91 protein-coding genes and 3 pseudogenes are annotated in these 115,343 nt (G+C 72.2%); 59 read left to right on the top strand and 35 right to left on the bottom strand.

Going from position 1 to position 115,343, the window contains the following annotated elements; all coding sequences use genetic code 11:
* Nucleotides 1-216: 216 nt before the first annotated feature.
* Together ACIBQZ_RS34300 and mce are read right to left on the bottom strand one after the other, a co-directional pair.
* On the bottom strand, nt 217-1,515 hold the full coding sequence (locus ACIBQZ_RS34300) for a cell division protein DivIVA (protein WP_396092995.1): 1,299 nt from the start codon (nt 1,513-1,515) through the stop codon (nt 217-219).
* Between the two features lie 279 nt (nt 1,516-1,794).
* Nucleotides 1,795-2,229, bottom strand: a complete 435-nt coding sequence (gene mce, locus ACIBQZ_RS34295; RefSeq protein WP_396092994.1) for a methylmalonyl-CoA epimerase — start codon at nt 2,227-2,229, stop codon at nt 1,795-1,797.
* A gap of 61 nt (nt 2,230-2,290) precedes the next feature.
* Here mce and ACIBQZ_RS34290 point away from each other — a divergent pair, with 61 nt between their 5' ends.
* Nucleotides 2,291-3,475 carry an acetyl-CoA C-acetyltransferase gene (locus tag ACIBQZ_RS34290; protein ID WP_396092993.1) on the top strand — a complete coding sequence of 395 codons (1,185 nt, stop codon included), beginning with the start codon at nt 2,291-2,293 and terminating at the stop codon, nt 3,473-3,475.
* Between the two features lie 20 nt (nt 3,476-3,495).
* Nucleotides 3,496-4,443, top strand: coding sequence for a methylmalonyl Co-A mutase-associated GTPase MeaB (meaB, locus tag ACIBQZ_RS34285; RefSeq protein WP_396092992.1), 948 nt, complete (start codon nt 3,496-3,498; stop codon nt 4,441-4,443).
* On the opposite strand, the gene ACIBQZ_RS34280 is transcribed toward meaB, so the two are convergent.
* Nucleotides 4,440-5,036, bottom strand: a complete 597-nt coding sequence (locus ACIBQZ_RS34280; RefSeq protein ID WP_396092991.1) for a helix-turn-helix transcriptional regulator — start codon at nt 5,034-5,036, stop codon at nt 4,440-4,442. The two genes, meaB and ACIBQZ_RS34280, sit on opposite strands and share 4 nt — an antisense overlap.
* Before the next feature lie 63 nt (nt 5,037-5,099).
* Between ACIBQZ_RS34280 and ACIBQZ_RS34275 the strand changes: the two genes are divergently transcribed.
* From ACIBQZ_RS34275 to ACIBQZ_RS34260, 4 genes are all read left to right on the top strand, one after another.
* A complete protein-coding gene (locus ACIBQZ_RS34275) occupies nt 5,100-6,281 on the top strand; it encodes an FAD-dependent oxidoreductase (RefSeq protein ID WP_396092990.1) in 1,182 nt (393 codons plus the stop codon).
* A 70-nt stretch (nt 6,282-6,351) separates the two neighbouring features.
* Complete coding sequence (locus ACIBQZ_RS34270; RefSeq protein WP_396092989.1) at nt 6,352-7,884, top strand: diguanylate cyclase domain-containing protein; 1,533 nt, start codon at nt 6,352-6,354, stop codon at nt 7,882-7,884.
* Nucleotides 7,885-7,978: 94 nt separating this feature from the next.
* Entirely contained in the window at nt 7,979-9,091 is a 1,113-nt protein-coding gene (locus tag ACIBQZ_RS34265; RefSeq protein ID WP_396092988.1) for a sugar ABC transporter substrate-binding protein, read from the top strand.
* Between the two features lie 91 nt (nt 9,092-9,182).
* Nucleotides 9,183-11,411, top strand: a complete 2,229-nt coding sequence (locus tag ACIBQZ_RS34260; protein ID WP_396092987.1) for a putative bifunctional diguanylate cyclase/phosphodiesterase — start codon at nt 9,183-9,185, stop codon at nt 11,409-11,411.
* On the opposite strand, the gene ACIBQZ_RS34255 is transcribed toward ACIBQZ_RS34260, so the two are convergent.
* A complete protein-coding gene (locus ACIBQZ_RS34255) occupies nt 11,366-12,019 on the bottom strand; it encodes a Pr6Pr family membrane protein (protein ID WP_396092986.1) in 654 nt (217 codons plus the stop codon). The two genes, ACIBQZ_RS34260 and ACIBQZ_RS34255, sit on opposite strands and share 46 nt — an antisense overlap.
* Nucleotides 12,020-12,080: 61 nt before the next feature.
* Nucleotides 12,081-13,619, bottom strand: a complete 1,539-nt coding sequence (locus tag ACIBQZ_RS34250) for a M4 family metallopeptidase (RefSeq protein ID WP_396092985.1) — start codon at nt 13,617-13,619, stop codon at nt 12,081-12,083.
* Between the two features lie 159 nt (nt 13,620-13,778).
* On the opposite strand from ACIBQZ_RS34250, the gene ACIBQZ_RS34245 reads away from it, so the two are divergent.
* From ACIBQZ_RS34245 to ACIBQZ_RS34235, 3 genes and pseudogenes are all read left to right on the top strand, one after another.
* A complete protein-coding gene (locus ACIBQZ_RS34245) occupies nt 13,779-15,452 on the top strand; it encodes a methylmalonyl-CoA mutase (RefSeq protein WP_396092984.1) in 1,674 nt (557 codons plus the stop codon).
* A 1,281-nt stretch (nt 15,453-16,733) separates the two neighbouring features.
* Nucleotides 16,734-17,648, top strand: a complete 915-nt coding sequence (locus ACIBQZ_RS34240) for a tetratricopeptide repeat protein (RefSeq protein ID WP_396092983.1) — start codon at nt 16,734-16,736, stop codon at nt 17,646-17,648.
* A 20-nt stretch (nt 17,649-17,668) separates the two neighbouring features.
* Nucleotides 17,669-18,967: pseudogene (locus ACIBQZ_RS34235) on the top strand (arginase family protein); the annotation flags it as partial.
* A gap of 734 nt (nt 18,968-19,701) precedes the next feature.
* Here the strand turns inward: ACIBQZ_RS34235 and ACIBQZ_RS34230 are convergent.
* A complete protein-coding gene (locus ACIBQZ_RS34230) occupies nt 19,702-21,630 on the bottom strand; it encodes a penicillin-binding transpeptidase domain-containing protein (RefSeq protein ID WP_396092982.1) in 1,929 nt (642 codons plus the stop codon).
* 213 nt (nt 21,631-21,843) lie between these two features.
* On the opposite strand from ACIBQZ_RS34230, the pseudogene ACIBQZ_RS34225 reads away from it, so the two are divergent.
* Nucleotides 21,844-25,572 (top strand): annotated as a pseudogene (locus tag ACIBQZ_RS34225) (NAD-glutamate dehydrogenase); the annotation flags it as partial.
* Nucleotides 25,570-26,808, top strand: coding sequence for a hypothetical protein (locus ACIBQZ_RS34220; RefSeq protein WP_396093016.1), 1,239 nt, complete (start codon nt 25,570-25,572; stop codon nt 26,806-26,808). The pseudogene ACIBQZ_RS34225 and the gene ACIBQZ_RS34220, both read left to right, overlap by 3 nt.
* Before the next feature lie 262 nt (nt 26,809-27,070).
* On the opposite strand, the gene ACIBQZ_RS34215 is transcribed toward ACIBQZ_RS34220, so the two are convergent.
* The gene (locus tag ACIBQZ_RS34215; RefSeq protein ID WP_396092981.1) at nt 27,071-27,862 is read right to left on the bottom strand and encodes an alpha/beta fold hydrolase; all 792 of its coding nucleotides are present in this window, start codon (nt 27,860-27,862) and stop codon (nt 27,071-27,073) included.
* A 52-nt stretch (nt 27,863-27,914) separates the two neighbouring features.
* Between ACIBQZ_RS34215 and ACIBQZ_RS34210 the strand changes: the two genes are divergently transcribed.
* Nucleotides 27,915-28,517 (top strand): TetR/AcrR family transcriptional regulator C-terminal domain-containing protein, encoded by a 603-nt coding sequence (locus ACIBQZ_RS34210; RefSeq protein ID WP_396092980.1) that lies wholly within the window; start codon nt 27,915-27,917, stop codon nt 28,515-28,517.
* A 39-nt stretch (nt 28,518-28,556) separates the two neighbouring features.
* Nucleotides 28,557-30,689, top strand: coding sequence for a heavy metal translocating P-type ATPase (locus ACIBQZ_RS34205; RefSeq protein WP_396092979.1), 2,133 nt, complete (start codon nt 28,557-28,559; stop codon nt 30,687-30,689).
* Between the two features lie 316 nt (nt 30,690-31,005).
* On the opposite strand, the gene ACIBQZ_RS34200 is transcribed toward ACIBQZ_RS34205, so the two are convergent.
* The 4 genes from ACIBQZ_RS34200 to ACIBQZ_RS34185 all read right to left on the bottom strand — a co-directional run bounded on the left by ACIBQZ_RS34200 (nt 31,006) and on the right by ACIBQZ_RS34185 (nt 34,735).
* The gene (locus ACIBQZ_RS34200) at nt 31,006-32,022 is read right to left on the bottom strand and encodes a TetR family transcriptional regulator (protein WP_396092978.1); all 1,017 of its coding nucleotides are present in this window, start codon (nt 32,020-32,022) and stop codon (nt 31,006-31,008) included.
* A complete protein-coding gene (locus ACIBQZ_RS34195; RefSeq protein ID WP_396092977.1) occupies nt 32,003-32,449 on the bottom strand; it encodes a thiol-disulfide oxidoreductase DCC family protein in 447 nt (148 codons plus the stop codon). The genes ACIBQZ_RS34200 and ACIBQZ_RS34195 overlap by 20 nt, the downstream gene beginning before the upstream one ends.
* The gene (locus tag ACIBQZ_RS34190) at nt 32,446-33,135 is read right to left on the bottom strand and encodes a hypothetical protein (RefSeq protein ID WP_396092976.1); all 690 of its coding nucleotides are present in this window, start codon (nt 33,133-33,135) and stop codon (nt 32,446-32,448) included. The genes ACIBQZ_RS34195 and ACIBQZ_RS34190 overlap by 4 nt, the downstream gene beginning before the upstream one ends.
* Nucleotides 33,136-33,277: 142 nt before the next feature.
* Nucleotides 33,278-34,735 carry a glycoside hydrolase family 3 N-terminal domain-containing protein gene (locus ACIBQZ_RS34185; RefSeq protein WP_396092975.1) on the bottom strand — a complete coding sequence of 486 codons (1,458 nt, stop codon included), beginning with the start codon at nt 34,733-34,735 and terminating at the stop codon, nt 33,278-33,280.
* A gap of 173 nt (nt 34,736-34,908) precedes the next feature.
* Between ACIBQZ_RS34185 and ACIBQZ_RS34180 the strand changes: the two genes are divergently transcribed.
* The 3 genes from ACIBQZ_RS34180 to ACIBQZ_RS34170 are packed head-to-tail and all read left to right on the top strand — an operon-like array spanning nt 34,909 to nt 37,871.
* Nucleotides 34,909-36,087 (top strand): ROK family protein, encoded by a 1,179-nt coding sequence (locus ACIBQZ_RS34180; protein ID WP_396092974.1) that lies wholly within the window; start codon nt 34,909-34,911, stop codon nt 36,085-36,087.
* Nucleotides 36,088-36,135: 48 nt separating this feature from the next.
* A complete protein-coding gene (locus ACIBQZ_RS34175; RefSeq protein WP_396092973.1) occupies nt 36,136-36,957 on the top strand; it encodes an ABC transporter ATP-binding protein in 822 nt (273 codons plus the stop codon).
* 8 nt (nt 36,958-36,965) lie between these two features.
* Nucleotides 36,966-37,871, top strand: a complete 906-nt coding sequence (locus ACIBQZ_RS34170; protein ID WP_396092972.1) for a ribokinase — start codon at nt 36,966-36,968, stop codon at nt 37,869-37,871.
* Between the two features lie 4 nt (nt 37,872-37,875).
* Here the strand turns inward: ACIBQZ_RS34170 and ACIBQZ_RS34165 are convergent, their stop codons facing one another.
* The 4 genes from ACIBQZ_RS34165 to ACIBQZ_RS34150 are packed head-to-tail and all read right to left on the bottom strand — an operon-like array spanning nt 37,876 to nt 40,184.
* A complete protein-coding gene (locus ACIBQZ_RS34165) occupies nt 37,876-38,763 on the bottom strand; it encodes a methyl-accepting chemotaxis protein (RefSeq protein ID WP_396092971.1) in 888 nt (295 codons plus the stop codon).
* Nucleotides 38,763-39,302, bottom strand: coding sequence for a PAS domain-containing protein (locus tag ACIBQZ_RS34160; protein ID WP_396092970.1), 540 nt, complete (start codon nt 39,300-39,302; stop codon nt 38,763-38,765). Before ACIBQZ_RS34160 ends, ACIBQZ_RS34165 begins: the two co-directional genes overlap by 1 nt.
* Nucleotides 39,303-39,354: 52 nt before the next feature.
* Entirely contained in the window at nt 39,355-39,720 is a 366-nt protein-coding gene (locus ACIBQZ_RS34155) for a hypothetical protein (protein ID WP_396092969.1), read from the bottom strand.
* Entirely contained in the window at nt 39,717-40,184 is a 468-nt protein-coding gene (locus ACIBQZ_RS34150; protein WP_396092968.1) for a DUF6232 family protein, read from the bottom strand. The genes ACIBQZ_RS34155 and ACIBQZ_RS34150 overlap by 4 nt, the downstream gene beginning before the upstream one ends.
* A gap of 87 nt (nt 40,185-40,271) precedes the next feature.
* On the opposite strand from ACIBQZ_RS34150, the gene ACIBQZ_RS34145 reads away from it, so the two are divergent.
* From ACIBQZ_RS34145 to ACIBQZ_RS34130, 4 genes are all read left to right on the top strand, one after another.
* A complete protein-coding gene (locus tag ACIBQZ_RS34145) occupies nt 40,272-41,045 on the top strand; it encodes an enoyl-CoA hydratase/isomerase family protein (protein ID WP_396092967.1) in 774 nt (257 codons plus the stop codon).
* Between the two features lie 76 nt (nt 41,046-41,121).
* Complete coding sequence (locus ACIBQZ_RS34140) at nt 41,122-41,679, top strand: hypothetical protein (RefSeq protein ID WP_396092966.1); 558 nt, start codon at nt 41,122-41,124, stop codon at nt 41,677-41,679.
* A gap of 40 nt (nt 41,680-41,719) precedes the next feature.
* Nucleotides 41,720-43,555, top strand: a complete 1,836-nt coding sequence (locus ACIBQZ_RS34135) for an Hsp70 family protein (RefSeq protein ID WP_396092965.1) — start codon at nt 41,720-41,722, stop codon at nt 43,553-43,555.
* 59 nt (nt 43,556-43,614) lie between these two features.
* Nucleotides 43,615-45,237: an acetolactate synthase gene (locus ACIBQZ_RS34130; RefSeq protein WP_396092964.1), complete on the top strand. Its 1,623-nt coding sequence runs from the start codon at nt 43,615-43,617 to the stop codon at nt 45,235-45,237.
* On the opposite strand, the gene ACIBQZ_RS34125 is transcribed toward ACIBQZ_RS34130, so the two are convergent.
* The 3 genes from ACIBQZ_RS34125 to ACIBQZ_RS34115 are packed head-to-tail and all read right to left on the bottom strand — an operon-like array spanning nt 45,238 to nt 46,321.
* Complete coding sequence (locus ACIBQZ_RS34125; protein WP_396092963.1) at nt 45,238-45,576, bottom strand: PLDc N-terminal domain-containing protein; 339 nt, start codon at nt 45,574-45,576, stop codon at nt 45,238-45,240.
* Between the two features lie 38 nt (nt 45,577-45,614).
* Nucleotides 45,615-45,917 (bottom strand): DUF202 domain-containing protein, encoded by a 303-nt coding sequence (locus ACIBQZ_RS34120; RefSeq protein WP_396092962.1) that lies wholly within the window; start codon nt 45,915-45,917, stop codon nt 45,615-45,617.
* Nucleotides 45,914-46,321, bottom strand: coding sequence for a YidH family protein (locus ACIBQZ_RS34115; RefSeq protein ID WP_396092961.1), 408 nt, complete (start codon nt 46,319-46,321; stop codon nt 45,914-45,916). Before ACIBQZ_RS34115 ends, ACIBQZ_RS34120 begins: the two co-directional genes overlap by 4 nt.
* A gap of 283 nt (nt 46,322-46,604) precedes the next feature.
* Between ACIBQZ_RS34115 and ACIBQZ_RS34110 the strand changes: the two genes are divergently transcribed.
* The 6 genes from ACIBQZ_RS34110 (at nt 46,605) to ACIBQZ_RS34085 (ending at nt 54,714) form a co-directional block, all read left to right on the top strand.
* A complete protein-coding gene (locus ACIBQZ_RS34110) occupies nt 46,605-47,384 on the top strand; it encodes an electron transfer flavoprotein subunit beta/FixA family protein (RefSeq protein WP_396092960.1) in 780 nt (259 codons plus the stop codon).
* A 15-nt stretch (nt 47,385-47,399) separates the two neighbouring features.
* A complete protein-coding gene (locus ACIBQZ_RS34105; protein ID WP_396092959.1) occupies nt 47,400-48,359 on the top strand; it encodes an electron transfer flavoprotein subunit alpha/FixB family protein in 960 nt (319 codons plus the stop codon).
* Nucleotides 48,360-48,464: 105 nt separating this feature from the next.
* Nucleotides 48,465-49,640 (top strand): cysteine desulfurase family protein, encoded by a 1,176-nt coding sequence (locus ACIBQZ_RS34100; RefSeq protein ID WP_396092958.1) that lies wholly within the window; start codon nt 48,465-48,467, stop codon nt 49,638-49,640.
* 74 nt (nt 49,641-49,714) lie between these two features.
* Nucleotides 49,715-51,301, top strand: a complete 1,587-nt coding sequence (locus ACIBQZ_RS34095) for an Ig-like domain repeat protein (RefSeq protein ID WP_396092957.1) — start codon at nt 49,715-49,717, stop codon at nt 51,299-51,301.
* A gap of 1,240 nt (nt 51,302-52,541) precedes the next feature.
* A complete protein-coding gene (gene mnmA, locus ACIBQZ_RS34090; RefSeq protein ID WP_396092956.1) occupies nt 52,542-53,723 on the top strand; it encodes a tRNA 2-thiouridine(34) synthase MnmA in 1,182 nt (393 codons plus the stop codon).
* Nucleotides 53,674-54,714: a methionine synthase gene (locus tag ACIBQZ_RS34085; RefSeq protein WP_396092955.1), complete on the top strand. Its 1,041-nt coding sequence runs from the start codon at nt 53,674-53,676 to the stop codon at nt 54,712-54,714. Before mnmA ends, ACIBQZ_RS34085 begins: the two co-directional genes overlap by 50 nt.
* Before the next feature lie 101 nt (nt 54,715-54,815).
* Here ACIBQZ_RS34085 and ACIBQZ_RS34080 read toward each other — a convergent pair whose 3' ends face one another.
* The gene (locus ACIBQZ_RS34080; protein WP_396092954.1) at nt 54,816-55,235 is read right to left on the bottom strand and encodes a type II toxin-antitoxin system PemK/MazF family toxin; all 420 of its coding nucleotides are present in this window, start codon (nt 55,233-55,235) and stop codon (nt 54,816-54,818) included.
* On the opposite strand from ACIBQZ_RS34080, the pseudogene ligA reads away from it, so the two are divergent.
* From ligA to gatB, 6 genes and pseudogenes are all read left to right on the top strand, one after another.
* A pseudogene (ligA, locus tag ACIBQZ_RS34075) lies at nt 55,132-57,519 on the top strand (NAD-dependent DNA ligase LigA); the annotation flags it as partial. The gene ACIBQZ_RS34080 and the pseudogene ligA overlap by 104 nt on opposite strands.
* A gap of 565 nt (nt 57,520-58,084) precedes the next feature.
* The gene (locus ACIBQZ_RS34070; RefSeq protein ID WP_396092953.1) at nt 58,085-60,172 is read left to right on the top strand and encodes a putative bifunctional diguanylate cyclase/phosphodiesterase; all 2,088 of its coding nucleotides are present in this window, start codon (nt 58,085-58,087) and stop codon (nt 60,170-60,172) included.
* 8 nt (nt 60,173-60,180) lie between these two features.
* Nucleotides 60,181-60,666 carry a GNAT family N-acetyltransferase gene (locus tag ACIBQZ_RS34065; protein WP_396092952.1) on the top strand — a complete coding sequence of 162 codons (486 nt, stop codon included), beginning with the start codon at nt 60,181-60,183 and terminating at the stop codon, nt 60,664-60,666.
* A 110-nt stretch (nt 60,667-60,776) separates the two neighbouring features.
* On the top strand, nt 60,777-61,076 hold the full coding sequence (gene gatC / locus ACIBQZ_RS34060; protein WP_396092951.1) for an Asp-tRNA(Asn)/Glu-tRNA(Gln) amidotransferase subunit GatC: 300 nt from the start codon (nt 60,777-60,779) through the stop codon (nt 61,074-61,076).
* Between the two features lie 5 nt (nt 61,077-61,081).
* Complete coding sequence (gatA, locus tag ACIBQZ_RS34055; protein ID WP_396092950.1) at nt 61,082-62,563, top strand: Asp-tRNA(Asn)/Glu-tRNA(Gln) amidotransferase subunit GatA; 1,482 nt, start codon at nt 61,082-61,084, stop codon at nt 62,561-62,563.
* 2 nt (nt 62,564-62,565) lie between these two features.
* On the top strand, nt 62,566-64,059 hold the full coding sequence (gene gatB / locus ACIBQZ_RS34050) for an Asp-tRNA(Asn)/Glu-tRNA(Gln) amidotransferase subunit GatB (protein ID WP_396093015.1): 1,494 nt from the start codon (nt 62,566-62,568) through the stop codon (nt 64,057-64,059).
* 107 nt (nt 64,060-64,166) lie between these two features.
* Here gatB and ACIBQZ_RS34045 read toward each other — a convergent pair whose 3' ends face one another.
* Genes ACIBQZ_RS34045 through ACIBQZ_RS34035 form a run of 3 tightly spaced genes read right to left on the bottom strand, consistent with a single transcriptional unit; the run spans nt 64,167 to nt 67,426 of the window.
* Nucleotides 64,167-64,568 carry a hypothetical protein gene (locus tag ACIBQZ_RS34045; protein ID WP_396092949.1) on the bottom strand — a complete coding sequence of 134 codons (402 nt, stop codon included), beginning with the start codon at nt 64,566-64,568 and terminating at the stop codon, nt 64,167-64,169.
* 35 nt (nt 64,569-64,603) lie between these two features.
* The gene (locus ACIBQZ_RS34040) at nt 64,604-66,208 is read right to left on the bottom strand and encodes a metallophosphoesterase (protein WP_396092948.1); all 1,605 of its coding nucleotides are present in this window, start codon (nt 66,206-66,208) and stop codon (nt 64,604-64,606) included.
* A gap of 51 nt (nt 66,209-66,259) precedes the next feature.
* A complete protein-coding gene (locus tag ACIBQZ_RS34035) occupies nt 66,260-67,426 on the bottom strand; it encodes a PQQ-dependent sugar dehydrogenase (RefSeq protein ID WP_396092947.1) in 1,167 nt (388 codons plus the stop codon).
* A 109-nt stretch (nt 67,427-67,535) separates the two neighbouring features.
* Between ACIBQZ_RS34035 and ACIBQZ_RS34030 the strand changes: the two genes are divergently transcribed.
* The gene (locus ACIBQZ_RS34030; RefSeq protein ID WP_396092946.1) at nt 67,536-68,462 is read left to right on the top strand and encodes a 2-hydroxyacid dehydrogenase; all 927 of its coding nucleotides are present in this window, start codon (nt 67,536-67,538) and stop codon (nt 68,460-68,462) included.
* Here ACIBQZ_RS34030 and ACIBQZ_RS34025 read toward each other — a convergent pair.
* On the bottom strand, nt 68,406-68,843 hold the full coding sequence (locus ACIBQZ_RS34025; RefSeq protein ID WP_396092945.1) for a PH domain-containing protein: 438 nt from the start codon (nt 68,841-68,843) through the stop codon (nt 68,406-68,408). The genes ACIBQZ_RS34030 and ACIBQZ_RS34025 overlap by 57 nt on opposite strands.
* A 65-nt stretch (nt 68,844-68,908) precedes the next feature.
* Here ACIBQZ_RS34025 and ACIBQZ_RS34020 point away from each other — a divergent pair, with 65 nt between their 5' ends.
* The 3 genes from ACIBQZ_RS34020 (at nt 68,909) to ACIBQZ_RS34010 (ending at nt 73,215) form a co-directional block, all read left to right on the top strand.
* Entirely contained in the window at nt 68,909-69,985 is a 1,077-nt protein-coding gene (locus tag ACIBQZ_RS34020; RefSeq protein ID WP_396092944.1) for a WD40/YVTN/BNR-like repeat-containing protein, read from the top strand.
* Nucleotides 69,985-70,260: a ubiquitin-like small modifier protein 1 gene (locus ACIBQZ_RS34015; RefSeq protein ID WP_396092943.1), complete on the top strand. Its 276-nt coding sequence runs from the start codon at nt 69,985-69,987 to the stop codon at nt 70,258-70,260. The genes ACIBQZ_RS34020 and ACIBQZ_RS34015 overlap by 1 nt, the downstream gene beginning before the upstream one ends.
* Before the next feature lie 336 nt (nt 70,261-70,596).
* Complete coding sequence (locus ACIBQZ_RS34010) at nt 70,597-73,215, top strand: EAL domain-containing protein (protein ID WP_396092942.1); 2,619 nt, start codon at nt 70,597-70,599, stop codon at nt 73,213-73,215.
* A 4-nt stretch (nt 73,216-73,219) separates the two neighbouring features.
* Here the strand turns inward: ACIBQZ_RS34010 and ACIBQZ_RS34005 are convergent, their stop codons facing one another.
* The gene (locus ACIBQZ_RS34005) at nt 73,220-74,239 is read right to left on the bottom strand and encodes a LacI family DNA-binding transcriptional regulator (protein WP_396092941.1); all 1,020 of its coding nucleotides are present in this window, start codon (nt 74,237-74,239) and stop codon (nt 73,220-73,222) included.
* A gap of 304 nt (nt 74,240-74,543) precedes the next feature.
* Between ACIBQZ_RS34005 and ACIBQZ_RS34000 the strand changes: the two genes are divergently transcribed.
* From ACIBQZ_RS34000 to ACIBQZ_RS33985, 4 genes are all read left to right on the top strand, one after another.
* A complete protein-coding gene (locus ACIBQZ_RS34000; protein ID WP_396092940.1) occupies nt 74,544-75,839 on the top strand; it encodes an extracellular solute-binding protein in 1,296 nt (431 codons plus the stop codon).
* A 64-nt stretch (nt 75,840-75,903) separates the two neighbouring features.
* Entirely contained in the window at nt 75,904-76,884 is a 981-nt protein-coding gene (locus ACIBQZ_RS33995; protein ID WP_396092939.1) for a carbohydrate ABC transporter permease, read from the top strand.
* Nucleotides 76,885-76,982: 98 nt separating this feature from the next.
* Complete coding sequence (locus tag ACIBQZ_RS33990; RefSeq protein ID WP_396093014.1) at nt 76,983-77,777, top strand: carbohydrate ABC transporter permease; 795 nt, start codon at nt 76,983-76,985, stop codon at nt 77,775-77,777.
* 52 nt (nt 77,778-77,829) lie between these two features.
* Complete coding sequence (locus ACIBQZ_RS33985) at nt 77,830-80,232, top strand: glycoside hydrolase family 2 protein (protein ID WP_396092938.1); 2,403 nt, start codon at nt 77,830-77,832, stop codon at nt 80,230-80,232.
* Nucleotides 80,233-80,336: 104 nt separating this feature from the next.
* Here ACIBQZ_RS33985 and ACIBQZ_RS33980 read toward each other — a convergent pair whose 3' ends face one another.
* Nucleotides 80,337-80,624, bottom strand: a complete 288-nt coding sequence (locus ACIBQZ_RS33980; RefSeq protein WP_396092937.1) for a nucleotidyl transferase AbiEii/AbiGii toxin family protein — start codon at nt 80,622-80,624, stop codon at nt 80,337-80,339.
* Between the two features lie 6 nt (nt 80,625-80,630).
* Nucleotides 80,631-80,954, bottom strand: a complete 324-nt coding sequence (locus ACIBQZ_RS33975) for a hypothetical protein (RefSeq protein ID WP_396092936.1) — start codon at nt 80,952-80,954, stop codon at nt 80,631-80,633.
* Nucleotides 80,955-81,152: 198 nt separating this feature from the next.
* On the opposite strand from ACIBQZ_RS33975, the gene ACIBQZ_RS33970 reads away from it, so the two are divergent.
* Nucleotides 81,153-81,839 (top strand): lytic transglycosylase domain-containing protein, encoded by a 687-nt coding sequence (locus ACIBQZ_RS33970; protein WP_396093013.1) that lies wholly within the window; start codon nt 81,153-81,155, stop codon nt 81,837-81,839.
* 105 nt (nt 81,840-81,944) lie between these two features.
* Here ACIBQZ_RS33970 and ilvD read toward each other — a convergent pair whose 3' ends face one another.
* Nucleotides 81,945-83,792, bottom strand: coding sequence for a dihydroxy-acid dehydratase (gene ilvD / locus ACIBQZ_RS33965; RefSeq protein ID WP_396092935.1), 1,848 nt, complete (start codon nt 83,790-83,792; stop codon nt 81,945-81,947).
* Nucleotides 83,793-83,938: 146 nt separating this feature from the next.
* On the opposite strand from ilvD, the gene ACIBQZ_RS33960 reads away from it, so the two are divergent.
* The 5 genes from ACIBQZ_RS33960 to mpgS all read left to right on the top strand — a co-directional run bounded on the left by ACIBQZ_RS33960 (nt 83,939) and on the right by mpgS (nt 91,298).
* Nucleotides 83,939-86,323, top strand: coding sequence for a putative bifunctional diguanylate cyclase/phosphodiesterase (locus ACIBQZ_RS33960; RefSeq protein WP_396092934.1), 2,385 nt, complete (start codon nt 83,939-83,941; stop codon nt 86,321-86,323).
* Nucleotides 86,324-86,474: 151 nt separating this feature from the next.
* Nucleotides 86,475-88,307: an acetolactate synthase large subunit gene (locus tag ACIBQZ_RS33955; RefSeq protein ID WP_396092933.1), complete on the top strand. Its 1,833-nt coding sequence runs from the start codon at nt 86,475-86,477 to the stop codon at nt 88,305-88,307.
* 5 nt (nt 88,308-88,312) lie between these two features.
* The gene (ilvN, locus tag ACIBQZ_RS33950; protein ID WP_023561968.1) at nt 88,313-88,828 is read left to right on the top strand and encodes an acetolactate synthase small subunit; all 516 of its coding nucleotides are present in this window, start codon (nt 88,313-88,315) and stop codon (nt 88,826-88,828) included.
* Nucleotides 88,829-88,854: 26 nt separating this feature from the next.
* On the top strand, nt 88,855-89,868 hold the full coding sequence (ilvC, locus tag ACIBQZ_RS33945; protein WP_396092932.1) for a ketol-acid reductoisomerase: 1,014 nt from the start codon (nt 88,855-88,857) through the stop codon (nt 89,866-89,868).
* Between the two features lie 179 nt (nt 89,869-90,047).
* Nucleotides 90,048-91,298, top strand: a complete 1,251-nt coding sequence (gene mpgS, locus ACIBQZ_RS33940; RefSeq protein WP_396092931.1) for a mannosyl-3-phosphoglycerate synthase — start codon at nt 90,048-90,050, stop codon at nt 91,296-91,298.
* Between the two features lie 47 nt (nt 91,299-91,345).
* Here mpgS and ACIBQZ_RS33935 read toward each other — a convergent pair whose 3' ends face one another.
* Nucleotides 91,346-92,686: a hypothetical protein gene (locus ACIBQZ_RS33935; RefSeq protein WP_396092930.1), complete on the bottom strand. Its 1,341-nt coding sequence runs from the start codon at nt 92,684-92,686 to the stop codon at nt 91,346-91,348.
* Between the two features lie 174 nt (nt 92,687-92,860).
* On the opposite strand from ACIBQZ_RS33935, the gene serA reads away from it, so the two are divergent.
* Entirely contained in the window at nt 92,861-94,459 is a 1,599-nt protein-coding gene (gene serA, locus ACIBQZ_RS33930; protein WP_396092929.1) for a phosphoglycerate dehydrogenase, read from the top strand.
* On the opposite strand, the gene ACIBQZ_RS33925 is transcribed toward serA, so the two are convergent.
* On the bottom strand, nt 94,456-94,791 hold the full coding sequence (locus ACIBQZ_RS33925) for a hypothetical protein (RefSeq protein ID WP_396093012.1): 336 nt from the start codon (nt 94,789-94,791) through the stop codon (nt 94,456-94,458). The genes serA and ACIBQZ_RS33925 overlap by 4 nt on opposite strands.
* 384 nt (nt 94,792-95,175) lie before the next feature.
* On the opposite strand from ACIBQZ_RS33925, the gene ACIBQZ_RS33920 reads away from it, so the two are divergent.
* Together ACIBQZ_RS33920 and ACIBQZ_RS33915 are read left to right on the top strand one after the other, a co-directional pair.
* Nucleotides 95,176-96,207 carry a 3-isopropylmalate dehydrogenase gene (locus ACIBQZ_RS33920; RefSeq protein WP_396093011.1) on the top strand — a complete coding sequence of 344 codons (1,032 nt, stop codon included), beginning with the start codon at nt 95,176-95,178 and terminating at the stop codon, nt 96,205-96,207.
* Nucleotides 96,208-96,402: 195 nt separating this feature from the next.
* Nucleotides 96,403-97,500 carry a branched-chain amino acid aminotransferase gene (locus ACIBQZ_RS33915; RefSeq protein ID WP_396092928.1) on the top strand — a complete coding sequence of 366 codons (1,098 nt, stop codon included), beginning with the start codon at nt 96,403-96,405 and terminating at the stop codon, nt 97,498-97,500.
* A gap of 197 nt (nt 97,501-97,697) precedes the next feature.
* Here ACIBQZ_RS33915 and ACIBQZ_RS33910 read toward each other — a convergent pair whose 3' ends face one another.
* Together ACIBQZ_RS33910 and ACIBQZ_RS33905 are read right to left on the bottom strand one after the other, a co-directional pair.
* Nucleotides 97,698-98,468: a hypothetical protein gene (locus tag ACIBQZ_RS33910; RefSeq protein WP_396092927.1), complete on the bottom strand. Its 771-nt coding sequence runs from the start codon at nt 98,466-98,468 to the stop codon at nt 97,698-97,700.
* Between the two features lie 75 nt (nt 98,469-98,543).
* Nucleotides 98,544-99,290, bottom strand: a complete 747-nt coding sequence (locus ACIBQZ_RS33905; RefSeq protein WP_396092926.1) for a tyrosine-protein phosphatase — start codon at nt 99,288-99,290, stop codon at nt 98,544-98,546.
* A 224-nt stretch (nt 99,291-99,514) separates the two neighbouring features.
* Here ACIBQZ_RS33905 and cimA point away from each other — a divergent pair, with 224 nt between their 5' ends.
* From cimA to ACIBQZ_RS33890, 3 genes are all read left to right on the top strand, one after another.
* Entirely contained in the window at nt 99,515-101,113 is a 1,599-nt protein-coding gene (gene cimA, locus ACIBQZ_RS33900; RefSeq protein ID WP_396092925.1) for a citramalate synthase, read from the top strand.
* A gap of 173 nt (nt 101,114-101,286) precedes the next feature.
* Nucleotides 101,287-101,610, top strand: coding sequence for a hypothetical protein (locus tag ACIBQZ_RS33895; RefSeq protein WP_396092924.1), 324 nt, complete (start codon nt 101,287-101,289; stop codon nt 101,608-101,610).
* A 219-nt stretch (nt 101,611-101,829) separates the two neighbouring features.
* A complete protein-coding gene (locus tag ACIBQZ_RS33890) occupies nt 101,830-103,122 on the top strand; it encodes a hypothetical protein (RefSeq protein WP_396092923.1) in 1,293 nt (430 codons plus the stop codon).
* Nucleotides 103,123-103,126: 4 nt separating this feature from the next.
* Here the strand turns inward: ACIBQZ_RS33890 and ACIBQZ_RS33885 are convergent, their stop codons facing one another.
* The 4 genes from ACIBQZ_RS33885 to ACIBQZ_RS33870 form a co-directional block, all read right to left on the bottom strand.
* Entirely contained in the window at nt 103,127-104,125 is a 999-nt protein-coding gene (locus ACIBQZ_RS33885; protein ID WP_396092922.1) for an endonuclease/exonuclease/phosphatase family protein, read from the bottom strand.
* 58 nt (nt 104,126-104,183) lie between these two features.
* Nucleotides 104,184-105,623 (bottom strand): hypothetical protein, encoded by a 1,440-nt coding sequence (locus tag ACIBQZ_RS33880; RefSeq protein ID WP_396092921.1) that lies wholly within the window; start codon nt 105,621-105,623, stop codon nt 104,184-104,186.
* Nucleotides 105,624-105,736: 113 nt separating this feature from the next.
* Nucleotides 105,737-107,083: a M16 family metallopeptidase gene (locus tag ACIBQZ_RS33875; protein WP_396092920.1), complete on the bottom strand. Its 1,347-nt coding sequence runs from the start codon at nt 107,081-107,083 to the stop codon at nt 105,737-105,739.
* A complete protein-coding gene (locus tag ACIBQZ_RS33870) occupies nt 107,080-108,396 on the bottom strand; it encodes a M16 family metallopeptidase (protein ID WP_396092919.1) in 1,317 nt (438 codons plus the stop codon). Before ACIBQZ_RS33870 ends, ACIBQZ_RS33875 begins: the two co-directional genes overlap by 4 nt.
* 186 nt (nt 108,397-108,582) lie before the next feature.
* On the opposite strand from ACIBQZ_RS33870, the gene ACIBQZ_RS33865 reads away from it, so the two are divergent.
* The 7 genes from ACIBQZ_RS33865 to arfB all read left to right on the top strand — a co-directional run bounded on the left by ACIBQZ_RS33865 (nt 108,583) and on the right by arfB (nt 114,904).
* Nucleotides 108,583-109,602 (top strand): AAA family ATPase, encoded by a 1,020-nt coding sequence (locus ACIBQZ_RS33865; RefSeq protein ID WP_396092918.1) that lies wholly within the window; start codon nt 108,583-108,585, stop codon nt 109,600-109,602.
* Nucleotides 109,603-109,728: 126 nt separating this feature from the next.
* Nucleotides 109,729-110,694 (top strand): DUF58 domain-containing protein, encoded by a 966-nt coding sequence (locus ACIBQZ_RS33860; protein WP_396092917.1) that lies wholly within the window; start codon nt 109,729-109,731, stop codon nt 110,692-110,694.
* Nucleotides 110,691-111,668 carry a VWA domain-containing protein gene (locus ACIBQZ_RS33855; RefSeq protein WP_396092916.1) on the top strand — a complete coding sequence of 326 codons (978 nt, stop codon included), beginning with the start codon at nt 110,691-110,693 and terminating at the stop codon, nt 111,666-111,668. The genes ACIBQZ_RS33860 and ACIBQZ_RS33855 overlap by 4 nt, the downstream gene beginning before the upstream one ends.
* Nucleotides 111,669-111,678: 10 nt before the next feature.
* Nucleotides 111,679-112,545 (top strand): S1C family serine protease, encoded by an 867-nt coding sequence (locus ACIBQZ_RS33850; RefSeq protein ID WP_396092915.1) that lies wholly within the window; start codon nt 111,679-111,681, stop codon nt 112,543-112,545.
* A 7-nt stretch (nt 112,546-112,552) separates the two neighbouring features.
* Nucleotides 112,553-113,236: a response regulator transcription factor gene (locus tag ACIBQZ_RS33845; protein WP_396092914.1), complete on the top strand. Its 684-nt coding sequence runs from the start codon at nt 112,553-112,555 to the stop codon at nt 113,234-113,236.
* Nucleotides 113,233-114,429, top strand: coding sequence for a sensor histidine kinase (locus tag ACIBQZ_RS33840; protein WP_396092913.1), 1,197 nt, complete (start codon nt 113,233-113,235; stop codon nt 114,427-114,429). Before ACIBQZ_RS33845 ends, ACIBQZ_RS33840 begins: the two co-directional genes overlap by 4 nt.
* Before the next feature lie 49 nt (nt 114,430-114,478).
* The gene (arfB, locus tag ACIBQZ_RS33835; RefSeq protein ID WP_396092912.1) at nt 114,479-114,904 is read left to right on the top strand and encodes an alternative ribosome rescue aminoacyl-tRNA hydrolase ArfB; all 426 of its coding nucleotides are present in this window, start codon (nt 114,479-114,481) and stop codon (nt 114,902-114,904) included.
* The last annotated feature ends 439 nt before the right edge of the window (nt 114,905-115,343 follow it).

The following is a 115,343-nucleotide window of genomic DNA, read 5'->3' as shown; positions in this document are numbered from 1 at the left end:
ATACGCATCGTCCCGTGACATGTCGGTACACACCGACCTGAGGGGGACTGGGCGTCTGGTTGCGGTTTGTCTGTGCTCAGGCTACTTGCGAAGACAAACGGGCCGCACCGGAGGACTCCGGTGCGGCCCGCAGACGTCTTCGCACAGCCGACCCGGTCCTCTCCACCGTTGCGCACGCCGGAGAGTGGCGCAACCGGAGCCCGAGTGGCGAACGACTCAGCTGGTCTTGGCAACCGCCTCGGGCTTGCCGGCGTCGCCCGCGTCGGCCGAGCGCTGCGCCGACGAGTCCGACTGGCCCTCGGCCTGCTTGACGGCCTCGGCCGCCTTGGCCGCCGCGCCCACCGTCGGCACCAGGCCGGACAGGCCGGAGAGCATCTGGCCGAGCTGGTTGGTGACGGCGTCCTTCTGCCGGGTCAGGTCCTCGACCTCGCGCTTGGCGGCCTGGGTGGTCAGCTCGGCCTCGGTGCGCGCGTCGCTGAGCAGCCGCTGCGACTCGGAGCGGGCCTCGGTGACCGTCTTCTCCGCCAGGGCGCGGGCCTTCTCGACCGTCTCGACGGCGCTGCGCTCGGACTCGACGCGGCGGGTCTCGGCGCGCTGGTGGATCTCCTTGGCGCGGTCCTCGGCGGCGCGGGCGCGCTCCTCGGCCTCGGCCACCATCTTCTGGGTGGCGGCGACCTGGGCGGCGTGCCGCTGCGATTCCTCGCGCTCGCTCTTCTCCCGGCGCTCGGCGGTCTCCAGCGCGAGGGCCTGGAGGTCCTTGTCGCGCTTGTCGCGGGCGTCGGTCAGCATCTTGGTGGCCTCGGCGCGCTTCTCCTCGGCCTCCCGGGCCGCCTTGGCGCGCAGCTGGGTGATCTCCCGCTCGGCGGTGGCCCGCAGCGAGGCGACCTCGCGCTCGACCGTCGACTTGAGCTCGGCGACCTCGTGCGCGGTGACCGTGCGCAGCTGCTTGGTCTCGCGGTCGGCGTCGGAGCGCAGCGTGTCGGCCTCACGCCGGGCCTGCACCCGGTTTTCCGCGGACTCGCGCTCGGCCTGCGTGCGGACCTGCCCCGCCTCACGCTCGGCGGTCGCCTTCATCGCGGCGGCCTCGGCCCGGGCCTTGTCGGTGATCTCCCGAGCCTCGAGCCGTGCCGCGGAGAGGATGCCCTCGGACTCCCGCTTGGCCTCGTTACGGTGATCGTTGGCCTGTTCCTCGGCCAGCCGCAGGATCTGCTCGACCCGGGTGCCCAGCCCGGAGAGGGTCGGCCGGTTGTTCTCCTCGAGGAGCTTGTTGCTGTCGGCCAGCTTCTGCTCGAGGGCGTTCAGGCGCTGCTCGGCCTGGCGCAGCCGGCGCTGCGCGTCGTTCATCCGCTGCTCGGCCTCACCGCGGGCCTGCTCGGACTGGTTCAGGGCGGCGACGAGGCGGCCGAGGTGGCCGTCAACCTGTCCGCGGTCGTATCCACGCAGGACAACGGTGAAGTCGGTCTGCGAATTTGCGCTCTCGAAGAAGGCGAGATTGGCATCCTGCTGCTGGGGCATTGGGACATACTGGCAGACCCCCCAGGGGGCCACGCAAGACCGTACGGGCCGGGTATTCCGCCCTGAGATCAGCTTCGGCCCGCTCACCGAGGGTGCAAGTCGGCCGTTCGGGTGGCTCGCAGCCCGCTTGCCCGCACAGTGTTGTCGCGCCACTACCTGCTGTGCAGATGCGGAGCAGAAGATCGTCGCACAGCGGCGCCGTGCGCCGCTGCCCGCTGGCGACGATCCTGCCAGGCCGCGGCGTCGCCGTCAGGATGTTTCACCCGCAAGGCTTACGAATCAGGCGGACTGCACCAACTCCACCAGAACGCCCCCGGCGTCCTTGGGGTGCACGAAGTTGATCCGCGAGCCGGCCGTGCCGCGCCGGGGCTCGTCGTAGAGCAGTCGCAGGCCGCGGGCGCGCAGGGCGGCGCTGGTCGCCTCGACGTCCGCCACGGTGTAGGCGAGCTGCTGCAGGCCGGGGCCGCTGCGGTCGAGGAACTTCGCGATGGCCGAGTCGGGCCGCAGCGGCGCGAGGAGCTGGATCCGGGCGCCGGTGCCGTCGTCGCCGGCGGCCAGCATCGCCTCGCGTACGCCCTGTTCCTCGTTCGTCTCCTGATGCACGCAGCGCATGCCGAAGGCGCGGGCGTAGAAGGCGAGGGCCTCGTCCAGGTCGGCGACCGCGATCCCGACATGATCAACTCGCAGCAGCCCGACGGCGGGCAGAGAATCCATGCTGGAGAGTGTACTAAGCTGTGCTTAACCATCGTTCAGGACTCCTGAAAGCGAAGCTCCCGTGACCAGCTCGGTGATCGTCAGCGGCGCCCGTACGCCCATGGGCCGTCTTCTCGGCAACCTCAAGAACGTGTCGGCCACCGCGCTCGGCGGGCACGCCATCGCGGCCGCCCTCGACCGCGGCGGCGTGACACCGGAGCAGGTCCAGTACGTGATCATGGGTCAGGTGCTGCAGGCCGGCACCGGGCAGATCACCGCCCGGCAGGCCGCGGTGGCCGCGGGCATCCCGATGACCACGCCGGCCGTGACGGTCAACAAGGTGTGCCTGTCCGGCCTCGACGCGATCGCGCTGGCCGACCAGCTCATCCGGGCCGGCGAGTTCGACATCGTGGTGGCCGGCGGCATGGAATCGATGAGCAACGCCCCGCACCTGCTGCTCGGCCAGCGCCAGGGCAAGAAGTACGGCGACATCCTGGTCCGCGACCACACCGCGTTCGACGGGCTGATGGACCCCTGGGACGGCATCTCGATGGGCGAGTCCACCGAGCGCAGCGGCGCCGGCCTGGGCATCACCCGCGCCGAGCAGGACGCCTTCGCCGCGCTGAGCCACCAGCGGGCCGCCGCCGCGCAGAGCTCCGGCCGCTTCGCCGAGGAGATCGTGCCGGTCAAGACGGGCCTGCGCGAGGTCGACAAGCTGGTCGACACCGACGAGGGGGTGCGCCCCGACGCGACCGCCGAGTCGCTCGGCGGGCTGCGCCCGGCGTTCGCCAAGGACGGCACGATCACCGCCGGCAGCGCCTCGCCGATCTCCGACGGTGCCGCCGCGGTCGTGGTGATGAGCCGGGCCAAGGCCGAGGAGCTGGGGCTGACCTGGCTGGCCGAGATCGGCGCGCACGGCAACGTGGCCGGCCCGGACAGCTCGCTGCAGGCCCAGCCGGCCAACGCGATCAGGCACGCGCTGGCGAAGTCCGGGCGCACCGTGGCCGACCTCGACCTGATCGAGATGAACGAGGCGTTCGCGCAGGTGGTGCTCCACTCGATGCGCGAGCTCAAGGTCGACGAGGGGATCGTCAACGTCAACGGCGGCGCGATCGCGCTGGGCCACCCGATCGGCATGTCCGGCGCCCGGCTGGTGCTGACCCTGGCGATGGAGCTCAAGCGGCGCGGCGGCGGGTTCGGCGCGGCCGCCCTGTGCGGCGGCGGCGGCCAGGGCGATGCGCTGCTCATCACGGTGCCCGCAGCCTGATCGTGGGGCACCATGGCGGGGTGATCAGAGATGTGCCCACCCTCGTGGCCCGGGCCCGCGAGGGTGACGCCCGTTCGGTCGCCCGGCTGATCAGCCTGGTGGAGAACGGCGACCCCAGGCTGCCCGAGGTGGCGGCGGCGCTGGCGCCGTACGCGGGCCGGGCCCAGGTGATCGGCCTGACCGGCTCGCCCGGGGTGGGCAAGTCGACCACCACCAACGAGCTGGTCCGCGCGCTGCGCCGGGCCGGCCACCGGGTCGGCGTGCTGGCCGTGGACCCGTCCAGCCCGTTCACCGGCGGCGCCATCCTCGGCGACCGGATCCGGATGCAGGACCACACCACCGACCCCGGGGTCTACATCCGGTCGATGTCCAGCCGCGGGCAGCTCGGCGGGCTGGCCGCGGCCACCCCGCAGGCGGTGCGCGTGCTCGAGGGCGCCGGCTGCGACGTGGTGCTGGTGGAGACCGTCGGGGTGGGCCAGGCCGAGGTGGAGATCGCCTCGCTGGCGGACACCACGCTGGTGCTGCTCGCGCCCGGGATGGGTGATGCGATCCAGGCGGTCAAGGCCGGCATCCTGGAGATCGCCGACGTCTTCGTGGTCAACAAGGCGGACCGTCCCGGCGCCGACGCCACCTACCGCGACATCCAGGGCATGCTCTCGCTCGGCGAGCGGGCCCCGGGTGACTGGCGGCCGCTGGTGGTGCGCGCGGTGGCGGTCCGCAACGAGGGCATCGACGACGTGGTCGCGGCGATCGACAAGCACCGCGCGTGGCTGGCCTCCTCCGGCCGGCTCCAGGCCGCCCGGGAGGCGCGGGCCGCCGCGGAGGTCGAGGCGATCGCGCTGGGCACGCTGCGCGCCCGGCTGGGCTCCCTGCGCGAGGGCACGGCGCTGGCCGACCTCGCCGCCCGGGTCGCCGCGGGCCGGCTGGACCCGTACGCCGCCGCCGACGACCTGATCAAGGACCTCTAGCCGAACTCGGCGAGCGTCTCGGCGATCAGGTGCTCGTCCCAGTCGAGCCGGCCGGCCGCCAGGTCCTCGGTGAGCGCGCGCAGCCAGGCCAGCTCCGCGCGCAGCATCGCGGCGCGGTACTCGTCCTCGATCAGGAACAGCCGCGGCAGCCCGGGCGGCGCCTGGCGTTCGATCTGCGCCAGCCGCTCCGCCTGCGCCGCCACCCGGCGCTCCAGCAGCTCGCGCACCTCGGCCGGCCGCAGGATCGGCAGGAACGCCAGCGCGGCCGGGAACTCGGGGAACTCCCGGGCCGGCACCGGCAGCATGTCGGTCAGCCAGCGGCGCAGCGTCGCCGCGCCGGCCTCGGTGACCTCGTAGACGGTCCGCTCCGGCCGGCCGGCCTCGCGGGCGGTGCCGCCGGGCCGGGCCAGCCCGTCCCGGACCAGCCGGTCCAGGGCCTGGTAGACGCTGTTGCGCTGGGCCACGTTGACCAGCTGGTCCTGGCCGCGTTCCTTGATCATCTGCTGCATCCGGTACGGGTGCGTCGGCGCCTCGACCAGCAGGGCCAGCAGCACCATCGCCAGCGTGGAACGGCGCGGCTCCGCAGACGTCATGACCGCCAGCCTAGGGGTTTTCTCGGGGTTGCTGGCCTTAGTCATGGCATGCATAGTCATGGAATGACTAAGACAGCTGTCGTGGCGGGCGGCGGGATCGCCGGCACCGTCGCCGCCATCGCCCTGCAGGACGCCGGCTACACCCCGGCGATGTACGAGGCCCGCGAGCGCGGCGCCGACGAGCGCGGCGCGTTCCTCACCGTCGCCGTGAACGGCCTGGCCGCGCTCCGCACGCTGGGGCTCGACCCGGCCGTGTTGTTCGCCGCGGGCTTCCCGACCCCCATGCTGGCGCTGCGCAACGCCGCGGGCCGCCGGCTGGCCGAACTGCCGCTGGGCGGCCCCGCCCCGGACGGCACGACCACCATCACGATCCGGCGCGCCGACCTGTACCTGGCCCTGCGCGCGGAGGCGGAGCGCCGCGGCATCCCGATCGCGTACGGCAGACGCCTCACCGGCCTGACCCGGTCGCCCGGCGGGGTCACCGCCGTGTTCGCCGACGGCACCACCGCCGGCGGCGACCTGCTGGTCGGCGCGGACGGCCTGCACTCACGCATCCGGGCGGCGCTGAACCCGGCCGGCCCCGCACCGCGCTACCTGGGCCTGCTCAACGCGGGTGGGTTCACGGCCGGCCCGGTCCCGGCGGCGCTGCGGCCCGAGCCCGGGGTCATGCAGATGGCGTTCGGGAAGCGGGCGTTCTTCGGCTGGGTCGCGGCGCCCGACGGCTCGGTGTGGTGGTTCGCCAACCCGCCGCGCCGGCGCCCGGCCGGGCCGGACGAGTGGACGCCGGCCGGCTGGCGGGCCGAGCTGCTGGAGCTGTTCGCCGGCGACGCCCTGCCCGCCGCCGCGCTGATCCGGGCCAGCGAGGAGATCGTCGGGCCGTGGAACACCTGGGACCTGCCGCGGGTGCCGGTGTGGCGGGACGACCGCACGGTCCTGATCGGCGACGCCGCGCACGCCGTCTCGCCGTCCTCGGGGCAGGGCGCCTCGATGGCCGTCGAGGACGCCGTCACCCTGGGCCGCTGCCTGCGGTCCCGGGCGGAGCTCCCGGCCGCGCTGGCCGACTACGAGCAGCGGCGCCGCGACCGGGTGCAGAAGGTCGTCGCGTACGGCCGGCGCAGCGGCAGCACCAAGACCGCCGGGCCGGTCGGCGCCGCCGTCCGGGACGCCCTGATGCCGCTGGTCATGCGCCTGCTGCACCGGCGCGGCGACCCGCAGGCCTGGATCCTCGAGCACCGCATCGGCTGAATCCTCAGCTCCGCCGCGCGGGTGCCGATGGGACCGATCAGCCCTGCCCGCTACCGACGAGTAACGACCGATGAGCGAGGTGACCATGCACCGCCGGAACGCAAGCTCCCGGGTGCGCGCCGACCCGCTGGTCGCAGTGCTCGTCCTGGTCGCGGTGGCCGGCGTCGCCGGCTTCGGCCTGGGACCGTCCGCCCGGGACGCCCAGGCGGTGGCGTTCTGGCTGCTGCTGACGGCCGTGCACGGCTGCTTCGCGGTGGTCTCGGCACAGGTCGCGCGGACCGGCCCGGTGGCCAACCGGCAGCTCTGGCTGTGGTTCACCGGGGCAGGCGCCGCCTTCGTCGTCGGTGACGTGGGGCAGCTGGTGCTGGTGGCCCGGGACCCGCAGGCGCCGGCCGCCCTGGTCGGCGCGCAGTTCCAGTACGGGTTCATCGCGGTCGGGATGGTGCTGCTGATCACCGGTCTGTTCCGGCATCCGCTGGGGGAGATGACCGGCAGCACCCGGGCCCGGCTGCGCCTGGACGCCGCCACGGTGCTCGCCGCGGCCACCACGTTCGGCCTCTGGCTCTTCGAGGTGCCGGCCGGGCCCCGCGACGCGGGCTGGGCGCTCGGGCTGGCGGTGTCGCTGCTGGTGATGCCGGGTGTGTTCCTGGTGGCGATCTTCGCGGTGCTGCGGTTGCTGCGCAGCGGGCGGACGCCGTTCAGCCGGAGCAGCGGGATCCTCGGCGGCGCGGCGGCGATCCTGCAGGCCGTGCTCCAGACGGTGCCCGGCTCGGTCTACCTGGACCCGCGCTTCACTCCCTGGCTGCTGGCCGGCAACGTGGTCGCCAGCGTGCTGCTCGCGCTGGTGGCCCGCAACCAGCAGCGCTGCGGGCAGCACGCGGTGCGGCCCGCCGGGCGGGAGCAGCCGCGGCACTACAGCGTGCTGCCGTACGCCGGGATGGCCGCGGTCTGGGCGCTGACCGCGACCGTGCTGCTCATCGGCGGCCTGGACGCCCACGCCTGGGTGGTGGCCATCGGCGCCTCGGTGACCACCGCGCTGGTCGTCGGCCGGCAGGTGAACGCGTTCCGGCACATCACCGAGCTGCTGCACGAGCGTGACGAGCTCACCGCGCGCCTGACCCGGCTGGCCTACCACGACGCGCTCACCGGCCTGGCCAACCGTGGGCTGTTCATGCGGCAGCTGCACGAGGGTCTCGCGGCCGGGGCGGTGACGGTGTTCCTCGTCGACCTGGACGACTTCAAGCCGGTCAACGACGAGTTCGGGCACGCGACCGGCGACCAGCTGCTGATCGAGGTGGCCCGGCGGCTGCGGAACGGGATCCGGGCCGGGGACGCCGTGGCCCGGCTGGGCGGGGACGAGTTCGCCGTGCTGATGACCGGGCTGTCCCTGGCGCGCGGCGCCGAGGTGGTGGACGAGCTGACCGCGGCGCTGCACGGCACCGTCCGGATCGGGGCTGCCGAGGTGCCGCTGCGGGCGAGTGTCGGCATGGCGGCCGGCCGGCACGGCGAGCACGATCCGGACAGCCTGCTGCACGCCGCCGACATGGCCATGTACGCCGTCAAGGAAGCCCGCCGCAGCCTCGCCGGCAGTGACCTTCGGTAGCGTCGTATATCCATTCAGTTTCGCTTGCGATCAAACGGTTACGCAGCGCCGATGCCTGATAACCTTGCCGACCTCTGCCCGGGAGGAAGTCGCGATGCGTTCGAAGATGGTCGCTCTGATGGCGGTCGGTCTGCTCAGTCTGGGTGGCACCGCCGCGTGCACCGATGACAAGAGTGACGCCGCCAGTCCGGGCGGCGGCACCACCCGTGGTGGCGGCGGCGGCAAGGTGGGCGTGATCCTGCCCGACACCACCACCTCGCAGCGCTGGGGCACCGACGACCCGAAGCTGCTGAAGGCGGCGTTCGACGAGGCCGACGTGCCGGTGGACATCCAGAACGCGCAGGGCGACAAGGCCAAGTTCCAGTCGATCGCCGACGACATGATCGCCGACGGCGTGAAAGTGCTGATGACGGTCAACCTCGACTCCGGCACCGGCAAGGCCGTGCTGGACAAGGCCAAGGCCGCCGGGGTCAAGACCATCGACTACGACCGGCTCACGCTCAACGGCGGCGCGGACTACTACGTCAGCTTCGACAACGTCGTGGTCGGCGAGCTCCAGGGCCGCGGCCTGGTCAAGTGTCTCGAGGCGCAGAACGCCGTGGTGCCGCTGGTCGCCGATCTGAACGGCTCGCCGACCGACAACAACGCGACCCAGTTCAAGCTGGGCTACGAGTCGATCCTGCAGCCCAAGTACGACGACGGCAGCTTCATCAAGGGCCCGGACCAGTCGGTCACCGACTGGGACAACAAGGAGGCCGGCGCGGTCTTCACCGAGATGTGGCAGCAGACCGACCGCCGGATCCGCGGCGTGCTGGCCGCCAACGACGGCCTGGGCAACGCCGCGATCGAGGTCCTGAAGAAGGACAAGATGAACGGCAAGGTTCCGGTGACCGGGCAGGACGCCACGGTGCAGGGCCTGCAGAACATCCTCGCCGGCGACCAGTGCATGACGGTCTACAAGCCGATCAAGAAGGAAGCCGAAGCGGCCGCCAACCTGGCCATCAAGCTGTACAAGGGCGAGCGGCCGACCGCGCCGAAGCGGGTGAAGGACCCCGAGTCGGGCGCGTACGTGCCGGCGGTGCTGCTGGATCCGACCGCGATCGACAAGAAGAACATCAACGTCGTGATCAAGGACGGCTTCGTCGACAAGAAGGCGGTCTGCGCCGGCCGGTTCGCCGCGCTCTGCCGGGCCAACGGCATCAAGTAGGCCGTCCGGCGCAAGGGGGTTCTTCGCGGATCGGCGCTCGCCCTGCCGATGAGGGCGGGTGCCGCGACCCGCACCGTCACCCGGAGCCCCTATGACCCGCACCCTTCGCCTCGCCTGCTGGCCGGCGTTCGGGCTGGTGCAGTTCGCTCTCCTGCTCTGGCCGTCCCGGCAGATCGTCGTCTACAGCATCGGCATCATGCTGGTGACCAGCGTCGGCACCGTGCTGCACGCGGTCGCCGCGCTGCGCAGCACCGGGCACACGCGGCGGCTCTGGAGCATCACCTCGATCGCCCTGGGCTGCTGGGCCTACGCCGAGATCTCGGTCGGCGTCCCGGCGGTGCTGACCGGCGTGGCGCCACCCCGCGGCCTGGTCGCCGACCTGCTCAACCTGGCCGCGTTCGGCTTCGCGGTGGCGGCGATGCTGAGCCTGCCGACCGCACCGCGCGGCCCGGCCGCCCGGCTCCGCATGATCTTCGATGGGCTGGTCGCCGTCTCGGCGCTGATCGGCGTGGCGTGGATCCTCGTGCTGGCGCCGATGACCCGGAACCTGAGCACGTCGGCGGCGGTGCTGAAGCTGAGCTACCCGGTGCTGGCCGCCGGGGTGCTGGCCGTCGGCCTGGTGCTGCTCGGCGGCCAGCAGGTGCGCCGGGTCACCGCCACCACGGCGATCATCGGCAGCGTGGTCGTGCTGACCGCCTGGCTGCTGCTGGAGGTCCTGTCGATCGTGGCCGGGCTGGACTGGCTGCGGCCGTACGTCTTCGGCGGGTACCTCGTCGCGGCGACGATGATGGCGCTGGCGGCGCTGGCCCCGGTGCCGCAGGGCGAGGAACGCGTCTGGCGGCCGGCGACCACGATGGGCAACGTGCTGCCGTACCTGCCGGCGCTCGGGTACTTCGCGGTGGTCGTGCACCAGACGGTGGGCGGCCGGAAGATCGACATCCAGACGGTCCTCGCCGGCCTGGTCATGATCGGTGCGGTCTTCGTCCGGCAGCTGGTCGAGCTGCGCCTGAACGCCGCGCTGAGCCGCAGCCTGGCCGTGGAGCGCGGCCGGTACGCGCACGAGGCCGCGCACGACTCGCTGACCGGCCTGCCCAACCGCGCGCGGCTGACCGCGGAACTGGCCGGGTCGCCGATCACCGCGCTGCTGCTGATCGACCTCGACGGCTTCAAGGCGGTCAACGACACGCTGGGGCACGCGGCCGGCGACGCGCTGCTGTGCCTGGTGGCGGACCGGTTGCGGGCGGCCGTCGCCGGGCGCGACGCGCTACCGGCCCGGCTGGGCGGTGACGAGTTCGCCGTCCTGCTGCGCTCCGGCGGGCTCGAGTCGGCCCGTACGCTCGCCCGCGACATCCTCGCCGCGCTCGCCGGACCCGGCCTGCCCGCCGCGGTCGGGGCCAGCATCGGCATCGCGCCGGGCACCGACCGCGGCCGGCTGCTGCACGAAGCCGACCTGGCCCTCTACGACGCCAAGAACCGGGGCAAGGGCCAGTTCCGGGTCTTCGACCGGGAGCTGTCCGCGCGGGCCGAGCGGCACCGGCTGATGCAGGCCGAGCTGGCCGTGGCCGTCGAGCGCGGCGAGTTCGAGGTGGTCTACCAGCCGATCGCGGACCTGGCCAGCGGGGAGTCACACGCCAGCGAGGCGTTGGTGCGCTGGCGGCATCCGCTGCGCGGGCTGGTGCCGCCGGACGACTTCCTGCCCGCCGCCCAGGAGGCCGGCCTGCTCGCCGGTATCGATCACTGGGTGCTGGTGACGGCGGCCGCCCAGGTCGCGCGCTGGCGGCGGATCGACCCGGGCTACGCCGTCAGCGTCAACCTCTCCGTGGCCTACCTGGTGTCCGGCCGGGTCGTCGCCGACGTGCGTGAGGTCCTGCGCGCGCACGACCTGCCCGGCTGGGCGCTGACCTGCGAGGTCACCGAGACCTCGCTGATCGCGGACCTGGACGCGGCGGCCACCACCCTGCGCGAGCTGCGCGACCTGGGCGTACGGGTGGCGCTGGACGACTTCGGCGTGGGCTACTCGTCGCTGACCTACCTGCGCAAGCTGCCCGTGGACACGGTGAAGGTGGACCGCTCGTTCATCCGGGAGCTGACCCACGACCCGCAGGCCGGGGTGCTGGTGCAGGCGGTGCTCGGGCTGGCCCGCGGGCTCGGGCTGGACTGCGTCGCCGAGGGGGTCGAGGACGAGAGCCAGGTGGCGCTGCTGCTGGCGATGGGCTGCGTCCGGGGCCAGGGTTACCTGTTCGCCCAGCCGCAGCCGCCCGAACGCCTGGTGCTTCACGCGCCGGCGGCGTCCGGAGCGGTCGTCTCGGGCGGCCGCTGATCCCCGGTCCGGCGGCGGCGCAGCCGGCCGCCCCAGCGGTCGATCGCCACGAAGCACAGGCCCAGGAGCCAGAACGCGACCGCGAACCCCACCGCGCTGATGGACACACCGTCGTAGCCGAGCGCGTTGACGTCGATGAACGGGTACGGGTACCGGTCCACCACCAGCCCGCGGATCAGCGCGAACGCCAGGTAGCCCAGCGGGAAGGCCAGCCAGTAGAGGGCGTGGCGCCAGCGGAACCGGCCGCGCTCGTCGAACAGCAGCCAGTCCAGCACCGCCAGCAGCGGCACCACCGTGTGCAGGAGCTGGTTGCCGATCGCCTCGGGCAGGGCGCGCTCCACCGGGGCCATCGCGAAGCCGCTCGCCTGGTTGGTGAGCACCAGGTGGTAGACCAGCCCGGTGATCGCCACGTAGAGGGTGACCGCGCCCTTGAGCGCCGGCGGGGTGTCCCGGCCCCGGAACGCCGCCCAGGCCGCGAAGATCCCGTACGCGACGTTGCTCTGGATGGTGAAGAACGGCAGCAGGCCGGTGGCCGTGGCCGGGCCGGCCGCGGTCAGCACCACGCCGGCGAGCACCGCGACGACGGCGCAGAGCCGAATGATCTTCATGGCGACAAGGTAATGCCCGGCGGCGCTCGTGGCACCGCCGGGCATCAACTCGTCGACTGCGTCAGCAGGCGGCATCCGTGCCGGTCACGGCGACCGCGGTCCAGGCCTTCTGCACGGCCTTGTACTCGGTGCCGCACTTGCCGTAGAGGTCGGTGGCCGCGCTCAGGGTGTAGCCGCGGGCCGCCTTGTAGTTGGTGCTCGAGGTGAAGTACGTGCTCAGCGCCCGGTACCAGATGGCGGCGGCCTTGGTCCGGCCGATGCCGGTCACCGCGGTGGCCGAGCCACACAGCGGCGAGGTGCCGTACGAGGTGGCGCCGCTGCCCTCGGCCAGGTTGAAGAAGAAGTGGTTGCCGACGCCGGAGGAGTAGTGCACGTCGACGTTCTTCGTGGTGGAGGTCCAGCAGCCGATGCCCTTGCCGTCCAGCGTGGGGTTGTACATGTAGCGCAGCGGCTTGCCGTTGCCGCTGATGTTGATCTTCTCGCCGATCAGGTAGTCGCCGGCGTCGCTGGAGTTGGCGGCGTAGAACTCGACCATCGTGCCGAAGATGTCGCTGGTGGCCTCGTTCAGGCCGCCGGACTCACCGGAGTAGGTCAGGTTGGCGGTGCGCTCGGTGACGCCGTGCGACATCTCGTGGCCGGCCACGTCCAGGGACACCAGCGGACGGGTGTTGCCGCTGCCGTCGCCGTAGGTCATCGACGAGCCGTCCCAGAACGCGTTCACGTACGCGCTGCCGTAGTGCACCCGCGACGGCACGCCGGTGCCGTTGTTGAAGATGCCCTTCCGGCCGAACGTGGAGTTGTAGTAGTCGTACGTCTTGGCCGCGCCGTAGTGCGCGTCCACCGCGGCCGACTGCCGGTTGGAGGTGGCGCCGGTGCCCCAGACGTTGTCCGCGTCGGTGAAGAGCGTGCAGGTGCCCGAGGTCTTGTTGTTCATGTCGCAGGTGGTGCCGTTGCCGTGCGCGGCGTCCTTGAGGCTGTAGCTCGTCGTCGACACCTGGGTCGTGGTGATCGACACGGCCCCGGAGTAGACGCTGTTGCCGGTGGCGGTCTCCACGGTGTCCCACGAGCTGAGCACCGCGCCGGTGGTGGCGTCCGTGACGACGTGCAGCTTGGACGGCGTCTGGCCGTCCGTGCCGAAGCCCTCGACCACGGTCTCGTAGGCCAGCGTGCCGGTGCCGCTGGTGGCGTCGACGACCAGCTCCGGGGCGCCGACGGTGGCGACCGAGCCCTGGAAGTGCGCCTTGGCGGTCGCGCTCGCGGAGGCTGCGGCCCGCTTCGGGGTGGTGCTCAGGGTCAGCGGCGCGGCGAGGCCGACCGAGGCCTGGCGGAACGCGCCGTCCTTGGTGCCGTGCAGGACGAAGTCACCGCCGAGGACCCGCAGGCCCTCGTACGTGCGGGTGTACCGCACGTGCGCCGTACCGTCCGCGTCCTTGGCGGTCGCCTTGATCGCGAAGGCGTCCGCGGCACTGGCCTTGAGGGCGGCGCGGTGCGCGGACGGCGAGAGGGGATCGGGGGCGGCGGCAGCCGACGTCGCACCCACGCCCGCCAGCAGGCCGCCCATGAGCAGGGCGGAGCCGACAGCAGCGAGAGATCGTTTCACGGGGACTCCTGAACGGTGGGGGACCGTGGCGGTAGCCACACATGTAGATCTACCGATTCAAGACCATTCTGTGAACATGCTGAAAACGTCATAGCTTTCATGGGAGTGTCCTGAGGCTGCCCTTAGCGATCGTTCAGCTTTGCGCCTACGATGGTCGCCATGGACGCAGCCGACATCGCCGCCGGCCGGGAGCGCTGGCAGCAGCGCTACGACGCCGCCCGCAAGCGGGACGCAGACTTCACCACGCTCTCCGGGATGCCCGTCGAACCCGTGTACGGGCCCGCGGACGGCGACGGCTACGCGGACTTCGAGCGGATCGGCTGGCCGGGCGAGTACCCGTACACCCGGGGTCTGTACCCCACCGGTTACCGCGGGCGCACCTGGACCATCCGCCAGTTCGCGGGGTTCGGCAACGCCCGGCAGACCAACGAGCGGTACAAGATGATCCTGGCCGCCGGCGGCGGCGGGCTGAGCGTCGCGTTCGACATGCCGACGCTGATGGGCCGCGACTCCGACGAGCCGCAGTCGCTCGGCGAGGTCGGCCACTGCGGCGTGGCGATCGACTCGGCCGCCGACATGGAGGTGCTGTTCGACGGCATCGACCTGCAGCAGACCACCACCAGCATGACCATCTCCGGCCCGGCGGTGCCGATCTTCGTGATGTACCTGGTCGCCGCCGAACGGCAGGGCGCGGACATCGGCAAGCTCGACGGCACCCTGCAGACCGACATCTTCAAGGAGTACATCGCGCAGAAGGAGTGGCTCTTCGCCCCCGAGCCGCACCTGCGCCTGATCGGCGACCTGATGGAGTACTGCGCCGCCGAGATCCCGAAATACAAGCCGCTGAGCGTCTCCGGCTACCACATCCGCGAGGCCGGCTCGACCGCCGCGCAGGAGCTGGCGTACACGCTGGCCGACGGCTTCGGCTACGTCGAGCTGGGACTGTCGCGCGGCCTGGACGTCAACACCTTCGCGCCGGGGCTCAGCTTCTTCTTCGACGCCCACGTCGACTTCTTCGAGGAGATCGCCAAGTTCCGCGCGGCCCGCCGGATCTGGGCCCGGCACCTGCGCGACGACTACGGCGCGACCAGCGAGAAGGCGCTCTGGCTCAAGTTCCACACGCAGACCGCCGGGGTCTCGCTGACCGCCCAGCAGCCGGTCAACAACGTCGTGCGCACCGCGGTCGAGGCGCTCGCCGCGATCCTCGGTGGCACCAACTCGCTGCACACCAACGCGCTCGACGAGACGCTCGCGCTGCCCACCGATGAGTCCGCCGAGATCGCCCTGCGCACCCAGCAGGTGCTGATGGAGGAGACCGGGGTCATCAACGTGGCCGACCCGCTCGGCGGATCCTGGTACGTCGAGGCGCTCACCGACCGGATCGAGGCCGAGGCGGAGGAGATCTTCGCGCGCATCCGCGAGCTCGGCACGGACGGCAGCATGACCTCGGGCATCCTGCGCGGCATCGAGGACGGCTGGTTCACCAGCCACATCGCCGAGGCGGCGTTCGTCTACCAGCAGGCCCTGGAGAAGGGCGAGAAGCGGATCGTCGGCGTCAACGTGCACACCGGCACGGTGGCCAAGGACCTGGAGATCCTCCGGGTCTCCCACGAGGTCGAGACCGAGCAGAAGCGCGAGCTGGCCGCCCGCAAGGCCAACCGCGATCCGGTACGGACGGAGCAGGCGCTCGCGCGGCTCGTGGCGGTCTCCCGGACCAGCGAGAACATGATCCCGGCGATGCTCGACGCGGCCCGCGCGGAAGCCACCCTCGGCGAGATCTGCGAGGCCCTCAAGGGGGAGTGGGGCAGCTACCGCGAGCCGGCCCGCTTCTAACCGGGGCCGCAATCCCGGCACCCGATGTCGACGCAGCGATCAGGGGGTGTGCCCGCGGTCGTCACCGCACCGCGCCGCGTGCTGCACGCCGCACATCCGTCGGCGCATGTCGTCGGCGGTGACGCCCGGCGGTGACGCCCGCGCGCGTCAGAGCACCCGCAGGGCGCCGCGCCCGCCCGCAGGGACGCCGCGCCCGCGGGGTGCCGCGCCCGCCCGCAGGGACGCCGCGCCCGCGGGATGCCGCGCCCGCCCGCAGGACGCCGCGCCCGCGGGGATGTTGCGCCCGCGGGGATGTTGCGCCCGCGGGGATGCCGCGCCCGCAGGGATGCCGCGCCCGCAGGGATGCCGCGCCCGCCCGCGGTGTCACCCCGCCGCCCGCGCGGCATGTTGTGGCTCGCCGGTCGCGCTGGGTGTTGCATCTCGCAGGCCCGTCGCCGCGCGTTGCGGCTTATTGGTCGCGCTGCGTGTGGCTCGCCGGTCGCCCGGCTCGTCGCCGCCCGGCCCGTCGCCGCCCGATGCGGCCCGCTGCCTGCCCGTCGCCGGTTCCGCCCGCCGGTGCCCTGCTGCGTCGCTGCGCGCTCATCCTCCATCGCTGCGGTCTTGTGGCGCCTGGGTGCGGAGCTCGCCACCCGACTTTCGCCATTTCTGGATCACGGTCCCCGGTGATCCATCCCATTGCCGTGTTCGTCCGATATGCGGGATTAGTCCTTGGAGGTTGAGGGGTTCATCTCAGGAGGAAAGGGGCGCGACTGGTGGACCTTGTAGCGGTGTGGTTTTGCTGGAACGTTTTAGCTCATCAAGATCTGCGGGAAGGCTGCCGCTGAGGCTGCGACGGCACTGAATGGGAAAAGTCGACGTCGCCAGAAGTCGACAACATCTGCTCACCGGCGATCGTGGAGTTCACCCGGACGCCCTGCGTGCCGCTCCAGTGCCGCGGGGAGAGCCTGACCGGCAGGCCGCACCGCCGGGCAGCGGGACGGCGATCCCCGCACTGAAGCTCGCGACACCCGCGGCGGTTCCGCCACGCCGACTGCCACCAGGAGGAGGTCTCCGACGTCCTCTCCGGACCGGACCCGGGACCGCTGGCGGCGTCACTCCGGCAGTCCGATCAGCAGCATCGTCGCCCACCCCGGCACGGCCCGCGCCCGGCCCTCGGGTCAGGGCTCCGCCACCTCGATGAGGCCCAGCTCACCGGCGATCGGGGCACCCTTTTGTGACGTCCGATATCGTCAGCCCGGCGGCGACACGATCAGCGCCGCGCGCGTGCGAGACTTGGTAACCATGAGCGACCCACGGACCACTCCGTCGATCTTCACCCGCGGCGCGGTCGACCTCGGTGCACTGCGTCCCGCGAACAATCCCGCACCCGCGGGCCCCGCCGGGCCGGCCACGGCACCCGCCGCCGAGACCTACCCGGGTGGCGCGCCGCCCGCGGTCATCGATGTCACCGAAGCGAACTTCCAGGCGACCGTGCTCGAACGGTCCATGGCCACCCCGGTGATCCTGGACTTCTGGGCCGAGTGGTGCGAGCCGTGCAAGCAGCTCTCGCCGGTGCTGGAGAAGCTCGCGGCCGAGGCCGGCGGCAGCTGGGTGCTCGGCAAGGTCGACGTGGACGCCAACCCGCGGCTCGCCCAGGCGCTGCGCGTGCAGGGCATCCCGATGGTGATCGCGGTGGTCGGCGGCCAGCTGGTCGAGGGCTTCACCGGGGTGCTGCCCGAGGCGCAGATCCGGCAGTACATCGACGCGGTGCTCAAGGCCGGCGGCGTTGAGGTCGCCGCCCCCGAGGACCCCCGGCTGGACGCGGCCGACGACGCGATGATGACCGGTGACCTGGACGCGGCCGAGGCGGCGTACAAGAAGATCCTGGCCGAGTCGCCGCAGGACCACGCGGCCGAGTCCGGCCTGGCCCAGGTCGAGCTCTATCGCCGGATCACCGGCGTGGACGCGGAGAAGGCGCTGGCCAGGGCTGCGGCCGACCCCGACGACGTGGCCGCGCAGGCGCTCGCCGCCGACATCGAGGTCCTCAGCGGACAAGCACCCGAGGCGTACGAGCGGCTGGTCGCGACCGTGAAGAGGACCAGCGGAGAGGAGCGGGACACCGTCCGCAAGCATCTGCTGTCACTCTTCAACGTGGCCGGACCCGACGACCCGGCCGTGGCGAGCGCGCGGCGCGCGCTGGCCCGCGCGCTCTTCTAGGCAAAGGTACGGGGGGCTCCATGCGCCGCATCGCCGTGCTCGACGCACCGTCCAACCTCGGCCTGCGCCCGCCGACGGCGACGTCGGTGCCGGGCTGCGCCAAGGCGCCCGGTGCCCTCCGTGACCATGGCCTGCTGCGCCGCCTCAACGCCCGCGACGCCGGCTGCCTGACCCCGCCCCGCTACGACCCGGGCGACTGGCGGCCCGGCGACGGGGTGTGCCACGCGCCGGAGATCTCGGCGTACTCCCGCAAGCTGGCCGACCGGATCGGCGCGATCCTCGACCAGGGCGAGTTCCCGGTGGTGCTGGGCGGCGACTGCTCGATCGTGCTGGGCTCGGCGCTGGCCATGCACCGGCTCGGCGAGGCGGTCGGCGGCCGGATCGGCCTGGTCTTCGTGGACGGCCACTCGGACTTCCGGCACCCCGGCAACGCGTCGTACGTGGGCGCGGCGGCGGGCGAGGACCTGGCGCTGGTGACCGGCCGGGGCCAGACCGACCTGGCGGCGATGGAGGGCCGGCGGCCGTACTACCGCGACATCGACGTGGTGGTGATGGGCATCCGGGCCCAGGACGAATACCGGCTGGACCTGCAGGCGGCGGGCATCGTGACGCGCCCGGTGCCGACCCTGCGCGTGGAGGGCGCGGCGCGCAGTGCCCAGTGGGCGCGCGACCAGCTCGTGGACTGCGCGGGCTACTGGGTGCACATCGATGTGGACGTGCTGGACCCGGCGGTCATGCCGGCGGTGGACGCGCCGGAGCCGGGCGGCATCGCCTTCCCGGAGCTGGAGATCCTGCTGGCCGGGCTGGTCGAATCGCCGCACTGCCTGGGCGTGGAGATCACCGTCTTCGACCCGGACTACGACCCGGACAGCAAGTACGCGGAGGAGATCACCTCAACGATCGTGGCGGGCCTGCAGCCGGCCCAGCTGGTGGACGCCCGCCCTGACCTGGTGGCGGCCCGCCGCGATCTCGCCGGTCCGGGTCGGCTCGGTCCGGGTCGGCTCGGTCCGGGGCGGCTGGGGCCCCGGGGTGTGCCGACCGATGCGCCGGCTGCCCGGACCGCTCTCGAGCGGGACACGGTGGAGGCACGGCGGGCAATGGCGGCCGAGGACGAGCGGGTGGCCGCGGCGAGGTCCAGCGGCGGGTCGCCGGGGGAGCCCGCGGTGCCGGATCCGGAGCAGGGCGCTGCGGCTTTCCCCACGGCTTTCCCCGCCGCTTCCTCCGCGGCTTCCCCCATTGCTTCCTCCGCCGCTTCCACGGCCTTCCCTGACGCTTCCACGGCCTTCCCCGCCGCTTCCGCCGCGGCCTTCCCTGGCGCTTCCGCCGCGGCCGACGAGCGGGAAGACCGCGAGTCCGGGCAACCCGCGGCCGACGATTTTGTCGCGGGGACCGATGGGGACGGCTGGATCGCCGCCGAGGTCTCCGAGCCGGAGAACGAGCCCCTTGACGATGCCGTAGCCGAGCCGCTCGGCTCTACCATCTCCGAGCCGCTCGATGATGCCGTCGCCGAGCCGCACGGGGCTGCCGTCGCCGAGCCGCACGGGGCTGCCGTCGCCGAGCCGCTCGGCTCTACCATTTCGGAGCCGCTCGATGATGCCGTCCCCGAGCCGGTAGGGGCTGCCGTCGCGGGCCCCGCCGTCGCTGACCCCGCCGTCGATGTGGCCGAGGTTGATGTGGCCGAGGTTGATGTGGCCGAGGTCGATGTGGCCGACATTGAAGTCGTTGACGTTGATGTGGTCGACGCGGAGCTGGTTGAGGCCGAGGTCGTCGACATGCCCGAGCCCGACCCGGTGACCGGCGCGGACGATGCCGGCTCGATGCCGGGGGAGCGCCCGGCCCCGGATCACGGCCCGGATCTCGGCCCGGAGTCCGGCGACGAGCCCGCGCCGATGCGGCCGCTCGGTTCCGCGCCGCTGCTCGACTCCAAGCCGCTGCCCGCGACCATGCCCGGCATGCTGCGTCCGCGCACCATCGAGGACTTCAGCCTCCCGGCGCAGCGCCCGGCCTTCGAGGTCGGCCCCGAACAGCCCGCCGACCTGGGCTGACCCGGCCGCTACCCGTTCAGTGCGGTCAGGAAGCGTGCGGCGACCGGGACCGCTGCCTCCGCGCCGGCCCCGCCCTTCTCCACCATCACCGCGAACGCGATGTCGCCCTGCCAGCCCACGAACCAGGCGTGGGTCTCCTCCTCGCCGTCCTTGAACTCGGCCGTGCCCGTCTTGCCCGACACCGGCTTGCCCGGCACGCCCGCCAGGTCGTCGCCGGTGCCCTTCGTGACGACCTCGCGCATCATCGTGCGCAGCGGCTCGACCGACGTCTCGGCCAGCTTCGGGCCGTTCGCCGCCGGTGCCGTCGGCGCCGGGTCCAGCAGCAGCTTGGGCTGGATGAACTGACCGCGGGCCACGGCCGCCGTGGCGCCGGCCATCGCCAGCGGGCTGACCGCCGTCGCGCCCTGGCCGAAGGTCGCCGCCGCCAGCTCGGTCGGGCTGTTCGCCGGGGAGACCTTGCCGCTGAACGCGTCCGCGCCGAGGTCCCACTTCACGCCGAGGCCCAGCTTGGCCGAGGCGTCCCGCAGGCCGTCGGCGCCCAGCTTCGGGGCCAGGTTGACAAACGCGGTGTTGCAGGACTTCGCGAAGTTGGTGCGGAACGGCACCGAGCCCAGCACCATGTTGTGCGAGTTCTTGAACGACCGGCCGCTGACCGTCTTGGTCTTCGGGCAGTCCACCCGGCCGTCCAGGGTGACCGCCCGCTTGTCCAGCAGGCCCAGCGTCGACACCATCTTGTAGGTCGAGCCGGGTGGGACCTGACCGGTCATCGCGGTGTTGACGCCGGCGCCCGCCGGGCCGTTGGCGACCGCGAGGATGCTCGAGTCGCTGATCCGGATCGCCACCAGGGCGCTGGGCTGCTTCTCCGCGTCCACCGCGGCGTCGGCCGCGTTCTGGGTCCTGATGTCCAGCGTCGTCTTGATCGGCTTGCCCGGCACCGGCTCGGTGCCGAAGATCCGCGAGTCCTCGACCTCGTCCTCCGGGGTCTTGCGGGCGATCACCACGGACTGGCCGGGGGTGCCGCGCAGCTGGGCGTCGTACTGCTGCTGCAGGCCGCCGTGCCCGACCTGGTCGTTCTCCCGCAGCGTGTCCGGGTTGACGTCCAGATCCTCGCGGCTCGCGACGTCGACGGTGCCGAGCAGCGCGCGGGCGAACGGCCGGGTGGGCGCCAGCTCGCGTTCGCCCTCCTGGAACACCGGGCCGTCGAGGGCACGTACCCGGCCGCGGATCTTGTCGTAGTCGGGGCGCCGCAGCGTGACGATGTCGATGAAGGCCCCGTCGTCGGGGGCGTTCTTGACCCGCTCGCCGATCAGCTTGAAGTTGATCTCCACGTCGATGGATTTGAAGATCTTGCCGAGTTCCTTGAACAGCGCGGCCTGATCGGTGATGTCCTGCGGCGTGACACCTACGGTGACGGTCGGGCGCTGGGTGACGATCGGCTTGCCGTCCGCGCCCAGCACGTCCGCCCGGTCGGCGCTCTGGCGGCGCAGCTCGAAGCGGTCGCCGGCGGTCAGCTCGCTGTGCACCACGGCCGGCTCCCAGATCACCCGCCAGCCGTCTGAGTCACGCTTGGTGAGCCGCACCGTGCTCTCGTACGACCAGGGGGTGCCGCCCGGCAGCGTCCAGTCCAGCTTCACCGGCGCCGAGGCGATCTCGCCGGTCTCCTTGGGCTCGCCCTGCGCCGAGAGCACCAGCGACGACTCCTTCAGCTCGCCGATGAGCCCCTGGAGCTGGGTGAACACGTCGTTCGCGGAGATCTTGGCGCCGTCCGGGGTGACAAAGCCGGTCTTGCTCAGGTCGCCGGTGCGCCAGCCCTTGAGGAACAGGGTGAGGGTGTCATCCGGGCCGTCCGAGCTCGAACACGCGGCCACGCCGCCTGTGAGCAGCAGCAGGCCGGCCATGACGGCCATGGCACGCCCAGCGCGTCCGGTGCGGCGCATGTTGTCACCTTCTCTCGCCTCGATTCACAAAACCTACGGAACGGTAACCGGACTCGCCCAGTCACGTTGACCCGTGGTGGGTGAGATGTATCAAATTCGGGTGTCGGATCTCGTCCGCGCACCCCGGGTGTGCCCGGGGTGTCGGAGGCAGGCTCTAGGCTGATGCCCGACACGTCGAACCCACAATGTCGTGGGTGAGGGGAGCCCGAGGTCATGGCCGTCGCCGATGAGGCAGCGCTCGAATCCGATCCCGAGCTGGATTTCGGGCCCGGCCCCGGGCTGGCCCAGACGGGCCGGCTGGGGACGTCCGACGATGAGCTCGACGAGCCGCTGCCCAACGCCGAGCGCCTGGTGGCGCAGGCGGTGGAGCTCGCGGGTCAGGATCACACCACCGCGTCGCTGGTCGGCCGCTTCTGGCGGTTCGCGCCGGACGAGGAACTGGTCGGCTACACCCCGGCCGAGATGCATGCGGCAGCGCTCGCCCACCGCGAGCTGGCGCGTCACCGCCGCCCCGGCGAGCTGCGGCTCGACATCAGCCCGCCGCCCGAGGGCCAGTCGCACACCGTGCTGTCGATCGTCACCGACGACATGCCGTTCCTGGTCGACTCGGTCACCGCCCTGCTCGTCGCTCACCAGCTCGACGTGCACCTGCTGGTGCACCCGCTGATGGTGGTCCGGCGCGGGCCGGAGGGCGAGCTGGCCCAGCTCGAGGCCGACGTCGAGCCCGACGACGCGATCGACGGCGACCTGGTGGAGAGCTGGATCCGGGTCGAGATCGACCCGGTGCGCAACGCCGACGCGCGCGCCCAGCTGCACCAGGAGCTGCGCCGGGTGCTCACCGACGTGCGCGACGCCGTCGACGACTGGCCCCGGATGCGCCAGCGCGCGGTGGTCATCGCCGACGAGCTGGCGCACGCGCGCGGCTCCGAGCGCAAGCTGCCGGTGCCCGACAAGGACGTCACCGACACCATCGAGCTGCTCAAGTGGCTCGCCCACGACCACTTCACCTTCCTCGGCTACCGGGAATACCAGCTGGTCGGCGAGGTGCTGACGGCCGTGCCGGGCACCGGGCTGGGCATCCTGCGCGGCGCCAACAGCACCCCGCGCAAGCTGTCCACGATGGCGCCCGAGGCGCACCGGCGCGCCCTGGAGAAGCGGCTGCTGGTGATCACCAAGGCCAACTCCCGGGCCACCGTGCACCGCTCGGCCTATCTGGACTACATCGGCGTCAAGGTCTTCAACGATTCCGGCGAGGTCGTCGGCGAGCGCCGCTTCCTGGGCCTGTTCTCCAGCTCGGCCTACCGCACCAGCGTCCGTGAGCTGCCGGTGGTCCGCCGCAAGGTGATGGAGGTGCTGGACCGCTCCGGGCTGTCGCCGCGCGGGCACTCCGGCAAGGACCTGCTGCAGATCCTGGAGACCTATCCGCGCGACGAGCTCTTCCAGATCAAGACCGATGACCTGTACGAGGCGGTCGTCGGCGTGCTGCGGATGGCGGGCCGCCGGCAGTTGCGGCTGTTCCTGCGCCGCGACGGCTACGGCCGGTTCATCTCCTGCCTGATCTACCTGCCCCGGGACCGCTTCACCACCAGCAACCGCCAGGCCATGCAGGAGATCCTGCTGCGCGAGCTGAACGGCATCGGGGTCGACTACACGACCCGGGTGACCGAGCGGATGCTGGCCCGGGTGCACTTCATCGTGCGCACCGACCCGGCCGACCCGCCGGGCGCGGTGGATCCGAACGTGCTGGCCGAGCTGCTCGCCGACGCCACCCGGATGTGGGACGACGACTTCTCCCTGGTGCTCGAGCGCAAGCTGGGCGATGAGCCGGCCAAGGACCTCTTCGGGCGGTATGCGGCCGCGTTCCCGGACAGCTACAAGGACGGCCACACCCCGTACGAGGCGGTGCAGGACATCGCCAAGCTGGAGCTGCTGGAGGAGACCGGCCAGCTCGAGATGCACCTGTACCGCAAGCGCCACCTCAACCGGGAGGGCCAGACCGAGCCGGACGACGCCGACGTGCGGTTCAAGGTCTTCCGCTACGGCGAGCCGATGATGCTCTCCGCCGTCCTGCCGGTGCTGCACTCGCTGGGCGCCCGGGTCGTCGACGAGCGGCCGTACGAGGTCCGTCGCCCGGACGGCACCGTCTACCTGTACGACTTCGGCCTGCTGCCGCCGGCCGCGCACCGGGAGCTCTCCGAGGTGCGCCCGCAGGTGGAGAACGCGTTCGCGGCGGCGTGGCGGGGCGAGGCCGAGGTGGACGGCTTCAACGAGCTGGTGCTGCGCGCCGGGCTGACCTGGCGGCAGGTCGTGGTGCTGCGGGCGTACGCGAAATATCAGCGGCAGACCGGCAACGTCTTCTCCCAGCGGTACGTGGAGTCGACCTTCATCGCCTATCCGGAGATCGCCCGGCTGCTGGTCCAGCTCTTCGAGGCGCGGTTCTCGCCGCGGCTGGAGCTGGGCGAGGAGGAGCGGGCCCGGCGCGGCGACGACCTGGCCGAGCAGATCACCGTGCTGCTGGACGACGTCGACAGCCTCGACCAGGACCGCATACTGCGCTCCTACCTGACCCTGATCCAGGCCACCCTGCGCACGAGCTTCTTCCAGCGCGGCGCCGACTCCCGCCCGAAGTCGTACGTGGCGTTCAAGCTGGACCCGCAGGCCATCCCCGACCTGCCGGCGCCCCGGCCGAAATACGAGATCTTCGTGTACTCGCCGCGGTTCGAGGGTGTGCACCTGCGCTTCGGCGCGGTCGCGCGTGGCGGCCTGCGCTGGTCCGACCGGCGGGAGGACTTCCGCACCGAGGTCCTCGGCCTGGTCAAGGCGCAGATGGTGAAAAACGCGGTGATCGTGCCGGTGGGCGCCAAGGGCGGCTTTGTGCTCAAGCAGAAGCCGGGCGACCGCGACGAGGCGGTGGCCTGCTACCGGCTGTTCATCGGCGCGCTGCTCGACGTCACGGACAACATCCACAGCGGCAAGATCGTGCCGCCGGTGGACGTGGTCCGGCACGACAGCGACGACCCCTACCTGGTGGTGGCGGCCGACAAGGGCACGGCGACGTTCTCCGACATCGCCAACGAGATCTCGGTGAGCAAGGACTTCTGGCTCGGCGACGCGTTCGCCTCCGGCGGCTCGGCCGGCTACGACCACAAGAAGATGGGCATCACCGCCCGCGGCGCCTGGGAGTCGGTCAAGAAGCACTTCCGCGACCTGGGCACCGACACCCAGTCGCAGGACTTCACCGTGGTCGGCGTCGGTGACATGTCCGGCGACGTCTTCGGCAACGGGATGCTGCTCAGCGAGCACATCCGGCTGGTGGCCGCGTTCGACCACCGGCACATCTTCCTCGACCCGGAGCCGGACGCCGCGTCGTCGTACGCGGAACGCCGCCGGCTGTTCGACCTGCCGCGCTCGTCCTGGGCCGACTACGACGCCGCGCTGATCAGCGCGGGCGGCGGGGTCTACCCGCGGACGGCCAAGTCGATCCCGGTCACGCCGCAGGTCCGGGCGGCGCTGGCGCTGGGCGACGCGGCGGCGGTGAGCCCGACCGAGCTGATGCGCGCCATCCTGGCCGCGCCCGTCGACCTGCTCTGGAACGGCGGCATCGGCACCTACGTGAAGGCGAGCACCGAGAGCCACGCCGAAGTCGGCGACAAGGCCAACGACGCGATCCGGGTCAACGGCCACGAGGTGCGGGCCAACGTGGTCGGCGAGGGCGGCAACCTGGGCCTGACCCAGCGCGGCCGGATCGAGTACGCCCGCATCGGCGGCCCGCCGGACGAGACCGGCGCCGGCCACGGTGGCCGGATCTTCACCGACTTCATCGACAACACGGCCGGCGTGGACTGCTCCGACCACGAGGTGAACATCAAGATCCTGCTCGGCGCGGCGGTGACCGAGGGCGAGCTGACCCTGCCCGACCGCGACGAGCTGCTGGCGACGATGACCGACGAGGTCGCGGCCCTGGTGCTGCGGGACAACTACGAGCAGGCCACCGCGCTCGGCAACGCCCGGTCGCAGGCCCACTCGCTGCTGCCGGTGCACCGCCGGATGCTCACCACCCTGGAGCAGTCCGGCCAGCTCAACCGCGAGCTGGAGGCGCTGCCGAGCGACAAGGAGTTGGCCCTCCGCTACGAGGCCGGCGACGGGCTGACCGCGCCGGAGTTCGCGGTGCTGCTGGCGTACGTGAAGATCTCGCTCGAACGCCAGGTCCTCGCCGACGTGCTGGTCGACGAGGAGTGGACCAACGACGTCCTGGCCCGCTACTTCCCCACCCCGCTGCGCGAGCGGTACGCGACCCGGATGGCCGGCCACCGGCTGCGTCGCGAGATCATCTCGACCGCGCTGGTCAACGAGGTGGTCAACCGCGGCGGCACGTCTTTCGTGTTCCGGGCGATGGAGGAGAGCGGCGCCTCCGCGGCGGACGTGATCCGGGCCTATGTGGTGGTCCGCGACGTGTACGGCCTGCCCGACCTGTGGGCGGCCGCGGAGCAGCTGGACAACAAGGTGCCGACGCCGGCCCAGACGCTGGTCTACCTGGAGACCCGGCGGCTGCTCGACCGCGCGGTCCGCTGGCTGGTCAGCAACCGCCGCTCGCCGATCGACGTGGTCGGCGAGATCACCCGCCTCCGCCCGGGCGTCGCGACGCTGCTGACCCAGCTCCCGACGGTGGTCATCGGCGTGGAACGCCGCTCGCAGGAGGCCCATGTGGCCACGCTGACCGAGCGCGGGGTGCCGGCGCAGCTCGCCGACGTGGTCTCCCGGGTGGTCTACGGCTTCGGCCTGCTCGACATCCTGGAGACCGCCCGGGCGACCGGCCACGACGCGACCGAGGTGGCGAAGGTCTACTTCGTGATCTCGGAACGCTTCCAGATCGACCTCCTGCTGTCGCACATCTCCCGGCTGCCCCGCGGCGACCGCTGGCAGACCCTCGCCCGCATGGCCCTGCGCTACGACCTGTACGCGGCCCTGGCCGGACTGACGGCGGAGGTGCTCCAGTCGACCCCGGCGTCGGCGGCGCCGGAGGACCGCCTGGCGGAATGGGAACAGGTGAACGCGGCGTCGATGGCCCGCACCGGCAACGCGATGGGCAACGTGGCGGAAGCCCCGGCCGACCTGGCGGCGCTGTCGGTGCTGCTCCGCCAGATCCGCACCCTGGTGAAAACCTCCTCGGCAGGCTGACCCGCGAGCCACGCCCGCCACGCCCGCCCCGGCCGCCCCGGCCCGACCCCACCGGGAGCGGCCGGGCCCCTTGCGGCCGACCCGGCCCGACCCCACCGGGAGCGGCCGGGCCCGTTGCGGCCGACCAGGGCCCGGCGGCGCGGTGCGGCCTGTCTCGCTCGGCGGCTGCGAGCAGCGGCCGGTCCCGCCGGCCCCCGGCCGGTCCCGCCGGCCCCCGGCCGGTCCCGCCGGCCCCCGGCCGGTCCCGCCGGCCCCCGGCCGGTCAGCGTCGGGCGAGGTCCTCGTTGACGAAGGTGGCGATCGCCGTTGCCACCTGCTGCGGTGCCCGGCGTTCCGCGTTGTGACCCTGCCCGTGCAGCGGCACTCGGCGGGTGTGCGGCAGCGCCCGCTCCAGCGCGTCCAGCCGTTCCGTCAGATGCCGGGGCGATCTGTCCCCGCCGAGCAGCAGGATCGGCAGCTCCAGCCGCGCGTACACCGGCAGCCGCACCCCCAGCTCGTCGATCGCGTCGTTGTCGTCCAGCTGGCGTCCCACCCGCCGCCGGTATTGCGGGTGCCGTCCCACCAGCGCCCCCGCCAGCCAGGCCAGCGGCGCGGGCATCCGGACCACGTCGCGCACGAAGATCGCCAGTGCCTTGCCCGGCTTGTCCCGGGCGAGCGCCGCGCGGGCCGCGGCGAGCTTGTCGGCGCTCAGCGGCGGGCCGATCACCACAGGCGGTTCGTAGAGCACGGCGCCCGCGTATGCCCCGGGGTTCGCGACCAGGGCCTCCAGCGCCACCACCGCTCCCGACGAGTGCCCGACCAGCACCGGCCGGTCCAGTTCCGCCGCGATCGCCGCCACGTGCTCGACCTCCTGGGGCATCGTCACCGGCCCCGGCAGGTCCATCCGGTAGCGGCGGCGCTCCAGCCGTACCGTCCGGAAGCGGTCCCGGAGCAGGTCCGTGACCGGCTGCCAGACCGTGCGGTCGCCCATGCCGCCGTGGATCACCAGGATCGGCGGGCCGCTGCCCTCGTCCACCGCCACCGCTTCCGTGCCGTCCTCGGTGATCACCCGCACGATCTCCTCCTTAGCGCTGCTAAGGGAAATTTAGCACTGCTAAGGTGACTCCGTGAAGGGCCTGACGCGGGATGTGCTGATCGAGGCGGGGCTGAAGCTGCTCAACGAGGTCGGGCTCGACGGGCTGACCGTGCGCAAGCTCGCGACCGAGCTGGGCGTCCAGTCCCCGGCGCTGTACTGGCACATCCGCACCAAGCAGGAGCTGCTCGACGGCATGGCGAACGCGATCATCGTGCGCGCCGGCATGGGGCCGCCGCGCCCCGACGAGACCTGGCAGGAGTGGCTGGCCCGGCGTGCCCGGTCCTACCGTGCCTCCCTGCTGGCCAGCCGCGACGGCGCACGGGTGGTCTCCGCGGCCGTGCGGGGCGGCGACGCGGTCCGGCACTTCGAGCAGGAGCTCGCGGCGATGGTCGAGCGCGGTTTCACCCCGGTCCAGGCGCTGCGCACGATCACCGCGCTGAGCCACTACATCAACGGCCACGTGCTCCAGGAGCAGGCGGTGGCCGGCGTGGCCGGGCGCGGCGAGCGCCCGGACCTCAGCGAGCTGCCCACGCTGGCCGCGGCCTTGCGAGGCGGCAGCCCGATCGGCGACGAGGTCTTCGAGTACGGCCTCCGCATCCTCATCAAGGGCACGGAGTCACAGGTCACCGTCTGACGCCCGCCAAGGTACCCCCGAGGGGTATATGCTGACGACATGACGCGGCAGATCGAGCTGGAAATCGGCGGCATGACCTGTGCCGCCTGCGCCAACCGCATCGAGAAGAAGCTCAACCGTCTTGATGGGGTCACCGCCACGGTCAACTACGCGACCGAGAAGGCGCGGGCCGTCGTGCCGGCCGGGCTGACCGCCGCCGACCTCATCGCCGTGGTCGAGAAGACCGGCTACACCGCCGCCGAGCCGCTGGCCGAGCCGGTCGCCGATGCGCCGCGCGCCGATCCGCTGCGCACCCGGCTGCTGGTCTCGGTTGCGCTCAGCGTGCCCGTCGTCGTGCTCGCCATGGTGCCGGCCTGGCAGTTCACCTACTGGCAGTGGCTCTCGCTGACCCTCGCCGCCCCGGTCGTGGTCTACGGCGGCTGGCCGTTCCACCGCTCGGCGTTCGTCAACCTGCGGCACGGCGCCGCCACGATGGACACCCTCGTCTCGATCGGCACCCTCGCCGCGTTCCTCTGGTCGCTCTGGGCGCTCTTCCTCGGCGACGCGGGCATGCCCGGCATGCGGCACCCGTTCGAGCTGCGGGCCGGCTCCGACGGCGACGCCCTCTACCTCGAGGCCGCCGCCGGGGTCACCACCTTCCTGCTGGCCGGGCGCTACGCCGAGGCCCGCGCCAAGCGCCGGGCCGGCGACGCGCTGCGCTCACTGCTCGCGCTCGGCGCCAAGACGGTCACCCTGGCCGACGGCCGCGAGATCCCGGCGGAGCAGCTCCAGGTCGGCGACCTTTTCCAGGTACGGCCGGGAGAAAAGGTCGCCACCGACGGCGCGGTGGTCGACGGCTCCTCCGCGCTGGACCAGAGCCTGCTCACCGGCGAGTCGGTGCCGGTGGAGGTCTCCACGGGCGACCCGGTCACCGGCGGCACGGTCAACGCCGGCGGCCGCCTCGTCGTGCGGGCCACCCGGGTCGGCGCCGACACCCAGCTCGCGCAGATGGCCCGGCTGGTGGAGGAGGCGCAGGACGGCAAGGCCGCGGTGCAGCGGCTGGCCGACCGGATCTCCGGGGTCTTCGTGCCGGTGGTGATCACCCTCGCCGCCGCGACGCTCGGCTACTGGCTCGGCACCGGCCAGGGCAGCACGGCCGCGTTCACCGCCGCGGTGGCCGTGCTGATCATCGCCTGCCCGTGTGCGCTGGGCCTGGCCACGCCGACCGCGCTGCTGGTCGGCACGGGCCGGGGCGCGCAGCTGGGCATCCTGATCCGCGGCGTGGAGGCGATGGAGTCCACCCGCCGGGTCGACACGATCGTGCTGGACAAGACCGGCACCGTGACCACCGGCGTGATGGCGGTCTCCACTGTGCTGCCGGAGCCGGGGCACACCGCCGAGGAGGTGTTGCGGCTGGCCGGCGCCGTCGAGGCGGCCTCCGAGCATCCGCTGGGCCGGGCGATCGTCCGGGCGGCCGCGGTGGCCGGCCCGCTGCCCGCGGTCAGCGAGTTCCGGGCCACGGCGGGCGTCGGCGTGCGCGGCATCGTCGACGGCATGGAGGTGGAGGTCGTCCGCGGCGCGGGCGACACCGCGGAGACCTGGGTCGAGGTCCGCGCCGACGGCACGGTCCGGGGGCGGCTGGCCCTGGCCGATGCGGTACGCCCGACGAGCGCCGCCGCCGTCCGCAGCCTGCGCGGGCTGGGACTGGAACCGGTCCTGGTCACCGGCGACGCGCCCGCGGTGGCCGAGGCCGTCGCGGCCCAGGTCGGGATCACCGAGGTGATCGCCGGGGTGCTGCCGGCGGGCAAGGTCGACGTGGTCAAGCGGCTGCAGGCGGAGGGCCGTTCGGTGGCGATGGTCGGCGACGGCGTGAACGACGCGGCGGCGCTGGCCCAGGCCGACCTGGGCGTGGCGATGGGCGCGGGCACCGACGTGGCGATCGAGGCTTCCGACCTGACGCTGATGCGCGACGACCTGACCGCCGCCGTCGACGCCGTACGGCTGGCGCGGCGCACCGTGACCATCATCCGCGGCAACCTGTTCTGGGCGTTCGCGTACAACGTGGCGGCCCTGCCGCTCGCCGCGGCCGGCCTGCTCAACCCGATGATCGCGGGCGCGGCGATGGCGTTCAGCTCGATCTTCGTGGTGGCCAACAGCCTGCGCCTGCGCCGCTTCCAACCCGCGGCAGTGTGAGCCGGGCGCCTCACCCGATGATTGCTCCCGAAACCATCGGTACGCCCGGCCCACCATCCGTGCCGCAGGGGCCCTTCGAACCGGTCCCGAGGTCCGAAGCCCTGCGACATCCCCAGATCCACCTGCAGAAGTGACGCTACGTGGCGATGAGGGCACAGCGGAAGCGCTGGGTGTGCGATTTGACCGTTCGGCTGGCCGACCTCGGGCGACAGATCCGGCCATACCCGCCCGACGGGTCGAGAACCACCCCCCACCACACCGAACGGCTGAGCAGTCAATTACTTTCCGTGATGAAGGCTGTCTGCACGAAGAGTGACTAGTCGTCCCGACGGATCATGTCGAGCAGCGCCAGGATCTGCCGCAGCGCGGGCCGCAGCACCCGCAGCCGGGACAGCCCGACCAGCCGGTCCACCAGCGGCACGACCCCGTCGATCAGGCGCCGGGTGCGGCGCTGGTCGGGGGAGCGGTCGTACACCCAGAACAGCACCACCCCCATCCAGCCGAGCCAGAGCAGCTCCGGCAGCTCCTTGCGCAGCTCCGGGTCGAGCTTGGCGGAGGACCCCTCGACCACGTCCCGGAAGATCGTGATGGCGGCCTCCCGAGCCGGCGAGGACTCCCGGGAGAACGGGCTCAGCGGCGACGAGGGCTCGGCGGCCGTCTTGAAAAACGTGGCGGCAAACGAGTGATACGGCTGGTTGACGTCGATCCCGGCATGCAGAACGCCCCGGAGCCGACCGGCGAAGTCCCGCTCGGTCGCCAGCACGTCCCCGGCCGCGGCCCGGTGCGCGGCCTGGTTACGGTCGTAGAACCCCTGGATCAGGTGTTCCTTGGAGTCGAAGTAGTAGTAGGCGTTGCCGACGGCGACCCCGGCCTCCTTGGCGATCGCCCGCATGGTGGTCTCGGTGTAGCCGCGCTCCCGGAACAGCCGCAGCGCGGTCTCCAGGATCAGCTGCCGGGTCTGCTCACCGCGGGCCCGGCGCGGCTTCTCCTCACCAAGGTCACCTTTGCCCCCCGCGCCACTCTCGGCAACGATCCCGGTCGCGGTGGGGTCGGCGGTCACGGTCCGGACACCCGGCCCGCCGCCGTCGTCCGGCACGCTCCCGGGCCCGCTGTCGGGGCCGACCGCAGACCCGGGCGCGCCGCCTGCGTCGGCGGTGAATCCGGGCGTGGAGGTGGGCTCGTCCGCGGTGCCGTCGCCGCTTCCGGTCCGGGGTTCGTGGCCTGCTCGCGGAGCCCTCGCCGCGTCCGGTTGCGCGGCGGGCCGGCGGGGCGGGCGCACCCCCGGGCCGGCGCCGGGCTCATCGGCGGCGGGGTCAGCGGCACTGGTCGTCACACCCGTCACCGTAGTCGCCCACCGGCAGCGCCTGGTCGCCCGACCGCGTTGACTGCCGGACGGCGGCGGCCGCGGCGATGAACCGCCGCGCCGTCGGCAGCAGCCGGGGCGACCCGAGCCGCTCGGCCATCCCGCGGTAGTCCGCCAGCGCCCACAAGCAGGCCAGCCAGGCCCCGTCCGAGACGTAGACCAGACCGCCGTCGGTGATGACCGTCAGATCCCGCAACGTCGCGGCATGGTCCAGCCCGGGGAAGCGCCACCGGGCCTCGCCCGACCCGGCCGGCACAAAATGCAACGGTACGAGCTGAGCGCGCCCGGCCAGCCAGCGATGCGCGGCCCGGCAGATCGGACAGCCCTCGTCGTAGAGAACGGTGAAGTAGGCGACCCGGCCGGCCCCGTGACCGGCCGGATCGACGACCTCCGTCATGCCGGCGTCGGCGGCGGAACCAGGCCAGGACCACCCAGCCCGCCACCGTGCCCGCCGGTCCCAGCCGCGCCACCGTGCCCGCCGTATCCGGCCGGGCCGCCGGAAGTGCCGGGTGCGCCCGGGCCGCCGGAAGTGCCGGGTGCGCCCGGGCCGCCGGAAGTGCCGGGTGCGCCCGGGCTGCCGGGTCCTGCCACGCCGCCGGGGCCTGCCATGCTGCCGGGTCCTGCCATGCCGCCGGGGCCTGCCATGCCGCCCGGACCGCCAGGGTGTCCCGGGCCGCCGCCCGGTTGCGGATACATCGGCAGCCGTCCGGCCGGCGGCAGCGGCGGCATCACCTGCTGCTGGCGCAGCCGCCCGCGCCGGTACCGGCCGAGGAGGAACACGTTGCACACGTGCAGCACCCCCAGCACCAGCAGCACAAACCCGATCTTGTAGGACAGCGTCTCCAGCGCCCGAGCCGCGTCCGGCACCTGGGCGCCCGATCGCATCGCCACCGCCACGAAGCCCAGGTTCAGCAGGTAGAAGCCCATCACCAGGAGCTGGTTCACCGCCCGGGCCAGGCGGCTGTCGGCGAAGACGTCCTCCAGGAAGACCAGCCCGTTGCGGGACAGCGTGGTCGCCACCCAGATCGTCAGCGCGATGCTGATAAACAGGTAGACGAGGTACATCCAGACCTTGTGGTCCACGGCCCTCCGCCTTTCTTGAACGTGTTCAAATGGTGTCCGCCCGAGCGTAGGGCTTTATTTGAACGCGTTCAAGGAGATGTGGACCACAGATTCCGGGAGGCAGCGGCGGGTGGCGGCCCGCCGCTGCCTCGGTCCGGGTGTTTCACTTCGGCGCGGTCAGCCCCAGGGCTTCCGCCGCCGCGCGGCCGTTGGCGTGGCTCGCGCCGTACGTGGTGACGAAGGCTCGCGCCCCCACCGGCCGCCAGTCGGCCGGCCAGCCCATCTCCACCACGCCCACAGTATGGCGTGCCGCGAGCGCCTCGATCAGCTCGCGGGTCGCCGCCGCTCGATGGGTGTGCCGCCCGACGATCACGATCGGCCGGGACCCCGCCTGTTCGGCCAGTCTCTCGGGGCGCGCCTGGGCCGGCGCCACGGAGACCAGCTCGGTGCCGTTCAGGTGCGGTGCGAGGCCCCACGGCACCCGGCCCTCGGCGATCGAGTGACCCGATTCGAGCTGGACGACCAGCGGGTCGGCGAGCTCCACCAGCGAGCCCTCGACCCGGACCGCCCGGCGGGCCGCCGCGTACCCGAGACCGGCGTCGTGCCGCTGTGGCGTCACCGGCCGTTGGGTCCAGGCGGCCAGCGCGGCCGTCCGTTCCGCCGCTTCCTCCAGCCGGCTCAGCGGCAGCCGGCCGTCGCCGACCGCCGCGACGATCTCCGCCGCCACCAGGTCAACGAGGTCGAGGCTGACCCGCGCGCCGATGCACAGCAGGTCGGCCCCGGCCGCCAGGGCCAGCACCGCCGCCGCGCCGATCCCGCCCGCGGCCAGCGTGGCGCCCTTCATCTCCAGCGCGTCGGTGACGACGGCGCCGCGGAAGCCGTACTCGCCGCGGAGCAGGTCGGTCAGCACCGCGCGGCTGAAGGTGGCGGGTCCGGCGCCGGTCAGCACCGGTACGCGGATGTGCGCCGTCATGATCGCCTGGGCCTCCGCCGCCACCGCCGCCGCGAACGGTGGCAGGTCACGCTCGCGCAGCAGGTCGAGGCCGGCGTCCACGGTGGGCAGTTCGAGGTGCGAGTCGGTGAGCGTGGCGCCGTGGCCCGGGAAGTGCTTCGCGCAGGCGGCGACGCCGGTGGACTGCAGGCCCGTGATCGCGGCGGCGGCGTGCCGGGCCACCCGGAGCGGCTCGGCGCCGAACGAGCGGGTGCCGATGATCGGGTTGTCGGCCGCGGTGTTCACGTCGACCGTCGGGGCGAGGTCGAGGTTGATCCCGGCGTCGACCAGGTCGGCACCGATGGCGGCGTAGACCGTACGGGTGAGCTCCGGGTCGTCGACCGCGCCGAGCGCCGCGTTACCCGGGTACGGGCTGCCGGTCCGGTGCGCCAGCCGGGTCACGTCACCGCCCTCCTCGTCGATCGCGATCAGGGCGTCCCGCCGTACCGTGCGGAGCCCGGCCGTCAGCCGGCGCACCTGGGCCGGCTCCGCGATGTTGGTGCCGAACAGGGTGTGCCCGGCGAGGCCGTCGGCGAGCAGCCGCGCCGCCCAGTCCGGCGCGCTCGGGCCGGGAAACGCCGCGAGCAGCGTGCCCAGGGCCAGGTGGCGGAGTCCGGCGTCGATCGCCATGGTGTCCTTCCTCGATGCGGATCTGGTTTTCCCGGCGGCCGACCTGCATGATCGTCAGATGTCTATCGGGCACGCGGCGCAACCAGTTTGCCCGCTGACCGTTACGCTGCGGCTACATGATCTGTGCCGGTCACAGCAATAGGAAATAATCCTAAATATCAAGGGACTCAGTTATGGCCGCCACCCGCCTACCGGGCACTCCTCGACTGCTGCGTGCGCTCAACGACCGTGCCGCGCTCGAGCTGCTGCTCGCGAAGGGCCCGCTGACCCGCGCCCAGCTCGGCGAGATGACCGGGCTGAGCAAGGTGACCGCGTCGCAGCTGGTCGAGCGGCTCGAGGAGCGGGGCCTGGTGCGCCGCGTCGGCGAGCAGGCCGGTGGCCGCGGCCCGAACGCGCAGCTGTACGCGGTGACCCCCGGCAGCGCGCACGTCATCGGCGTCGAGGTGCTGCCGGACCGGGTGATCGCCGCCTGCGCCGACATCACCGGCGAGGTGGTCGGCCGCAGCGAGCAGTCGACCCAGGACAGTGACGATCCGGTACGCGCCGTGCACAGCGCCGTCGTCCAGGCGGCCAGCCGCGGCGGCACCGACATGGAGTCGGTACGGCGGGTCGTGCTCGGCACCCCCGGCCTGGTCGACCCGCAGACCAGCGAGGTCTCGTTCGCCTTCGACCTGCCCCGCTGGCACCGCGGCCTGCTCGCCGAGCTGCGCAAGGACCTGCACACGCCGGTGGTCTTCGGCAACGACGTGAACCTGGTGGCCATCGCCGAGCAGCACCACGGCGCGGCCAAGGGCGTCGACGACTTCGTGCTGATCTGGGTCGGCCGCGGCGTCGGCCTGGCCACGGTGATCGGCGGCCGGCTGCACCACGGCAGCACCGGCGCGGCCGGCGAGATCGGCTACCTGCCGGTGGCCGGCGCCGAGATCCCGCGCAACGCCACCAAGCGCGGCGCCAAGGGCGCCTTCCAGACCCTGGTCGCGGCGGACGCGGCCAAGGCGATCGGCAAGAAGTACGGCTTCCGCGGCAACGAGTCCGCCGACGTGGTGCGCGCCGCGGTGGCCGCCGGCCCGGCGGGGGAGGCGATGCTCGACGAGCTGGCCGCCCGGCTGGCCCTGGGCGTCGCGGCCACCTGCGTCGTGCTGGACCCGCCGCTGGTGGTGCTCGCCGGCGAGGTCAGCCAGGCGGGCGGGCCGGCCCTGGCCGAGCGGGTCGAGAGCGAGGTCGCCGCGATCACCCTCGTCGCGCCGAAGGTGGTGATCAGCGAGGTCGCCGTCGAGCCCATCCTCAACGGCGCGCTGCTGACCGCGCTGGAGTCCGTACGGGATGAGGTCTTCGGATCCACCACCGGTTGAGGCGGCACGGCGTCCGGGGCGCGCGCCCCTGCATGGTTGGATGGATGCGTGCTCGAGGCAGCGGCTACCACCCCCACCCCACCTGACGACGACACCGTCATCTCCTTCGACCGGGTGAGCGTGATCCGCGGCGGCAGCTATCTGCTGCGCGGGATCTCCTGGCAGGTCGAGCTGGACGAGCGATGGGTCGTGCTGGGCCCGAACGGCGCCGGCAAGACCACGTTGCTCAACCTCGCCTCCGCCCGGCTGCACCCGTCCCGGGGCACCGCCTGGGTGCTCGGCGAGCGGCTGGGGCGCACCGACATCAACGAGCTGCGCACCCGGGTCGGCATCACCACCGGGCAGCTCGCCGACCGGGTCCCGCCCGCCGAGCGGGTGCTCGACGTCGTGGTCACCGCCGCCTGGTCCGTGGTCGGCCGCTGGCGGGAGAGCTACGACCCGCAGGACGAGGCCCGGGCCCGCGCGCTGCTCGGCCAGCTGGGCATGGGCGCGCTGCTCGACCGCGAGTTCGGCACGTTGAGCGAGGGCGAGCGCAAGCGCACCCAGATCGCCCGGGCGCTGATGACCGACCCCGAGCTGATGCTGCTGGACGAGCCCACCGCGGGGCTGGACCTGGGCGGCCGCGAGGACCTGATCGGCCGGCTGACCGAGCTGGCCGAGGACCCGGACGCCCCGGCCATGGTGCTGGTCACCCATCACGTCGAGGAGATCCCGCCGGGCTTCACCCACGCGATGCTGCTGCGCGAGGGCACGGTGGTGGCGGCGGGCCTGCTCGGCGAGACGATGACGGCCGACAACCTGTCCAAGACGTTCGGCCTGCCGCTGCAGGTGCAGCGCTCCGGCGACCGGTACACGGCCCGGGCGGCCTGAGGCGCACGATGGCTGACACCTCGCCGCGGATCGTGGTCGCCGGCAGCGCCAACATGGATCTGGTCGGGCTCGCCCCGCGGCTGCCCCGGCCGGGTGAGACCGTGCTCGGCGACGACTTCGTCATGACCCCGGGCGGCAAGGGGGCCAACCAGGCCATCGCCGCCGCCCGCGCGGGCGGCACCTGCACGCTGCTCGGCGCGATCGGCTCCGACGCCTTCGGGGTGACCATCAAGGCCCGGCTCAACGCCTCCGGTGTGGACACCGCCAACGTGCGGACCAGCTACGGCTCGTCCGGGGTCGCGGTCATCATGGTGGACCGCGCGGGGGAGAACTCGATCATCGTGAGCCCCGGCGCGAACAGCTCCTTCGCCGGGCTGAGCGCGGCCGAGACGGCGGTGATCGCCGACAGCGACGTGCTGCTGTGCCAGCAGGAGATCCCGGCGGACACGGTGGTCGCGGCGGCGCAGGCGGCGCGGGCGGGCGGCACCCGGATGATCCTGAACGCGGCCCCGGCCCGCGAGCTGCCGCGCGAGCTGCTGGAGGCGGTGGACCTGCTGGTCGTCAACGAGGGCGAGGCGACCGCGATCACCGGCACGGCGGAGCCGGACCTGCCCGCCCTGCTGGCCCTGGTGCCCCGGGTCGTGCTGACCCTCGGCGGCGCGGGTTCCTGGTACGCCGACCGGGACGGCCGCGAGGAACGTATCCCGGCCTGCCGGGTGGACGTGGTCGACACCACGGCGGCGGGCGACGCCTTCACCGGCGCGCTCGCGGTCGCCTGGGGCGAGGGCCGTGACCTGGTCGACGCGGTCCGCTGGGCGAACGCGGCCGGGGCGGCGTGCGTCCGCAAGGTCGGCGCCAGCAACGCGCTGCCCAGCCGCGCCGAGATCGACGCCCTGTACGCGCAGACCTACTGAGGGCTCAGGACTGCCGGGCCAGCGTCACGAAGCGGTGCACCTCGCTGCGCAGCACCTCGGCGAGCTGGCTCAGTCCGGCCGTACCGGAATCGTGCCCGCCGTCGATGGCGGCCGCGATGCCGTTCACCAGGCCGCTCATCTCCCGGATGCTGCCGGTCACCGCCTCGAGCACCGCGACCGAGTCCGCCGCGGCCTGCTGCACGGTGTTGACCTGACCCAGGATCTCCGTACTGGACCCGCTGGTCTCGTTGGCGAGGTTCTTCACCTCGCTCGCCACGACGGCGAAGCCGCGGCCGGCGTCCCCGGCCCGGGCCGCCTCGATGGTCGCGTTGAGGGCCAGCAGACGGGTCTGCGACGCCACCGAGTTGATCAGGTCGACGGCGGTGCGGATCTGCTCGGACGCGGCCCGCAACGAGCCGACCGTCTCGACCCCCCGCTCGGACCCGCTGACCGCCTCGCGCGCGAAGTCCGCGAGCCCGTTGGCCGACGCGCCCATCTCGGTCGCCGCCGTCGCCACCTGCTCGGAGACGGTGAGCACGGCGGTCTCCAGCTCGTCGGCGAGCGCGGAGCGGGACCGGGCCGCCTCGGCCACCTGGGCGGCGGACCGGCTCATCTCCGCGGTGGACTCGGCGATCCGGGCCGCCGCGTCCCGGAACCCGCCCTCCATCCCGCGCGGCAGGAAATGCCGGTGGTAGCGCCCCTCGGCCGCCGCGCCAAGCGCGGCGCCGGCCTCCCGGACGAACCCGTCGGTCTTGTCGAGCAGCCGGTTGAGCGCGTTCCGGGCCGCCTGCGCCTCCGCCGACTCGCCGATGGCCGGCAGCCGGGCCTCGAAGTCACCGGCGGCCGCGCGGGCGCAGACCTCGGTGATCAGGCGCAGCGTGTCGGGCTGCATTAAACGGATCTGTTCGTGAGGGACCAGACGAATTCGTCATATGTCTGGCCGCGATCGGACAGGATACGTTCCAGCATCGCCGTGGACGCGTCGAGCGCCGCCGTCGGGTTCTGGTGCCGGTGCTCCTCGGCGCGCAGCTCCGCGTAGATCTTGCGGACCGCCGCGACCGGTCCGGGATCCGGCCGGCGGCGGCTGGAGTGGTAGCCGACCAGCCGGCCGCGGGTGTCGGTCGACGGCGTGACGTGGGCGAACACCCAGTAGTGCGCGCCGTCGGTGGCCAGGTTGACCACGTAAGCGAAGACCTCCTGCCGCTCGCCCAGCATCTCCCAGAGCAGCTTGAACGCCGCCCGCGGCATCTCCGGGTGCCGGATGATGTTGTGCGGCCGGCCGATGGCTTCGTCCTCGCGTAACGCCGACATCCGCAGGAACACCTCGTTGGTGTACGTCAGCACGCCACGCGGATCGGTCTTGGTGACGATCAGCTCGTTGTCGCCGAGGATGCGTTCCTCGCCGGTGGGCCGCACCTGGATGGCCTTCATAGTGCTCGTATCGTCGCCGGTCGGCCGACCCCGGCGCGGCGAATCGCGGAATTCAGCGCCGCGCCACGCGGAGCCCCCAGAGCACCAGCGGGATCTGCAACGGCAGCCGCCCGTAGGCGATCGCCCGGCGCACCGGCGGGGCGTGCCGCCAGTCGGCCGCCATCTTGACGTTCGCGGGGAAGACGGCCGCGAAGAGCCCGGCCGCGGCGAGCCCGCCCAGCCGCCGGGTGCCGGGGTTGACGATCGCCGCGGCCACCGCCAGCTCGGCGGCGCCGCTGAGCAGGGTCCAGGTGCGCGGGCTGCCCGGCAGCGCGCGCGGCACGATCGCGTCGAACGGGCGCGGGGCGGCGAAGTGCAGCACGCCGGAGGTGGCGAGCAGGCCGGCGAGCGGCAGCGCGCCGCGGGATGAGCCGGTCACCGGCGGGGCACCGAGTCGTGGTCCAGCGCGCGCTGCAGGGCCCGGTAGATCTGGCCGAAGCGCTGCGCGTTGTCGGTGTCGAGCAGCAGGACGTCGCTGCCGCGCACCCGGGCCCAGATCTCCCGGCGGCGGCTGCCCCTGTCGTAGGAGCGGTCGACGAACTCCAGCAGCACGTCGGCCAGCGGCGCCGCGGCCAGCCCGATCAGGATGCCGCCGCCGGCCAGCGCGATGGTGGTGGCGGTGGAGGCGTTGATGACCAGGGCCACCAGGATGCCGACGATGCCGACGAGCACGGGGATGACCATGGCGAGGCCGAGGGCGCCACGCCCGGCGACGGCGCTCCACGAGCGGCGGCCCTGCCGGTGCCAGACCTGGGCGAAGTCGCCGAGGCGGTACTCGCGGCCGCTCATCCGTACCCCGGTCGACGTGACCAGCACGTCCGGGTCGCGGTAGTAGGTGATCATCGACCCCTCCCTGATCCCATCGTACTTACCCGCGCGGGCCGGGCCTTACGCTGTCGGAGACTGAACGATCGCTAGGGAGGCATGCGCGTGGGTGAGTTCGTACGACTCGAGACGAGCGACGGCATCGGCACCATCCGGCTCGACCGGCCCCCGATGAACCCGCTGAACACGCAGGTCCAGGAGGAGCTGCGGGAGGCTGCGCAGGCCGCGGCCGAGGACCCGCAGATCCGGGCGGTGATCGTGTACGGCGGGGAGAAGGTGTTCGCCGCCGGCGCCGACATCACCGAGTTCACCAGTACGACGTACCAGGAGATGACCGTCCGGGCGGGCGCGCTGTCCAGTGCCTTCGACGCGGTAGCCAAGATCCCGAAGCCGGTGGTCGCCGCGGTGACCGGCTACGCCCTGGGCGGCGGCTGTGAGCTGGCGCTGGCCTGCGACTGGCGGGTGGTCGCCGAGGACGCCAAGCTCGGGCAGCCGGAGATCAGGCTCGGGCTCATCCCCGGCGCCGGCGGCACCCAGCGGCTGGCCCGGCTGGTCGGCCCGGCGAAGGCCAAGGACCTGGTGTTCTCCGGCCGGATGGTGGACGCCGCGGAGGCCCTGCGGATCGGGCTCGCCGACCGGGTGGTGCCGGCCGCCGAGGTGTACGCGAGCGCGGCCGAGTTGCTCAAGCCGTACCTGAACGGCCCCGCCCTGGCGCTGCGCGCCGCCAAGCTGGCCATCGACGGTGGCCTGAGCACCGACCTGGCCTCGGGCCTGGCCTGGGAGAGCCAGCTCTTCGCGGGCCTGTTCGCCACCGACGACCGGGTCGAGGGCACCACGGCGTTCGTGGAGAAGCGCAAGCCCAAGTTCACCGGGCGCTGACGCATCGGGCGACTCCACCGAGAAACGCCGCGGCAGATCTCGCGTATATCGATGAGTTGCCATAAAGTTCCCCTCTGTGACCATGCCCGGTGTGCGCGTGACCTCGGTCCGGCGCACGGTCATGGTCGCGGTGGCACTGGTGACCGGTCAGGCTCTGCTCTGCGGGATCATCGGGTTTGTCACGTTCGACCAGGGTGGCGCGGCGCCCGGCGGGGGCGCCGCCGCGCCGCAGCTCGCCGGTCCGCCGGTCGTGATGCCGGCGCCGAGCGTGCCGCCGGTGGACGAGCGGGACGACCCGCCGAAGCCCGGCAGCGCCGGTCCGGCCCGCACGGAACGGCCGACCTCACCACCCGCGTCGGCTGCCGTGCGGAATTCCGCCACCCGGGCGATCAGCCCCTCCCCGACAGCCACGACGCCGCCACCGCCCACGCCGCCGCAGCCGGTGCCGGCCACCATGCCGTCGGACATCTCGCTGCTGCCACCGGGGTCCCCGGCCCCGGAGGAGGACGCGCCGGAGCCGGTCGTCGAGAAGGACCGGTGTGACAAGCCGGGCGCCACCGGCACCACCGCCGACGGCCGGACGGTCCGGTGCGAGCGCGACCGCAACGGCGAGCTGCGCTGGCGCCTCGTCTAGGGAGATCATCAACTTCCCGGCTGGGCCTAGGATGGCGAGCATGTCCATCGACCAGGGTCGGCACTCGCTCGGCGTCGACTTCGGCACCTCGAACACCGTCGCGGTCGCCCGCTGGCCGGATGGTCGGGCCCGGCCGATCCTCGTCGACGGTTCCCCGCTGCTGCCCTCGGCCGTCTACGCCGAGGCCGGCGGGCACCTGGTCGCGGGCCGCGACGCGGTGCACAGCGCCCGGCGTGACCCGGGGCGTTACGAGCCCAACCCCAAGCGCCGCATCGACGACGGGCTGGTGCTGCTCGGCGACGAGGAGTTCGCGGTCGTCGACATGATCGCCGCGGTGCTGGTGCGGGTCGCCGACGAATGGCACCGCGCGGTCGGCCCGGTCCGCCCCGAACTGACCCTCACCTGCCCGGCGACCTGGGGCGCCACCCGCCGCGGCCTGCTGGCCGAGGCCGCCGCCCGGGCCGGGCTGGAACGCGCCCGCCTGGTGGCCGAGCCGGTCGCCGCCGCCACCTACTTCGCCGAGGTGCTGGGCCGGGACGTGCCGATCGGCTCGGTCGTGGTGGTGCACGACTTCGGCGCCGGCACCTTCGACGCGAGCGTGGTGGCCCGCACCGCGGAGGGTTTTGAGGTGCTGGCCGTGGACGGCCGGGACGATCTCGGCGGCCTGGACATCGACGCCGCGCTGGTGGAGCACATCGGCAAGCTCTGCGCGGAGCAGGACCCGGCGGTCTGGCAGCGGCTCACCGAGCCGCAGACGCTGGAGGACCGGCGCGCCCAGCGGCAGCTCTGGGACGACGTGCGGATCGCCAAGGAACGGCTGTCCCGGCTCCAGTCCGCCGACGTGGTGGTGCCGCTGCTCGACCTGGAGCTGCACGTCACCCGCGACGAGCTGGAGGAGCTGGCCCGGCCGGTGCTGGACCAGACCGTGCAGGTGACCCGGGACCTGCTGCGCTGGGCCGACCTGGCGGAGGGCCGGCTGGCCGGGGTGTTCCTGGTCGGCGGCGCGAGCCGGATCCCGCTGGTGGCGACCCTGCTGCACCGGGCGCTGGGCGAGGCGCCGGTGGCGATCGAACAGCCCGAGCTGGTGGTCGCCGAGGGCAGCATCCTCGCGGACGCGGCCCTGCTCGCCTCGGAGCCGGCCGCGCCGGGCCCGACCGCCGAGATGCGGTTGCTCTCCCAGCAGAAGCAGCGTCCACCGGCGGTTCCCCCGGCTCCGGCGGTTTCCCCGGCCCCCACGCCACCATCGGCTCCGCCGATGTCCACGCCGGCCTCCGGGCCGCGGATGTCGGCCGACGACATGGAGACCGTGCCGTCCTCGCGGGACCAGCTGCTCCCGCCGCCGGCCGTCGACCCGTGGCCGGACGCCCAGCAGCACTGGGCGCCGGACCCGGAACAGACCGTCGCCTCGGAACCCTCCTGGGACGTGCACGCGCTCCCCAAGACGCCCCCACCGTCGGCCGCGGCGACCCAGCCGGTCCGCCACCCGGCCGCCGCCGGCCGTCCGGTGTCGCCGTCCGGCGCCCGGTCGGCCTCCGGGTCGATCAGCTCCCGGCCGGTCACGCCGGCCGCCCCCCGGTCGCCGGCCGGACCGGTCACCTCCCGGCCGGTGAAGCCGGCCCGGCCCGCCGCGACCACCCGGCCCGGCCACACCTCCCAGTGGGACGCGCCGCCGAAACCGGCGAAACCGGCGAAGCGCAAGCGCCGGCGCGGCCGTGGCCTGCTGCGCTTCCTGCGGTTCTTCCTGAGCGTGCTGGTGCTCGTGACGGTGCCGCTGGCGGCGATGGTGGCGGCGTACAGCGTCATCGCGGGCGTGTCGATGGAGGAGGCGGTCGGCTTCATCCTGGACGACCTGCAGCGCCTCCTGGAGCGAGTCTGATTCACCTTTTCCCGGTGGCCGGGTAGCGTGCTGGCGAGGACCGAGCGGCGGGAGCTGGCATGGCGGAAATGATCGAGGGCCACGGCGGGGAGCTCGCGCTGGCGGCGCTCCGGGCGTACGGCGTGACCGAGATGTTCACCCTCTCCGGAGGGCACGTCTTCCCGCTGTACGACGCCGCGCACAAGACCGGCTTCCCGATCTACGACGTCCGGCACGAGCAGTCAGCGGTCTTCGCCGCCGAGGCCGTCGCCAAGCTGCAGCGCCGCCCGGGCCTCGCCGTGCTCACCGCCGGACCCGGCGTCACCAACGGCATCTCCGGCCTGACCAGCGCGTTCTTCAACGCCTCGCCGGTGCTGGTGCTGGGCGGCAGGGCGCCGGCGTTCCGCTGGGGCTCCGGCAGCCTCCAGGAGATCGACCACGTCCCGCTGGTCACCCCGGTCACCAAGTACGCGGCCACGGTCACCGGCACCGACGAGATCCCCGGCGAGGTGGCGAAGGCGCTGACCGCCGCGCTGACCGCCCACCGCGGCCCGGCCTTCCTCGACCTGCCGCTGGAGGTCCTCTTCTCCAGTGAGGAGGCGGGCCCGGTCGCCACGCCCGACATCCCGGTCGTGCAGCCCGACCCCGAGCACGTCACCCGGGCCGCGACCCTGCTGGCGACCGCCCAGCGTCCGGTGATCATCGCGGGCTCCGACGTCTGGGGCGGCGACGCGATCGCCGAGCTGCGCGCGGCCGCCGAGGCGCTGCAGGTCCCGGTCTTCACCAACGGCATGGGCCGCGGCGCGCTGCCGCCCGGCCACCCGCTGGCCTTCGCCAAGGCCCGGCGCCCGGCCCTGAACGAGGCGGACGTGGTCGCGGTCATCGGCACCCCGCTGGACTTCCGGCTCGGCTTCGGCGAGTTCGGTGCCGCCCAGGTGGTGCACGTCGTCGACGCGCCCAGCCAGCGGGCCACGCACGTGGAGACCGCCGTCTCGCCCGCCGGTGACCTGCGGCTGATCCTGACGGCGCTGGCCGAGCACGCCGGCGGCCGCACCGACCACCGCGAGTGGATCGAGGGGCTGCGCGCCACCGAGGACGCCGGCAAGGCCCGCGACGCCGAGGCGATGGCCGCGGAGAGCGACCCGATCAAGCCCGCCCGGATCTACGGCGAGCTGCGCAAGGTGCTGGCCCCCGACGCGGTCACCATCGGCGACGGCGGCGACTTCGTCTCGTACGCGGGCCGCTTCCTGGAGCCCGCCCAGCCCGGCACCTGGCTCGACCCGGGCCCGTACGGCTGCCTCGGCACCGGCATGGGTTACGCGATGGGTGCCAGGGTCACCTACCCGGACCGGCAGATCTGCGTGCTCATGGGCGACGGCGCCGCCGGCTTCTCCCTGATGGACGCCGAGTCGCTGGCCCGCCAGGGACTGCCGGTGGTGATCGTGGTCGGCAACAACGGCATCTGGGGCCTGGAGAAGCACCCCATGCGCTCCATGTACGGCTACGACGTCGCCGCCGACCTGCAGCCCGGGCTCCGCTACGACCACGTGGTGCAGGCGCTGGGCGGGGCCGGCGAGACGGTGGAGAAGCCGGCCGACCTCGGCCCCGCGCTGGAGCGTGCCTTCGACGCGGGCGTGCCGTACCTGGTCAACGTGCTGACCGACCCGGCCGACGCCTACCCGCGGTCGTCCAACCTGGCCTGATCACTCGTCGTTCTTCTCCAGGTCCCGCTCCCACTGGGCGAGCAGTTCCCGATCGCGGCGGGACTGCTCGGTGTCCACCGAGCGCAGGAAGTCCGGATCGTCGTCGGGCGCGGCCGGGCGGGGCTTGCTGCGCGGCACGGGACCCCGTTCGCGCGGTGGTGCCTTGGGCCGGCCCGAGGCGAAGTAGGCCACCGGGCCGAGCAGGGGGATCAGCAGGATGACGAGCACCCACACCGCTCGCGGCAGGTTGCGGACCCGCGGGGCCGACAACACGCTGATGAGCGCGAGCACCAGAAGGATGAGCTGCACCGCAGCGAGAAAGACGAACAACCGGACCATGAGGCAATGATGACGCGCCGTGCCGGTAACGGCGACGATCAGAGGGTGACAAGCACCGTTCCGAGAATGACGAAGCACGTCGTGATCGCCGCATAGGCGGTGATAGTGCGCTGTCCGGGCCGCGGCGGCGTCCTGCTCAGCCCGCGGGCGCGGCGGTACGCGAGACCGACCAGCGCCGCCCAGCCGGCCAGGGCGGCGGCCGCGACGAGATAGGTGAGGGACCCGGCGTCCGGGGTGAACGCCGGTCGCGCCGCCAGCAGCGCCACCGCGGTGGCCGACAACCCGGTGCGCCGCCAGGCCAGCCGGGTGCGCTCCGCCGCGGCGCCAGGGTCGGTGGTCACCAGATCGCTTTGACCAGTACGGCGATCACCAGCAGCACCGCGCCGAGCGCCACCACCAGCGCCAGCACCGCCGGGAACCGCGACTTGGGCAGGTCGGTGCCGAGCCGCATGGCGCGTTCCGTGCGGGCCCAGTGGTCTACCGCCCGCAGCGCGACCACCCCACCGAGCAGCAGCAGCGCGATGGCGATGCCCTCGCGCAGGTAGGCGATCTGCAGCGGCGGGAGGAACTGCGCGCAGGCCAGGCCGCCGGCCAGCAGCGCCAGCGCGGTCCGGATCCAGGCCAGGAAGGTGCGCTCGTTGGCCAGGGAGAACCGGTAGTCCGGCTTCTCGCCGACCACGGGGGTGTTCTGCGGGTTGAACCACTGGTCGAGCACGCGTTGATTATCGACCAGCCGGGTGAACATTCGCTTCCGCGGTCCACAGCCTGCGCATCTGCTCACTCACGCAGGACTCCCGGGGCCGCCCGCAGGTGCACCAGGCTCCCTCCGGCCTCGTCTGCCGGTGGGGTGGGAGAAGATGAGGCAGGGGGCGGACCTTCTCGGCTATCCCCATGATCCAACTGTAGCGACCGACCGGTCGCTGCGGGTGAGGTGAGTCACTCTCGGTGGTGGAGACCCGTAAACTACCGGCGGGTAACATCGGCGGGGGACAGCGTGCGTCCATCAACAGGAGGGTCGTCGAAGCGGGATGAACATCGTCGTACTGGTCAAGCAGGTACCCGACTCCGGTGCCGAGCGCACCCTGAGCGCGGGCGACAACACCGTCGAGCGGTCCTCGGCGAACAACGTCATCAACGAGATGGACGAGTACGCCATCGAGGAGGCGCTGAAGATCAAAGAGGCGCACGGTGGCGAGGTGACCATCCTGACGATGGGCCCGGAGCGCGCCACCGAGTCGATCCGCAAGGCGCTGTCGATGGGTCCCGACAAGGCTGTCCACATCACCGACGAGGCCCTGCACGGTTCCTGCGCCGTGGCGACCTCCAAGGTGCTGGCCGCCGCCCTCGGCACGCTCAACGCCGACCTGGTGCTCTGCGGCGCCGAGTCGACCGACGGCCGGGTCCAGGTCATGCCGCACATGCTCGCCGAGCGTCTCGGCGTCGCGGCGCTCACCGGCGCCCGCAAGCTCACCGTCGACGGCAGCCAGCTGACCGCCGAGCGGCAGACCGACGAGGGCTACGAGGTCGTCACCGCGGCCACGCCGGCCGTGGTCAGCGTCTGGGACACCATCAACGAGCCGCGCTATCCCTCCTTCAAGGGCATCATGGCCGCGAAGAAGAAGCCGGTGCAGACCCTGTCGCTGGCTGACCTGGGCGTCTCCGCCGACGAGGTCGGCACCGCGGGCGCGACCTCCGCGGTGGTCGAGTTCGCGAAGCGGCCCCCGCGGTCGGCCGGCACCAAGATCACTGACGAGGGTACGGGCGGCGAACAGCTGGTCGCGTACCTCGCCGCCGAGAAGTTCGTCTGAGAGAGGGCTCCCACCATGGCTGAAGTACTGGTCGTCGTTGAGGCCTCGCAGGCTTCCGGCGTCAAGAAGGTCACGCTCGAGATGCTGACCATCGCCCGCACGCTGGGCTCCGTCTCGGCGGTCGTGCTCGGCGGGGCCGGCGCGGCCGCGCAGCTCGCCGACAAGCTCGGCGAGTACGGCGCGGAGAAGATCTACGCCGCCGAGGGCGACGAGATCGACGGCTATCTGGTCGCCCCCAAGGCCACCGTCCTGGCCGAGCTGGTCAAGCGGGTCCAGCCCGCCGCGGTGCTGCTGGGCTCGACCCAGGAGGGCAAGGAGATCGCCGGCCGGCTCGCGGTCAAGCTGGAGAACGGCCTGCTGGTCGACGCGGTCGAGGTGACCGCCGACGGCGTCGCCACCCAGGTGGTCTTCGCCGGCTCCACGATCGTCAAGTCACAGGTCACCAAGGGCCTGCCGATCATCACGATCCGCCCGAACTCGATCACCCCGGCCCCGCAGGCCGCCACCCCGGCGGTCGAGCAGCTGACCGTCGCCGTGACCGAGGCGGACAAGCTGACCAAGGTCGTCGAGCGGGTCGCCGAGCAGAAGGGCTCGCGCCCCGAGCTCAGCGAGGCCTCGATCGTCGTCTCCGGCGGCCGCGGCGTCGGCAACGCCGACAACTTCAAGCTGGTCGAGGAGATGGCCGACCTGCTCGGCGCCGCGGTGGGCGCCTCCCGTGCGGCGGTCGACTCCGGCTACTACCCGCACCAGTTCCAGGTGGGCCAGACCGGCAAGACGGTCTCCCCGCAGCTGTACGTGGCGCTGGGCATCTCCGGCGCGATCCAGCACCGGGCGGGCATGCAGACCTCGAAGACGATCGTCGCGGTCAACAAGGACCCCGAGGCGCCGATCTTCGAGCTGGCCGACTTCGGTGTGGTGGGTGACCTGTTCAAGGTCGTACCGCAGGCCGACGACGAGATCCGCAAGCGCAAGTAACCGACAGGTGCGAAGGCGGCCCGGCGGAGGACTCCGCCGGGCCTTTTCGTGCTCCATCCATCCGGATCGTTTCGGTTGACGGGTCAAGGCATAAGCTTCATGGTGATGGCCTACCTGGATCACGCGGCGACCACGCCGATGCTCGCCGAAGCGCTGGACGCCTATGTCGCGGCCGCCCGCGAGGTCGGCAATCCGTCGTCCCTGCATGCCGCGGGCCGGCACGCCCGCCGGCTGGTCGAGGAGTCCCGCGAGCGCGTCGCCGCGGCGCTCGGCGCCCGCCCGTCCGAGGTGATCTTCACCAGCGGCGGGACGGAAAGCGACAACCTCGCCACCAAGGGCATCTACTGGGCGCGCCGCAGCGCCGACAGCCGCCGCATCCGGGTGGTGGCCTCGGCGGTCGAGCACCACGCGGTCCTGGACGCGGTCGAATGGCTCGCCACCCACGAGGGCGCCGACGTCAGCTGGCTGCCGGTCGACGCGGCCGGCCGGGTGGACCCGGAATCGCTGGCCGCGCTGCTGGCCGAGCACGGCGACGAGATCGCGGTGATCAGCACCCAGTGGGCCAACAACGAGGTGGGCACGATCCAGCCGATCGAGGAGCTGTCCCGGCTGGCGGCGCGGGCGGGCATCCCGTTCCACACCGACGCGGTGCAGGCCGTCGGGCAGGTGGGCGTCGACTTCGCCGCCTCCGGCGTCGCGGCGCTGACCCTCACCGGGCACAAGCTGGGCGGCCCGGTCGGGGTCGGCGCGCTGCTGCTGGGCCGCGACATCGCGGCCACCCCGCTGCTGCACGGCGGCGGCCAGGAGCGTGACGTGCGCTCGGGGACCCTGGACACCCCGGGGGTGGTCGCCTTCGCGGCGGCGGTCGAGACCGCGGTCAAAACCCGCGAGGAGTACGCCCAGCGGGTGGCAGCCCTGCGCGACGACCTGGTGGCCCGGGTCCGGCGCACGGTCCCGGACGCGGTCTACAACGGTGACCCGGAAGAGAGGCTGCCCGGCAACGCGCACTTCTCCTTCCCGGGTTGCGAGGGCGACGCACTGCTGCTGCTCCTGGACGCCCAGGGCATCGCCTGCTCAACGGGATCGGCGTGCTCGGCCGGGGTGGCGCAGCCGTCGCACGTGCTGATGGCGATGGGCGCGGACAACGGCCGGGCCCGGTCCTCGCTGCGCTTCACGCTGGGCCACACGTCGACTGTGGAGGATGTGGACGCGTTGCTGGCGGCCCTGCCGGGAGCCGTGGAACGCGCCCGCCGCGCCACGGCCTGGAAGACCCCCCGCTGACAAAATTCCTGTCGTACCCCGTGGCTATTCTCGGCACGGTCCCATCGAGGGATCTTGATACACGGGGAGAGTAGATGAAGTCCTGGCGCATCCGTGCGTTTGTCACCACCGCGGCCGCTGCCGCGGTTGCCCTGTCACTCACGACCCCGGCCGTGGCGGCGCCGGCCGCCGGTCCGGTTCTCGAGGTCAAGTCGATCGCCTTCGACCGCCCGCAGGTCGACGTCACGCAGGACAACGCCGTCGTCAATCTCACGTGGACGATCACCGACCGGGCCGCCAAGGCCCAGCGCGTCAACGGCGCGGTCGAGCTCCGCCAGTTCGCCGGCGACGAGCAGGTGGGCCGGCCCCGCACGGTCAGCTACGACCTCGACTGGGGCCGCTCGCAGGTCGGTGGCTCGGGGACGGCCCAGGAGTCCACCTACGTCTACGAGTTCGTGGTGCCACGCTATTCGGCCGCGGCCGAGACGGTCTGGCGGGTCACCAAGGTGACCATCGCCGACGACGTCGCCCACGCCCGCACGGTGCGCGACCCGGGCCCGGCCGCGCTGGCCGTGACCCAGCTCGTCGACACCGAGGGCCCGGTCGCCGAGCAGCTCTACTTCGACTTCGATCAGCCCCGCGGCTTCTACGACGACGGCTCCGGCGTGACGCTGCGCTACCGGGCGCGGATCGTCGACGAGTCCGGCTTCCGCCGCGGCAAGCTCACGCTCACCGGTCCGGGCGGCACGCGGCTGTCCAGCACGTTCCAGCTCACCCAGAGCGGCTCGCAGTGGTCCTGCAACGGCGAGCCGGCCTACGACCCGGCCTGGGTGACCTGCCCGGTCTCGATCGCCGTCCCGGCCGGCTCACCGTCCGGCACCTGGCGGGTCACCCGGCTCGACCTGACCGACACCTGGGGCAACACCCGCGCCGACACCGCGCCGCAGGGCCCCGCGCCGATCCAGGTGAGCCGCAACGACGTGGTCAGCGCGTCGGACTTCGCCCTCACCAAGCCCGAGGTGAACAACTGGCGCAAGCAGGCCTCGACAGCCCTGACCTTCGAACCGCACGGCGCGGTCGACGGCCTGGCCACGGTCGACATCGACCTGTCCTGGTGCTCGCAGCCGTCACACACGCCGGTGGTGGCCGACGACGGCTCCGTGACGGTCGAGATCCTGATGCCGACGGGCTGGGCAAGCTCCTGCACGATCGACGGCGTCAAGCTGACCGACGGCGCGGGCAACGTCGCGTTCTACGGCACGGCCTACGGCGCCCCCGACCTCGGCCTCACCATCACCCAGACGCCCGACGAGAAGGCCCCGGTCGTGCTCTCGGCCAAGCTGCCCAAGCCGACCTGGACGCCACAGGAAACCGAGGACGCCTGGGGCCTCGGCTTCGACGTCACGATCGAGGTCGACGACTTCGCCCCGATCTCCCAATTCAGCGCAACCATCTACGACAGCACAGGCGCCTCCCAAGGCGGCATGTACGGCGGCGAACACGACGACGGCACCGGCATCTTCCACCTGGCCGTGTCAACCGGCCGCCTGACCCCAGGCGAATACACCATCGGCTTCTCCCTGACCGACCAGGCCGGAAACACCAGCAGGTGGGGCTACCCGAACAACGCCGGCACCCCGATCCCGAACGGCCCCCTCGTCCTGACCGTGGTCGCCGACTAACCGCAGACCCGGCCCGGACCCGGCCGGCCCGGACCCGCCCGGCCCGGACCCGCCCGGCCACAAGGCCGGGCCGGTCCGCCGCGCAGAAAAGCCGCCCCCACAACCACCGCCGCGCCCCGCCACCGAAGACTGTCGACTCTGGACGGTGCAGCCTCCCGCCCGTCCGACCGGGCGCTCCCGCGGTCTGTTGGGCCGCGGTCTGTTGGGCCGCGGTCTGTTGGGCCGCGGTCTGTTGGGCCGCGGTCTGCTGGGCCGCGATCCGCCGGGCCGCGATCCGCCGGGCCGCGATCCGCGGCAGCCATCGGCCACGAAGGTCTCTCCACCCAGTGACAAACCGGGCCGTCAACTACTTCGCGGCGACCGGCTCGGCAGATTCGGCTGTAACCGATCCCACAAGGCATCACCAACCCATCGACGAACCGCCAAAGGGTCCCGATCCGAGAGCCGTGCCCAGCGGCTGTCTTGCCGCCCCCTGGAAGGGGGCCCGCCGCCGGCCGGTGATGGCGCGGCACGCGCGGGACAGCATGTGCCACGCATTGTGGCGGCCACCACCGCTTGGTCCCGCAGATGCACCTTTGGTCGGCGTGGTTCGGCGGCTGCTTGCGGTTGCGGGTGCATGTTCGGGTCGGCGTGGTTCGGCTACCGCCTGCAGTCGCAGATGCACGTTCGGGTCGGCATTGTTGTGGCCTATCGCTCGTAGCCTCGGATGCGCGATCAGGTCGACGCTCGCGGCCACCGCGACCAGCACTGGGTGCGCGACCAGCACTGGGTGCGCGACCAGGCTTGGGGTGCGCGACCAGGCTTGGGGTGAGTGGTCGGCCTGGGGTGCGCGACCGGGCCTGGGGTGAGTGGTCGGCCTGGGGTGCGCGACCGGGCCTGGGGTGAGTGGTCGGCCTGGGGTGCGCGACCGGGCCTGGGGTGAGTGGCCGGCCCGGTGAGTGGCCGGCCCGGGTGAGTGACCAGCCAGGGATGCCGTGGCCAGCGAACTCAGCCCATCTGTGGACGTGATGAGGCCGGAGCGGCCGTGACTGCCGCTTTCGTCCGGCTGTGGGGGTGATGAGGCCGGAGTGGCCGCGACCACCGCTGTCAGCCCGGATGCGGGCGTGATCAGGTCGGGACGGCAGTGGGGTGGCTTGGTGTCACGGGACTGGGGGCTGCGCGTACCGGAAAAGGAGCTTGCCTGGCACGAGCCGGACCGGTGGGCGCGAGGGTTGTCGGTGGGGGCGGATAGGCTTGCCCGGTGCGAGTGCTTGCAGCTATGTCCGGTGGGGTCGACTCCGCCGTCGCTGCCGCGCGCGCCCGGGACGCCGGCCACGACGTGACCGGGGTGCACCTGGCGTTGGCGCGGAATCCGCAGACCTATCGGACCGGTGCGCGGGGGTGCTGCACGCTGGAGGATTCGCGTGACGCGCGGCGGGCCGCCGACGTCATCGGCATCCCGTTCTACGTGTGGGACATGGCCGAGCAGTTCCATGACGACGTGGTTGACGACTTCGTGGCCGAATATGCGGCCGGCCGCACGCCGAATCCGTGCCTGCGCTGCAACGAGAAGATCAAGTTCGCGGCGGTTCTGGACCGTGCGGTTGCGCTCGGCTTCGACGCGGTGGTGACCGGCCATCACGCCCGGCTCGGGCCGGACGGGCTGCTGCGCCGCAGTGTCGACATCGCCAAGGACCAGTCCTACGTGCTGGCCGTGCTGACCCGCGCTCAGCTCGACCGGGCCGTCTTCCCGCTCGGTGACTCGACCAAGGAACGGGTTCGCGCGGAGGCTGCCGAGCGCGGCCTGGCCGTCGCGGACAAGCCCGATTCGCACGACATCTGCTTCATCGCCGACGGTGACACCAAGGGCTTCCTGGCCGAGCGGCTGGGCGAGGCGCCGGGTGACATCGTCGACGGGCGCACCGGTTCGGTGCTCGGCCGGCACGACGGGGCGTATGCCTACACCATCGGCCAGCGCAAGGGTCTCGACCTGCGTGTGCCCGCGCCGGACGGACGGCCTCGCTATGTGCTGTCCATCACCCCGAAGACCAACACGGTGACGGTGGGCCCGCGCGAGGACCTCGCGGTCGACACGGTGACGGCGATCCGGCCGATCTGGCACGGCGAGCGGACGCCGGTCGAGTGCGAGGTGCAGCTGCGCGCGCACGGCGAGGTGGTCCCGGCCGCGGTGACGGTCGGCCCGGACGGGCTGGTGGCGCACCTGCGGGAGCCGGCCCGGGGGGTGGCGGCCGGGCAGGCGATCGTGGCGTACCGGCCCGATCCGGACGGGGACATCGTGCTGGGTTCGGCGACGATTGCCTCTGGCACGTTGGGTCCTGTCGATCCCGCTAAGGGCGCGGCCTCTGCTTCGGGTGGCGTTGGTTCGGCCGGTCATGACGTGGCCGTCGGCGCTGGCCGGGTCGGGTCGGTGCGTCGTGACTGACTTTCCCTGGCCGGCAGGTTCGGCCACCGGGCTGGGCTCGTTGCCCGGCACCGACATCGCCGAGGCTCAGCGGCTTGTTCTCGGTGAGCTGCCCGAGCTGCCGCACCTCGCCGAGCTGCCCGATCGTGGTCCCGGGGCCGACATGATCGGTCGCAGCGCGGGCCTGCTGGTCGAACTGCCGGTGCAGCTCTACGTCGGCCGGTGGCAGATGGCGCCGCGCCCGGGCCGCGACCAGCGTCGCATCGCCGACCTGCTGGAACGTGACCTCGACCAGCTCACCGAGCAGGCCTACCGGTTCGCCGGCCCGATCAAGGTGCAGGCCGCCGGGCCGTGGACCCTGGCCGCCAACCTGGATCTGCCCATCGGCGGCCGGATGCTGCGCGACGCCGGGGCCGTGCGCCACCTCACCGAGTCGCTCGCGGAGGGGCTGCGTCAGCACGTCGCCGACGTGCAGAAGCGACTTCCTGAGGCGTCCGTGCTGCTCCAGCTCGACGAGCCTTCGCTGCCGGCGGTGCTCGCCGGGCACATCCCGACCGAGAGCGGGCTGAGCGCGTACAAGGCTGTGGATGGTCCGGATGCCGCTACGGGGCTGCGGACGATCACCGAGGCCGTGGGGGTGCCGGTCATCGTGCACTGCTGTGCTCCGGACGTACCGTTGCAGGTTTTCCGGGATGCGCGGGCCGCCGCGGTCGCGCTCGACCTTTCTTTGATCAAGGATCTTGATCCGCTGGGGGAGGCGATCGAGGCCGGGATCGGCTTGTTCGCGGGTGCGGTGTCCACCCGGCCGCGGGCCGACGGGCGCACGCCGACGTCGGCGCAGGTCGCCGAACGGGCGCAGAAGCTGTGGAACAAGCTTGGCTTTTCGGCTGCGCTCCTGCCGCGGCAGGTTGTGATCACGCCCGCGTGTGGCCTGGCTGCGGCGCCCCTGCCTTACGTGCGGGCGGTGCTGAAGGCCTGCCGGGACGCCGGGCGCCGGCTGGCTGAGGTCTGACCTCGACACCAGAGTGGCGACCCGGTCACTTTGCGGTGCGGCGGTCTCCTCGCCGAGTGGCACCTCTCAGCGGTGGGCCGCCTCATAGGTGAGGCGGTCGCTCAGCGGCCGGCTGGGTTTCGGGTGCGGGTGCCGCGGAAGCGGGCCACCTGCAACCGCGTGCGGACATCTGCCCTGCCCGCGCGCCGCTGGAACGCCGCCGGCCGGACCACGATCGGTTCACCCAGATTCAGGTACGAGTCGTGGCTCGCGCGCTGGTCCCAGTGCCGTGTCGGGATCAGCACGTGGTCCCGGCGGTGGCTTTTGTCCTGGCTGGTGATCTTCAGGACCACGATGCCGTCGCGGCTGCGGCGCAGTACCAGGCACGGGCGCAGCTTGGAGCCTTGGCCGCGCGCATACGGCACGTCCGCCCACCAGATGTCGCCGCTGCTCGGGCGGCCCGCGCGCACCCGGCGGCGGATCGCCCACACCGCCGCGATCAGGACCGAAGCCCCCGCCGTCCACAGCCACCAGTCCGTCACCGCCAGAACGTACCCCCGGCGCCGTCGGCCGCGCATGTCGGCGGTTTTGTCAGACCGGGCGGCTAACGTGCCGGTAGAGAAAAGCACGAACCACGGAGGTCTCCCGGTGCCCGAGAAGCAGCCTGTCGACACGCACCCCGACGGTGCGGAGGCAGCCGTCGTCGCCGAGCAGTTCGCGGAGGGCCGCCCGACCGCCGAGCAGGTGGCCGCCGCCGGTGCCCCGCCCACCCCCGAGGCCAGCAGCCGGCATGCCGAGCTCAGCGACGAGCTGACCGGTCATCAATACCGCTACTACGTGCTCGACTCCCCGACGATCTCGGACGCCGAGTTCGACAAGCTTCTGCGCGAGTTGCAGGCGCTCGAGGAGCAGTTCCCGGCGCTGCGCACCCCCGACTCCCCGACGCAGAACGTCGGCGGTTCCTTCTCCACCCTGTTCACCCCCGTCGAGCACGCCGAGCGCATGCTCTCGCTCGACAACGTCTTCGACGAGGCCGAGCTCAGCACCTGGGCCGAGCGCACCGAGCGGGACGCCGGCGGTCCGGTGCGGTTCCTCTGCGAGCTCAAGGTCGACGGCCTGGCCATCAATCTCACCTACGAAAAGGGCCGCCTGGTCCGGGGCGCCACCCGGGGTGACGGGCGCACCGGCGAGGACGTGACCTCCAACGTCCGCACCATCCGTGAGATCCCCGACCGGCTGGCCGACGACGATCCGCCCGAGCTGCTCGAGGTGCGCGGCGAGATCTACTTCCCGGCGTCGGCGTTCGCCGACCTCAACGCCTCGCTGGTCGAGCAGGGCAAGGCCCCGTTCGCCAACCCGCGCAACGCCGCCGCCGGCAGCCTGCGGCAGAAGGACCCGCGGATCACCGCGTCCCGCGGCCTCCGGATGGTCGTGCACGGCATCGGCGCCCGGAAGGGCTTCCGGCCCGATTCGCAGTCCCATGCGTACGAAGCTCTGCGCGCCTGGGGACTGCCGACCAGCGACCGTTGGCGGCTGGTCGACGGGATGGCCGAGGTCCGCGAGTTCATCGACTACTACGGCAAGCACCGGCACGACGTCGAGCACGAGATCGACGGTGTGGTGGTCAAGGTGGACTCGGTGGCCATCCAGGGCCGGCTCGGCTCGACCAGCCGGGCGCCGCGCTGGGCGATCGCCTTCAAATATCCGCCGGAGGAGGTCACCACCAAGCTTCTCGACGTCGCCGTCAACGTGGGGCGCACCGGGCGGGTCACGCCGTTCGCGGTGCTCGAGCCCGTGCTGGTGGCCGGCTCCACGGTGGCCCAGGCGACGCTGCACAACGCGCGCGAGGTCGAGCGCAAGGGTGTGTGGATCGGCGACACCGTGGTGCTGCGCAAGGCCGGCGACGTCATTCCGGAGGTGCTCGGCCCGGTCATGGACCTGCGGCCCGACGACGCGCATCCGTTCGTGATGCCGACCCGGTGCCCGGAGTGCGACACACCGCTCGCTCCCGCCAAGGAGAGCGACGTCGACATCCGCTGCCCCAACTCGCACTACTGCCCGGGGCAGCTGCGCGAGCGGCTCTTCTACCTGGCGAGCCGGAGCGCGCTCGACATCGAGGTGCTCGGTTACAAGGCCGCGCGGGCGCTCTACGAGTCCGCGGTGCTGACCGACGAGAGCGACCTGTTCGCCCTGACCGCCGACGACCTCCAGCGGTCGCCGTTCTTCGTCAACATGGACGGCACGCTGGGCAGCAACGCGGTCAAGCTGCTGGAGAACCTGGCCGAGGCCAAGGAGCGGCCACTGTGGCGGGTGCTCGTGGCGCTGTCGATCCGGCACGTCGGCCCGACCGCGTCGCGCGCGCTCGCGCTGGAGTTCGGCTCGATGGCGGCGATCGAGGCCGCCGTCGAGGAGGGCCGATTCGAGGAACTGTCGGCTGTCGACGGCGTGGGCCCGACGATCGCGGAGAGCCTGCGGGAGTGGTTCGCCGTCGACTGGCACCGCGAGATCGTCCGCAAGTGGCGCGAGAGCGGCGTCAAGATGGCCGACGAACGAGCCGAGGCCGGCAGCCGCCCGCTGGCCGGCATGACCCTGGTGGTGACCGGCACCCTGGCCACCCACACCCGAGACGAGGCCTCCGAGGCGGTGCTGGCCCGTGGCGGCAAGGTGAGCGGCTCGGTGTCGAAGAAGACGGCCTTCGTGGTGGTCGGCGACAACCCGGGCAGCAAGTACGACAGGGCGCTGGCGCTGCGGGTGCCGGTGCTCAACGAGGAGAGCTTCGCGGTGCTCCTGGCGGAGGGGCCGGAGGCGGCCCGGGCGGTGGCCGAGATCGCTGAGGAGACACCGAAGGAGCCCAAGGAGACGACCAGAAAGCCACGGAAGAAGGCCGCCGCCGAGGCGGAACCGGCTGCGGAGCCGACGGAGTAGGGCGCTGCGGAGATCCACCAACGGGTGAATTCGGGAACGTTCCACGTTCAGGTAGATATGCCGATTTGATAACGGCGAGTCTGATTCGCGTAGTTTTGTCTATACGGATCTATGGTGAGGATGATCGTTAGGTAGACGCCACCGCGGAGGTCGCATGGGTGCCGCACCACAGCGCAACTCCATGCCGGGCGAGAAGCAGCCGACCGGCGAGCCGATCACCGACGTGCGCGCGGTTGACGGCTTGCTGGATCATGCATCGCCAAGCAGGGAGACACCCGACCGGCAACGGCGCCGCTGGTGGCCCAGCCGCCGCCGCGCGACGAACCGGTGGCCGGTCAATGCCGGTTCGGACAGCGGCCGGCCGGCCGGTGCCCGGCGGGACAGCGCCCGAGTGGCTAGCGCCGAGCTGGATAGTGCGCGGTCGGATAGTGCGCGGTCGGAAGGTGCCCGGGCGGATCGCGCCCGGGTGGTCACCGCCCGGCGAGGGGCCGTCACCGCCGTCGGCGGGGCTGCCATCGTTGATCTCGGGCTGTGGGCCGCCATGCCCGGCACCTTCGAGGAGCTGCCGACCGCTTTCTGGGTCATGGCCGTCCTCGCCCTCGCCGTCGACGCCCGCCCCTACGTGGTGGCCAACCGGCGCGCCAGTTCGGTGATCCTGCCGTCCATCTGCTTCACCTTCGGCATCGTGCTCGCCTGGGGGTTCGTCCCCGCTCTCGCCGTGCAGCTGGCCGCCATGGCCGTCGCCGGCGTGCGGATGCGGCAGTCCTCCCGCCGTGCCCTGCACCTCGCCGTGCAGCACGCCGTGGCCCTGGCCGGCGCCGCCTTGGTGGCCGCGGCCGCCGGGCTGCACCTGGGCGCCCAGCCGCACTGGGAGGACGCGCTGTTCACCGTCGCCGCGGCGGCTGCCTGGATCGGCGCTCGCACCGGTCTCGACGCGCTCGTCGCCCGCCGTGCCAGTGCCGCGCGCCGGCGGCGTCGGGTGCAGCGCTGGGGGCTGGAGCTGTTCGCCACCGCTGCGTTGCTGTTGCTCGGGCCGGTGGTGCTGGCCGCCGCGCAGGTCGGCCTTCCGCTCGTGCCGTTGGTGCTGCTCGCGTTGCATGCCGTGCATCGGATGGTGCGGTCCGCCGGTGAGCACGAGCGGGCCGCCCGCGTTGACTCGCTGACCGGGCTGCCCAACCGGCGGGCCTTGCAGACCTCCTTCGCCGAGCGGGGAGCCGATCAGGAGGCCAGGCGGGGCGCCGAGCGGGAGACCGGGCGCGGGGCCGGTCGGGGCACCGGCGGCGGGCACCGCTCCGAGCGTCGGCTGGCCCTCCTGCTGCTGGATCTGGACAGGTTCCGCACCGTCAACGACGCCCTCGGGCACACCACCGGGGACCGCCTGCTCGTGGAGGTCGCCCGGCGGCTTGCCGCGGTCGTACCGTCGCATGATCTTGTGGTGCGGCTCGGCGGTGACGAGTTCGCCGTGCTGGCCACCCGGGTCGACGGGCCGGCCGCGGCCCGGCGGCTGGCCGCGCATCTGGCCGAGGAACTCGGCCGGCCGTTCGCGCTCGACGGCCTGCCGATCGACGTCAGCGCCTCCATCGGCATCGCCCTGCAGTCCGAGCGCGGCGGTGACGGCGCCTCGTTGCTGCGGCAGGCCGAGGCCGCCATGTACGACGCCAAGGAGCGTGGGGACCAGGTCGCCGTCTACGCGCGGGACACCGAGCATCACACCCACGATCTCAGCCTGCTCGCCGATCTGCGCCGGGCCGTGCAGGCCGTGCCCGGCACCGATCCGGCCGCCGACGGCATCACCCTCTACTACCAGCCGCAGATCGCCGTCGCGACCGGCGAGGTCGTCGGGGTCGAGGCCCTGTTGCGCTGGCGGCATCCCGAGCGCGGCATGGTCGGCCCGAGTGAGCTGCTCCGGGTCGCCGAGCAGACCCCCGTCATGCGGCTGCTCACCAGCCGGGTGCTGCGCGAGGTGATCGGCCAGCTCGGCGCCTGGCGCGCGGCCGGCCGCCCGCTGCGCGCGGCGGTCAACGTCAGCGTCCGGGATCTGCACGCGGCGGACATCGTCGACGAGATCAACACCCTGCTGCACCGGTACGAGGTGCCGGCCGACCTGCTGCAGCTCGAGATCACCGAGAGTGCGCTGATGGCCGACCCGCACCGGGTGCTGGACACGATCACCCGGCTGGACCGGATGGGCGTGGCCATCTCGCTGGACGACTTCGGCACCGGCTACTCCTCGTTGCAGCATCTGCGCCGGCTGCCGTTCTCCGAGGTGAAGATCGACCGGTCGTTTGTGCTCGGCATGGCCGCCGACCGGGGTGACGCCGCGATCGTGCGCTCGGTCATCGCCCTGGCCGACTCGCTCGGGCTGCGGGTCGTCGCCGAGGGCGTGGAGGACGAGCGGACCTGGCGGCTGCTGGCGTCGGCCGGGTGTCACGCGGCGCAGGGCTGGTTCCACGCGCGTCCGATGCCGGCGCCGGACCTCGCGGTGTGGCTCTCCCGCTATCGTCCCCTGCGACCCGGCCGAGAACCCGGCGCCCTGGCGGTGCCGACGTCCTGAGGAGTGCCATGGCAATCGAGGTGCGCCCGGCCACGCCCGCCGACCTGCCCTACGTCCAGGCCTCGCTGACCGCCGCCTTCCACGGTTCGTTGGTCGCCGTCCATGACGAACTGATCGACGCGTCCGCCCTGCCCGCCGCGGTCGCCTGGGACGGCGACGAGCCGGCCGGGCTGCTCACCTACCGGATCGTCGGGACGGACTGGGAGCTCGTGTCGATCGCCGCCGACAAGCCGGGCAGCGGGGCCGGCACAGCGCTGCTGCGCTGGATCCGCGAGACGGCGGCCGCCGCCTCGGCGACCCGCCTCTGGCTGGTCACCACCAACAACAACGTCACGGCCCTGCGGTTCTACCAGCGCAACGGCTACGACCTGGTCGCCGTGCACCGGGACGCGGTGACGCGGGCCCGCGCCCTCAAGCCGGCCATCCCGCACGAGCTGGACGGCATCCCGCTCCGGCACGAGATCGAACTGGAAGTTCGGTTCGGAGAGGTCTGAGCGCACGCAGCGGGCAGAGTTATCCACAGACTCGGGGAGCCGCCGCCCAAGCCTGCCGCGACAAGAAATAGACTTCCCCGGTCAGTGACATCCATACCAAGGGGGCACCGATGGCCGCCATCTCCCGCGAAGAGGTCGCGCATCTCGCGCGCCTGTCGCGGCTCGCCGTGACCGAGCAGGAGCTCGACCGGTTCGCCGGCCAGCTCGACGTCATCCTGCAGTCGGTCGCCCGGATCGGTGATGTGGCCGCCGACGACATCCCGCCCACATCGCACTCCGTGCCGCTGACCAACATCTACCGCGATGACGTCGTGCAGCCTTCCCTCACCCAGGACGAGGCGCTCTCCGGCGCGCCCGACTCCGCCGAGGGCCGGTTCCGCGTGCCGCGCATCCTTGACGAGGAGGAGTGAGCGCCGTGACGGACGTCACCAGGATGACCGCTGCGCAGGTCGCCGGCCTGATCAGCAAGGGCGACGCGTCCGCCGTTGAGGTCGCCACCGCGCATCTCGACCGGATCGCCGCCGTCGACGATCGGGTGCACGCCTTCCTGCACGTGGACCGCGACGGCGCGCTGGCCGCGGCCCGCGCCGTCGACGAGAAGCGGGCCCGGGGCGAGGAGCTCGGCCCGCTGGCCGGGGTGCCCGTCGCGGTCAAGGACGTGATCGCGACCCGCGGCGTGCCCACCACCGCCGCCTCGAAGATCCTCGAGGGCTGGAAGCCGCCATATGACGCGACCGTGGTCGAGCGGCTGCGCGCCGCCGGCACGGTCATGCTCGGCAAGACCAACATGGACGAGTTCGCCATGGGCTCCTCCACCGAGTATTCGGCCTACGGCCCCACCAACAACCCGTGGGACCTCGGGCGCATCCCCGGCGGCTCCGGCGGCGGCAGCGCCGCCTCGCTCGCCGCGTACGAGTCGCCGCTGGCCATCGGCACGGACACCGGCGGTTCCATCCGGCAGCCCGGCGCGGTCACCGGCACGGTCGGCGCCAAGCCGACCTACGGCGGCACCTCCCGCTACGGTCTGATCGCCTTCTCGTCCTCGCTCGACACCCCCGGCCCCTGCGCCCGCACCGTCGAGGACACGGCGCTGCTGCACGCGGTCATCGCCGGCCACGACGTGCGCGACTCGACCTCCATCCCGCAGCCGGTGCCCGACGTCGTCGCGGCCGCCCGGCTGGGCGCCACCGGTGACCTGAGCGGGGTCAAGCTCGGCGTGGTCAAGGAGTTCGCCGGCGACGGCGCCGAGCCGGGCGTGCTGGCGGCCTTCCACGAGTCGGTCGAGGCGCTGGTCAAGCTCGGCGCCGAGGTCGTCGAGGTGTCCTGCCCGCACTTCGAGTTCGCGCTGCCGGCCTACTACCTGATCGCCCCCAGCGAGGCGTCGTCCAACCTGGCCCGCTTCGACGGCGTGCGATACGGCGTGCGGGTCGGCGACGACGGCAACCGTTCGCTGGAAGAGGTCATGTCGCTGACCCGGGAGGCCGGCTTCGGTCCCGAGGTCAAGCGCCGGATCATCCTCGGCACCTACGCGCTGTCCAGCGGCTACTACGACGCCTACTACGGTCAGGCGCAGAAGGTGCGCACGCTCATCACGCGCGACTTCACCGCGGCGTTCGAGAAGGCCGACGTGCTGATCTCGCCGACCACGCCGTTCGTGGCGTTCCCGTTCGGCTCGCGCACGAGCGACCCCTACCAGATGTATCTGGCCGACCTCTACACCATCCCGACGAACCTCTACGGCGGGCCGGCCATCTCGGTGCCGTGCGGGCTCTCCGAGGGCCTGCCGGTGGGCTTCCAGGTGATGGCGCCGACCATGGCCGACGACCGGATGTACCGGGTCGCCGCCGCTCTCGAGTCCGCGGTCGGCACCCTGACCCCACCGACGCTGGAGGCGTGAGCATGACCACCACCACGCTGCCCTCTTACGAGGACGCGATCGCCCGTTACGAGCCGGTCATCGGCCTGGAGACGCACGTCGAGCTGGGCACGAACACCAAGATGTTCTGCGGCTGCCCGACCGAGTTCGGCGCGGAGCCCAACACCCAGGTCTGCCCGGTGTGCCTGGGCCTGCCCGGCGCGCTGCCGGTGGCCAACCGCGCCGCAATCGAGGCCACCATCCGGATCGGGCTCGCGCTCAACTGCGACATCGCGTCGTGGTGCCGGATGGCCCGGAAGAACTACTTCTACCCCGACATGCCGAAGAATTTCCAGACCAGCCAGTACGACGAGCCGCTCTGCGTGGACGGCTACGTCGACGTGGCGATCGACGGCGAGACCTTCCGGGTCGAGATCGAGCGGGTCCACCTCGAGGAGGACACCGGCAAGTCGCTGCACGTCGGCGGCGCCACCGGGCGGATCCACGGCGCGACCGAGTCGCTGGTGGACTACAACCGGGCCGGCATCCCGCTGGTCGAGATCGTCACCAAGCCGGTTCCCGGCCTCGGCGCCCGCGCGCCCGAGGTGGCCAAGGCCTACGTGACCGAGCTGCGCGACATCATCCGCTCGCTGGACGTCTCCGACGTGCGCATGGAGCAGGGCTCGATGCGCTGCGACGTGAACACCTCGCTGAACCTGCCCGGCGACGAGTGGGGCACCCGCACGGAGACCAAGAACGTCAACTCGCTGCGTTCGGTCGAGCGGGCGGTCCGTTCCGAGATCATCCGCCAGGCGATGCTGCTCAACGACGGCACCCGGATCTTCCAGGAGACCCGGCACTTCCAGGAGACCACCGGCGACACCCGGCCGGGCCGCTCCAAGGAGACCGCCACCGACTACCGCTACTTCCCCGAGCCGGATCTCGTGCCGATCGCGCCGGACACCGCGTGGGTGGCCGAGCTGAAGGCGGCCCTGCCGGAGATGCCCAGCGTCAAGCGCGCCCGGCTCGCCGACGAGTGGGGCATCTCCGCACTCGACATGCAGTCGGTGGCCAACGCCGGCGCGACCGAGCTGATCGAGCAGACGGTCGCCGCGGGCACCACCCCGGCCGGCGCCCGCAAGTGGTGGATGGGCGAGCTGGCCCGCCGCGCCAACGAGACCGGCGTGGAGCTCGCCGCGGTCGGTGTCACCCCGGCCCAGGTGGCGCAGCTGCAGGGCCTGGTCGACCAGGGCAAGCTCAACGACAAGCTGGCCCGGCAGGTGCTCGAGGGCGTCGTGGCCGGCGAGGGCGACCCGGAAGCGGTGATCGCAGCCCGCGGCCTCGGTGTCGTCTCCGACACCGGCGCGCTCACGGCGGCGGTCGACGAGGCCATCGCGGCCAACCCGGACATCGCCGCCAAGATCCGCGACGGCAAGGTGGCGGCGGCGGGCGCCCTGGTGGGCGCGGTCATGAAGACCACGCGCGGCCAGGCAGACGCCAAGACGGTCCGGGAGCTGATCCTCGCCCGGCTCGGCTGAGCTCTTTTTGACGGTACGGGCAGCGTCCGGTCCGGTGGCACACCAGCCCGGGCGCTGCCGTCCCGGCCTCATCGCGCCGCCGTCCGGGCTGAAGCGGTGGGTCGCGGTCAGGCGTCGGGGCGATGGAACCAGGCCCGGGCCGGCCCGGTGTTGAGCAGGGTGGCGTACACCACCGGCCAGGCGAGGGCGCCGACCGCCGCCGACGGGCTCGACCAGGCCAGGCTGAGGCCGGCCGCGGCGATGCCGATCGCGCACAGCACCAGGAGCAGGCGCCGGGCCCACCGGCGGCCCATCTGCACGGCCCGGGCCAGCCCGAGATAGAGCAGTCCCAGCAGCCCGTACACCGCCAGGCGCAGACCACCCGCGCTTGCGGACATGAGGCCGGTCAGCGCGAACAGCACCGACAGCGCGCCGCCGACGTAGAGCAGGATCGCCGCCGCCTGCACACTGCCCGGTGCCGAGGCACGCCGCGCGGGGGTGGCATCGTCATGCTGATCCGAGCTGGACACGGCAGGCATTAGACCAGAACATCTGGCCGCCGTGGTCAGCGGCCGGGCGGAGCGCTGCTCGGCCGGAGGCCCGGGGTCACGCCGTTGAAGACCGACGGGTTCGTGGTCGGCTCCGGCTCCTCCGTGCCGACCAGCTTCCGCTGCATCGTCACGTTCTGCTCGCCGGTGCCGCCCAGCTGGATGTCGTCGTACGCCTTCAGCTCCTGGGTCTCGTCGAAGTACAGCACCGACATCGTCAGCGGGGTCGGATCCTCGCCCTCCAGCCCGCGCAGGCCGGCCCCGCCGCTCGAGCCCTGCACCAGCAGCCGGGTCTGCTGCGGCGCCTCGGACACCGCCGCAGACGGGCTCGGCGCCGCCGACGCCGAGGGGTCCGGGGACGGCACGGCCAGCACGCTCACCTCACGCTTGTGTTTGTGCCCGGCCAGCACCAGCGGCACCGCCCCGGACAGCGGCGGCGCCATCGCCGGGTCGTGCACCAGCGCCACGTTCACCTTCGTCTTCGACCCGCGGATCGTGACGGTCAGCCGTTCGCCGCTGGCCAGCAGCGGGGAGTACGCCTGGCCGTCCGCGTCCACCGGCGGGTCCTGGCTCTTGTTCGGAGTGAATTCCGGGTCGCCGATGCCGGCGATCGTCAGGCCGTTGATGGTGGTCGTCGCGTTGTCGAGCACCGTCGCGTTGCGCTGCCGGGCCACCGCCTCCTGGATCAACATCGAGTCATGGTTGCCGCGCACGTAGATGTACGGCACCCCGAGCTGCCCGATGCTGCTCACGTACGAGGTCTCGGCGTTGCTGCCCCAGTCCACGATGTCCCCGGTGTCCACCACCGCGTCGATGTCCCACTGCTTCACGACCGTCCGGATGACACCCCACGAGGACGGGTTCAGGTGCAGGTCGGACACGTGCAGGATGCGGGTGGTGTTGGTGGCCGGCTCGAACACCGGCAGCGCCGACACCGTGGTGTAGATCCGGCTGACGTTGCTCACCAGCTGCTGGAGCTGGTCGGCGTACCGGCCGTAGTTGTCGGCGATCCGCCGCGCGTCACCGACCACCGCGGGCGCGTTGACCAGCAGGCCCTCGTACCGTGGCTCGCTGATCGCGTCCGGCCGGATCGTGCCCGCGGCCAGCCCCAGGCTGCCCCCGGTCACCACCAGCGCCAGCACGCCGGCGGCGGCCACCCGGCGGATGTTGCGGAAGATCAGCGCGGACAGGATGAGCGCGCAGACGATCGCCGCGCCCAGCGCCCGCAGCCCGAGCTGGAGCACGCCCTTGGTCACGTCGTCCACCGCGGACTGGCCGGCCGCACTGATCGCCGTCGGGTCGTCGATCAGCGCCTCGGTGCGTTTCTGGTCCAGCGAGCCCAGGTTGACCTTGAGGTGGATGGGGCCGTCGTGGCTCTCCAGGTGCAGGGAGCCCAGCGGCGGGATGTTCACCTCGGTGCCGCCCTCGACCGACGGGCTGATCGACATCTCCGCCCGGAACGGGCCGACCGCGATCTCCGACTGGGCGAACAGCATGGTGCCGACGAACACCCCGGTGAGGCTGACGGCCAGCACCGCCGCCCACACGCGCAGGCGCTGGGTCCAGGGCCGCTGCCAGGTACGGCTCACCGCGGCGCGGGCGCGCGTGATCTTCTCGTTCATAGTCAACAGCTCACCTGCCCCCGTACGCCGGTCGTCAAACAGTGCCGGCGGTCAGCTCCGGCCGGCTCCGCCGTCGGAGAACACCAGCCGGATGATCTGGTCGTCGTCCGGCGCCGGCTCGCCGCCCTCCTCCTGGTTGGAGGTGGTCACCCAGAACGAGCCGTCGGGCGCGGCGGCCAGCGCACGCAGGCGGCCGTACTCGCCGGTGAGCACCGCCCTGGGCTGGCCCAGCAGGGTGCCGTTGCCGGTCACGTCGACCATCCACAGCCGCTGGCCCTGCAGGCAGGCCGTGGCGACCATGTTCTCCAGCACCGCGACGCCCGCGCAGGACGAGTCGGCGATCGGCCAGCTCACCACGGGGTTGATGAACTTGGCGTCGGCGCCGGCGCCGGTGCCGTCGACCTTGGGCCACCCGTAGTTCTTGCCCTTCTGGATCACGTTCAGCTCGCCGGACTTCTTCTGGTTCGACTCGCTGGCGTACATCTTCTTGGCCGCGTCCCACGCTATGCCCTGCACATTGCGGTGACCGGACGACCAGACCGGCGAGTCCTTGACCGGATTGCCCGGGGCGGGCTTGCCCGCGGTGGTGATCCGCAGGATCTTGCCGCCGAGGCTCTTCGGGCTCTGCGCCTGAGTGCCGCTCGTGCCGTCGCCGGTGGTGACGTAGAGCAGACCGTCCGGGCCGAACGCGAGCTGGCCGCCGTTGTTGTCGGCCGAGTGCGGGATGCCGGTGAGGATCGGCTGCGGCTTGCCCTTGAGCTTCAGCTTGGCGACCCGGTTGTCCTTCGCCGTCGAGTAGTACACGAAGACGGTCGCGTCGGTGGCGAACTTCGGGGAGACCGCGATGCCCAGCAGCCCGCCGTCGCCGCCGGGCTCGGCCTCGCTGAGCCGCTGCACCTCGGTGACCTTGAGCCCGTCGGCGTCCGACTGCGGGCCGACCTGGAGGATGCGGGCGGTGTCGCGCTCGGTGACCAGCGCCCCGCCGTCGGGCAGGAAGGCCAGGCCCCAGGGCACCTCGAGGCCCTTGGCCAGCACCGTGACGGCCGCCGCGGCCGCACCGCCGCTGTCCGGGCCCGCCGACACGGACGGGGTGGGCAGGTTCGGCGGCTCGCCGGCCACGTCCGGCTCCGGCGGGCCGAAGCTGCACGCGGCGGTCAGGGCCAGCACGGCACCGAGTGTTACGGCACCGGCGCGGACCCGGCGACTGCGCTCGATCACACGACCTCCTCGTTTCCCCGGTCCAGGGTAACCGTGTCCGCTGGGACGTCCGGCACACCGCGATCTCCGTACCGGGTGCCGGGGTCGCCGGGGCGGCTAGGTTGGCACGGTGAAGGTCTGGATCGCTCATCAGGAGGGCCGCGAGCTGCTCGGCCCCCAGCCGGCCGGCGTCGAGGTCGAGATCTGCGCGGACGCGGCCACGTTGCCGTCCGATCCGGCGGAGGTCCGGTTCTGGGTGCCGCCGTTCAGCGCCGTGGGGCGGGCCGCCGACCTGCTGGCGAAGCTCACCGGGCTGCGGGTGGTGCAGCTGCTCTCGGCCGGCGCCGACAAGTGGGCCGGTCAGGTGCCGCCCGGTGTCCAGCTCTGCGACGCCAGTGGGGTGCACGACGCCTCCGTGGCCGAGTGGGTCCTGGGCGCCGTGATCGGCTCGCTGCGGCGGTTCCCGGCGTTCGCCCGGGCCCAGCAACGGCACGAGTGGGCGCCCGAGGCGTTCACCCCGGCCCCCGAGCTGACCGGCAAGCGGGTGCTGATCGTGGGGGCCGGTTCGATCGGCCGGGCGGTCGAGGAGCGGCTGGCGCCGTTCGAGGTGACGGTGACCCGGGTGGCCCGCACCGCCCGGCCGGAGCAGGACGTGCACGGGGTCGGGGACCTGCCCGGGCTGCTGCCCGCCGCCGAGATCGTGGTGCTGCTCGTGCCGCTGACCGAGCAGACCCGCGGGCTGGTCGACGGGTCCTTCCTGGCCGCGCTGCCCGACGGCGCGTTGCTGGTCAACGCGGCGCGTGGGCCGGTGGTGGACACCGCCGCGCTGCTCACCGAGGTCGCCACGGGACGGATCGGCGCCGCGCTGGACGTCACCGACCCGGAGCCGCTGCCGGCCGGGCATCCGCTCTGGGACCTGCCCAACGTCCTGATCACCCCGCACGTCGGCGGCGCCGTGGCCGGGCTGCTGCCCCGGGCCTACCGGCTGGCGGGGGCGCAGCTACGCCGGTTCGCCGCCGGGGAGCCGCTGGTCAACCGGGTCGTCGACGGCTACTGAGCCGTCCTCCTCGTCCCCCTGCAGCTGCTGGCCGCCGGCCGCGATGACCGCGGGCAGGTTTGCCGTCGTCACCCCGGTCAGCCGGATCACCTTGCCGTCGGTCAGCAGGGCGGACACCCGGCCACGCGGGTCCGGCCCGAGCTGGTCGACCCGGGACCACGGGATCTCGGTGCTGCCGAGCAGGGCCCGTACCCGCAGGCCGTCGGCGCTCACATCGGTGCCGGCGCGCAGCACCCAGAAGAGGATGGCCAGCGGGATCAGGATCACGGGGGCCAGCCGCAAGCTCGCGCCGGCGACCGGGAGGGTGCCCACGAACGCGATCAGCGCGGCGACGAGGAGGGCTCCGGACTTACGGACGCGCAGGGCGGGCTTTCGACTCACATTCCTCATCCTCGCACCCCCCGAACGCGGCGTTTTTGTCGGACCGGCCGGGAATACTGCTGCTCATGTCCGAACTACTCGCCATCGGCACCAAGAAAGGCCTGTTCCTGGCCGTCAGTGACGACCAACGGCAGAGTTGGAAGATCGGCTCTGCGCACTTCCCCGGCACCGCGATCTACGCAGTCGCGATCGACAACCGCGGTCCGGCGCCCCGCCTGCTGGCCGGCGTCGACAACTCCCACTTCGGCCCCAGCGTGTCCGTCAGCGACGACCTGGGCGCCACCTGGCAGGAGCCCGACGTGGCCCCGCTGGCCTTCCCGGCCGACGCCGGCGCCGCGGTCGAGCGGGTCTGGCAGATCGCCCCGGCCGCGGACGGCGTGGTCTACGCCGGGGTCCAGCCCTCCGCGCTGTTCCGATCCGAGGACGGCGGACGCACCTATGAGCTGGTCCGCGGCCTGTGGGACCACCCGCACCGGCCCGAATGGGGTGCCGGGTTCGGCGGCCAGGCGATCCACACCGTCCTGCCGCATCCCGACGACCCGGCCCGGGTGCTGGTGGCCATGTCCACCGGCGGCGTCTACCGCACCACCGACGGCGGTGCCACCTGGGCGCCGGCCAACGCCGGCATCAAGGCGTACTTCCTGCCCAACCAGTGGCCCGAGTTCGGCCAGTGCGTGCACAAGGTGGCCCGCGACGGCGCCGACCCGGACAGCTACTACGCGCAGAACCACCACGGCGTCTACCGCACGGTGGACGGCGGTGACTCCTGGCAGTCCATCGCCGACAACCTGCCCGCCGACTTCGGCTTCCCGATCGTCGCGCACCCCGGCCGGGCGGGCACGATCTGGACCTTCCCGCTGGTCAGCGACGGGCAGCGGGAGCCGGTCGACCAGCGCTGCCGGGTGTTCCGCTCGACCGACGCGGGGGAGCACTGGCAGCCCGGCCAGGCCGGCCTGCCCGAGGAGCCGTTCCACTCGCTGGTGCTGCGCGACGCGATGTGCGTGGACGACGCCGAGCCCGCCGGTGTGTATTTCGGCACCCGCTCCGGCGAGGTCTTCGCCAGCCGGGACGAGGGCGAGAGCTGGACGACGGTGGCCGCCCACCTGCCCGACGTGCTCTGCGTGCGTGCGGGGACGATCTGATGCCGACCGTGCTGGTGCCCGGGGTGCTGCGGGCCGAGGCCGGCGGCTCCCGGGAGCTCCAGGTGGAAGACGGCGGGACGCTGGCTGCGGTGCTCGACGAGCTCAAGGAGCGCTGGCCCCGGCTGGAGCGCCGGATCCGCGACGAGAACGGGACGCTGCGCCGGTATGTGAACGTCTATGTGGACGGGGAGGACTGCCGCCGTTCGGGCGGCCTTGATACCCCGGTCCCGGCCGGGGCGGAGATCCAGGTGCTGCCCTCGGTGGCCGGGGGCTGACCCGGGCGATGCGGGTGCGGCGGACGGGGGTGCAGGTCCGCCGCCGGGCTGAGCGGGCTTCGTCACGCTTGCGCGGGCGCCGGGTTGCGCGGGCGCCGGGTTGCGCGGTCTCGTCGCGCTGCTGCCGGTAGGCAGCGGTGGACGGATTGTTGCGGAATCTTTTCCGGTCGATTGCCGTGGGTCCGTCCATACCCGACGATCTCGACGTGCGCGGCATTACCGCGCGCACGTAACCTGTCCGGGGGACATTCGTTACCCGGTGTGGGTGCGGTGACCCCTCCGTCGCCGCCGCCTGTCCCGCCCAGCCTTCACCGTCCGCAGAGGATCACCCCCCACGTGACAGTGCAGCTCATAGCGCGATCCGGCACCTGGCCCCACCGGGTGGCGTTCCTGGCCGCCCCGGCGGCAGGCGCCCTCGTGCTGGCGGCCGGCCTGGCCGGGGTGATCTCCGACCTGGCCGCGCTGGCGTTCGGCGTCGGCGCGGTCGCGCTCTGGGCCACCGCGGTCCTGGTGCACAGCGCCCTGGCCATCCACCATCGGGACGGCACGTTCGCGGCCTGCCGGGGCGCCGGCTTCATCGGCATGGGCGCGCTCGTCACCGGCGCGACCACCGCGGTGCTCCTCGCCGACCCGCCCGGCCGTGGCATCTACGCGGCCGCCGGGGTGGGTGTGATCGCCACGCTCTTCATCCTCGGCACCATGCTGCTGCCGGGCGGCGCCTCGTCGGTGGCGATCCGGCTGCGCCGCGCGTTTGACGGCCTGGGGCTCGGCGTCGCCCTCGGGTTCGCGGCATACCTGATCACGCCGATGCGGGGGACCCCGGTCGCGGCGCTGGTCTGCGTCCTGCTCGCCGCGGCCGGCATCTCGATCATCACGGTCATCGTGCTGCGGGCCCGCCTGCACCGCCCGGCGGCGTTGCGCTGCGGCGCCGGCGCCATCCTGGTGTTGATCGCGCTCTGTGCCGCGATCAACGTCGTGCTGTCCGGCGGCGCCGGCTGGGTCGTGGCGAGTCTCGGCCTGCCGATCGTGGCCGGCCTGGCCCTGAGCGCGGAGGGCGGCTCGCGGCGCAACCTTCCCGACTCGCCGCAGCCCCGCGAGCAGGACCAGTACCTGTCCGGCTATCCGCTGCTCGCGGTGCCCGCGGGCATCGGCGTGCTGGCCGCGCTCTACCACCTCGCCGTGGTCGGTTCCTTCGACCGCACCGCGGTGCTGCTCGGCGTCGCGATGGTCGCCGTGCTGACCATGCGTGAGCTGCTGGTGGTCAGCGACATCCGCCGCTACACCGGGCAGCTGCGCACCAAGGAGGCGCACTTCCGGTCGCTGGTGGCCGGCGCCACCGACCTCACGCTGGTGCTCGACGACCGGCTGACCGTCCGCTGGCAGTCGCCGGCCGCGGCCCGGCTCTTCGGCCTCTCCGACTCGGAGGTCGTCGGTCGCACGTTCCTCGAGCTCATCCACCCCGAGGACGTGCCGGGCGCGCAGGCCGGCCTGGAGGCGCTGCTGGCCGGCGAGCACGACGAGGGCCCGCCGGCGCTGCTGACCGCGCGGATCCGCGACGGGCACGGGATGTGGCGTGACACCGAGTCCACGGTGGCCGACCAGCGTTCGGTGCCCGAGGTCGCGGCGCTGGTGGTGCACGTCCGCGACGTCGGCGAGCGCCGGCACCTCGAACGCACCCTGCACCGGCTGTCCTACACCGATCAGCTGACCGGCCTGGCGAACCGGCGGGCGCTGATGCGTGACCTGCTCAGCCACCGGCGCCGCGCGGGGCAGCACGGCACCCTGCTGGTGATCGACCTGCACGGGCTCGCGGAGATCAACGACGCCAAGGGCCGGGAGACCGGGGACGCCGTGCTGATCGAGGTGGGCCGGCGGGTGCGCAGCCTGCTGGCCGAGGAGGACGTGGCGGCCCGGCTCGGCGGCGACGAGTTCGCGGTGCTGACCCCGGACGGGGCGGTGCTCGCGTACGCGTTGGCGACCCGGATCGTGACGTTGCTGATGGAGCCGTACCAGCTGCCCGGCACGATCGTCGAGCTGCACACCAGCGTCGGCCTGGCCGAGCTGGCCGGCGGCGCCGACTCCGAGGACGTGCTGCGCCACGCCGACCTGGCCCGCAGCCGCGCCCGCCAGCTCGGCCGCGACCGCGTCGAGTGGTACGACACGGACATCGAGCTCCAGCTGCACCGCCGGATGGACCTGGAACGCGAGCTGCTCGGCGCGGCCGAACGCGGCGAGCTGGACCTGGTGTTCCAGCCGGTCGTCTCGCTCCGCGACGAGCAAACGGTCGGCGTGGAGGCGCTGCTGCGCTGGCGCCACCCCAAGATGGGCACCGTCCTGCCGGCGGAGCTGCTGCCGATCGCCCGCGCGGTCGGCTGCGCCGCGGAACTGGACGAGTGGGTCCTCGACGCGGCCTGCCGTCACCTGGCCGGCTGGACGGCCGGCGGCAGCGACTTCTGGCTGTCGGTCAACGTGGCGCCCCGCGAGCTGCTGACCGCGCGCTTCCCGGAACGGGTCGCGGAGATCCTCAACCGCTACGACCTGCAACCGGAACGCCTCGTCGTGGAGGTGCAGGAGACCTGGGTGGCCGAGGACGTGCCGGCGATCGTGGCGTCCCTGACCGGCCTGCGCAAGCTGGGCGTCCGCGCGGCGCTGGACGACTTCGGCGCGGGCCAGGCGTCATTGGCGCACCTGCGCAGGCTGCCGGTCGACATGCTCAAGCTGGACCAGGTCCTGGTGAACACCCCACCGGAGCCGGCGGTCGGCCCGGCGGTGATCGACGTGGTGGTGAGCCTGGGGCGCCGGCTGGGGCTGGAAACGGTGGCCAAGGGCCTGGAAACGGCGGAGCAGATCGAGCGCGCCCGGCGGGCGGGATGCCTCTACGGGCAGGGATTCGCGTTGGCGAGACCGGCGCCGGCGGAGCGCATGGAGGCCTACCTCGACACCCACCGCGCCTGAGCGATCAGGTCTCCCGGGGTGGGGCTGTGCTTCCGCGGGGAGTCAGATGAGCCGTCCCCTCCTCGACGTCCTCCACCGGCACCCCCGCGATCGCATCCAGCAACTGACGCGCCGCATGCGCCCCGTAAGCCGCGATATCCCTGCTCAGCGCCGTCAACGGCGGATGCACCAGCGAGCACAGTGGTGAGTCGTCCCACGCCACGATGGACAGGTCGCCCGGCACCGACAGGCCCATCTCCTGCGCCACCGACAGGCCCGCCACCGCCATCACGTCGTTGTCGTAGATGATCGCCGTCGGGCGTTCCGCGTTGATGAGCAGGCGGCGGGTCGCCCGGCCGCCCTCCTCGCCGGTGTAGTCCGACGGGACCGTCACCGCTTCGCTCAGCCCCAGGGAGGCGCAGATCCGGGCGAACGATCTGGTCCGGGTCTGGGTGTGCAGCAGGTCCGGCAGGCCGCCGACCCGGGCGATGCGGCGGTGGCCCAGCGCCATCAGGTAGCGGACCGCCTCGGTGATCGCGCCCGCGTCGTCGGACCAGAGCTGGGTCAACTTGCCCGTGTCGCCGGGGCCGCCGATCACCACCGCCGGCAGCTGGAGTTCGTTCAGCACCGGGATGCGGATGTCGTTCTCCCGCAGGTCAGTCACGAACACGCCGTCCACCCGGCGTTCGCCCCACCAGCGGCGGTAGACCTCGGTCTCGGTCTGCGGGGTGGCCACCACCTGCAGGGTGAGCGCGTACGACCGGGCCGCCAGTTCCTGCTCGAAGCCGCTGATCAGGCCCATGAAGAAGGGTTCGATGCTCAGTATGCGGGCGGGCCGGCACAGGGTGAGGCCCACCGCGCGGGCGCTGGCGCCGGAGAGGGCGCGCGCCGCGCTGTTGGGGTTGAAGCCGATCTCCTGAGCGATGGCCACGATGCGCTGACGGGTCGCCTCGGAGACGCCCGGTTGCCCGTTCAGCGCGTACGACACCGCCCCTTTGGACACGCCGGCCCGGCGCGCGATGTCGGCGATCGTCGGCCGCTTCACTCGGGTCGCCTCTCTTTCCCGGAAACATCGCTGGTGGAGCGCTCTCACGCTACCTCGCCCCACTGAGACCCTGGCGAGCGCTGTGAACTTGATCGGTTAAGTGTTGCAGACCACTCAGGTTCGCGTAACCCCGTCCTTACATCCTGACCAATTTGCCCTGCTTTACCGGAGCTTACAGCGGTTGGTAACGGACGAGGACATCAACGTGAAACACGCTCTTGACACCGGGTGAGTCGCGTCATACGGTCGCGTCACTTATCCGGTTCAGTAAATTCTTACAGCACATTCCCTGGGTGGAGGAACGATGGAACGGTTCGCCAAGCGAGGCGTGGCGCTGATCGCCGCAGGCCTTGCCGGAACCCTGGCTCTGACCGGTTGCAGCGGCGAGAAGCTCGCCGACAACGGTGGTGGCAGCAACGCGACGGCGGCTCAGGTCACCCTGAAGGTCAACTTCTGGGGCGACTTCGGTCTCGAGGCGCTCAAGGCGCAGTACGAGAAGGACCACCCCAACGTCAAGATCTCGCTGAACTCCGGTGAGTTCAACGCGCAGCACCAGGACCTGCAGAAGAAGCTGGTCGCCGGCTCCGGCGCGCCGGACATCTCCGCGATCGACGAGGGCTTCGCCGTCCAGTTCCGCAGCCAGGCCGACAAGTTCGTCAACCTGCTGGACAAGGGCGCCGGCTCGTACGAGGCGAAGTACCTGGGCTGGAAGTGGAAGCAGACGCTGTCGGCCGACGGCAAGACCCAGATCGGCCTCGGCACCGACGTCGGCGGCCTGGCCATGTGCTACCGCACCGACCTGTTCAAGAAGGCCGGCCTGCCCACCGAGCGCGACGCCGTCTCGGCGCTGTGGCCGACCTGGGACCAGTTCATCGCCACGGGTGAGAAGTACGTCAAGGGCAGCGGCGGCAAGAAGTTCATCGACTCCGGCACGGACATGTTCAACCCGGTCCTCGCCCAGCAGCCGGTCGGCTTCTACAACGAGCAGGACCAGCTGCAGATGGACGGCGGCCCCAAGGTCGCCTGGGACACCACGATGAAGGCGCTCAAGGCGGGGATCTCCGCCAACCTGGTCAGCTTCCAGCCCGGCTGGGACCAGGGCTTCAAGAAGGACCAGTTCGCCGCGCTGCCGTGCCCGGCGTGGATGCTCGGCCACATCCAGGAGACCGCCCCCGACCAGAAGGGTAAGTGGGACATCGCCGCGATCCCCGGCGGCGGCGGCAACTGGGGCGGCTCGTTCTGGACCATCCCGAAGCAGGGCAAGAACGTCGATGAGGCGTACAAGTTCGTCGAGTGGATGATCCAGCCGGCGCAGCAGATCGAGATCTTCAAGACCGTCGGCAACCTTCCGTCGCAGCCCGAGCTCTACAAGGACCCCGCGGTGCTGGACTACAAGAAGGAGTTCATGAACAACGCCCCGACCGGTCAGATCTTCGCCAAGACCGCGGAGAGCCTGAAGCCGCAGTACCTGGGCAAGAAGAACGGCCCGACCCGGGTCGAGGTCGAGAAGGTGATCACCCGCGTGCAGCAGGGCAAGCTCCAGCCCGACGCGTCCTGGCCGGAAGCGGTCAAGGCGGCGGAGAAGGCCAGCAAGGCCTGACAAGCGATGACGGCGGGGCGGTCTGCTGACCGTCCCGCCTCGTCCCGTGCTGGAAGGAAAGGCCGTGACCCTCACCCGTACTCCGCTGTCGCACGCCGTGACGCAGCCGGAGCCGCCCAAGAAAGAGCGGGCCTGGCTCTACCGCTTCGACACCAAACGCGCGCCGTACCTCCTGATCGCCCCGTTCTTCCTGTTCTTCGCGGTGTTCGGGCTCTTCCCGATCATCTTCAACGGTGTCGTCGCGCTGCGTACCTGGCGACTTGACGATCCGGACCGGGACGGCTGGGCCGGATTCGCCAACTTCTCCAAGCTGCTGCACGACGACACGTTCTGGAACGCGCTGGGCAACACGTTCGGGATCTTCCTGCTCTCCACGATCCCGCAGCTGCTGCTGGCGCTGATGATCGCCAACCTGCTCAACCGCAAGCTGCGCGGCACCACCTTCTGGCGGATCGGGGTGCTGCTGCCGTACGTCACCCCGGCGGCCGCGTCGACGCTGCTGTTCTCGGTGTTCTTCGCCCGGGACAACGGCATGGCCAACTGGTTCCTGTCGCTGGTCGGCTTCGGCGCCGAGAACCCGATCGACTGGCGCGCCGACAAGTGGAGCTCCTGGATCGCGATCGCCACGATGGTCAACTGGAAGTGGATCGGCTACAACGCGCTGCTCTACCTGTCGGCCATGCAGACCGTCCCCAAGGACGTCTACGAGGCCGCCGCGGTGGACGGCGCCGGGCCGCAGCGCCAGCTCTGGCAGATCACGGTGCCGATGATCCAGCCGGTGGTGATCTTCACGGTGGTGCTGTCGACCATCGGCGGCCTGCAGCTGTTCAACGAGCCGATGCTCTTCGACTCCAACCCGGTCTCGGCCAGCGGCGGCTCGGACGGCCAATGGCAGACCATCGCGCAGCTGATCTACCAGGTCGGCTGGATCAACCTCGACCTCGGGTACGCCGCGGCGATGTCCTGGGCCCTGTTCGTGATCATCTTGATCGTCGCCGGCCTGAACGCGCTGCTCACCAATCGACTGGGCGGAGGCCGCCGATGACCACCACGACCAAGACCGCGCCGCCGCGGCACCGCAAGAGCCTCGCCGAGATCGCCCGGGCCCCGTCCGAGAGCCGCGGCACCTGGTGGACCTATCTGATGCTGGTCCTGGTGCTGCTGGTGTCGGCGTTCCCGGTCTACTGGATGTTCGTCATCGCGTCGAGCACCGAGGAAGCCGTCTCGCAGATCCCGCCGTCGGTGGTGCCCGGCTCGCAGCTGCTGGTCAACCTCAACGAAGTCTTCACGATGCAGGACGTCTACTTCACCGCGTCGCTGATCAACAGCTTCATCGTGTCGACCGTCGTCACCGCCTCGGTGCTGTTCTTCTGCTCGCTGGCCGGGTTCGCCTTCGCCAAGCTGCGCTTCAAGGGCCGCAACGGGCTGATGATCGTGGTCATCCTGACCCTGACGGTGCCCAACCAGCTGGGCGTGGTGGCGCTCTACATCCTGATGGGCAAGCTCGGCTGGAACGGCACGCTGCTCGCGGTCATCGCCCCCGGCCTGGTCACCGCGTTCGGCGTCTTCTACATGCGGCAGTTCATCATGAACGCCATCCCGGACGAGCTGATCGAGTCCGCCCGGATGGACGGCGCCCTCACCATGCGGGTGTACTGGAGCATCGTGCTGCCGGCGATCCGGCCCGCGCTGGCCGTGCTGGGCCTGCTCACCTTCGTGGCGACCTGGAACGACTTCCAGTGGCCGCTGATCCAGCTGAACGGCACCGAGTTCCCCACCTCGATGGTGGCGCTGTCCGACCTCGCCAGCGGCAACTACGTCATCTTCCGCCGGGTGCTCGCGGGCGCGTTCGTCGCCACGGTCCCGCTGCTTCTGCTGTTGTTGCTGGGTGGACGGCAGATCGTTCGGGGGATCATGGAAGGCGCCGTCAAGTCCTGATGAAAACGGTTTGACCTTCGGTTTCCGCCGCGGGGATATACAGAGGAGTCCTGTGTTCTCGTACCGACCCTTGCATGACGGGTGGGCACTCAGCGGCGGCGACGTGGACAGCGTCGCCGCCACCGTGCCCGGCTGTGTGCACACCGACCTGCTCACCGCGGGCCTGATCGACGACCCGTACCTGGACGAGAACGAGACGAAGCTCGCCTGGATCGGGCGCACCGACTGGGTCTACGAGACCGTGTTCCAGCACGAGCCGGGCGCCGGCCGCACGGACCTGGTCTGCGCCGGGCTCGACACGGTCGCCACCGTCGTGCTCAACGGCGTCGAGCTGGGCCGCACCGCCAACCAGCACCGCGGCTACCGCTTCGACACCCGGGACACGCTGCGGGCCGGGGAGAATCAGCTCCGGATCCACTTCGGTTCGGCGTACCGCTATGCCGAGGCGCAGCGGGATCGGCTCGGTGACCGGCCGAACGCCTATCCCGAGCCGTTCAACTTCATCCGCAAGTCGGCCTGCAACTTCGGCTGGGACTGGGGTCCGACGCTGGTCACCGCGGGCATCTGGCAGGAGATCGGGCTGCACAACTGGTCGTTGGCCCGGCTGGCCGAGGTGCGCCCGCAGGTGACCGTCGCCGGCGGCACCGGCAGGGTCGAGGTGCGGGTGCGCCTGCAGCGCGAGGCCCTCGGGCCGGTCACTCTCACCGCGACCGTCGCCGGCGAGCGGGTGGCGACGACCATCGAGGGGGAGGAGGCCGTCCTCTCGCTCACCGTGCGTGGTCCCGAGCTCTGGTGGCCCATCGGGTACGGGGACCAGCCGCGCTACGACCTCACCGTGACCGCGTCCGGCCCCGACGGCGAGCTGGACAGCTGGACCCGCAAGATCGGGTTCCGGGACGTCCGGGTCGACACCGCGCCGGACGCGGACGGCAGCGCGTTCACCCTCGTGGTCAACCAGACGCCGATCTTCGTCCGGGGCGTCAACTGGATCCCGGACGACGTCTTCGCCAACCGGGTCACCCGCGAGCGGCTGGCCGCCCGGTTCGCCCAGGCGATCGACGCGAACGTCAACTACCTGCGGGTCTGGGGCGGCGGCCGGTACGAGTCCGAGGACTTCTACGACCTCGCCGACGAGCTCGGGCTGATGGTGGGGCAGGACTTCCTGTTCGCCTGCGCGGCGTACCCGGAGGAGGAGCCGTTCGCCGGCGAGCTGGCGGCGGAGGCGCGCGAGCAGGTGGTGCGGCTCGCCTCGCACCCGAGCCTGATGATGTGGACCGGCAACAACGAGAACATCTGGGGCCACCAGGACTGGGGCTGGCAGGCGGAGCTCGGCGAGAAGTCGTGGGGCGCCGGCTTCTACTTCGACCTGCTGCCGCGGATCGTGGCCGAGGAGGACCCGAGCCGGCCGTACTGGCCGGGCAGCCCGTACTCGGGGCGCGACGACAAGCACCCCAACGATCCGGCGTACGGCACCATGCACATCTGGGACGTCTGGAACACCGACGACTACACCAAGTACCGCGAGTACCGCCCGCGGTTCGTCGCCGAGTTCGGTTACCAGGCACCCCCGGCGTACGCGACCCTGCGCCGGGCCATCTCCGACGAGCCGCTGGCCCACAACTCGCCGGGGATGCGGGCGCACCAGAAGGCCGCGGACGGCGACGCCAAGCTCCAGCGTGGCCTCGACGCCCACCTGCCGGCGCCGCGCGACTTCGACGACTGGCACTACCTGACCCAGCTCAACCAGGCCCGGGCGCTGTCGCTCGGGATCGAGCACTTCCGGTCGCTGCGCCCGCTGTGCATGGGCACGATCATGTGGCAGCTCAACGACTGCTGGCCGGTCACCTCATGGGCGGCGGTGGACGGCGACGGCCGCAAGAAGCCGCTCTGGTACGCCCTGCGCCGCTCGTTCGCCCCGCGCCTGCTGACCGTGCAGCCGCGGGAGAACGGGCCGGCGCTGGTGGCGGTCAACGACTCAGGGCTGCCGTGGCAGCTGTCGGCGACCGTGTCTCGCCGTACCCTCGACGGGGTTGTGCTGGCCCGGGTGACGGTCGACGCGACCGTCGCACCCGGCTCGGCCACCACCCTGGACCTGCCGGCGGAGGTCGGCGCAGCCGCCGACGCGACGCGGGAGCTGCTGGTCGCCGCGGCCGGGGACCAGCGGGCCTGGTGGTTCTTCGCCGAGGACAAGGACATCGCCTGGCCGCCGGCGAAGTTCGACGCGACGTTCGAGGCGGTCGGCCCGGACGCCCGGGTGCAGATCACCGCGCACCACATCCTGCGCGACCTGACCCTGCAACCGGACCGGCTGGACCCGGCGGCCGAGGCGGATGACAACGGGGTGACGCTGCTGCCCGGCGAGTCGGCGACCTTCCTCATCCGCGGCGGCGCCGGGCTGGAACCGACGGCCCTGACCACCCGCCCGGTGCTGCGCTGCGTCAACGACCTGACGTGACGGAAGTCCGTCCGTGCCCGGCCTGATCGAGGCCGGGCACGGGGGACGACGCAGCTTGTGGAGGCAACCGGGCTCGGTGACATCTACGTTGTCGGCCCGCCTGCTCAACCGTCGAGATACGAGTCCCAGTCTGGATCCCGTGCGGACGGCTGGCTCGCAACGTCGTCCGTGGCGATCCGGGTGCGCAGGTCGTCCGCCCAGGATCGGGACCAACGATGTAGGTCCGTGATGACGTCAAGAGGCAGCGTGGACATGGTCGCGAAGTCAAGGTCGCGAGAGGGGCGGCTGGTCAGGTGGTGAGCGCTGATCGCATACCCGCCGGCCAGGACGAGGCCGAGGTCGTCGGAGGCGTCGAAGGCTGTCCGGGCAAGCCGTTGGTGGAACGGGTCCACGCCAGGTCAGACCGCTGCGAGGTCTGGGAGCTGTTTCTCCCAGACGCCGATGAGGTCTCTGGCGGTCAGTCGTCGGATCTTCGGCCAGTCCTCGGTCAGGTGCGTCCAGTTGATCCACTGCGCCAGGTCAGCGCGCTGCCCTTCACCGATCAGCGTCGTGTACAGGGTCAGTCGCCGACGCGGATCAGTGACGTCGAACACGGGGCTACCGGACCAGCACAGGCGATTGGGCAGCTCGACCAGGCCGACCGCTGGACCAGCGAACTCTCCCCGGCCGGGAATACGGCTGTCGACACCGCCCGTCCGGGACAGCATCTGGTTGATACCCACCCGCTCATCCTCGCATCCACCCAGGGCTACGGGCCAACTGTGGCCTGGAGCGGGCCGATCGCCGGGACCACCCAGAAACCGGGTTCGCGGGCAGAGGCAGTGTGATTCAGTGCATAGCCGCTCGGCGCTGTTTCCCTTCCTCCGCCCGATAGGCCAAGGTGAACGTTCGCTGCGTCGGACCCCATCGGAGGCATGTTCGTGGAACGGCTCTGGAGCCGGATCGGAATCCGGGTGGCCTCGGTGGGCCTGCTCGTGGGCGGTCTCGCCGGCGGCGTGCACGTCGGTCGGCAGCACCAGGATCAAGCGCTCGGCGACCGGGCCGATTCCGTCGCGGTGGACGCCGCGGAGATCCGGCTGCTGAAGGAACGGCACGGCCGGCACGCTGCCGCGCGTGCGCACCAGCGGGAGGCCGAGGACGAGGCCGCCGCCAAGGCCGGTGCGGTGGCCCAGGTCGCCGCCGGCAACGCGCGGATGCTGGATCGCAAGGTGGTCGAGAAGAAGGCCGACGAGAAGCGCCGGGCCGAGGCGAAGAAGGCCGGGACCGTGCCGTACGACGGGCCGATCCCCTCGTCCTGCAACGAGTTCAGTGGCAACCGGAAGATCGGCTGCGCCCTGATGATCGCGGCGGGCTTCCCGATCAGCCAGTTCGGCTGTCTCAACAAGCTGTGGACCAAGGAGAGCGGCTGGAACCACCGCGCCCGTAACCCCAGCTCCGGCGCGTACGGCATCCCGCAGTCGTATCCGGGCAGCAAGATGAGCTCGGTCGCGGCGGACTGGCAGACCAACCCGGCGACCCAGATCAAGTGGGGGCTGGGTTACATCAAGGGCCGGTATCAGACGCCGTGCGGGGCGTGGTCGCGTTCCGAGAGCACCGGCTCCTACTGACGATTCAGCCCGGCAGCCGACCGGCCGGCCGCCACGCACGGAGCTTCGTGCGTGGCGGCCGGCCGGTGGGTGCTGCTGGTGGGTGCCCCGGTCTCGCGTACCGAGTTATTCGGGGACCTTGCGGTAGGCGCCGTCGCTGGCGCTGGTCGCCATCGAGGCGTAGGCGCGCAGCGCCGCCGAGACCGGACGCTGCCGGTCGGCCGGCGTGTACGGCTTGGGCCGCTGCTCCTGGGCCTGCCGCCGCCGGGCCAGGTCCTCGTCGGAGACGTTGAGCGTGATGGTGCGGCCGGGGATGTCGATGGAGATCTCGTCGCCGGTCTCGACCAGGGCGATCAGGCCGCCCGATGCCGCCTCCGGGGAGACGTGCCCGATGGACAGGCCCGAGGTGCCGCCGGAGAACCGGCCGTCGGTGATCAGCGCGCACGCCTTGCCGAGGCCGCGGCCCTTCAGGAAGCTCGTGGGGTAGAGCATCTCCTGCATACCCGGGCCGCCGCGCGGCCCCTCGTAGCGGATGATCACCACGTCGCCGGCCACCACCTGCTTGCCGAGGATGCCCTCGACCGCCGTGTCCTGGCTCTCGAAGACCCGGGCCGGGCCGCTGAACTTCCACAGCTCCTCGGCCACGCCGGCGGTCTTCACCACGCAGCCGTCCGGGGCCAGGTTGCCGAACAGGATCGCCAGCCCGCCGTCAACCGTGTACGCGTGCTCGACCGACCGGATGCAGCCCTCGGCCGCGTCGGTGTCCAGCGTCGCCCAGCGGTTCTCGGTGGAGAACGGCTGGGTGGTGCGCACCCCGCCGGGCGCGGCGTGGAACAGCTCCAGCGCCTGCTCGCTCGGGTTGCCACTGCGGATGTCCCAGGTCTCCAGCCAGCTCTGCAGGTCGGGGGAGTGCACCGAGCGCACGTTCGTCCGCAGCGCGCCGCCGCGGTGCAGCTCGCCGAGCAGCGCGGGGATGCCGCCGGCCCGGTGCACGTCCTCCATGTGGTACTTCGGGCTGTTCGGGGCGACCTTCGACAGGCACGGCACCCGGCGCGACACCGCGTCGATGTCGGTCACGCTGAAGTCCAGCTCGGCCTCGCGGGCCGCGGCCAGCAGGTGCAGCACCGTGTTGGTGGAGCCGCCCATCGCCACGTCCAGGGCCACCGCGTTCTCGAAGGCATCCCGGGACGCGATCGACCGCGGCAGCACCGACTCGTCGTCGTGCTCGTAGTACTGCTTCGCGATGTCCACGATCAGCTCGCCGGCCCGCTCGAACAGCGCCTTGCGGGCGGCGTGCGTGGCCAGCGTCGAGCCGTTGCCCGGCAGGGCCAGGCCGATCGCCTCGGTCAGGCAGTTCATCGAGTTCGCGGTGAACATGCCCGAGCAGGAGCCGCAGGTCGGGCAGGCCGACCGCTCGATGGTGTCGAGCTGGGCGTCGGTCACGTTCTCGTTCGCGCTGGCGCTCATCGCGTCGACCAGGTCGAGCTTCTCGTGCACCACGCCCTCGATCGCGACCGTCTTGCCGGCCTCCATCGGGCCGCCGGAGACGAACACCGTGGGGATGTTCAGCCGCAGCGCCGCGATCAGCATGCCCGGGGTGATCTTGTCGCAGTTCGAGATGCAGACCAGGGCGTCGGCGCAGTGCGCGTTCACCATGTACTCCACCGCGTCGGCGATCAGCTCGCGGCTGGGCAGCGAGTAGAGCATGCCGCCGTGGCCCATCGCGATGCCGTCGTCGACCGCGATGGTGTTGAACTCGCGCCCGATGCCGCCCGCGGCGAACACCGCGTCGGCGACCAGACCGCCCATGTCCTTCAGATGGACGTGACCGGGCACGAACTGGGTGAAGCTGTTGGCAATGGCGACGATCGGCTTGCCGAAATCGTCGTCGGTCATGCCGGTGGCGCGCCACAGGGCGCGCGCGCCGGCCATCGTCCGACCGTGGGTCGAGGTCCGGGAGCGCAGCTCAGGCATGACTACATACTGCCACCGCCGGTAAGGACCGCAGTGCTGTCAGGCGACCCTGCGTCCACTGCGCGGGACGGCGATCATGTGTTGCGGTTCGAAACCGGTCTATCCGTTGGCTCCCGAAACGGTGAAGAGTGCGGCAGAGTGTTCCCGTGCACTCACCGTCCGGCGTGGAGCTGGCCGGGCTGGCGAGCCTGTTGGTCGCGGTCCCGGCCGTCGCCCTGTTGGCCAACTCCGGCCGCAAACACACCGGCGCCGCACGGCGCGCCCATCTGCTGCTGGCCGCGGGCGCCGCAGTCACCACCGCCGCCGCGCTGGCCGGTCTGCTGAGCAACCTCTTCCTGATGCACGCCCCGGCGCAGCTGGCCTCGGCCGTGGCGGTCGCGATGGCGCTCGGCACGCTGACCCTGCTGACCGGCACCCTGATGCTGCCGGGCGCCGCGGAGACCCCGGGCGCGGCGGCGCGGCACCTGCTCGACGGGTTCGTCGTCGCCGCGGCGCTGTGGTTCGTCGGCTGGGTGCTCGTCTCCGAGCCCACCCGGCTGCTCGGCGACCAGACCCCCGGGCGCTGCCTGTCCATGCTGCTGCCGGCCGGGGTCGCCGCGATCGCCCTGGGCCTGACCACCGTGCTGGCCATGCACGCGCACCGGCCGCGGCACATCACGGTGCGGGTGGCCGCCGGGGTGACCATGGTCGCCGTCGCCGCGACCGCGCTCTCCAGCGGCATCTGCCGCAGCTGGCCGGTCGTGGTGCTGCTCAGCGCCGTGCTGCTGCCCGCTGGGCTGGTCGTGGTGGCCCGCGCGGTCAAGGTCGCGGACCGCCCGGTCGAGGTGATCGGCGACGTCACCCAGCGCAACACCGGGTACGCCTTCGTGCCGATGTCCGCGCTGGTCGGCGCGCTCGGCTACCACCTGGCCGTCGGCGGCGTCTTCGACGTGTTCGGCTTCCTCGGGGTCAGCATCGAGGGCTTCGCGCTGGTCGCCCGGCAATACCTGGCCCTGGTCGACGTGAAGCGGCACACCCTGCGGCTGGGCCAGCGCGAGGCGCACTTCCGCGAGCTCGCGCACACCGACCCGCTGACCGGGCTGGCCAACCGGCGCGGGCTGGTCCGGGCGCTGCGCGAGCCGGCCGTGCGGGAACGCGCCCGGGTGCTGGTCGGCCTCGACCTGGACGGGTTCAAGAACGTCAACGACATGCGCGGGCACGACGTCGGCGACGCCGTGCTGGCCGAGGTGGGCCGGCGGCTGGGCGCCAACCTGCGCGACGGCGACGTCGCGGCGCGCCTCGGCGGTGACGAGTTCGCGGTGCTCATGTGGGCCACGCCCGAGGAGGCGATGGTCGCCGGCAAGCGGCTGCTGGCCGTGCTCAGCGAGCCCTACGAGACCGAGGAGGGCTCGGTCTTCCTCTCCGCGAGCGTCGGCGTCGCCGACTCGCCGGTCTCCGGCGACACCGGCGAGCTGATGCGCGACGCCGACCTGGCGCTGCGGTACGCGAAACAGCGCGGCAAGAACCGCGTGGAGCGCTACCAGAAGCGCTACGACGAGCTGCTGCGCCGGCACAGCGTGCTGGAGAACGAGCTGCGGCACGCCATCGAACGCGAGCAGCTGCGCCTGGTCTTCCAGCCGGTCGTGGCGTTGCCGTCGATGCGGCCGGTCGGCGCCGAGGCCCTGCTCCGCTGGCACCACCCCGACCTGGGCGCGGTCCGGCCGGACGAGTTCATCCCGGTGGCCGAGGAGTCCGGGCTGATCGGCATGATCGGTTCCTGGGTGCTGGACCAGGCCTGCCGCCAGCTCGCCCAGTGGCTGGCCGGCGGGCACGACGTCTGGGTGTCGGTGAACCTGTCGCCCAAGGAGCTGCACGCCGCCGACTACGCGGGTCAGGTCGCCGAGGTGCTCGAGCGCTACCACGTGCCGCCGCAGCGGCTGGTCCTCGAGGTGACCGAGCACGCGGTCGCCACCGACATGGACGAGCTGATCCGCCGGCTGTGCGAGCTGCGCTCCACCGGCGTGCGGATCGCGCTGGACGACTTCGGCGCCGGCTACTCGTCGCTGGGCCAGCTGCGCAACCTGCCGGTGGACATCCTGAAGATCGACCACGCGCTGGTCGCGGAGCCGGAGTCGCGTACCGGCACGGCGGCGCCGCTGGTGGACGTGGTGGTGCGGCTGGGTCACCGGCTCGGGCTCGAGGTACTCGCCGAGGGCATCGGCACCCCGGCGCAGCGGGCGATCGTCGAGGAGGCCGGCTGCCGGCTGGGCCAGGGCTCGCTCTTCGGCTGGGGCGTGCCCGCCGAGCACCTGCAGGCCCAGCTGGAGACCGTACGGTCCTCCGGGGCCCGGCCGGTGCCGGTGCAGCGGGCCCGGCCGCCGGCCCCGCCGAGCGCGCCCGCGCGCAGTCAGGTGATCATGCTGGGACCCGGGATGCGGCAGGTCAGAGCGTTGCTGCCGACCGATCCGGCGTTCGCCATCGAGGACGGCTCGCGAACGGGTGACCAAGATGTGAGATCAGTTGACGCACCCCGTGAGATGGGGCAGTCTTAGACGCATGTGCTTGTCGTCCCGAGTACTTATGTGAGCGCACTGTCCCTCCTCCGGAGAGATGACAGTGCGCTAGGTCCCGTGCTTCGGCACGAGGACCTTTTTTGTTGCTCACGTATGAGGATGACCCACCCCGAACGAAGGTCGGAACGCCATGACAAGACCCACTCCCGAGACTCTCGCTCACCGTGCCACCCCGGCTACCGTCGCGGCGGCAGCCGGCGCCCCGGCCGTAGTCACGGTGGCGCCGACCCCGGCCACCGGGGCCGGCTCGCTCGTGCGGTCGCTCGAGGCGCTCGGCGTCGAGGTGGCGTTCGGGATCCCCGGCGGGGCCATCCTGCCCGCCTACGACCCGCTGTACGACTCCAAGGTCCGGCACATCCTGGTCCGCCACGAGCAGGGCGCGGGGCACGCCGCGACCGGGTACGCGCAGGCCACCGGCAAGGTCGGCGTCTGCATCGCCACCTCCGGGCCGGGCGCGACGAACCTGGTCACGCCGATCGCCGACGCGTACATGGACTCGGTGCCGATCGTCGCGATCACCGGCCAGGTGGCCCGCCCCGCGATCGGCACGGACGCCTTCCAGGAGGCGGACATCCAGGGCATCACGCTGCCGATCACCAAGCACAACTTCCTCATCCAGACCCCCGAGGAAATCCCGCAGATCATGGCGGAGGCGTTCCACCTCGCGCTGACCGGCCGGCCCGGCCCGGTGCTCGTCGACGTGCCCAAGGACGTGCTGCAGGCGGCGACCACCTTCGCCTGGCCGCCGACCCTGGACCTGCCCGGCTACCGGCCCACCCTGCACCCGCACGGCAAGCAGATCCGCGAGGCGGCCCGGCTGATCGCCGCGGCCAAGCGCCCGGTGCTGTACGTCGGCGGCGGCGTGCTCAAGGCCGGCGCCACCGACGGGCTGCGCAAGCTGGCCGAGCTGACCGGCATCCCGGTGGTCACCACGCTGATGGCGCTCGGCGCGTTCCCCGACTCGCACCCGCAGCACCTGGGCATGCCCGGCATGCACGGCACCGTCCCGGCGGTGTACGCGCTGCAGAAGTCGGACCTGCTGGTCACCCTCGGCGCCCGCTTCGACGACCGGGTCACCGGCAAGCTGGACTCGTTCGCGCCGGACGCCAAGGTCGTGCACGCCGACATCGACCCGGCCGAGATCGGCAAGAACCGGCACGCCGACGTCCCGATCGTGGGCGACGCCCGGCACGTGATCGACGAGCTGATCGCCGCGGTCTCCGGCACGGCGGGCGGCGTCACCGCGTACCAGGGCTGGTGGGCCCAGCTCGACGACCTGCGCGAGCGGTACCCGCTGGGCTACGACGAGCCCACCGACGGCACCCTGGCCCCGCAGTACGTGATCGAGCGGATCGGCGAGCTGGTCGGCCCCGAGGCGATCTACGTCGCCGGCGTGGGCCAGCACCAGATGTGGGCGTCGCAGTTCATCCGCTACGAGAAGCCGGGCACCTGGCTCAACTCCGGCGGCGCCGGCACCATGGGCTACGCGGTCCCGGCCGCGATGGGCGCCAAGGTGGGCCGCCCGGACACCGCGGTGTGGGCGATCGACGGCGACGGCTGCTTCCAGATGACCAACCAGGAGCTGGCCACCTGCGCGCTGGAGGGCATCCCGGTCAAGATCGCCGTGATCAACAACGGAAACCTGGGCATGGTCCGGCAGTGGCAGACCCTGTTCTACGAGGGCCGCTACTCCAACACCGAGCTGGGCACCCACAAGCACCGCATCCCCGACTTCGTGAAGCTGGCCGAGGCGCTGGGCTGCGTGGGCCTGCGCTGCGAGTCCAAGGACGACGTGGACGCGACCATCAAGGCGGCCATGGAGATCAACGACCGGCCGGTGGTCATCGACTTCACGGTCGGCAAGGACGCCATGGTGTGGCCGATGGTCGCGGCCGGCACCAGCAACGACGAGATCATGTTCGCCCGGGACGTGCGCCCGGCCTTCGACGAGGACGATCTGTGACCGCCATGAACAAACACACCCTGTCCGTGCTCGTGGAGAACAAGCCCGGCGTGCTGGCCCGGGTCTCGGGTCTTTTCTCGCGGCGGAGCTTCAACATCGATTCGCTGGCGGTGGGCGAGACGGAGAACCCGGACGTCAGCCGCATCACGATCGTGGTCAACGCCGACTCCTCACCCCTGGAGCAGGTGACCAAGCAGCTCAACAAGCTGGTGAACGTCCTGAAGATCGTCGAGCTGGACCCGCAGCAGTCGGTCCAGCGCGAGCTCCTGCTGGTCAAGGTGCGGGCCGACCGCACCGTGCGCGGCCAGGTGCTCGAGACGGTCGAGCTGTTCAGGGCGAAGGTGATCGACGTCGCTCCGGACACCCTCACGATCGAGGCGACCGGCAACCCCGACAAACTCGATGCGTTGCTGCGCGACCTCGAGCCGTACGGCATCAAGGAGATGGTGCAGTCGGGTCTCGTGGCCATCGGCCGTGGCTCGCGTTCCATCACCACCGGCCCCGCCCTGCGCGCGGCCTGATTCAACCAAGATTCGAGAGGGAACCAATGACCGCCGAAGTGTTCTACGACGACGACGCCGACCTGTCCATCATCCAGGGACGCAAGGTCGCTGTTATCGGGTACGGCAGCCAGGGCCACGCGCACTCGCTGTCGCTGCGCGACTCGGGCGTCGACGTGGTGGTCGGCCTGAAGGAGGGCTCGAAGAGCCGCGCCAAGGCCGAGGAGCAGGGCCTGAAGGTGCTCACGCCCGCCGAGGCGTCCGCCTGGGCCGACGTGATCATGGTGCTGGCGCCGGACACCGCCCAGCGGAAGATCTACACCGAGTCGATCGCGCCGAACCTGACCGCCGGCAAGGCGCTCTTCTTCGGTCACGGCCTCAACATCCGGTTCGAGCTGATCAAGCCGCCGGCCGACGTGGACGTGGCGATGGTCGCCCCGAAGGGCCCCGGCCACCTGGTCCGCCGCCAGTACGTGGACGGCAAGGGCGTGCCCGCGCTCATCGCGGTGGAGCAGGACGCCAGCGGTGGCGCCCAGGCGCTCGCGCTGTCGTACGCGAAGGCGATCGGCGGCACCCGGGCCGGCGTCATCAAGACCACGTTCAAGGAGGAGACGGAGACCGACCTCTTCGGCGAGCAGGCGGTCCTCTGCGGTGGCACGGCCGCGCTGGTGCAGACCGGCTTCGAGGTGCTCACCGAGGCCGGCTACGCCCCGGAGATCGCGTACTTCGAGTGCCTGCACGAGCTGAAGCTGATCGTCGACCTCATGTACGAGGGCGGCATCTCCCGGATGCGGTACAGCGTCTCGGACACCGCCGAGTTCGGTGACTACGTCAGCGGCCCGCGCGTGATCAACGCCGGGGTGAAGCAGGAGATGAAGAAGATCCTCGCCGAGATCCAGTCCGGCGAGTTCACCAAGGCGCTCATCGCCGACGACGAGAACGGCGGCCAGCGGCTGCAGCAGTTCCGCAAGGAAGGCGCCGAGCACCCGATCGAGGTGACCGGCAAGAAGCTGCGCGACATGATGAGCTGGGTGGACCGCCCGATCACCGAAACAGCCTGACTTTTAATGTCCTCAGGCGCCGGGTCGCCGTGCCGTAAGGCACCGCGACCCGGCGTTTTGCGTGACCATTCGATTACCTGAAACCTGGGCGTTACGTCCCGCTTACCAAGCCGGCGTCGTCATCGAATTGTGTACTGTTCGGGCACTGCGGCCGTGACAACAGCAGGTAGATTCGCCGCATGCGACTGGCTGATTCTTTCCGGAGTGAGCGCTTCGGCGCAGTCCGGATTCATGAGCTCCAGAGGGTGATCGAGCTCGACTCGGGCGCCGTGCATGACGCCTCGTCGGCGGGCAGCCGAATCGTGCCGCCGGAGGCATTACGCGCGGTCGAGTCGCAAATGGTAATCGTCGTGCCGTGCATGAATGAGTCACGAAGCGTCATCGAAGGGGTGCTCTCCGGAATTCCCCACGACTGCCTCATTGTGCTGGTCTCCAACAGCGACAAGCTGCCGGTGGACCGATACGAGATCGAGGCGCAGACGCTGGAGCAGTTCTGCCGGCTGGCCGGCCGGTCGGCGATCAGCGTGCACCAGAAGGACCCCGGACTGGCCGCCGCGTTCAAGGCCGCCGGGATGGAGGAACTGATCGGCGAGGACGGGCTGGTCCGCGCCGGCAAGGGCGAGGCGATGCTGATCGGCATGGCGCTGGCCGCGATGACGGGCCGGCGTTACCTGGGCTACGTCGACGCCGACAACTACGTGCCGGGCGCGGTACACGAGTACTGCAAGGCGTACGCGGCCGGGCTGCACCTGGCGGCCAGCCCGTACTCGATGGTCCGGATCTCCTGGCACTCCAAGCCGAAGCTGCGCGACGGGCGGCTGTTCTTCAGCCGCCGCGGACGCAGCTCCGAGATCACCAACGAGTGGCTCAACCGCTTCCTCGCCGAGTATTCCGGCTTCGGCACCGAGGTGATCGCCACCGGCAACGCGGGCGAGCACGCGATGACCCTGGACCTGGGCCTGAAGCTGCGGCTGGCCGGCGGCTTCGCGGTCGAGCCGTACGAGTACATGGACCTCTTCGAGCAGTTCGGCGGGATCCTGGAGAGCGCCAGCCCGGACGTGATGGCGAGCTCGGTGCCGGTGCTCCAGATCGAGACCCGCAACCCGCACTTCCACGACAACAAGGGCGAGGAGCACGTGCAGGGCATGCGGATGCAGGCGCTGAACGTGGTCTACCACTCGCCGGTCACGCTGCCCTCGGTACGCCAGGCGATCATCGAGTTCATGGTGTCGCAGGGAGCGCTGGAGGTCGGCCAGGAACCGCCGCGCGAGCGGGTCTACCCACCCGTCGGCAGCCTGGATCTTGAGCTGCTCTACGACGGGCTGGACGCGGAGGCGCTGACCTTCCGGCAGTTCGACGGCCAGGCCTCGGCCGGCTACGCGCCGTCGCCATCGATCGAACGGCACGGCATCCCGCGTCCCACGGTCTGACGCCTGAGGTCCCGGCGGCGGTGCGCCTGCCGGGACCTCAGGCGTTGTTACTGGTGCTGAGGCGGCACGGGGCGGATCTGCTCGGTCGGGGCCTGCTGGGCGGCGGCCAGGGGCACCGGCGTGCTCTCGGCCGGAGGGTCGGACAGGGCGGTAGTGGGATCGGCGGAGGGTTCGGTCACGGCCGCGGTGGGCTCTGCGGGCGTGGGTCCGCTGTCGGCGGCCGTGGGTCCGCTCTCAGCAGGCGTGGGTCCGCTGTCGGCCGCCGTGGGTCCGCTGTCGGCCGCCGTGGGTCCGCTGTCGGCAGGCGTGGGTCCGCTGTCGGCGGGGCCGGGCCTGCTGTCGGCGGGGTTGGGCCCGTTGTCGGCGGGGTTGGTGCCGGCTGAAGCACCCTCGGATGGCGCCGAGGATGACCACGCCGGTGGCGCGGAGTGAGGCTGCGCCGGCGGCGCCGAGGAAGGCTCCGCCGTGGGCTGCTGCTGGCCGGACCAGGGCGCGGCCGCGGCGTCGGGCCAGGCCTGGTATTGCTGCCCGGTCCACCCCTGACCTTGCTGCGGCGGGTATTGATACTGCCCCGGATAGCCAGGCTGGCCGGCAGAACCGACCTGCCCCGGCTGGGCCGTGGGATACCCCGGCTGCCCGGCATAGCCGGACTGCCCCGGCTGGGCCGGATAACCGGGCTGGGCAGCAAAGCCGGACTGCTCCGGCCGGCCCCCGGGATGCCCCGGCTGCCCCGCATGACCAGGCTGAGCCGGATATCCCGGCTGGCCCGGATATCCAGGCTGGGCCGGATAAACCTGGTGCGGTGCGCCACCCCACTGCTGCTGCGGCGCCGGATACTGCCACTGCTGCTGATAGACCGGCGGCGCCTCCGGCGTGGTCAGTTCCCGCAGCCAGTCCCGCTCCGCGCGCGACCACACCCTGCGCGCCGCCAGGTAAGCCGGCCCCTGCCCGAGCAGCGGCACCAGCAGCACCCCCAACCCGAGCACCAGCGCCAGCACGCCGACCCGCAGCCCTTCGGTGTCCGGGCTCTCCCCGGCCACCCCCACGGCCAGCATGATCAGCCCGGCGACCACCACCAGCACACCGACGACCATCGGCCCGATGGTGTTGCCGTCGCGGACGAACGACCAGGCGACCGCGACCACCAGCACCGCGCACACCGCGACGGCCGAGGCGCCCAGGCCGCGCAGGGTGGCCTCGCCGACGTCGTCGGAGTAGGAGGCGCCGGAGAACAGCGTCACCATGGCCAGCAGGATCAGCGGCAGGGCCAGCATGCCGAGCAGCGCCACGGTGACCGCCACTCCGAACGGCACCCGCCGCGGCGGCTCGGGAATGGCCGAGCCGTGGTCCTCGTCGACTTCCTCGGCCTCGGCCGGTGCTTCAGACATGCCGTGGAGGCTAGCGGTCCGGTGCGACAAAGACCGGGCCGCCCGACGCACCGCAAGGTTTCGTGCGTGTGAGGCCGGTCACTCCACCATGACATGCCGTAACCCCGACGCCACACCCTACGATCGCGGAAAGGTCGGCGGCCGGCCGCCTGCGAGACGAACAAGTGGAGACATATGACTCCCGTGGTACTCATCGCCGAGGAACTGGCCCCCGCCGCCATCGATGTGCTGGCCTACGACTTCGATGTCCGGCACGTGGACGGCACCGACCGGTCCGCCCTGCTCGCCGCGCTGGCCGAGGCCGATGCGGTGATCGTGCGCAGCGCCACCCGGATCGACGCCGAGGCGGTCGCCGCCGCGCCGCGGCTGAAGGTGGTCGCCCGGGCCGGCGTGGGCCTGGACAACGTCGACGTCGCCGCCGCCACCGCGCGCGGCGTCATGGTGGTCAACGCGCCGACCTCCAACATCGTGTCGGCCGCCGAGCAGGCGATCGCGTTGCTGCTCGCCGTGGCCCGGCACACCGCCGACGCCAGCGCGTCACTCAAGCGGGGCGAGTGGAAGCGTGCCCGCTACACCGGCGTCGAGGTGCAGGGCAAGACCGTCGGGGTGGTCGGGCTGGGGCGGATCGGCGTGCTGTTCGCGCAGCGGATGGCCGCGTTCGGGACCCGGCTGATCGCGTACGACCCGTACATCCAGCCGGCCCGGGCCGCGCAGCTCGGGGTGCGGCTGGTCGGGCTCGACGAGTTGCTGCGGGAGAGCGACTTCATCTCGATCCACCTGCCGCGTACCCCCGAGACGCTGGGGCTGATCGGTGAGAAGGAGCTGGCCACGGTCAAGCCCGGGGTGCGCATCATCAATGCCGCCCGCGGCGGCCTGGTCGACGAGCGTGCGCTGGCCGAGGCGCTGGCCGAGGGCCGGGTCGCCGGCGCCGGCATCGACGTCTTCGTCACCGAGCCGACCACCGAGTCGCCGCTGTTCGCCTTCAGCAACGTGGTGGCCACCCCGCACCTGGGCGCGTCCACGGTCGAGGCGCAGGACAAGGCCGGGCTGTCGGTGGCCCGCAGCGTCAAGCTGGCGCTGCAGGGCGAGTTCGTGCCGGACGCGGTGAACGTGCAGGGTGGCGCGGTCGACGAGGACGTGCGCCCGCTGCTCGGGCTCGCCGAGAAGCTCGGCAAGGTCTTCACCGCGGTCGCCGGCGGCATCGCGGCCAGCGTGACCGTGGAGGTGCGCGGCGAGATCGTGTCGCACGACGTGGCCGTGCTCAAGCTGGCCGCCACCAAGGGCCTGTTCGCCTCGGTGGTCGAGGAGCAGGTCACCTATGTCAACGCCCCGCAGCTCGCGGCGGACCGCGGCGTCGAGGTCGAGCTGGTCGTCGACCGCGAGGTCTCCGACCACCACAACCTGGTCACGGTACGCGGCGCGCTCCCGGACGGGCGCACGGTCAGCGTGTCCGGGAGCGTCACGGGTACGGGCACCCGCGAGTCGTGCAAGCTCACCCACGTCGACGAGTTCGACCTGGAGCTCGGCGCGGGTGGCGTGCTGCTGTTCTTCCGCTACCCGGACCGCCCCGGCGTCGTCGGCGCGATCGGCACGATCCTCGGCGAGGCCGGCGTCAACATCGCGGCGATGCAGGTGGCCCGGCGGGAGGCCGGCGGCGAGGCGCTGATGGCGCTGACCGTCGACTCCTCGGTGGACGCGGAGCTGCTCTCGGCGGTGGCGGCCGCGATCGGCTCGGCCAAGGGCAGCATCGCCGACCTGCGCGACGAGGACTAACGAGTCTTGACCGGCGGCGGATACACCGTGCCGTCCTGCAGGTCGAGCAGGTCCAGATTGAGCTCACCGGCGAGCCGCTCGATCGTCTCCAGCACCGCGTCCGGGCAGCCCTCGTCCAGCCGCATCTGGATGTGGTCGGCCGCGGCGTGCAGCGGGGCGCTGGCCCAGGGCGAGCCGGCGAGCGTGGCGCGCGGGCCGCGGTCGGGGTAGTTGCTGGTCAGGGCGTCATAGAAGGCGACGACGCGCGGATCGGCGGGACGCTGCGGGTGATCACCGCGGGCGCACCGGGCGTTGGCGGCGCGTACGTCGTCCGGCAGCGCCGCGTTGTCCATGGCCCACACCACGAGGTCAAAACTCACCGGCGCATGGTGCCATACCGCCGGGCGGCGGAGTCGGTTGTCGCCCCGACACGCGGGGGATGCGTCTTGCGCGACATTAGTCCGCATCGCTAGCGTTGGTCCTGCCGCACGGGCTACGTGGGCGTGTCTTCGGGTGACACTTCCGTGGTCGCTCCGTGCGGAGGATGCACCCCCGGCGGGCGCGAGCCACGCGTACCTGTCGTGACAGCCCCCGCGATCGTTGCCGCGATCGACGGGGGTTGTTCGCGTCCGGGGTCCTTAACGAATCTTCACCCAAACTCTGGGACCGCCGTGTCAGAGATCGGGATGGCGGACTAAGGTCGAGCGGTCGGATCGACTGAGGGAGTGGACGTGACGGTGGCGCGGATCGCGGTGGTGGCCGGCGACGGCATCGGAACCGAGGTGACCGCGCAGGCCCGCAAGGTGATCGAGGCCGTGCTCCCGGATGCGGAGTTCGACGACTACGACCTGGGCGCCCGCTTCTACAACCGCACGCACGAGGTGCTCCCGCAGGCCATCGAGGACGAGCTGGCCGCGCACGACGCCATCCTGCTCGGCGCGATCGGCGACCCCAGCGTCCCGCCCGGCGTGCTCGAGCGCGGGCTGCTGCTCAAGCTCCGCTTCGACTTCGACCAGTACGTGAACCTGCGCCCGTCCCGGCTCTGGCCCGGCACGGTCAGCCCGCTCGCCGGCCTCAAGCCGGGCGAGATCGACATGGTCGTCGTGCGCGAGGGCACCGAGGGTCTCTACGTCGGCGCCGGTGGCGTGCTGCACAAGGGCACGCCCGCCGAGATCGCCACCGAGGAGAGCCTGAACACCCGGCACGGCGTCGAGCGGGTCGTGCGCGACGCGTTCGGCCGGGCGCAGCGCCGCGAGCGCCGGCACCTGACGCTGGTCCACAAGACCAACGTGCTCACCCACGCGGGCGGGCTCTGGGCGCGCACCTTCGCCGCGGTCGCCGCCGAGTTCCCCGACGTCACCACGGAATACCAGCACATCGATGCCGCGAGCATGTTCATGGTGAGCAACCCGCAGCGCTACGACGTGGTGGTGACCGACAACCTCTTCGGTGACATCCTCACCGACATCGCCGCTGCCGTGACCGGTGGCATCGGCATGGCCGCCAGCGGCTCCGTCAACCCGGAGCGCAAGTACCCGTCGACCTTCGAGCCGGTGCACGGCTCCGCGCCGGACATCGCCGGCCAGGGCATCGCCGACCCGGCGGCCGCGATCCTCTCCGCGTCGCTGCTGCTCGAACACCTCGGGCACCCCGACGAGGCCCGCCGAGTATCCGAGGCGGTCGCGGCCGAGGTCGCGTCCCGCACGCCGGGCGAGCCGCTGCGCACCGCCGAGGTCGGAGACCGGGTCGCCGCTACCGCGGCCGCCTGACCTCACCTCTCCCCGCGTCGTCCCGCCGGGCCATCAGTCCGCCTTTAGTCCGCCTTTGGGTGGCGGCGGGGTGGTTGGACGGGGGTCGATGACGCACGCCCGGAGGTCGGCTTTGAACGACCGTTCGGGGTAAGTTCATGGAGCACTACGGGTGCTACCTCTTCGTTCTTCGTGACAGAAAGCAGGTCAACTGCCATGAGTGGTGGTGACAACCTCGACTTCGAGATCCGTCCGAACCCGGCGCCCGTAGGCGACGCGGACCGAGCCACATTGCTGGCCAACCCGGGCTTCGGCCGGATCTTCACCGACCACATGGTCACCATCCGGTATGCCGAGGGCAAGGGCTGGTACGAGCCCCGGGTGGAAGCCCGCGCCCCCATCCCGATGGACCCGGCCTCGGCCGTGCTGCACTACGCCCAGGAGATCTTCGAGGGGCTGAAGGCGTACACGACACCGGGCGGCGGCGTCGCGATGTTCCGCCCGGACGCCAACGCCGCCCGGTTCGGCCAGTCCGCCCAGCGGATGGCCATGCCGGTCCTGCCGCAGGCCATGTTCCTCGAGTCGCTGCACCAGATGATCAAGATCGACAAGGCCTGGATCCCGCAGAGCGACGAGGGCAGCCTGTACCTGCGGCCGTTCGCGTACGCCAGCGAGGTGTTCCTCGGCGTGCGCCCGGCGATGGAATACCTGTACCTGGTGATCGCGTCCCCGGTGGGGGCGTACTTCAGCGGCGGGGTCAAGCCGGTGGCCGTCTGGGTCACGCCCGACTACACCCGCGCGGCTCCCGGCGGCACCGGCGCGGCCAAGTGCGGCGGCAACTACGCCGCCGGCCTGTCCGCCCAGGCCGAGGCGTTCGAGCACAACTGCGAGCAGGTGGTCTACCTGGACGCGGTCGAGCGCAAGTACGTCGACGAGCTCGGCGGGATGAACGTCTTCTTCGTGCTGGACGACGGCTCGCTGGCGACCCCGCCGCTGACCGGCACGATCCTGCCGGGCATCACCCGCGACTCGGTCATCAAGCTGGCCGAGCGGGCCGGCCGGCGGGTCGAGGAGCGGCCGGTCAGTTTCTCCGAGTGGCGCAGCGGGGCGGCCTCGGGCCGGATCCGCGAGGCCTTCGCCTGCGGCACCGCCGCGGTGATCACCCCGATCGGCACGGTCCGCTCGCCCGAGGGCGAGTTCACCATCGCCGACGGCGGCTCCGGCGAGGTCACCATGGGGCTGCGTCAGGAACTGGTCGACATCCAGCGCGGCCGGGCCGCGGACCCGTTCGGCTGGGTGCACCGCGTCATCTGAGTGCAGATCTTCCGGTACGGCGCCGGGCAGCGCACCAGCTGCCCGGCGCCGCTCCGGTCAGGTCCACAAGGGTCACTCCGCGGGTGTTCCGCGCGAGATGGCCACCGTCACCGGCGGCGTGAAGGGCGAGGAGGCCGGTGGGGGCGGACCGGGTGGCCCGCCGCCCAGCCGGTCGACGTTTGTCCGCCGGTCGATGGTCAGCAGCCGAGGCGGCGGGTGGAGAGCGCGATGTCGTCCATCCACAGGTCAAAACCGGCGGGTGTGGTGCCGCCCTGGTAGAGCTGCCAGCCGATCTTCACGGTGTCGACCGTGGGCAGCACGAACGGCACGGCGTTCCCGCCGTGCGCCTGTTCCGTGGCCGTCAGCGTGACATCGTCGCCGAACCACGTGGTCACGGTGTTCGTCGTCGGGTCGAGACGCCACTCGACGCACTGCCAGGTGTCCGCGACCGCCGGTGCCGCCTCGGTCCAGGCGGTCCAGTCGCCGGTGGGTCCGCCGTCGGCGCCGATGCCCCAGAGCGCCCGGTTGACCGTCGGCACGTACTGGCCGCCGACCGGGCGTACCACCTCGGTGCTGCCGCTGCCCGTCGCCTCGACCAGCGTGAAGTGGGCCCAGTCCGGCGCCGTGGGGAACGCGTCGACGCGCAGCCGCAGCCGGCCGTAGAACCCGGTCGGCGGGACGGTGAGGTCGTCGACCCGCAGGAAGGCGCGCCCGTTGTCCAGCGTCCGGACGTGCAGCACCTTGCCCCGGCCCGGCTTGCGCTCCACCGTGAGCGTGCCGTTGCGGGTGTCGATGCCCCAGTCCAGGCTGCTGGCCCCGCCCGGTGGCAGCCGGTCGAAGTTCTCACAGAACAGCACGCCGGGCCGCGCGCAGTCCCGGGTGCCGGGGCTACCCGTTGCGCTGGTGCTGCCGGTGAGCAGGCACAGGGCCAACGTGGACACGGCTGTCAGCAGGCCGATGGGCGACAAGGCGATTCTCCTTCGGAGACGACATGGGAGCGCTCCCACCATCGCACATCATCTATGTCCCACGTCAATGGTCTGTCAGGCGGGCGTCAGCAGGTGCGCGCGCAGGGCGGCCACCTGGTCGGCGCCGACGCCGATCTCGCGGACGTACTCGGCCACGGAGCCGTGCCGGTCGCGCAGGTCGCGCAGGAACAGCAGCATGGCGTCCTGCGGGCAGTCGAACATGTGGTACTTGTCCTGGACCACCTCGGGCCTGGTCTTCAGCAGGTACTCCGTCAGCGACGCCATCGCGACCTCGGTCAGCGCGTAGTCCTGGGCGATGTCCGCATCGGACACTCCCAGCAGCGACAGGGTCAGCGCGCACACCACGCCGGTGCGGTCCTTGCCGGCCATGCAGTGCACGACCACCGGCGCCGCCGCCGGGTCTGCGATCACGCTGAGCGCCGCGGCCAGCCCGGCCCGGCCGTCCTCGGCGAAGTTCAGGTAGCGGTCGGCCAGCCAGCGCTCGTGCGGCAGGTCCGCCGGCTCCTCGACCGAGTCCCAGTCCACGTGCTCGACCACCAGGTTGCGGTAGTCCAGCCCGTCGGAGTGCGGCACCCGGCCGTGCAGCTCGATCTCGAACGGCCGGCGCAGGTCGATGACGGTGCGGACCCCGAGCGCGCCGAAGGCCTCCAGATCGGTGCCCTTCAGCCGGTGCAGCGAGTCGGCGCGGAACAGCCGTCGCCAGCTCACTGTGCGCCCGTCGAGGCCGGCATACCCGCCGACGTCGCGGAAGTTGTAGCTCGTGGAGAAGGGCAGGCTGCGGGGGTGATTGTCGACGGCCACGCCCCCCAACCTAACCCGCGGACGTCACCCGTACGGGATCGGCTGTCTCAGCTTGTGGATTCTGGGTTCCGCCGGCGACTCTGCGTGGCATGCTTCGTGGCGTGACCCACTCCGTGCTGATTATTCGCACCTAGCGCGCCGGCTGACCCTCCGCCGTCGTGCAGACCTCCCGCATCCGCGGGGGGTCTTTTTGTTGGGTCGTCAGTCTCGGAAAGGAATCCTCCATGACGTATCAGGTGTTCGACACGACGTTGCGCGACGGCGGGCAACGCGAAGGCATCAGCTACTCGGTGGTCGACAAACTCGCGGTCGCGCGGCTGCTGGACGAGTTCGGCGTCGGCTTCATCGAGGGCGGCTGGCCGGGTGCCATGCCCAAGGACACCGAGTTCTTCGCCCGGGCGCGGACCGAGCTGGAGCTGAAGAACGCGGTGCTGGTCGCGTTCGGGGCGACCCGCAAGGCGCACGTCGACGTGGCGCAGGACCCGCAGGTGCAGGCGCTGCTCGACGCCGAGACGCCGGTCGTCTGCGTAGTGGCCAAGTCGGATATCCGGCATGTCGAGCGGGCGCTGCGCACCACCGGCGAGGAGAACCTGGCGATGGTCCGCGACACCGTCGCGCACCTGGTCGCCAACGGCCGCCGCGCGTTCGTGGACTGCGAGCACTTCTTCGACGGGTTCCGCTACGACCCCGACTACACCGCCTCCGTGGTGCAGGCCGCGTTCGCCGCCGGCGCCGAGCGGGTTGTCATGTGCGACACCAACGGCGGCATGCTCCCGTCGATGATCACCGCAGCGATCCACGACGTCGTCGCGCGCACCGGGGTCAACCCCGACCAGCTCGGCATCCACTGCCAGAACGACACCTCCTGCGCGGTCGCCAACACCATCGCCGCGGTCGAGGCGGGCGTCGAACACTTCCAGTGCACGGCCAACGGCTACGGCGAGCGGCCCGGCAACGCCGACCTGTTCGCCGTCGTCAGCAACCTGCAACTCAAGCTCGGGCTGAAGGTCCTACCGGACGGATGCCTCGAGAAGGCGACGCGGGTGTCCACCGCGCTCGCCGAGATCGCCAACATCGCCCCCGACACCCACCAGGCCTACGTCGGGGCCGCGGCATTCGCTCACAAGGCGGGGCTGCACGCGAGCGCGATCAAGGTGGATCCGCTGCTCTACAACCACGTCGACCCGTCGGTGGTGGGCAACGACATGCGGATCCTGGTGACCGAGATGGCCGGCCGGGCCAGCATCGAGCTCAAGAGCCGCGAGCTCGGGCTGGACCTGGCCGGCCACCCGGAGACCCTCACGGCGGTGACCCGCAAGGTCAAGGAACTGGAGGCGGGTGGCTGGTCCTTCGAGGCCGCGGACGCGTCCTTCGAGCTTCTGGTACGCGGCGAGCTGCCCGATGCCGACTTCGTGCGGCCGTTCGCGCTGGAGTCGTACCGGGTGCAGGTCGAGCACCGCGAGGACGGCTCGGTGGTCTCCGAGGCCACGGTCAAGGTCCGGGTACGCGGCGAGCGGGTCATCGCCACCGCCGAGGGCAACGGACCGGTCAACGCCCTGGACGAGGCGCTGCGAGTGGCGCTGTCCAAGCACTACCCGGAGCTGAGGACGTTCGAGCTGGCCGACTTCAAGGTCCGCATCCTGGAGGGCTCGCACGGCTCGAACGCGATCACCCGGGTGCTGGTGGAGACCAGCGACGGCACCCGCGACTGGACCACGGTGGGCGTACACGAGAACGTCGTCGAAGCGAGCTGGAAGGCCCTCACCGACGCGCTCACCTTCGGCCTGGCCCGCACCGCAGCCGCGGCCGGCACCGCGTCCTGACTAGCCGCGCCTGGTCATCACCCGCACGGTGATGGCCAGGCCCGCGGCGCACCACACGGCCAGCACGACAAACGGCAGCACCGCGATGCCCTCCGGCGGCGTGGTCAGGGTGTCGCGGACCGTTTGTGCCCTGCGTCGCCGTTCCTCGCGCGCTGGCCGGGCATGATGAAAAGGTGGAAGCCGTTGGACTGCCGGATCGCTACGCCGGCGTGCAGGCCCGCATTCCCCATGCCTGGGACGAGTTGCAGGGACCTGCTTCCGGCGTCGTCCACCTTCCGAACCGGCTCGCATGGTCTGGTCTGACTGACTTCGACGTGTCGGACCCGGGTGACCGTTTTGCGCTCTTTTGTATCCTGCTCGACTGCGGGCAGCGCGCCGACGTCGGGCGTTACGTCAACGCCGATCTGCTGCGCCGTGAATGGCCGCGTCTGCGCCGGGCCATGACGTCGCAGATCACGCGCCGCTGGGAACAGCGGCTACCCGGCCTTACCGCCTAGTCCTCGACGTGGACGACTTTCATCGCTTGCTGGCACAGACCAGCTTCCATGCTGTGGCTCTACGGATGCGCGAGGAGTGCGACCAGGACGCCGTCGCCGGGTGGCTGCGACGATCCGCGAATGCAACGGCGCGGAGGCGACTACGCCGTCCGCGGCCGGGGTGAGTCCGCTGGACGTTTCGGGGCTGTTGCCGGACGTTACTCCTTGGTAGACATAGCCATGGTCGACATTGGATCTCCCGCGTGGCGTGTCGCCGCCGCCGTTCTGCTGGCCGGTGCGCTCGGGGCGACCGGCGCCGCCGTCCCCGCCGCGGCCGCTCCCGCCGTGCGCGGTGAGCTGCTGCCGGTGCCCGCCGGCGGACCGGGTCGACAGATCTCCGTGACGGCCGTCGACGTCTCGCCGTTCGGGGTCGTGGCCGGCACCGCGCAGGTCACCATCACCGGCCCGGACGGCGTCTCGACCTTCACCGACCTGCCCCAGCGCTGGGGGAAGATCCCGCGGGCCGGGTGGTTGCGCCAGCAGCTCCCGCTGCCCGCCGGCGCGACCTCCGGCCGGGTGAACGGGCTGACCGACCTCGGCGAGGCGGCCGGATCCGTGTCCGGGGACGGCACGCGGGCGGTCCGCTGGTCGCTTGACGGCCGGTCGGCGACGCTGCTCGGCGAGGACCGGAGCTCCGTCGACGCGGTCGGCCCGGCCGGCCCGTGGGGTGTGAACACCTCTACGGCGGAGAGCCCGATCGCGGGCGAGGCCGATCTGGTCACCCGCGCCGGTGCCCGGACGCCGCTGCGTGGCACGCCGGAGCTCGGCACCGGCTATCGCCGTTCGGTCGGCTCGGTCGGCGGCCCGGAGACCGCCCTGGTCTGGGTGACCGACGGGGTCGGGCGCGGCGCCACCGCGCGGCCGGTGCTCTGGCGCAGCGGCGCGACCGTACGGTTCCCCGTGGTCAGCTCCTTCCTGCTCGGCAACACCTGCGTCACCCGGGTGCACGCCGACGGCAGCCTCGTCTACAGCGGGTTCATCCTCGGCGGCGGCACGCCCAGCTACACGCTGGTGCGGCACACCGGCGGCGTGCCCGGCACCGACGTCACTCTGTCGCTGGCCGCGGTGCCCGGGCAGCCGGTCGGCGGCCTGTCCTGCACGCCGGGGCTGACGTCGAACAGCCTCGCCTCCGACGGCGGCATCGCCGGCTTCCTGAGCAACGCCGCCGGCACCCGTTCGGCCGCGTACTGGAACGCGGCCGACGAGCAGACCGTCATCCCGCTGCAGGCCGGCGAGCAGTCCGCGGCCGGCGTGGCCGCGGCGGGCGGGGGTCGGATGGTGATCCTGGCGCAGCAGGACGACGGCACCAGCCGGCTCTCCCTGTGGCGCGACGGCGTCCGGACCCGGCTCTCCACCCCGAGCGGGTGGGACGTCGCCTCGGTGGTCGAGCTGACCGACGCCGGCCTGCTGGTCGCCAACCTGCGCAACACCGAGGGCCTGATCCGCCCGGCCGCTTGGCAGCTCGCCGGGTAACCGCTCAGGCGGCCGGGACCCGCAGGGTGGCGACGATCGCGCGGTGGTCGCTCTGCGGGATGTCGTGCACGCTGACCGCCCCCACGCCCAGGCGGCGGTCGGCCAGCACGTGGTCGATGGTCACCGGGGGAATCGGGTCACCGTCGTACGGGCCCCAGGTGCCGATCAGGCCCTGTCCCGCGGCGTCGGCGGCGTCCCGGTAGCCGCCCTTGACCAGGTCCCGGAGCGGCCCGTGGTCCAGGGTCGAGTTGAAGTCACCGAGCAGGATGCGCGGCGGCCCGTCCGGGTCCGTCCGGGGCTCGGCGGCCAGGTCGTCGCGCCAGTCGCCGAGCACCTCCAGCGAGTACGGCGCCAGCGGGTGCGCCGACTCCACGGTCACCGCCTGCGCCCCGGGTGGCTGGACCGTCCCGTACGCCTGGTTGAAGCCGCTGCTGTTGCGCCGTACGCCCGGGTCGGTGATCGGGAAGCGGGAGTAGAGGGCCGAGCCGCTCGCCCCGTACTCCGGGCCCAGCGACGAGTACGGCAGCAGCTCGCCCAGCCCCGCCGCCGCCAGGCTGCGCTGGGCGTTCGGGCTGAACTCCTGCACCGCGAGCACCGCCACGTCGTGCCGGCGGACCAGCTCGACGATGCTCCCCGCGTCGGCGTTGCCGAAGAGCATGTTCGAGGTCATCACGTGCAGCGCCACGCCGCCCTGCGGCCCGCGGTCAGCGTCGGCGAACGCGCGGGGCAGCACCGCCGCGGCGAACAGCGCGAGGGTGACCGCCGCCACCGTCGCCGCCAGCCAGCGCCGGGTGGCCAGCGCCGCGAGCACCGGCAGCACCGACCACGCCGCGACGTACGGCGTGAACGCGAACAGCTGCACCAGCGCGCCGCGCTCCCAGCCGCCGAGCCGGACCAGCACCCAGGCCGTGCCCGGCAGCACCAGCAGGCACAGCAGCACGTGCCAGACGGCCCGCCGGACCCGGACCGGTTTCGCCACGGGCGCCGAGCTGGTGATCGTCATGGCGGCGACGGTATCCGGCGGTTGCCACCATCACCGAGCGATCCCGGCGCACGTCACATCATCGGTAGGGGTTGAAGTTCTGCCCCGCCATCAGGAACCAGCTGGTCGCGCCGACGTGCTGGCGCGGGAAGTAGCCGAACCCGAAGCCGGTGTCGAAGGCGCTGGTCGCGGCCACGATGCCGGCGCCGGCGGGCAGCGGGGTGCCGGTCCAGGTGCCGCCCTCGCCGGGGTTGGAGAGCTTGCCCTGGTCCGCGTCGGCGGTCAGGCCCACGGTCTGGCCGGCGCCGAGGCTCTGCTGGGCCACCGCGGTCTGCCGGAGCAGCCGCTTGGCCAGTGCCGTGTCGCCGCGGTCGTCGCGCTTGAGCAGCGCCAGCGCGGTGTGCCCGTTGCCCTCCAGCCAGACCGCGTTCCGGTTGTTCTCCACGGTGCCGCCGGGCACCGGCCCGGTACGGATCTTGGCCTGGCTGCTGTACGTCACGCCGGACACCGCCCCGTCGGTGGTGGCCAGGTTCTCGGTGACCCAGTCGACGGCGTCGTCGTACCGCCGGTTGTCGAGGCTCAGCAGCGCCCAGGTCTGCACGTCCTCGGGGATGTTCTGGGTGTTGATCTGGTTCGGGTCCTCGCCGGGGTTGCCGCCCAGGGTGCCGGTCCAGAGGAACCGCTCCGAACGGTTCCACATGGCGCGCACGAAGCCCTCGGCCACCTCGGCGCGGGCGGTCCAGCGCCGGTCCTTGGTCAGCTTGGCCAGCAGCGTGAAGAGCCCGTACGCGTCGATGTTGTGCTCGGTCGAGGCCCACGGCTGCGGCGTCTCGCCGTCACCCTGGAGACCGCCGTGGTAGCCGCCGAAGCGGTACGGCGACCGCTTGTCGGCGATCCACCTGCCGAGCGCCACGGCGCCGTCGAGGTACTTGGCGATCCGGGTGTCGATGTAGAGCTGGGCCAGCGCGACCGCCACCCAGGCCATGTCGCCGGTCGAGGAGCCACCGAAGCCGTACGGCCAGAGGAACGCCGCCTTGCCGTCCTCGCGCTTGAGGCCGGGGAAGAACGGGCCGCCGCCGTAGAAGAGCATCGGGCCGGCCGCGTACGCCTGGCGCACCCGCCCGTCGGTGTACTTCTCGTCGTTGGCCTGGATCCAGAGCAGGGCGTCGCCGATGAGTCGGGCCCGGCGCACGTTGGCCACCGTCGGGTTGGCCAGGTAGGCCAGCGCCGCGAGCGCGTTGTCGTAGACGAACGCGGTCGTCATCAGCTCGCTCTCGTTGTTGTAGCTCTGCAGCAGCCGGGGCTCGCCGCCCTTGACGTAGGCGTCCTGCACCACGTCGAGGTAGTGGTAGGCGCGGCTCACCGGCTCGGCCAGCGTCCGGTCCACCAGGTGCCGGGGCTTGCAGGTGCCGGCGGCGGCGGAGTCGGGGCCGAGCAGCGGGGCGGCCACGGCGGCGGCCGGCAGCGCCAACAGGCTCCGGCGGGAGAACGCTCCCGAGGTCGAGAGATTGGTCGGCATGGCGTAGTACTCCTGACGGACGTGAGAGCGCTCTCACGCGCCATTGAAACGCCTCGGACACCGCGTGGCAATACTCGGGCCGCCATCAATGTCGATGGCGGCCCGCAGCACCCTCAGATCTCGGTGTCGACGACCTCGCCGAGCCCGCTCGCCGCCAGTTCCTCGCGGATGACCGCGCCGTCACCCTCGACGACCACGGTCAGCGCGTCCGGGTGCAGGTGCCGCGCGGCCGCCGCGGACACCTCCGCCACGGTCGCGTCGAGCAGGCTCCGCCGCAGGGTCGCGTAGTAGTCGTCGGGCAGCCCGTGCACCACCAGCGTGGCCAGCGCGCCGGCGATCGCCCCCGAGGTCTGCATGTCGACCGTGAGCTGGCCGGCCCGCCAGGTGCGGGCCACGTCCAGCTCCTCCTCGGTGACCCCGTCCAGCCGGGTCCGGGTCACCTCGGCGATCGTGTCCGTCAGCGCCGGCGTGGTCACCGCTGTCTGCACCGAGGTGCTGATGCCGAACCGGCCGAACCGCCGGGTCATCGCGAAGTCGGCGCGGATGCCGTAGGTGTAGCCCTTGACCTCGCGGATCAGGTGGTTGAGCCGGGAGGTGAACGCCCCGCCCAGCACCGTGGAGACCAGCGTCATCGCCACGTAGTCCGGGTTCGCGCGTTCCGGCGCCCGGTGCCCGAGCCGCAGCGTCGACTGCACCGAGTCCGGCCGGTCCACCAGCAGCACCCGGCGGCCGGCGGCGATCGGCACGCCCAGCGGCCCGGCCGGCACGAGCGGCTCGCCGACGGCGCCCGCGAACGCGGCCGCCCCCAGCTCGGCGAGGTCCAGCCGGGTCAGGTCGCCGGCGACCAGCAGCACCCCGGGACGCCGCAGCCAGGACTCGTGGAACGTGACCACGTCCTCGACCGTGACGGCCGCGACCGACGTGGGATCGCCGTGCAGCGGGCGGCCGTACCGCTCGGCCGCGCCGAAGAGATCCAGCCGCAGCGCCGCGTCCGCCCGCGGGCCGGGCTGCGCCCAGTCCATCCGCAGCGCGGTCACCTCGTCGTCGCGCACCCGCGCGACGTCGGCCGGGTCCAGGCGCGGGGTGCGCGCGGCCTCGGCGAGCAGGGCCACCGCCCGGGGCAGCAGCGCGACCGGTACGGACACCCCGACCCGGAACGCATCCCAGTCGACCGAGGTGGACAACTCGGCGCCGAGGCCCTCCAGCGCCAGCGCGTACGCCGCCGAGTCCCGGGTCGTGGTGCCCTCCTCCAGGCACTTGGCGAGCACCGTGGCGGTGCCCTCGCGGCCCGCGGACTCCCGGGCGCCGCCCGCGTCGAGCAGCAGCGCGGCGGTGGCGAGGTGCTGGCCCGGCAGGTGCGCGGCGACGACCTCACCCCCGGCCACCGAGACGCGCTGGACCGCCGGGAACGTGTACGGCCGGGCGTCGCCGGGGCCGGGCCGGCTGGCGACGAGACTCACTGGTCGTTCCCTTCGTCGGGCAGGTAGGTCAGGGTCACCCGGGACTCCGGGTTGAGCGTGCGGGCGGCGTCGAGGATGTCGCCGGCCGTCACCGACTGCCACTGCGGCAACCGGTAGGCCGCGCTGGACGCGTCGCCGAACTGGGTCGCGTACCGGCTCAGGGTGTCCGCGCGACCGCCGACTGTGGACATCTGCCGCCACCACGAGGTGGTCAGCAGGGCCTTGGCGCGTTCCAGCTCGGCCTCGGTGACCGGCTCGGTGGCCATGCTGTCGAGCACCTCGGCGACGCCGGACTCCAGCCGGTCCGCGGTGACGCCGTCCTTGGCGGTGGCCGTGACGATCAGCGGGGCGGGCGCGTGTGCCAGGTCGACGCCGTACGCGCCGATGTAGTCCGGCTGGGCGATCCGGGCGCCGTCGGCGAGCCGCTGGTAGAGCCGGCTGCCCCGGCCGCTGCCCAGCACCGTGGCGAGCACGGTGATGGCGTCGTATCCGGCCGTGCCGAACGGGTGGGTGCGGTGCGACAGGTAGATCCGCGGCGCCGGCACCTTGCCGGTCACGGTCTCCCGCACCGGCTCGGCGGCCGCGCCGGGGATGTGCCCGCGCGGCGCCGCCGGGATGTCGGAGACCGACTCCAGCGCGCCGAAGTACTTCTCCGCCAGCGCGAAGACCTCGGCCGGGGTGGTGTCGCCGGCGACGGTCAGCACCGCGTTGTTCGGCGCGTAGTACTGCTGGTGGAAGGCCTTGAACGTGTCCAGGCTCGCGGCGTTCAGGTCCTCCATCGACCCGATCGTCGCGTGGTGGTACGGGTGCCCCGGCGGATACAACAGCGGCAACAGGCGCAGCCACGCGTCGCCGTACGGCACGTTGTCGTACCGCTGCCGCCGCTCGTTCTTGACCACCTCGCGCTGGTTGTCCAGGGTCTCCTGAGTGAGCGCCGGCACCAGGCCGCCCATCCGGTCCGCCTCCAGCCAGAGCCCGAGCTCCAGGTGCTCGACCGGCAGCGTCTCGAAGTAGTTGGTCCGGTCCGGGTTCGTGGTGGCGTTGAGCGAGCCGCCCGAGCCTTGCACCAGGCGCATGTGCTCGGTCTTGGCGACGTGCACCGAACCCTCGAACATCAGGTGCTCGAACAGGTGCGCGAAGCCGGTCTGGCCGGCCGGCTCATGCCGGGAGCCGACGTCGTACCAGAGGTTCACGCACACCACCGGCGCGGTGTGGTCCTCGCTGACGACCACGCGCAACCCGTTGTCCAGGCGCGCGGTTTCGATGGGCCACGGATAGCCGGTCTCGGCGACCGGCGCGGGCTGAGCAGACACACAACCTCCCTTAGCGGCGGCCGCCTTCCGGCGGCGCCGACCCCAGTATCCCGGCTGGGCAGCTCACCGCGCTCCTTCGCTCCGCTTTCGGCCCCGCTTGGTGTCATCGATACCCAAGGGCGGGCGCCGGCCTTTCCCCCAGGTGCCGGCGCCCGTCCGTCGCACCGCCCGCCGAGAAGGGGACCCATGACAGACATCGCATCCGACACCGACGCGCGGCTCCTCGAGCAGACGCTGTTCGAGGTCAAGAAGGTGATCGTCGGGCAGGACCGGCTGATCGAGCGGCTGCTGACCGCGCTGCTGGCCGGCGGGCACTGCCTGCTCGAGGGCGTGCCGGGGGTGGCCAAGACGCTGGCGGCGGAGACGCTCGCCGTGGCGGTCGGCGGCAGCTTCCACCGGATCCAGTTCACCCCGGACCTGGTGCCCTCCGACATCATCGGCACCCGGATCTACCGGGCCTCCAAGGAGACCTTCGACGTGGAGCTGGGCCCGGTGATGGCGAACCTGGTGCTGGCCGACGAGATCAACCGGGCCCCGGCCAAGGTGCAGTCGGCGCTGCTGGAGGTGATGGCCGAGGGGCACGTGTCCATCGGCGGCCGGACCCACCCGGTGCCGCAGCCGTTCCTGGTGCTGGCCACCCAGAACCCGATCGAGAGCGAGGGCGTCTACCAGCTGCCGGAGGCCCAGCGCGACCGGTTCCTGATGCGGATCGTCGTGGACTACCCCAGCGACCAGGACGAGCTCGGCATCCTCTACCGGATGGGCGGCGTGCGGCCGGTCGCCCGGCCGGTCCTCGACACCGGCAAGCTGCTGGCGCTGCAGGCCCGGGCCCGCGAGGTGTTCGTGCACCACGCGCTCGCCGAGTACGTGGTCCGGCTGGTGCTCGCCACCCGGGATCCGGCGCGCTTCGGCCTGCCGGAGGTGGCCGGCCAGCTGGCGTACGGGGCCAGCCCGCGGGCGACGCTGGGGCTGGTGGCGGCCGGGCGGGCGCTGGCCCTGCTGCGCGGCCGCGACTACGTGCTGCCGGGCGACCTGCTGGACCTCGCGCCGGACGTGCTCGCGCACCGGCTGGTGCTCTCCTTCGACGCGGTCGCCGACGGCGTCGAGCCCGAGTCCATCGTCCGCCGCATCGTCGACTCCGTGCCGCTGCCGGTGATCGCCCCCGCCCAGGAGCAGCACGGCCCCGGACTGGGGATTGCGGCATGAGCGACTGCACCGGACGCAGGGAACGAAGGCAGGGCCAGGAGCGCATGCCCGGTGGTACAGCATGAGCGACTGCACCGGACGCAGGGAACGAAGGCAGGGCCAGGAGCGCATGCCCGGTGGTACAGCATGAACGAGGGTGCGTCCGTCAACGAGCTGGCGCCCGAGCGGCGGTTGCGGCGGCTGGAGCTCATGGTCACCCGGCGGCTCGACGGGATGCTGCACGGCTCGTACCTCGGGCTGCTGCCGGGCATCGGCAGCGAGCCGGCCGGCAGCCGGGAGTACCGGGCCGGCGAGGACGAAGTCCGGCGGATGGACTGGTCGGTGACCGCGCGCACCGCGGTCGCCCACGTCCGCCAGGTCGACGCGGACCGCGAGCTGGCCACCTGGGTGCTGGTCGACGCCACCGCGAGCATGGACTTCGGCACCGCCGAGTTCGAGAAGCGCGAGCTGGCCGTTGCGTCGGTCGCCGCGATCGGCTTCCTCACCGCGGGCGCCGGCAACCGGCTGGGTGCCCACCTGCTCGGCCCCGCCGGGGTACGGCGGTTTCCCGCCCGCAGCGGCCGGAACCACCTGCTCGGCATGTTGCACACCCTGCTCGCCGTGCCCCGGTCCGCGCCGACGGCCGAGCACGTGCCGCTGGCCGACGCGATCGACGGGTTGCACCGGGGCGTGCGCCGCCGGGGCCTGGCCGTGGTCGTCTCGGACTTCCTCGACGGCCTCGACGACGACGGGCTCGGGCCCGGCGCCCCCGACTGGGAGCTGCCGCTGCGCCGGCTCGCCGCCCGCCACCAGGTGCTCGCCGTGCAGGTGCGCGACCCGCGCGAGCAGGAGCTCCCGGACGTCGGCCTGCTCACCGTGGTGGACCCGGAGACCGGCCGGCGCCGGGAGGTGCCGACCGCGAGCCGCAAGCTGCGCGAGCGGTACGCCGCCGCGGCCCGCACCCAGCAGGAGTCCATCACCACGGCGCTGAAGCGGGCCGGCGCCGCCCATCTGCCGCTGCGCACCGACCGCGACTGGGTCACCGACATCGTCCGGCACGTATACGCCCAGCGCCGCCTCGGCCGCGCTTCCCGGACAGGAGCAAGAACGTGACGTGGTTGTCCCCTGAACGACTGTGGCTGCTGGTGGGGGTCGCGGCGCTCGCCGTCGCGTACGTCCTGCTGCAACGCCGCCGGAGCCGGTACGCCGTCCGGTTCACCAACCTCAAGCTGCTCGACCGGGTTGCGCCGAAGCGCCCGCAGTGGCGCCGGCACGTGCCCGCCGGCCTGTTCCTGGCGATGCTGGCGCTGCTCGTGGTCGGCTTCGCCCGCCCGCAGTCGCAGGTGCAGGTGCCCCGGGAACGGGCCACCGTGCTGGTCGCCGTGGACGTGTCCCGCTCGATGCTGGCCACCGACGTGGACCCCGACCGGCTCACCGCCGCCAAGGCCGCGGCCCGCGAGTTCGTGGCCGACCTGCCCGAGCAGTTCAACGTGGGCCTGGTCGGCTTCGCCGGCACCGCCTCGGTGTTCGTGCCGCCGGTGACCGACCGGGCCGCCGTCGACGCCGGCATCAACCGGCTCGCCGAGGGCACCGCGGGCCGCGCCGGCACGGCCATCGGCGACGCCATCGCCACCTCGCTGGAGGCGATCCGCACCCTGGACGCCGCGGCCGGCGAGGACGTGCCGCCCGCCCGGGTGGTCGTGCTCTCCGACGGCGCCAACACCGCCGGGCAGGACCCGGCCGAGGCGGCGGCCCAGGCCACCGAGTTCGGCGTGCCGGTCGACGCCATCTCCTTCGGCACGGTGAACGGCACCATCGGCGGCAGCGCGCTCGGCGGGGGCGGCGGTGGCAGCCAGCCGGTGCCGGTCGACGGCCAGACGTTGCAGGCGGTTGCGGACGCCACCGGCGGCAACTACTTCGAGGCCGGCAGCGCCGAGGAGCTGCGGTCCGCGTACGCCGACATCGGCAGCTCGGTCGGCTACCAGACCGAGACGCAGGACGTGTCGGCGCGCTTCATCGGATTCGGCCTGCTGCTCGCGGTGCTGGCGGCGCTGGCCTCCATGTTCTGGTTCGCTCGGCTGCCGTGAAGGGGTTCTCATGACCATCACCACTGGACTGGGCGGGGAGCCTCGGGGACCCGACTTCGTCTCGCCGGGGCTCGTCTCGCCGGCTGGGGGCGTACCGTCGCCGGCCCTGCCCGGGCCCGCACTCACCCGGCGCTGGCCGATGCTCGCCGCCGCCGGGCTCGTCGTGGTCGCGGTCTCCGCGGGCACCGGCGGAGCAGCCGGCTACCTGGCCGGCTCGGCGCCGGAGCCCGCGGCTGGGTCGCAGCCCGCGCCCGCACCCGCCGGTGTGCCGTCCGACCTGGTCGGCGCCGCGGCCCGGGCGCTGCCCGGCGTGGTCTCCGTGCAGGTGCGCACCGGCTCGGGGGGCGGGTCCGGCTCGGGTTTCGTCTTCGACGACCGCGGCCACATCGTCACCAACAACCACGTGGTCACCAGCGCGGCCGGGGGCTCGGTCAGCGTGGTCGGCTCGGACGGGCGCCGGCTCACCGCCGAGGTCGTCGGCACCGATCCGGGCAGCGACATCGCGGTGTTGCGGGTCACTCCCTCGGCCGCGCTGCGGCCGCTGGACCTGGCCGACCGCACCGCCACCCGGGTCGGCGAGCCGGTGCTGGCGGTCGGCTCCCCGCTCGGCCTCAGCGGCACCGTCACCGCCGGCATCATCAGCGCGCTGGACCGGCAGGTCCGGCTGGGCGGCACAGCGCGGCAGACCGCCGTGCAGACCGACGCCTCCATCAATCCCGGCAATTCGGGCGGGCCGCTGGTGAACGCGCGCGGCGAGGTGGTCGGTGTGAACACCGCCATCGCCACCCTGGAAGGCGGCGGATCCATCGGGATCGGCTTCGCCGTGCCGATCGACCGGGCCCGGCAGGTGGCCGCGACCCTCATCGGCCGTGGATAGTCGACAGATGCGGCTGCTGGTGGTGGAGGACGAGGAAGACCTGGCCGAGGGCCTGCGGGTGGGGCTCGCCCGGACCGGGTATGCGGTGGACGTCGCCCTCGACGCCGCCGAGGCGTACGACCGGCTGACCGTGAACGAATACGACCTGATGCTGCTGGACGTCAACCTGCCGGACGGCGACGGCTTCACGCTGTGCCGGTCGCTGCGCAACGGCGAGGTCGACACCCCGGGCGACGGTGACCTGCGGGTGCTGATGCTCACCGCGCGCGGCGGGCTCGACGACCGGGTCCGCGGGCTGGACGAGGGCGCGGACGACTACCTGGTGAAGCCGTTCGCGCTGGCCGAGCTGCTGGCCCGGGTCCGGGCCCTGCTGCGCCGCGACACCGCGGGCACCTCGGCGGTGCTGACGGTCGGCGAGCTCGTGCTGGACGTGGCCCGGCACACCGCGACCCTCGCCGGCCAACGGCTGACCCTGACCCCCAAGGAGTTCGGGGTCCTGGAATACCTGATGACCCGGCCCGGTCACGTGGTGCCGAGCGAGGAACTGCTCGAGCACGTCTGGGACGCCAACGCCGACCCGTTCACCCAGACGGTCCGGGTGACGGTCGGGACGCTGCGCCGCAAGCTCGGCGAGGGCTCGATCGAGACGGTGGTCGGCCGGGGCTACCGGTTGCGGGACGGCGCGCGGTGAGGCGCCCGGAGCTGTTCCGGTCCATCCGGTTCCGGCTCACGGTCATCTACTCCGCGCTGCTGTTCGGGCTGGCCGGCACCGCGCTGGCGATCACCTACTTCGCGGTGGCGGCCACCACCGACCCGCAGCCGATCACCGAGCAGACCGCCTTCCGCAAGCAGGGCCGGGTGATCGTGGACCGGGTTACCGTGGCCGAGGTCAGCGAGATCGAGGCGGCGATAACCTTCAACACCCTGCAGACGCTGCGGAACTACTCGCTGATCGCGCTCGGTGGGCTCTTCGTCAGCAGCCTCGGCATCGGCTGGGTGCTCTCCGGCCGGGTGCTACGGCCGGTCGGCGCGATCGCCCGGACCGCCCGGGAGATCCAGGCCACCGACCTGTCCCGGCGCATCGAGCTCAGCGGCCCCCGCGACGAGCTGCGCGACCTGGCCGACACCATCGACTCCATGCTGGACCGGCTGGACGAGGCGTTCCAGCAGCAACGGCAGCTGATCGACGACGCCTCGCACGAGCTGCGCAGCCCGCTGGCGATCATCCGGACCACCCTCGACGCCTCGCTCACCCCGGTGGAGGCGACCCCGGAGGAACGCGAACGCGCGGTCGCGGTGGTCGACCGGGCGACGGCCCGGATGTCCCGGCTGGTCGAGGACCTGCTGGCCACCGCGCGCCGGGACACGCACGGGCTCTCCGACGCCGACGTGGAGCTGACGGCGATCGCCCGGGAGGCGGGCGAGGAATCGTTCATCACCGACCGGGGCCTCAAGCTGCGGTACGAGCTGCCCGCGGAACTGCACCTGATCGGCGACGCCGACGGCCTGCGCCGGGCCGTCGGCAACTTGCTGTCCAACGCCGTACGGCTGGCGCCCGGCTCGTCGACCGTGACCGTCGCGACCGGCCGGCAGGGCTCGTGGTTGTGGCTGGCCGTGGCCGATCAGGGCCCGGGCATCGCGCCGGAGGACCTGCCCCGGGTCTTCGACCGGTTCTGGCGCGGCCGGCAGTCGGCCGGCCCGGCCCGCTCCCAGCAGCGCCGCACCGGGCTGGGGCTGGCCATCGTCCGGCAGATCGTGGAGTCGCACGGCGGTCAGGTGGCGGCCTTCTCGACGCTGGGGGAGGGCAGCACGTTCGTGCTGTGGCTGCCGGCCGCCAACCGCGCCGACGAGCAGCCGCCGCCTGCGACCAGCCCCTGGCCGTGATCCACATACCGGATGGCGGCCCGGCCCGGCCCGGTGCCATGCTGGGCCCGTGGCGGACGACATACGGGTCAGTGACCGGTTGACCATTCCCGCCGCCGAGCTCTCCTGGCGGTTCTCCCGCTCCAGCGGGCCCGGCGGGCAGGGCGTCAACACGACCGACTCCCGGGTGGAGCTGTCCTGGGACCTGGCCGGCTCGGAGCTGCTGCCGCCCGCGCTCCGCGAGCGGGCGCTGGCCCAGCTCGGCCCGCGGCTGGTCAACGGCGTGCTCACGATCACCGCGTCCGAGCACCGCTCGCAGCTGCGCAACCGGGAGGCGGCCGCGGCCCGGCTGGCCGCCCTGCTGGCCGGAGCCATCGCGCCACCACCGCGGGCCCGCCGGGCCACCCGGCCGTCGCGCGGCTCGGTCGAACGGCGCATCGGCGCGAAGAAGCGCCGCGGCGAGATCAAGCGCGGCCGCCGCGGGGATCACGATTAGGGGTGTCGCTGCGCCAGCCGGTGCCACGCCCTTGCCGGCACTTCCGCCCCCTTCCGGCGCGGCCGGTAGCTGGTCGGTCCACTCTCACCGTGACCCCGCCCGGTGCGGGCAGCTCCGGCGACGACACCATCACCGGCACCTTTCTGCACGGCTCGCGCGGTCGATCGCCGCAATCTTGTGGGGTGCGGGTGCGGAACTGACCGCTCGACCTTCACCACTCGCCGTGACCCGGCAAGTAGCCGTTTCATTCGGTATGAGGGATTTGACCTCTGGAAGGGCGTGGCGGTAGCGGGGGCGGAGGGCTTCATATCGCGAGGAAAGGGGCGCGAGTGGTGGACCTTGTAGCGGTGTTTGTGCCCTGAACAGCGAAGGAGTTGTGTTTGTAGGCAGGCTCTGGAGTTGATGCTGTGCGAGAGATGAAGGTTTGGCCCTTCGGAGT

Source organism: Actinoplanes sp. NPDC049599 (genome assembly GCF_044465625.1).
GTDB lineage: Bacteria > Actinomycetota > Actinomycetes > Mycobacteriales > Micromonosporaceae > Actinoplanes.
Note: the sequence above shows the minus strand (reverse complement) of the source record. Positions and strands in the feature narration are given on the sequence as shown.

Bases quoted from the DNA above. Each gene is read 5' to 3' on its own strand.
- ACIBQZ_RS34300 (WP_396092995.1), bottom strand. From the start codon at position 1,515: ATGCCCCAGCAGCAGGATGCCAATCTCGCCTTCTTCGAGAGCGCAAAT.
- mce (WP_396092994.1), bottom strand. From the start codon at position 2,229: ATGGATTCTCTGCCCGCCGTCGGGCTGCTGCGAGTTGATCATGTCGGG.
- ACIBQZ_RS34280 (WP_396092991.1), bottom strand. From the start codon at position 5,036: ATGACGTCTGCGGAGCCGCGCCGTTCCACGCTGGCGATGGTGCTGCTG.
- ACIBQZ_RS34275 (WP_396092990.1), top strand. From the start codon at position 5,100: ATGACTAAGACAGCTGTCGTGGCGGGCGGCGGGATCGCCGGCACCGTC.
- ACIBQZ_RS34270 (WP_396092989.1), top strand. From the start codon at position 6,352: ATGAGCGAGGTGACCATGCACCGCCGGAACGCAAGCTCCCGGGTGCGC.
- ACIBQZ_RS34265 (WP_396092988.1), top strand. From the start codon at position 7,979: ATGCGTTCGAAGATGGTCGCTCTGATGGCGGTCGGTCTGCTCAGTCTG.
- ACIBQZ_RS34260 (WP_396092987.1), top strand. From the start codon at position 9,183: ATGACCCGCACCCTTCGCCTCGCCTGCTGGCCGGCGTTCGGGCTGGTG.
- ACIBQZ_RS34255 (WP_396092986.1), bottom strand. From the start codon at position 12,019: ATGAAGATCATTCGGCTCTGCGCCGTCGTCGCGGTGCTCGCCGGCGTG.
- ACIBQZ_RS34245 (WP_396092984.1), top strand. From the start codon at position 13,779: ATGGACGCAGCCGACATCGCCGCCGGCCGGGAGCGCTGGCAGCAGCGC.
- ACIBQZ_RS34240 (WP_396092983.1), top strand. From the start codon at position 16,734: ATGAGCGACCCACGGACCACTCCGTCGATCTTCACCCGCGGCGCGGTC.
- ACIBQZ_RS34230 (WP_396092982.1), bottom strand. From the start codon at position 21,630: ATGCGCCGCACCGGACGCGCTGGGCGTGCCATGGCCGTCATGGCCGGC.
- ACIBQZ_RS34220 (WP_396093016.1), top strand. From the start codon at position 25,570: ATGACCGACGAGGTCGCGGCCCTGGTGCTGCGGGACAACTACGAGCAG.
- ACIBQZ_RS34205 (WP_396092979.1), top strand. From the start codon at position 28,557: ATGACGCGGCAGATCGAGCTGGAAATCGGCGGCATGACCTGTGCCGCC.
- ACIBQZ_RS34195 (WP_396092977.1), bottom strand. From the start codon at position 32,449: ATGACGGAGGTCGTCGATCCGGCCGGTCACGGGGCCGGCCGGGTCGCC.
- ACIBQZ_RS34185 (WP_396092975.1), bottom strand. From the start codon at position 34,735: ATGGCGATCGACGCCGGACTCCGCCACCTGGCCCTGGGCACGCTGCTC.
- ACIBQZ_RS34180 (WP_396092974.1), top strand. From the start codon at position 34,909: ATGGCCGCCACCCGCCTACCGGGCACTCCTCGACTGCTGCGTGCGCTC.
- ACIBQZ_RS34170 (WP_396092972.1), top strand. From the start codon at position 36,966: ATGGCTGACACCTCGCCGCGGATCGTGGTCGCCGGCAGCGCCAACATG.
- ACIBQZ_RS34165 (WP_396092971.1), bottom strand. From the start codon at position 38,763: ATGCAGCCCGACACGCTGCGCCTGATCACCGAGGTCTGCGCCCGCGCG.
- ACIBQZ_RS34160 (WP_396092970.1), bottom strand. From the start codon at position 39,302: ATGAAGGCCATCCAGGTGCGGCCCACCGGCGAGGAACGCATCCTCGGC.
- ACIBQZ_RS34150 (WP_396092968.1), bottom strand. From the start codon at position 40,184: ATGATCACCTACTACCGCGACCCGGACGTGCTGGTCACGTCGACCGGG.
- ACIBQZ_RS34135 (WP_396092965.1), top strand. From the start codon at position 41,720: ATGTCCATCGACCAGGGTCGGCACTCGCTCGGCGTCGACTTCGGCACC.
- ACIBQZ_RS34130 (WP_396092964.1), top strand. From the start codon at position 43,615: ATGGCGGAAATGATCGAGGGCCACGGCGGGGAGCTCGCGCTGGCGGCG.
- ACIBQZ_RS34125 (WP_396092963.1), bottom strand. From the start codon at position 45,576: ATGGTCCGGTTGTTCGTCTTTCTCGCTGCGGTGCAGCTCATCCTTCTG.
- ACIBQZ_RS34115 (WP_396092961.1), bottom strand. From the start codon at position 46,321: ATGTTCACCCGGCTGGTCGATAATCAACGCGTGCTCGACCAGTGGTTC.
- ACIBQZ_RS34110 (WP_396092960.1), top strand. From the start codon at position 46,605: ATGAACATCGTCGTACTGGTCAAGCAGGTACCCGACTCCGGTGCCGAG.
- ACIBQZ_RS34105 (WP_396092959.1), top strand. From the start codon at position 47,400: ATGGCTGAAGTACTGGTCGTCGTTGAGGCCTCGCAGGCTTCCGGCGTC.
- ACIBQZ_RS34100 (WP_396092958.1), top strand. From the start codon at position 48,465: ATGGCCTACCTGGATCACGCGGCGACCACGCCGATGCTCGCCGAAGCG.
- ACIBQZ_RS34095 (WP_396092957.1), top strand. From the start codon at position 49,715: ATGAAGTCCTGGCGCATCCGTGCGTTTGTCACCACCGCGGCCGCTGCC.
- ACIBQZ_RS34085 (WP_396092955.1), top strand. From the start codon at position 53,674: ATGACGTGGCCGTCGGCGCTGGCCGGGTCGGGTCGGTGCGTCGTGACT.
- ACIBQZ_RS34065 (WP_396092952.1), top strand. From the start codon at position 60,181: ATGGCAATCGAGGTGCGCCCGGCCACGCCCGCCGACCTGCCCTACGTC.
- gatC (WP_396092951.1), top strand. From the start codon at position 60,777: ATGGCCGCCATCTCCCGCGAAGAGGTCGCGCATCTCGCGCGCCTGTCG.
- gatB (WP_396093015.1), top strand. From the start codon at position 62,566: ATGACCACCACCACGCTGCCCTCTTACGAGGACGCGATCGCCCGTTAC.
- ACIBQZ_RS34040 (WP_396092948.1), bottom strand. From the start codon at position 66,208: ATGAACGAGAAGATCACGCGCGCCCGCGCCGCGGTGAGCCGTACCTGG.
- ACIBQZ_RS34020 (WP_396092944.1), top strand. From the start codon at position 68,909: ATGTCCGAACTACTCGCCATCGGCACCAAGAAAGGCCTGTTCCTGGCC.
- ACIBQZ_RS34015 (WP_396092943.1), top strand. From the start codon at position 69,985: ATGCCGACCGTGCTGGTGCCCGGGGTGCTGCGGGCCGAGGCCGGCGGC.
- ACIBQZ_RS34000 (WP_396092940.1), top strand. From the start codon at position 74,544: ATGGAACGGTTCGCCAAGCGAGGCGTGGCGCTGATCGCCGCAGGCCTT.
- ACIBQZ_RS33990 (WP_396093014.1), top strand. From the start codon at position 76,983: ATGCTGGTCCTGGTGCTGCTGGTGTCGGCGTTCCCGGTCTACTGGATG.
- ilvD (WP_396092935.1), bottom strand. From the start codon at position 83,792: ATGCCTGAGCTGCGCTCCCGGACCTCGACCCACGGTCGGACGATGGCC.
- ACIBQZ_RS33955 (WP_396092933.1), top strand. From the start codon at position 86,475: ATGACAAGACCCACTCCCGAGACTCTCGCTCACCGTGCCACCCCGGCT.
- ilvN (WP_023561968.1), top strand. From the start codon at position 88,313: ATGAACAAACACACCCTGTCCGTGCTCGTGGAGAACAAGCCCGGCGTG.
- ilvC (WP_396092932.1), top strand. From the start codon at position 88,855: ATGACCGCCGAAGTGTTCTACGACGACGACGCCGACCTGTCCATCATC.
- mpgS (WP_396092931.1), top strand. From the start codon at position 90,048: ATGCGACTGGCTGATTCTTTCCGGAGTGAGCGCTTCGGCGCAGTCCGG.
- ACIBQZ_RS33935 (WP_396092930.1), bottom strand. From the start codon at position 92,686: ATGTCTGAAGCACCGGCCGAGGCCGAGGAAGTCGACGAGGACCACGGC.
- serA (WP_396092929.1), top strand. From the start codon at position 92,861: ATGACTCCCGTGGTACTCATCGCCGAGGAACTGGCCCCCGCCGCCATC.
- ACIBQZ_RS33925 (WP_396093012.1), bottom strand. From the start codon at position 94,791: ATGGACAACGCGGCGCTGCCGGACGACGTACGCGCCGCCAACGCCCGG.
- ACIBQZ_RS33915 (WP_396092928.1), top strand. From the start codon at position 96,403: ATGAGTGGTGGTGACAACCTCGACTTCGAGATCCGTCCGAACCCGGCG.
- cimA (WP_396092925.1), top strand. From the start codon at position 99,515: ATGACGTATCAGGTGTTCGACACGACGTTGCGCGACGGCGGGCAACGC.
- ACIBQZ_RS33890 (WP_396092923.1), top strand. From the start codon at position 101,830: ATGGTCGACATTGGATCTCCCGCGTGGCGTGTCGCCGCCGCCGTTCTG.
- ACIBQZ_RS33885 (WP_396092922.1), bottom strand. From the start codon at position 104,125: ATGACGATCACCAGCTCGGCGCCCGTGGCGAAACCGGTCCGGGTCCGG.
- ACIBQZ_RS33880 (WP_396092921.1), bottom strand. From the start codon at position 105,623: ATGCCGACCAATCTCTCGACCTCGGGAGCGTTCTCCCGCCGGAGCCTG.
- ACIBQZ_RS33865 (WP_396092918.1), top strand. From the start codon at position 108,583: ATGACAGACATCGCATCCGACACCGACGCGCGGCTCCTCGAGCAGACG.
- ACIBQZ_RS33860 (WP_396092917.1), top strand. From the start codon at position 109,729: ATGAACGAGGGTGCGTCCGTCAACGAGCTGGCGCCCGAGCGGCGGTTG.
- ACIBQZ_RS33850 (WP_396092915.1), top strand. From the start codon at position 111,679: ATGACCATCACCACTGGACTGGGCGGGGAGCCTCGGGGACCCGACTTC.
- ACIBQZ_RS33845 (WP_396092914.1), top strand. From the start codon at position 112,553: ATGCGGCTGCTGGTGGTGGAGGACGAGGAAGACCTGGCCGAGGGCCTG.